Here is a 111,326-nt window from a genome sequence, read left to right on the forward strand (position 1 = left end):
CGGCTCGACGTCCTGCGGCTGCTGGATCTACTGCGGTGTCCGCGCCGACGGCGTCAACCAGTCCGCCCGCCGCAAGCCCGGCCGGGAGCAGGACTGGGTGGCCGCGGAGTGGGCGTGGGCCTGGCCCGCCAACCGGCGGATCCTCTACAACCGCGCCTCCGCCGACCCGCAGGGCAGGCCCTGGAGCGAGCGCAAGGCGCTGGTGTGGTGGGACCCGGAGAAGGGCGAGTGGTCGGGGCACGACGTACCGGACTTCAAGAAGGACAAGTCGCCCGATCACGAGCCGCCCGAGGACGCGACCGGCCCGGAAGCGCTGACCGGCCGCGACCCGTTCATCATGCAGGCCGACGGCAAGGCCTGGCTGTATGTGCCCTCCGGGCTCACCGACGGCCCGCTGCCGGCCCACTACGAGCCGCAGGACTCGCCGTTCACGAACCTGCTCTACGACCAACAGCGCAACCCGGTACGGCATTTGATGCCCACGATCCCCGACAACCGCTACCAGCCGAGCGGTGACGAGCCCGGCTCCGAGGTGTTCCCGTACGTGGCCACCACCTACCGGCTCACCGAGCACCACACGGCGGGCGGCATGTCCCGCTGGCAGCCGTATCTGGCCGAGCTGCAACCGGAGTTCTTCTGCGAGGTCTCCCCGGAGCTCGCGGCCGAGCGGGGCCTGGAGCACACGGGGTGGGCGACGATCGTCAGCGCTCGCGCGGTGATCGAGGCGCGGGTGCTGGTGACGGACCGGATGGCTCCGCTGACGGTGCACGGCCGCAGGCTGCACCAGGTGGGGCTGCCGTACCACTGGGGCCCCAACGGCTACAGCACCGGGGACGCGGCCAACGAGCTGCTGCATCTGTCCCTGGACCCGAACACGCACATCCAGGAGTCGAAGGCGTTCGCCGTGGACATCCGCCCGGGCCGCCGGCCCCGGGGTCCGGCGTCGGTGCAGCTGGTGCGGGCCTACCGGGCCCGGGCGGGCATCGACGAGCACACGGGAACGGAGCCGTAGCCGCCCTAGCGCAGGACGATCGAGTGGGAGCCGCGCGGCACCAGCTCCCCCACCACCGGCGCGCCGGGCACCTCGCCCGCGACGAGCAGCCCGCCGGAGGTCTGGGCGTCGGCCAGCAGCAGCCGGGTGTCGGCGTCGCTGTCGCCGAAGTCGGTGTGCGGGGCGACCCATTCGAGGTTGCGCCGGGTGCCGCCGCTGACGTACCCGTCCCGGACGGCCTCCCGGGCCCCGTCCAGGTACGGGACGGCGGCGGTGTCGACCACGGCGGTCACGCCGGAGGCCCGTGCCAGCTTGTGCAGATGGCCGAGGAAACCGAACCCGGTCACGTCGGTGGCACAGCCGGCGCCGGCCGCGAGGGCGGCTTCGGCGGCATCCCGGTTGAGCGCCGTCATCGTGGCGACGGCCTGCTCGAACCGCTCGCCGGTGACCTTGTGCCGGTTGTTCAGCACGCCCACGCCGAGCGGCTTGGTCAGCGACAGCGGCAGTCCGGGCCGGCCGGCGTCGTTGCGCAGCAGCCGCTCGGGGTCGGCGAGGCCGGTGACGGCCATGCCGTACTTCGGTTCCGGGTCGTCGACGCTGTGCCCGCCGCCGACATGGCAGCCCGCCTCGGTGGCGATGTCCAGGCCGCCGCGCAGCACCTCGCGCGCCAGGTCGAAGGAGAGCCGGTCGCGCGGCCACGCCAGCAGGTTCACGGCGAGCACCGGCCGGCCGCCCATCGCATACACGTCGGACAGCGCGTTGGCGGCGGCGATACGTCCCCAGTCGTAGGGGTCGTCCACGACCGGGGTGAAGAAGTCGGCCGTGCAGACGACGGCGGTGCCCCGGTGGGTGACCACGGCGGCGTCGTCGCCGGTGGAGAGCCCGACGAGCAGCGGTGTGTCGCCCCCGGCGAGCTGGGGCGCGGTCAGCCCGGCGACCACCTCCTCCAGTTCCCCGGGCGGGATCTTGCAGGCGCAGCCGCCGCCGTGCGCGTACTGGGTGAGCCGGACGGGGGCCGGGTGGATCGGCGGGGATGTCGATGTCATGGCGGCGGTCTCCTGGGGCAGTAGCCTGACGAGCGGTGGAGGCGTGTGGGTGCCTGGTGGCCCTCCCGGTCTTCAAAACCGAGGGGCCCGAGGATCTCGGGCCGGCGGGTTCGATTCCCGTCCGCCTCCGTTCACCGCGTCCGCACGGAAGCGCCGGCGCTGGTCGTCGACGCGCTCGGTGTGGCCCCGGGCGTCCAGGAACTCCAGCAGGGGTACGGCGACCCGCCGGGTGGTGTCCAGCGCGCGCCGGGCCTCTTGAAGCGTGAACGGCTGGGGCAGGGTGCGCAGCACGGCGGCGGCCTCGGCGTCGGCGCCGGGCAGCAGCACGACGCCGTCGGCGATCCGCAGCAGCGCACCGGCCGCGACGGCGGCGGCCAACGCCTTGCGGTCCAGGCCGAGTTCGGCGAGCCGGCCGGCCTCGGGGGCGCGGAACGGCGTACGGGCGAGGTCCTCGCGTACGGCAGCCACGGCGGCGCGCACGGACGGGGGCAGGCCGGGGCGGTCATCGCCGGAGGAGTACAACCGCCCTTGCTCGCTGCGGAGTCGGGGCGTGGCGTCGGCCAGGGCGTCGACGAGGGCCCGGTCGGGCAGGCCGAGCAGCCGGCGGGCCGCCTCGGCGGGCAGGCCCGGCTCCAGCGGGTGTTCCTTCGCATGCCGCTCCACCTCGCGGGCCAGCCGGTCCTTGAGGGCGGTCCAGTAGGTGCCGTCCGCCAGCCAGCCCCCCGCGACGGGTTCGGCGGGGGCCGGGAAGCCCATCGCCAGCAGGTCGGCGCGCCGGATCAGTCCGCGGCGGCGCAGTTCGGCGGCGCCGTCGGGGCGGCCGGACAGGGCGGCGAGTTCGGCGGCTCGGGCCCTCCCGGCACCGCGCCGGGTCAGCCGGGGCGGCCGTACGTCGAGGACGGTGGCGGCGCAGGGCATCCGGCCGCCGCCCGGTTCGCGCAGCACCGCGCGGTCGCCGACCCGCAGCGGCAGGCTCCGGGCGAGGGTGAGCCGTGCGGTGTCCTCGCCGAGCGGGCGGACGGTCACGGGCACGGCGGCGGTGCCGATGTGCAGGGTGACCGAGCGGGGCAGGTCCTGGGCAGGCGCGCCGGTGAGCCGTACGTCGAGCACCTCGCTGCCCAGCCAGCGGTCCGGGGTCAGCAGTACCTGTCCCCGGCGCAGTCCGTCGGCGCCCCGGCCGTGCACGTTGACCGCCACCCGGGCCACCCCGCCCACCGCCGTCCGCTCCTCGTGCAGGGTCTGCAGCCCGCGCACCCGGAGCACGGCCGAGCCGTCCCCGGTGACGAGCCGGTCGCCGACGCGCAGGGTGCCCGCGCCGAGGGTGCCGGTCACCACGGTGCCGTGGCCGCGCATGGTGAAGGCACGGTCGAGCCACAGCCGTACGTCGGCGTCCGGGTCGGGGTCGGGCAACTCACCTGCCAGCCGGGCGAGTTCGCCGCGCAGCTCGTCCAGTCCCGCGCCGGTGACCGCGCTCACCGCGACCGCGGGGACCTTGCCGAGACAGGTCCGGGCCAGCCGCTCGACGGCGTCGACGCGTACGGCTTCGGGGTCGGCGAGGTCGCTGCGGGTCACGGCGAGGACGGCGTGCCGGACGCCGAGCGCGTCGAGGACGGCCAGGTGCTCCTCGGACTGGGGCTGCCAGCCCTGGTCGGCCGCGACCACGAACAGCACGGCGGGCACCGGTCCCACTCCGGCCAGCATGGTCGGCACGAAGCGTTCGTGTCCGGGCACGTCGACGAAGGCGAGGTGGTCCCCGTCCGGCCCGAGCCGCGTCCACACGAAGCCCAGGTCCAGGGTGAGTCCCCGGCGACGCTCCTCCTCGTAGCGGTCGGGTTCCATGCCGGTGAGAGCCCGTACCAGGGCGGACTTGCCGTGGTCGACATGGCCGGCGGTGGCGAGCACCCGCATCACGTCCGGCTCTCCTCTCGCGGCCGGGCGCTGAGCACGGCATCGGCCAGCCGTGCGTCGTCCTGCTCGGGCACCGCGCGCAGATCCAGCAGGCAGCGGCCCCCCTCCAGCCGTCCGACGACGGGGACGGGGCCGGTGCGCAGCGCGGCGGCGTACGGCTCGGGCAGGGAGAGCGCCGCGCTGGGCAGGGTGACTCCGGGGGCGCCTCCGCCGCCGACGGTGGCGGCGGAGGCGACGGCCCGTACGTCGATGCCGTCGGCGGCGAGAGTGCCGGCCAGCCGGTCGGCGCGGGCGCGCAGGCCGGCCGGGTCGGCGGTGAGGGCGAGGGCGGTCGGGGTGGGCGGTCCGGTGAGGGTGGCCTCCAGGGCGGCCAGGGTCAGCTTGTCGACGCGCAGGGCGCGGGCCAGCGGGTGCCGGACGAGGGCGCGGACCAGGTCTTCCTCTCCCAGCAGCAGTCCGCACTGGGGGCCGCCGAGGAGTTTGTCGCCGCTCGCGGTGACGAGGGCGGCCCCCGCGCGGAGTTCGGTGTCGGCGTCGGGTTCCCCGGGCAGCGCCGGATGCGGGTCGAGCAGTCCGGAGCCGATGTCGACGACGACGGGGACGCCGAGACCGGTGAGTTCCGCGGTCTCGGCGGACCGGGTGAAGCCGGTGATGCGGAAGTTGGACGGATGCACCTTGAGCACGAACCCGGTGTCCGGGCCGAGCACGGCGGCGTAGTCGGCGGCGGTCGTGCGGTTGGTCGTGCCCACCTCGCGGAGCCGGGCGCCGGTCGAGACGAGCAGGTCGGGCAGCCGGAAGCCGTCGCCGATCTCCACCATCTCGCCCCGGCTGACGACGATCTCCCGGCCGGCCGCGAGGGCGGTGGCGGCGAGCACGAGGGCGGCGGCGCCGTTGTTGACGACGTGCGCGGCCCCGGCGGACGGCACGCGCGCGTGCAGGGCGGCGAGGGCGGAACGGCCGCGGCGGGCCCGTACCCCGGTCGTCAGGTCCAGTTCGACGTCCGTGGGCCCTGCGGCCTCCTGGACGGCCTGCCGGGCGGTGGCCGACAGCGGAGCCCGGCCGAGGTTGGTGTGCAGCAGCACCCCGGTGGCGTTGATCACCGGGCGCAGTCCGCTCGCGGTACCGGGCAGCAGGGCCACGGCCACCTCGGGCACCTGTTCGGGCGGGATGTCGCCCTCCCGGGCCCGGTCCTGCGCCGCGCGTACGGCGGCCTTCACCACACCGGCACCGAGCCGGTCCACCGCCGCCGACAGCCGGGGGTCGCGCAGCAGGCGGTCGGTGCGCGGGATGCGGCGGCGGGCGTCGGTGTCGTCCGGGGGCCGCCTGTCCTCCTGTGGCCGTACGGCCGTGTCGTCGCGCGGTTCCGCGTGGGTGGAGCCGGGCCCGGCCGCTCCGGGGCGCCGGTCCGTAGCGCTCGCCGTCCGCTGCTCCATGCCGCCCCTGTCCCTCCCGTCCGGCCCGGGCCCGTCCGGGCTCCGCCCATCGTCTCCCAGTGCCCCGGACCGGCAGTTCGACACGCCGGGAGGGTGTTGGCGCCGCCCACCGCCCGGGTACTCGGCGCCGCATGAAGGACAAGGACCGCATGCACGACGACGACCGTACGCACGGCAAGGACCGCGGCCGGCGGGGTGAGAGCGCGACGGCCGCCGAGCAGGCCGCACGCCGGCAGCGTGAGGCGGAGCGCGAGCGTGCCTCCGCCGAGCCGTTCGAGTACCCCTACCCGGAGCGCCGGGCCGGGGTCAGGGCCCGGCGCCGTGTGAGCGAGGCCGAGGCGGCCGCGGACATGCCACCGGGCATCCCGGGCGGCTACGGCACGACCGGCGGAGGTCAGCCCGGCGCCACCGGCGCCGCACACCCGCCGACCCCCACTCCGCGGGACGTCGGAGCACGCAAGGGCGCCGCGGAGCCGGGCGGCGACGACGAGGGGCCGGTGAACCGGTCCGGCCGGTGACACGGCACCGGCATCAGGGAGGTGCGGCCGGTCCGGGCCGGTCGTCCACGCCCTCGGTGTCCGGCTGTGCCCGGGGTCGTGGGGCCTCGCCCGCGGTGAGGTGTTCCAGGACCTCGACCAGTTCCTGGCAGGCCCGTTCCACCGAGCTCCGGGTGTTGCGCTGTTCGGTGATCAGGGCGGACAGCAGCAGCGCGGTCAGGGCCATCGCGCCGTTGAACGCCTGGAGCTTCGCCATGATCTCGATCTGGCTCAGCCCCGCGAAGGCCCCGGCACGGTCCGTCGCCGCGACCGTGGCCAGCACGGACATCAGGAGCGCGCACAGCACGCTGCCCGCGAGCTGGAAACGCAGGGCGGCCCAGATGATGAGCGGGTACACGAGGTAGAGCACGCTGATCGAGCTGTAGACGGCCACGGGCACGACGACGAAGGTGACGACGGCCAGCGCGGTCACCTCCTTCCAGCGGCCCAGGCGCGGCGGCCAGCGCGCGCCGTGCAGCAACAGCAGCAGCGGGGTGACGAGCAGCACGCCCATGGCGTCGCCCACCCACCAGGCCAGCCAGACGGGCCAGAAGGTGTCTGCGTTCAGCTTGTCCATGAGGACCAGGAGTCCGGCGCCGACGGTCGCGCTGATCAGCATGGCGGTCAGCGCGCCCAGGAACACCAGGGCGACCCCGTCCCGTAACCGGCCGAGATCGGTGTGGAAGCGGGCCCGGCGCAGCAGGAGCGCCGCGCACACGGGCGCGCCGGTCTGGCCCGCGAGGGTGCCGAGCACCTCGATGCGCGGTGTGGTCAGGGACATCACGGCGAACAGGGCGCCGATCGTGATGCCGGGCCAGCAGCCGAGGCCGAGGATCATGAGGGCGGCGACGGCGACGCCGGTCGGCGGCCAGATGGGGGTGACGACGGCGCCCTCGACGGAGAGCTCGCGCATGAGCCCGAGCCGGGCCGCGGCGTAGTAGCCGGCCGCGACGGCCAGTACCTGGACGGCGTAGCGGCCCGGCCGGCGCAGATCGTCGATACCCACCACAGCTGCCATCTCACACCGACGGCCCCGGGTCGGCGAGGCGAGAGCGGGTCCGGTCCGGCCCTATGGCTGAATCACCTCGCGGTTCGCGTGAGGCCGGTCGGCGCCGGATCCACACCCGGTACCCCGCGCCGGCCGTGGCCGGCCCGCCGGTCAGGGGTGGTGTCCGGGGCCGTCCAGGCCCACGACGAGGACGGCCGCGTCGTCCTCGTGGCCGACGCTCTCGGCGCCCTTGATCGCGGCGGCGGCCAGGGCGTGGGCCTCCAGGCCGGCGACGGCGGCGATGCCGGCGAGGCGGACCACCTTTTCGAGGCCGTCCTCGATGTTCAGCGAGGGGCCCTCCACCACGCCGTCGGTGAGCAGCACGAACACGCCGCCCGTGGTGAGCCGGTGCCTGCTCACCGGGAACTCCATGCCCTTGTCGATGCCGAGCGGCGGCCCGCCCTCGTCGTCGACGACGCCGGACTTGCCGTCCGCCGTGGCCCACACGAACGGGATGTGGCCCGCCCGTGCGCTCTCCAGCACTCCGCTGGCCGGGTCGAGGCGCATGAAGGTGCAGGTGGCGAACAGGTCGGTGCCCAGAGCCAGCAGCAGGTCGTTGGTGCGGGCGAGGAGTTCGCCCGGCTCGCCGGTCACGGAGGCGAGGGCGCGGAGCCCGGCCCGTACCTGGCCCATGAACGCGGCGGCCTCGATGTTGTGGCCCTGGACGTCGCCGATGGCCAGCCCGATCCGCCCGTCGGGCAGGGCGAAGGCGTCGTACCAGTCGCCGCCCACGTTCAGACCGAGGTTGGCCGGTGTGTAGCGGACGGCGAGGTGCAGGCCCGGTGCGGTGGGCAGGTCACGGGGCAGCATGCCGCGCTGCAGGGCGATGGCCAGCTCGACCTGGGTGCGCTGCTGTTCCGCGCGCTCTCGTGCCTGGGCGGTGAGCGAGCCGAGTCTGGCCAGCAGCTCATCGCCTTCGTCCGTGGAGCGCTTGCGGGGCATCGATCACTTCCGGCGGGGCGGTGGCCGACGACGACCAGCCGCCTGAATTTTCGGCAAACGTCTAGATTTTACCTATATCGGATGATCGCGCCCCGCGAGCGGTCGTGGTACGGCCCCCGGTCAGCGCACCTCGGAGTCGATCCCGGTGATCACGGCGGGCCCCAGCGCCGCGCTCCGCTCGTCCAGTCCTGCGTCCTGGAGGGCGGAGCCGGCGAGCCGGCGGGCCTCCTGCTCGGCGTGCCGGCCGGTGTCCGCCTGCACGGTCAGCCGGAGGGTGAAGGTGTTGTCCTCATTGACACGGAGCACGTCCAGGCCCTCGGCGTTGCCCATCCGGGTGCCGTGCGGATCGGCGGGCCTGAGCGCCCTGGCCAGGCGGGTCCGGGTGTCCGTCCCGATGTCCGCGGTGAAGGTGCCGGGAACGCTGATCACGTAGGTCGTCATGACGATCCTTTCCTCGGGCGTCCCCCCGCCTACCCCGATTCACGGCACTTCGCACAACGCCGTCCGTCGGCCGTACGGCGTACGGGCCCGTGTCGGGGCCGAGGCGGCACCGGGCCGAAGTGGGAGATTACGGCTGCGACTTCGGTCCGCTTCCCCCCACATCCCCCCTGTCACTGCTCAGGAAAGCCGTCTTCATGCGCCCGCGCCGTCCGCTCGTCGCCGTTCTCGGCGGGCTCGCCCTAGCTATGACCACCTCGGGAGCCGCCCTCGCCGCCGACGGCACGTTCCTCTGGGTGGGCGCCGGGAACAAGACGTTCGCCCTCGACGACCCGCCGGAGCACAGGTGCTTCGACATGGCCCAGGAAGCGCGCGGAGCGGGCAACGCGACGAAGAAGCCGCTGGTCGTCTACTCGCGGAAGAGGTGCAAGGGGTCGGCGCTGCGGCTGGCCCCGGGCAAGGCGGCGCCGATCGACCCGCCCTTCGCCAGCGTGGTCTTCGACCCGCGCTGACCACCGCCTCGCCGCGCCGCCTGCTGTGCCCTCACCTTCCTCTCACCGCCGATCACGGACGTGCCCGGGTCCGGGCGCGCGACGTCGGCGCTGAACGTGGACGTCGCCCTGGGTACGGCCCCGGGCGGCACCTCGACCGGCGGTGGCCGCCCCGGGCGCCGTGAGGCCGCCGTAGACGACCACGGCGTGGGCCGGCCGGACCCGCCAGGTGCGGGTCAGTACCCGGGCCATCGGGATGAGCAGCAGGAACCGCGGCTTGGAGGAGAAAGAGCCGGACCCGCGGCGCCTCGACGGGCGCCGTGCCGGCGGTCACGGCGGTCGCCGCCCCGGGCGCCGTACGCGAGCGGGAGCGGTGAGCGGGGTGGTGGCTCACAGGGGGGAGCGGGCCACCACCGTCACGAAGGCGCCGAACAGCAGGGACACGACGGTGAGACCGCCGAAGACGACCACGGCGTGGGCCGGCCGGACCCGCCAGGTGCGGGTCAGGGCCCTGGCCATGGGGATGAGCAGCGGGAAGGCGGGCAGCAGGAACCGCGGCTTGGAGGAGAAGGAGCCCGAGCCGCCGATCACGAGCAGAATCAGGACGCCGGCGAAGACCACCAGGGCCAGCGGGGCGCGTTCCAGGCACAGCAGCGCGAACAGCAGCACACCGGCCGCGACGATCACCAGGGCCGCCGGATAGACGGCGCCCCCGCCGTGCAGCAGCAGGGCCTTCAGGAAGCGTGCCGAGCCGACACCGAAGTCGAAGCGCGAGTCCCAGGCACTCTGCACCTTGAAGTAGCCGCCGAGCAGGTCCCCCGTCTGGCTGCCCACCCACAGCACATACCCGAGCCAGCCCAGCGGGGCGAGCACGGCACCGGCCCACAGGCTCACCGGGACCCGGCCGCGCCGGCGCAGCGCCTCGTGGGCGGCGGCGAGGGAGACGGCCACCGCCACCGCGAAACCGCTGGGCCGGGACAGGCCCGCCAGCGCGGCCAGCGCACCGGCCCACAGCCAGCGGCCCTTGAGCACGCAGTACAGGGACCAGACGGCGAGGGCCGCGAACAGCGACTCGGTGTAGGCGATGGTCAGCTCGACGGAGTGGGGCATGGCGGCCCAAAGGGCGACCAGCGCGGTGGCGACCCCGCGGCCGTAGAGGAGGTGGCCGATGACGTACACGCCGTACGCAGCCACCACCGCGGCGGTCCAGGCGATGAGCAGGGCGGCCTGGCCCGGGGTGAACGGCAGCACGGTCAGCGCCCTGATCAGCCCCGGGTACAGCGGGAAGAACGCCCAGTCGCTCTGGACGGCGCCCTGCGGGGTGATCCAGATCTTGTGGCCGTAGCCCTGGGCGGCGATGTGCAGATACCAGCGGGAGTCCCAGGAGTGGGCGAGGCTTCTGACGAGCGAGTGGCCCCTGACGGCGTTCGTGACGATCACCATGAGGACCCCGGCGAGCCGCACGGCCACGAACAGGGCGAGGGCCGGCAGTGCCCCCTCGGGGATCCCGCGCCGGGCGATCCATGGCAGGTTCGGGGGACGGAAAGGACGGGACGGGGCAGCCGCTTCGGGCCGCGGTACTGAGGAGGTGCTCACTCTGTTGACCTTGGGCACGCCAGGTAAGACGGGCAATCCGCGACTCGGGTTTCTCACGCACTTCCACCCTGATTCAGGAATCAGTCAAGGAACGGGTGCAAATCCCTTACTCCGCCACCCCCGGAAGGAGCAGGTGAGGGGTGTGGTTACCATATGAGCGCTGCCTAGCTCGAAAGATGGATCCGTGACTGTCAACGACGACTCGTTCACCAACTGGAAGATCCGCGAGGAGATCGCGGAGTCGATGATCCCGCTCATCGGGAAGCTGCACCGCGAGCGGGACGTGACCGTCCTGCTGCACAGCCGCTCCCTGGTGAACAAGTCGGTGGTCAGCATCCTCAAGACGCACCGCTTCGCCCGGCAGATCGCCGGCGAGGAGCTCTCGGTCACCGAGACCATGCCGTTCCTCGAGGCCCTCACCGCCCTCGACCTCGGGCCCTCCCAGATCGACCTCGGCATGCTCGCCACGCGGTACAAGGCCGACGAACGCGGCCTGAGCGTGGCGGAGTTCACCGCCGAGGCCGTCGCCGGTGCCACCGGCGCCAACAAGATCGAGCGCCGTGAGCCGCGCGACGTCGTCCTGTACGGCTTCGGCCGCATCGGCCGGCTCGTCGCCCGTCTGCTGATCGAGAAGGCGGGCTCCGGCAACGGCCTGCGCCTGCGCGCCATCGTGGTGCGCGGCGGCGGCGCCCAGGACATCGTCAAGCGCGCCTCGCTGCTGCGCCGCGACTCCATCCACGGGCAGTTCCAGGGCACGATCACGGTCGACGAGGACAGCAGCACGATCGTCGCCAACGGCAACGAGATCAAGGTGATCTACGCCGACGACCCGTCGCACGTGGACTACACCGAGTACGGCATCCGGGACGCCATCCTCATCGACAACACCGGCAAGTGGCGCGACCGCGAGGGCCTGTCGAAGCACCTGCGCCCCGGCATCGAGAAGGTCGTGCTGACCGCGCCGGGCAAGGGTGACGTGCCGAACATCGTGCACGGCGTCAACCACGACACCATCAAGCCGGACGAGCAGATCCTGTCCTGCGCCTCCTGCACCACCAACGCCATCGTCCCGCCGCTGAAGGCGATGGACGACGAGTACGGTGTGCTGCGCGGCCACGTGGAGACCGTGCACTCGTTCACCAACGACCAGAACCTGCTGGACAACTACCACAAGTCCGAGCGCCGTGGCCGCTCCGCGCCGCTCAACATGGTGATCACGGAGACCGGTGCCGCCTCCGCCGTCGCCAAGGCGCTGCCGGACCTCAAGGCGAAGATCAGCGGCAGCTCGATCCGCGTCCCCGTGCCGGACGTGTCGATCGCGATCCTCAACCTGCAGCTGGCCCGCGAGACCACCCGCGATGAGGTCCACGACTACCTGCGCGAGGTGTCGCTGACCTCGCCGCTCAAGCGCCAGATCGACTTCATCACGGCGCCCGACGCGGTCTCCAGCGACTTCATCGGCTCGCGCCACGCCTCGATCGTGGACGCCGGCGCCCTGAAGGTCGACGGCGACAACGCCATCCTCTATCTCTGGTACGACAACGAGTTCGGCTACTCCTGCCAGGTGGTCCGGGTCGTCCAGCACGTGTCGGGCGTGGAGTACCCGACGTACCCGGCGACGGCGGTCTGATCCCCTTCGCCCACACGTGTACGGCCGCCGACCGGGGTCTTCCGGTCGGCGGCCGTCGTGCTGGGGCGCGCGGTCAGGCCTTGGCCGGCCTGGCGCAGGCGCCCGCGGCACACGCGGTGAGCCACTGGTCGAAGTCGGCGTCGTAGCGGGTGCCGATGCCGTCGTGGTAGACGGCGTATCCGCCGGCGTAGTCACCGACGCGGAAGCGGGCGAGCATGCGCTGGACGTCGTCGGGATGGCGCTCGGTCATGTACCGCACGGCGAGGTAGCCCCACGGGTAGGTGCGGACCACGTCGCTGTTGTCGTAGGTGCTCTGGAACAGGGTGCTCAGCTTGTACGTGTGCCTGGCTGCCTCCTGGATTGCCTGGTCGTCGGCGAGGCCGCGGTAGGTGTAGGACACGTACTCGGCCACGCCCTCGATCCACCAGATGTCCGGCACGGAGATCTGCTGGTCGAAGGCGCCCTTCATGTCGTCGCGGCCGTCGAGGAAGTGCGTGTACTCGTGGTTCAGGTTCCAGATCCGGGCCGGGAAACCGTCGTCGTAGTTCTTCTGGTACATGATCGACGTGACGTGGTTGGCCGGGTCGGACGGGTCGCCGTCCAGGGTCATGCCGCCGTTGTCGGTGCTGATGCCGTAGATCGGGCCCGCGTAGGTCTGGTAGTCGGCGCGGCCGGCGAAGACCACGAGCCGGATGGTGGACGCGTACTGGCCGGGTATCGCCGCGCCGGCCTTCACCACGCCGCGGAAGTAGGCGCTCTGGCCAAGCACGCTCGCGCAGGCCGCGTCGAGGTCGGCGGCGGTCAGCGACTGGGCGAGGATGGCGACGTCCGCGTCGCACTGGCGGCTCACCGGCAGGACGGCCTTGGTCAGCTTGGCGGGCAGGTCGCAGATGTCGTAGTAGGCGCAGTTGGCGCTGTCGTAGGCGTTCGCCTGCGTGGCCACGGCCACCCAGAGCCCGGCCGTGGGGCCGGTCATCGCGGTCTCGGCCAGCAGGTCCTTGGTCAACGGGCGGACGACGTCCCGCAGTTCGGGGTGCTCGACGTAACGGGCCAGGTTCATCCCGGCGTTGGAGTCCAGGAACGCCCGGTCGGTGCCGAGCAGATCCGTGTTGGCGAGCGCGAAGTCGTCCAGGGTGTCGATGATGCGGGTGTCGGCCTCGACCGCCTTGACGTAGTCGGGGTTCCAGTTGCCGCGCCACAGCGGTGTGTAGACGTCGTTGACGGCCCTGACCATGCTGTCCACGGAGTCGTAGGTGCTGTCGTAGTCGTTCAGCAGCCGCCGGTAGACCGGGAGATAGCGGCCCTGCTGGTCGGCGCTGTCGGTGAGGATGACGGTCTCGCCGAGGATGTCGCCGTTGACCGCCGTGACGTCACGCGAGTGCGAGCGGGCGAAGAAGGCGTCCAGACCGGCCGTGACGGCCGTGGTGAGGCGGGCGGTGTAGGGGCCCACGTCCCCCGGGTGGTTGAACTGCACGTAGTAACCGGCCCGCAGGAAGAGGACCAGCTGTTCCAGGCCGCCGGAGTCGTCGCCGCGGTACAGCTTGGCGGTGCGGGTGTAGGCGGCCGCCACGCTGAGCATCTGGGCCTGCCGGAAGACGTCGTGCGCGTCCTTGCCGGTCACCGGGAAGAGGGTGTTGACGCAGTCCGTGGACGAGGCCTTCACGAACGACACGAGGGCGGAGCCGCTACGGCTGCCGAAGTCGGCCGGAGTGCAGGAGGCCGCCAAGGCCGCCCTTCGGGCCGGATGCGCCGCGAGGGGCTGCAGCGGCGGGAGTTGGGCCGCGCTGAGCCGCCGGGCCCGGCTCGCGGGGTGCTCGGTGACGGAAGTGGTCGCACCGGTCGGCGACGGCTTGGACGCGTGCTGGCGGGGCGCGGTGACGGCCTGGTCGTGCGGCTCCTGCGGTGCCGCCACCGCCGGGGCGGACAGCAGGCCCGCCACGGTGACACAGACGACCGCGGCGCCGGCCAGGCGTGCGGCCGTACGCGGGTGGCTGCGGCCGGGCACGCGTCTGGGCAGCGCGAGGCGATAGCGCATCTGGATTCCTCCACGAAGGGATGCGCCTCTGTGGGGTGTTGAGGCGTGTGAGGCACTGTCTCAGCGGGCGACCCGCCCCAACAATGCCGTGTGACATAGCACATGACACTGCCCGCACATAACATCGCGGTGTGCCGTTGACCTGCGCTACGCCCGGGTGCCGCTCCAGGTGCGCGAGGCCCAGGCCCGCAGATGGGGGGCCTGCGCGACGAGGTCGCGGTAGGCGGCGGTCGCGGACTGGGACAGCGCCTCCACGACCTCCTCGGTGACGGTGTCGGGCCGCCAGGCCAGCACATAGCGGCACCACAGCGGCGAACCGACCAACGGTCTTACCACGACATGCGGGATCGGCCGCAGCGTCGGCTGTACGAGCGACACGCCCAGGCCGTCGGCGATCATGCTCTGCAGCTGGGTCTGGTCGCCGAGGAACTCGTGCACGGTGACCGGTGTGAACCCGGCCGCCGCACAGGCGTCGTAGAACACTCCGGGCCAGCCGGCGCCGTCGTCCGGGGTCACGAACCACGCGTCCTCGGCCAGGTCGGCGAGCTGGACCTGGGCGCACTGCCGCAGCCGGTGCCGGGAGGGCAGGGCCACGAACGTCGGCTCTGTGACGATCCCCCGGTGCCGCACCGCGCCCGAGTGGCGCAGCTCCATGCCCGGGTAGTCGGCGGCGATGGCCGCGTCCACCGCACCCTGCTCCAGCAGTTCCACGATCCGCGAGGAGGCGTAGACGCTGGTGACGGCGAGGGACACCTCCGGCAGCCGGGTGCGGACACGGGAGACCGTGCCGGACAGCATGGGCGAGTTGGTCGCCGCCACGCGCAGGGTACGGCGGGCCCGCGCGGCTGCCGGGCGGTGACCGATGGCATTGGCGCGAGTCAGCACGTCACGGGCCTGGGCGACGACCTCGGCGCCGTAGGGGGTGGGCCGCACCCCGCTCGTGCCGCGCTCGAAGAGCGGCTCGCCGAGGTGGCGCTCGATGCGCCGCAGCTGGGTGCTCACGGCGGGCTGCGAGTAGCCGAGCTGTGCCGCGGCGCGACCCACACTGCCGGCGTCGGCGATCGCGCACAGCACCCGCAGGTGCCGCAGCTCCAGCTCCATCGCTCCACTCCCCGTCTCCGTCCCCGGCCGGTCCCGGGAGATCGTCCGCCTCTCCGGTGAAACCGGTGCTCACGGCCGCGGCCGGCCGTGGTCGCGACCGGCGGACGGAAGCGTCGCACTGTGCCGCGCCGGGCACAAGTCGCAGGTCCGCCGACCTGGGGGACGCCGGGTTCGAGGGCCTGACCGTCCCTCGCGTGAGGTCCGAGCAACTCAGCGACCCGCTGCGCCCGTCCGGGCCGCACGGTCCCGCCGCGGTGGGGTTTCAGCGGCGGCCGAGGGCGTCGTCGAGCCCGAGCCACAGCCGTGCTGGCGCGCCGACGATCCCCTGCTCGACTCGTCCGGTGCGGAGGGACATCCGTCCAGGCGGGTGGGTGGGTGAGGCGGCCGGCCGGGGCGTACGGGACGACGCGGTGCCGTCCCTCCCCATGGCTCCGGACCCGCCGGGTCCGCCGCCGCCCCGGCCCACCCCCGGCCCCGACCCGCTCAGTTCCGGCCCAGCACCTCCGCGACCCGGATGAAGTCGTCCGCGCCGTGGCCGAGGCCGATGGCGCGCGGGGCCATGCCTCCCACGGCGCGCATCACGCCCGCGTCGATGCCGTGGGCCTCGGAGACGTCGACGACATGGGCCATGGTGGAGGCGGCCGAGGCAAGGGGGTTGACCGCCCCGGAGTAGGAGCCGTCGTCGGCGTCCCGCGCGAGCTTGGCGAACAGCCGCGGCCGGATCGCGCCGATGCCCTGGGCGAAGGGTGCGAGCTCCCCGCCGGTGACGCCCTCGGCCCGGGCGAACGCCACGGCGTGGGCCTAGCCGGCCACCGCCGCCCGGAACAGGTCTCATGACGGTCGCCGACACCACCCCCGGCGGCAGGCTCGTCTTCCACGCCTTCGCCGCCCGCGACCTGCTGCCCGACGCCGGCCGCCCCCTCACCTCGATCGCCAAGCGGCCCGCGCAGCCGACGACGCCCGGCGCACCACCGGCCACATCCGACGGTCAGGCGCCCGGCACGGACGGACCGGCCCGCCCCGTCCAGCGGACGAGCGCACCGCGGCCGTCCGGGGGCGCCCGCTCCCCTCAGTAGGCCCGTGCCACCACCGCCACATTCCCCGGCTGGTCCTCGCTCTCCGGCGCCGAACCGTCCGCTGCGAGCAGGCACCGCACCGACACGCCCCGTTCGGCGAGCCTCGCCTCGCCCTCCGGGCCCAGCGTGGCCCAGGGGATGCGGGCCCAGCCGGTGGCGGCGGCCTCCGCGGCCTCCTCGACGGAGGTCACCTCGACCGTGCGCTCCTCGCGGCGCCGGCGGGACTGCTCCAGCAGCAGCGCCTGGTCGTCCTCCAGCACCCCGGGCAGGAGCGCGGCCAGTGCCTCGGCCGCGACCGGCTCCTTGGTGCCCGGGATCCGGCGGACCAGCACGGCGCTGCCGTGCTCCACATCACGGGGCCCCACCTCGATCCGCACGGGCACGCCCTTCAGCTCCCAGTCGACGGCGCGCCGGCCGAACGGCACGTCCGTACGGTCGTCGACGTGGACGCGTACGCCCGCCTCCCTCAGGCGCTCGCCGATCGCGCGGACGCGGGCCGGCACCTCCTCGTCGCCCTTGACGGCGATGACCACCGCCTGGACCGGCGCCAGACGGGGCGGGACGCGCAGCCCGTCGTCGTCGCCGTGCGTCATGACCAGCGCGCCGATCATGCGGGTGGTGGAACCCCAGGAGGTCTGCCAGACGTACTCCTGCCGGCCGTCCTGCGTCACGAACTGGGTGCGGAAGGGCTTGGCGAAGTTCTGGCCCAGCTCGTGGCTGGTGACCATCTGGAGGGCCTTGCCGTCGCCCATCATGCTCTCGAGGGTGAGGGTGTTGATCGCTCCGGCGAACCGTTCCCTGGCCGTCTTGCGTCCGGAGACGAAGTCCATGGCGAGGACATCGCGCAGGAACGTGCCGTAGACCTCGCTCTGGACGCGAGCCGCGAAGGCGCGCGCCTCCTCGTACGTGGCGTGCGCGGTGTGGCCCTCCTGCCACAGGAACTCGGTCGTGCGCAGGAACAGACGCGGGCGCAGCTCCCAACGCACCACGTTCGCCCACTGGTTGATCAGCAGGGGCAGATCGCGGTAGCTCTGCACCCACTTGGCGAAGTACTCGTTGACGATCGTCTCGGAGGTGGGGCGGACCACGACGGGCTCCTCCAGCTCCTTGCCGCCCGCATGGGTGACGACCGCGAGCTCGGGCGCGAAGCCCTCGACGTGCTCGGCCTCCCTCGTCAGATACGACTGAGGGATGAGCAGCGGGAAGTAGGCGTTCTGGGTGCCGGTCGCCTTGATCCGGGCGTCCATCTCCTGCTGCATCCGCTCCCACAGGCCGTACCCGTACGGTCGGATGACCATGGTGCCGCGCACCGGGCCGTTGTCGGCCAGCTCCGCCTTGGTGATCAGGTCCTGGTACCAGCGCGGGAAGTCGTCCGCCCGGGGTGTGAGTACGGGTGCCTTTGCCATGCCGGGGAGAGTAGGTCCCGGCTCCCGCCGTCTGCGAGTCAATTTCGGCCCGCGCCGGCGCCTCTTCGCCCCCTTGGCGCTCCCCCTTGACGCTCCCCCGTCCCGATGCGAATTTTTATCGATACAAACGATGCGAACGATCTCGGATTGGAGTACGTGCGTGCCCACCGCCACCGCGATCATCAACCTCGACATCGAGGGTCCGAGGATCAGCCGTCATCTGTACGGGCACTTTGCCGAGCATCTGGGGCGCTGCGTCTACGGCGGGTTCTGGGTCGGCGACGACTCCCCGATCCCGAACGCGGGCGGTATCCGCCTGGACGTCGTCGAGGCGCTGCGCGCCCTGCGCATCCCCAACCTGCGCTGGCCGGGCGGCTGTTTCGCCGACGAGTACCACTGGAAGGACGGCATCGGGCCGCGTGAGGAGCGCCCCCGGATGGTCAACACCCACTGGGGCGGCGTGGAGGAGAACAACCACTTCGGCACCCATGAGTTCATGGCGCTGTGCGAACTGCTCGGCGCGGAGCCGTACATCAGCGGCAACGTGGGCAGCGGCACCGTCCGGGAGATGAGCGAGTGGGTCGAGTACCTCACCCGCGACGGCGACAGCCCGATGGTGCGGCTGCGCAAGGAGAACGGGCGCGAGGAGCCGTGGCAGGTGCGCTTCTGGGGCATCGGCAACGAGACCTGGGGCTGCGGCGGCAACATGCGCGCCGAGTACTTCGCGGACCTCGCCCGCCAGTACGCGACGTACTGCCGCGACCACGGTGACAACAAGCTGTACCGGATCGCCTCGGGCGCCTCCGACGAGGACTACCAGTGGACCGAGACGCTGATGCGGCAGATCAACTGCTTCGGCTGCGAGGCCGCTCCACGCACCTACTACCAGGCCCTGTCCGTCCACTACTACACGCTGGCCGGGCCCTGGGAGGCCAAGGGCAGCGCCACGGTCTTCGACACCGACGACTACTACCGCACGATGGTCTCGGCCCGGCGCGTCGACCGCGTTCTCACCGGTCACTCCACCGTCATGGACTGCTACGACCCCCGGCGCACCGTCGGTCTCGTACTGGACGAGTGGGGCACCTGGTGGGACGTCGAGCCGGGCACGAACCCCGGTTTCCTGTTCCAGCAGAACACCTTGCGTGACGCGCTCGTCGCGAGCACCCACTTCGACGTCTTCCACCGGCACGCCGCCCGTCTGGTGATGGCCAACATCGCGCAGACGGTCAACGTCCTGCAGGCCATGCTGCTCACCGACGGGGACGCGCTGGTGCGGACCCCGACGTACCACGTCTTCGAGATGAACAAGGGCCATCAGGACGCCACCTCGCTCCCCGTCCATCTGCGCGTGGACGGCGCGCGGCGCCGGGTCGGCGAGACCGAGCTGGAGACGGTGTCCGTCTCGGCCAGTGTCAAGGACGGCACGCTCCTGATCTCGCTGAGCAACCTGGACGCCGAGGAGCCCGCCGAGGTGACCCTGGACCTGCGCGGCGGCCGGATCGGGGAGGCACGGGCGCGGATCCTCACCGCCGACAAGCCCCAGGCGCACAACACCCCGCAGACACCGGAGGCGGTGGCGCCGCGCGCCTTCGACGGCGACGGCGTCCGGGTCACGGACCGGGGACTGGCGCTGACCCTGCCGCCGCACTCCTTCGTGACCGTCCGGGCACCCATGACCGTGGCGAGCTGAGCGGAGGCGACCGTGGACCGACCCCTCCCCGACCGGCGACTGCGTCCCCCGATGGGCTGGAACAGCTGGGACTGCTACGGCACGACCGTCACCGAGCGGGAGGTCCTCGCCAACGCGGAGTTCCTGCGGGACCACCTGCTTCCGCACGGCTGGGACATGGTGGTGGTGGACATCCAGTGGTACGAGCCCACGGCCCGTGCCCACGGCTACAACGCGGACGCGCCCCTGGTCCTGGACGCGTACGGCCGCCAGCTCCCCGCGCCGAACCGGTTCCCCTCCGCCGCCGGCGGGGCCGGCTTCGCCCCGCTGGCCCGGCGGGTGCACGACCTCGGGCTGCGTTTCGGTCTGCACATCATGCGGGGCATACCGCGCCGGGCCGTGGCCGCCCGACTGCCCGTCGCCGGCACGGAGTTCACGGCCGACGAGATCGCCGACACCGGCTCGGTCTGCCCCTGGAACTCCGACAACTTCGGCCTGGACCACGACCACCCGGGCGCCCAGGCCTACTACGACTCCCAGGTCGCCCAATTCGCTTCCTGGGGCGTGGACTTCGTCAAGGCCGACGACATGCTCTTCCCGTACCACGGGCGGGAGATCGCCGCCTACGCACGGCCGATCGAGCGCAGCGGCCGGCCGATCGAGCTGAGCCTGTCCCCCGGCACCGACGTGTCCCTCGCCCGGCTGGAGCATCTGCGGGAGCACGCCACCATGTGGCGGGTCTGCGACGACCTGTGGGACCGGTGGGAGGACGTCGAGGCCCAGTTCGCCCGGATGGCGCGATGGGCACCCTGGCAGGGCCCAGGCGGCTGGGCGGACGCCGACATGCTGCCGCTCGGCCGTATCGGCATCCGCGCCGAACGCGGCGAGGACCGGCTGTCCCGGCTCACCCGGCCCGAACAGATCAGCCTGCTCACCCTGTGGCTGATCTCCCGTTCGCCGCTGATGATGGGCGGTGACCTGCCGAGCAGCCCGCCGAAGACCGTCGAACTCCTCACCAACGACGAGGCGTTGGCCGTGCTCATGCACGGCACCGGCAACCGCGAGGTGCTGCGCGAGGGCGACCTGGTGCTGTGGACCGCCCGTGACACCGACGGCCGTACCCGTTACGCCGCCGTGTTCTCCCTGGCCGACGGGCCCCGCCGGTACGAGGTGCCGCTCGGCTCGATCGATGCCCGCCCGGCCGATCGCGTCCGCGAGCTGTGGACCCGTACCGGCGTGGCGCACGACGGCCGGTGCCTGACGGTCGACCTGCCCGCCCATGGGGCCGCGCTCTGTCGTCTCGCGGAGGACGGCGTGCGTCCTTCCTCGCAGGACACCGGGCAGGAGTGAGCGTGGCGACGATCCAGGACGTGGCGAAGGCGGCCGGCGTGTCGGCGATGACCGTCTCCAACGTCATCAACGACCACCCCCACGTCCGCCCCGCCACCCGCGAGCGCGTCCTGGCGGCGATGGCCCGGCTCGACTACCGGGTCAACGTGGCGGCCCGCAACCTCCGCAAGGGCCGCACCGGCACCATCGGCCTCGCGGTGCCCGAGGTGAACCGCCCGTACTACGGCAGGCTGGCCGAGGCCATCATCGCCGCGGCGGGCCGGCACGGGCTGCGGGTGGGCATCGAGCAGACCGGGGCCCGCCGGGAGAACGAGCTGGCGGCGCTGTCCCAGTCCCGCAACCGGCTCTACGACGGGCTGATCCTGAGCACCGTCGGCATGGGCCCGGCCGACGTCGGGGCGCTCGAGGTGGACCACCCGGTGGTGATCCTCGGCGAGCGGATCTTCGGCGGGCCGGTGGACCATGTCGCCATGCCCAACGTCGAGGCGTCGGCGGCGGCCACCCGGCATCTGGTCGAGCGGGGCTGCCGGCGGGTGGCCCTGGTGTGCGGGCGGCTGCGGGACGAGATCGACGTGTCGAGCCTGCGGCACTCCGGCTACCGGCAGGCGCTGGCCGCCGCCGGTCTGCCCGGGGATCCGGAGCTGGTGCGGAGCGTGGCCGCGCTCACCATGGAGGCGGGGGCCCGGCAGGCGCGCGCGATGGTGGCGGACGGGCTGGACTTCGACGGCGTGTTCTGTGTGACGGACACCGTGGCGATGGGCGTGCTGCGCGGTCTCGCGGACGCGGGGGTGCGGGTGCCGAAGCAGGTCAAGGTGATCGGTTTCGACAACGTCGACGAGAGCGCGTTCCTCGTCCCGTCGCTGTCCACGGTGGACCCGGACCACGACCTGATGGCGGAGCGGGCCGTCGCCCTGCTCGTCGCGCGACTGAACGGGGCGGGGCCGCCGGCGGAGAAGGAGGAGTTCGTCGGACCCTTCTCCCTGGTGATCCGTGAGTCCACAGGCGACTGATCCCTTAATCGCCCCTCCATTTGCCTAAAGCTTTTAGGAACCTCCATAATCGCTTATGGCAGAGGAGGGAGACATCATGGTGCGCGCAGGCCTGACCACCGAGCGCCTGGTCCGTGCGGGCGCGGAACTCGCCGACGAGGTCGGTTTCGACCAGGTGACCGTGTCGGCGCTGGCCCGGCGCTTCGACGTCAAGGTCGCGAGTCTGTACTCGCACCTGAAGAGCTCCCAGGACCTGAAGACCCGGATCGCGCTGCTCGCCCTGGAGGAGCTGGCCGACCGCGCCGCCGACGCGCTCGCCGGCCGGTCCGGCAAGGATGCCCTCGCCGCCTTCGCCGATGTCTACCGCGACTACGCCCACCGGCACCCCGGCCGCTATGCGGCGGCCCGGCACCCGCTGGACCCCGAGACGGCCGCCGCGAGCGCCGGCCCCCGGCACGCGCAGCTGACGCGGGCGATCCTGCGCGGCTACGACCTCGCCGAGCCCGACCAGACGCATGCGGTCCGGCTCCTCGGCAGCGTCTTCCACGGCTACGTCAGCCTGGAGACGGCCGGCGGATTCAGCCACAGCGCCCCCGACTCGCAGGAGTCCTGGACACGCGTCCTCGACGCCCTCGATTCCCTGCTGCGCAACTGGCCCACCCCCTGACCCCGGAAACGCAGGCCGACACCATGCACACCACCCCGCTCACCCCCGAACTCGTGCGCGGCGCCCTCGATCTGGAACGCACCGACCGGGGCCTGCTGCCGCACCGGCTGCCGGCCCGCGCCCGCGCGCAGTGCGCCGACCCTCAGCTCGCCATGGCGGAGTCCCAGCCCTCCGGTGTACGGCTGGTCTTCCGCACCCGCGCGACCACCGTCGAGCTGGACACCCTGCCCACCAAGCGGGTCTACGTCAGCGCACCGCCGCGCCCGGACGGCGTGTACGACCTGCTCGTCGACGGACGTCCGGCCGGCAGCGGCCGGGTCGCCGGCGGCAACACGCTCACCATCGACATGACCGCCGGTACGGCCGAGCACCGGCCGGGCCCGGTCGGCACCGTGCGCTTCTCCGGGCTGCCCGACACCGCCAAGGTCGTGGAGATCTGGCTGCCGCACAACGAGACGACCGAACTCGTCGCCCTGCGCACCGACGCGCCCGTGGCAGCCGTACCGCACCACGGCCGCAAGGTGTGGCTGCACCACGGCAGTTCCATCAGCCAAGGCTCGGACGCCGCGAGCCCGACCGGCACCTGGCCGGCGCTCGCCGCGTCCCTCGGCGGGGCGGAGCTGATCAATCTCGGGCTGGGCGGCAGCGCCCTGCTCGACCCGTTCACCGCGCGCGCCCTGCGCGACACGCCGGCCGATCTGATCAGCGTCAAGCTCGGCATCAACGTGGTCAACGCGGATCTGATGCGGCTGCGTGCGTTCGGTCCCGCCGTCCACGGCTTCCTCGACACCATCCGCGACGGGCACCCCGACACGCCGCTGCTCGTCGTCTCGCCGATCCTGTGCCCCATCCACGAGGACACGCCGGGCCCCAGCCTCCCGGACTTCGCCGGCCTGAGCGAGGGGCGGCTGCGGTTCCGGGCCGCCGGCGACCCGGCGGAGAAGGCGAGCGAAAAACTCACCCTGGGAGTCGTCCGGGAGGAACTGGCCCGGATCGTGCGCGACCGGGCCGCGGAGGACCCGCGGCTGCACTACCTCGACGGCCGTGAGCTGTACGGCGAGGCCGACTTCGGCGAGCTGCCGCTGCCCGACGGCCTGCACCCGGACGCCGCCGCGCACCGCCGGATCGGCGAGCGGTTCGCGGCGCTGGCGTTCGGGCCGGGCGGCCCCTTCACGGGCGGCGTCGCCTGATCCGTACGGGCCCGCTCACACCAGGTGGGCGAAGATCACGAGGTTGTCCTTGTAGTCCTTCGCGGCGTGGTCGTACTGCCCCGCGCAGGTGATCAGCCGCACCTCGGGGCGCCGGGCGTCGGCGTACACCCGCTTGCTGGGGAAGTCGTCCTTGGCGAAGGTCTCCTGGTCGTCCACGACGAATTCGGCGTCGCGTCCGTCGGCGCGCTCCACGGTGAAGTGGTCGCCGGGCTTCAGCTCGTTCAGACGGGCGAAGACGGCCGCGGAGGTCTTCGTGTCGACGTGCCCGGCGATGATCGCGGTGCCCATCTCCCCGGGCGAGGCGCCCCCGGCGTACCAGCCGACGAGGTTGGTGTCGCCCGCCGGTGGCGGGTTGAGCTGCCCCGAGGCGGCGAGCGTCAGGGTGGTGAAGGGGGCGTCCACGGCGATCTTCGGAATGCGCAGACGGGTCGGTTTGGACCTGGGCAGCCCCGTGCCGGGCTGCTGTGGTTCGGCGTGCTGCGGTTCGGCGTGCTGGGGGGCGCCCTGCTCCGGGGCGAACTGCTGCGGATCGACCTGCTGTGGATCGGCCGGGGCGGCGACACTCGTGCCCCCGCCCGCACCCGCGGTACGGGACGCCGGCGGCGAGCCGTCCGAGGTGTGGTTGCCGCCGAACACGCTGACGGTCAGGAGGACGATCGCCACGCCCAACAGCGTCAGCCGCCCGCCGCGGCCGGAACTCCGCCCGTCTTCCTGCGGTTTCGCGGAGGTCGGGGAGGAGGGATCTGCTGCCATCGGACACCACCTCACTCGGGCACGGCAGCACGGGGATCTGGACAAGGGCGCCGGAACGTCTCCGGGCGCGCGGGGAGGGACGTACTGGGGCGCCTGCACGAAGAGACGGAGTGCGCACAGACGTGGGGGAAAGCTCGCAGGTGCGGGCCGCCGACGCGATGGGCGCGCCGACGGCGGCCGCAGCCTCTCTGGGGAATCGTTCGGTCAGGACGCCGGCTGACCGGCCTTCTTGCGGCGCAGCAGGTACATGCCGCCTGCGCCCACTGCCAGCACGGCCAGGCCGCCCGCAGTGACACCCGGAGTCGCGAGCGCGCCGCCGCCGGTGTGCATGCCACCGTGCGGCCTGTCGTGGTCGCCACCACCGTCGTCCCAGCCGCCGTCACCACCGTCGTCCCAGCCGCCGTCACGACCGCCGTAGCCGCCGCCGTCACGACCGCCGTACCCGCCGCCGTCGCCGCCCGGGCCCCAGTCGTCACCGCGCACCGTGGCGAGCGCACCGCCACCGGTGTGGACACCGCCACGCGGCCCGTGGTGCCCGCGGCCCCTGTCGTGGTCGCTCCCGCCCTGGTCGCCGTCCCACCCGTCGTCGTCGCCCCGGCCGGGCTCGTCGTCGTTCCCGTGGTCGTCGCCCCGGCCGTGGTCCTCACCCCGACCGTGGTCGTCGTCATCGCCCCGGTCGTCACCTCGCACCATGGCCAGTGCTCCGCCACCGGTGTGGATTCCACCGCGCGGCTCGTCGTGTCCACGGTCCCCGCCGTGGTCGTCTCCGTGATCATCGTCGTGGTCGCGACCCTGGTCCTCGTCGGAGCCCCAGTCGTGTCCTTGGTTGTAGGAGGAGTCGTCTCGGCCCCCGTCGTCGCCCGCCGGAACGGCGAAGGCGGCGCCGGGCGCGCCGAAGGCCAGTGCGGCGGTAGCGGCCGCCGTGGCCAGAATCATGCGGGCAGAACGCATAGCGATGTCCTTCCGTCGTGGCCGGGCAGCGGATCCGTCATCAGCTGGATAGACCGGTCCTCGACATGAACCACCGTCAGCGAGTACGCATGCTCACACCATTCGAGCCACCCAGCCGAGTCACCGCGCCACCCGTCTGTCCCAGCGATCACGCCTTCGTGGCCCGCCGTCCGGGCGAATCTCCCGGCGTGTCGCACTGCCCTCGCCCGGGGTCGGCGGCCGGTCCCCCGAGCGACGTACTCCCACCGGATCGATCGGGTCGTACGGCCGTGTGGGGACTCCTGGTCTGAATCCGACACTCCATCAATTCCGGCAGCACCCCTGCGACCCGGCCCGCCCGACGGCCTGATCCGGTACGCCGACAGCTCCCGTCGGATCGGCAGGATCACCGCGCGGGGCACGATCACCACCTTCCGGGTGCCGGACGGCGCCGCCAGGTGCCCTTCCGTGTGGCGACGGGCCCCGACCGGGCCGTGTGGTTCACCGAACTGATCGGCAACGCCATCGGCCGCGTCCGGCCGCTGCGCGGGTGAGATCCGGCCGGTCCGGCTCGGGAGGTCCCGTTCCTCTTGTTATGACCGCCGTCATAACGCAGGCTGGTGCCGACGGCTCGACGCGGCGGGAGGAAGCGGTGGCGGACGCGATGGCGCGGGTCCTGTGGGAGAGGTACGAACCGGTGCACGATCTCGTGTACTTCGCACCGGAGGTGCACCGGGCGGCGAACGCGCTCGGGATGCGCGGCTTCTGGATGGGGTACTTCGCGCTGCGCGCCGCACCGCTCGGCGCGGTCCCGCCGTCCGTCGTGACGAGCTGCTTCTACGTCTTCCACTCCTCCCGCGTGGCCCGGGCCCTGCCGGACGCCTGGGCGTACGCGACTCCCGCCGAGGTGCTGGCCGCCCGTCAGGACGCCCTGGACGCGGCGATGACCGGCCTGTTCGGACCGGACACCGTCGGCTCGGCCGAGTTCGCCGAGGCCGCCGACCTCGCCTGGGAGGCCGCCGCGGCGGCGGACACCGCGGGGCGGGTGCTGGCCGCCGCCAACCAGGCGCTGGAGCGTCCCGACCGGCCCACCGCACGACTGTGGCAGGGCCTGACGACCCTGCGGGAGCACCGGGGCGACGCGCATGTCGCGGTGCTGGTGAGTCAGGGGCTGGGGCCGGTCGAGGCCATGGTGCTCAAGGCGGCCGCCGGCGAATCCGACGGGGCGTTCCTGCGGGAGACGCGCAAGTGGGAGAAGGCGGACTGGGATGCGGCCGGGGCACGCCTGCGGGAGCAGGGCCTGCTCGAAGAGGACGGTTCCCTCACTCCGGGCGGCGCGTCCGTGCGCGCGGAGGTGGAGACACTGACGGACGCGGCGGCCGAACGACCCTGGACCGCCCTCGGCACCGACCGCACGACGCGCCTGGCCGACCTGCTGGACCCGCTGGCCCACATGGTCGAGACCTCGGGCCTCCTGCCGCCGGGCAATCCGGTGGGCCTGACCCGGGGCACGCACCCGGCCGGTCACTGACGGAACTCCGGACGCGCCCGCCGGGAACCGCCGCCGGGCGCGCACCGGCAGCCCACCGCCCGGCCTCGGGTCAGGTGACGGGGGTGACGATGGCGTGGCCCTGGTCGCGGGAGGCGCGCAGGCCGGCGCCACGGGAGTACAACAGCTCGGCCATCGGCAGCAGTTGGTGGTAGCAGTTGAGCGAGGAGGGCACCTGGAGGATGGCGGGGGTGTCCAGGAACAGCGGCGCCTCGGCGCACACGTACTCCAGGCACACGGCCCGCTGCCGCTCGGTCGGCGTCTCGCCACGCGCACTGAGGAAACGATTCACCAGGGCGTCGCACACGGCCCGGAAGACTCCGTCGGAGGCCAGGCGGGCCTTGAGCTGCCGATGGATGTCCTGGTAGGCGGGGTTGGTGCGGAACTCGGACATCCGGTGCCAGTCCGTCCGCAGGCCCTGCGGGTCGGCCGCCGACACCGCGTCACGGACCTTGGCGCGCACACCGCGCACGTTCTTCACCGCCTTGCGCCGGGCCTCGTCCGGTGGGTAGCCGGACGCCTCGTACATCTCGGCGACGTACTGATCGGTGTGGACGAAGTCGACCCTGTCGAAGTGGTCCAGTCCCCAGCGGGCGAGGTCGTGCAGGCGGCGGGCGGAGAAATAGCTGTTGCCCGGGGGACACACCGATCACGGCGTGCGCGCCCTCGCCCAGGATGACTTCGCAGTGGGAGGTGTACGGCTGGACTTCGATGACGTCGGCCATCAGCACGGATGCTGTGGTCAAGGGGAAATCCTCCGCCGCGCGCTAGTCCCGGTCGGGCCCTGTGCCCCTGGTGTGGCGACGCGGCGCCCTCACGCTAGTACGGATTCAGCACGGGTAGTTACCACCTGGGTTTGACCGAAAACAGTCATAGCAATGGTCGAAGTCCGCTCCTGCGGGCCCCCGTTGCGGGACATACGCTGGGGGCGTGACCGACCGAGACGAGCATCGCGAGGATCCGGGAGAGGTGGCGTCCCGGCTCACCGGACGCCCGGTCACCGGCGCACGGGCGGTCCCCGGGTCGCCGGCCGAGGTGACGCTGGACGGCGGCACTTCGGTGATGGTCAAGCGGGGTGACGCCCCAGGGGCCGTACGTGCGGAGGTGGCGGGGCTGCGCTGGCTGGCCGCGGCCAAGGCGGTCCGGGTGCCGGCGGTGCTCGGTCACGACGAGCGCTGGATGGTGACGGAGCGGGTGCCGACCGGGCGGCCCGACCCGGAGGCGGCGCATCGTTTCGGCCAGGCCCTGGCCGCCCTGCACGCCGCGGGTGCTTCGGATTTCGGAGCCGCGCCGCCCGGCGGCCCCGAGCACGCGTTCATCGGCCTCGCACCCATGCGGAACGTGCCGGGCGGCGACTGGCCCGGCTGGTACGCCGAGCACCGCGTGCTGCCGTATGTGCGCGGCGCGGTCGACCGTGGCACGCTCCGCCCGGGCGAGGCGGCCGTGTTCGAGCGCCTCTGCGCGCGCCTGCCGGATCTGGCGGGACCGGCCGAGCCGCCGGCGCGGCTGCACGGCGACCTGTGGAACGGGAACGTGCTGTGGGGCGCCGACGGCGAGGTCCGGCTCATCGACCCGGCCGCGCACGGGGGTCACCGGGAGACGGACCTGGCGATGCTGGAGCTCTTCGGCTGTCCTCATCTCGAGCGGGTGCTCGCCGGGTACGAGGAGACGGCCCCGCTCGCGCCCGGCCGACGCGACCGCGTGGGCGTGCACCAGCTGTTCCCGCTGCTGGTCCACGCCGTGCTGTTCGGCCGGGGATACGCCGATCAGGCTTTGACGGCGGCCCGGAGGGCGCTGTCGCTCGCAGGGTGACCGCTTCTTTTCCCCCGCCGGAAGCGCAACGTCCGGCGCTTCTCCGGCGTCATGGGCCATGCAGGCACACCGTCTTGCGGTGCCCACCGGGGCATCCCCTCCGGCCTGTGGTTACTCAGCGTGAGGAAACCAATCACCCGTTCGATTCGTATAAGGACGTGAAAGCCGAATCAGGGAGAGACCATGCAACCGTTCACGCTCAACTACGCGCGGCCCGCTGTGCAGTTGGACGTCACCACTCCGTATGCGTATGACTCCGGACTGCAGTTGAACGTCCTCCCGGACGGGCGGATCGCCGCCACCGACCACGCGACCCTGAGAGCTCTGGGGACCACGACCTCGACGGCGGGTTCCAAGACGCACTTCGACGACTGAGCGCGGGCCTTGCAAGATGACCGTGCTCATCCTGACCAGTGAAGAGGACGTGACGGCGGACATGGTGGTCCTCCGGCTGGGCGAGGCCGGTGTGCCCGTCGTCCGGCTCGATCCCGCCGATCTGACCAACGGGGTGGCGCTGTCGGGCGAGTACGTGCGGGGCGCCTGCCGTGGGCATCTGTCCGTCGGCGGGCGCCTGGTGAGCATGGACGGCCTGCGCTCCGTCTGGGTGCGCAGGCCGGGCGAGGCCGCCGCCCGCGCCGCCCAGCCGTCCGCCTGGCTGACGGAGGAGTCGTCGCAGGCGCTGTACGGCATGCTGCGCACGACCGACGCGCGCTGGATGAACCATCCGGACGCGGCCCGCCGCGCCCGCCACAAGCCCTGGCAGCTGCATCTCGCCCAGAGCAGCGGCCTCGCCGTGCCGGCCACGCTGATCACCACCTTCCCGCAGGCGGCCCGGGAGTTCGCGGAGCGCTTCCCGGACCTGGTGGTCAAGCCGGTGTCCGGCGCGCATCCACAGGAGCCGCCGCGCACCGTGCCGACCAGCAGGGTCGCACCGGACACCGACTTCTCGGCGGTGGCCTTCGGTCCGACGCTGCTGCAGCGGCGGATCGCCAAACGGGCCGACATCCGGCTCACCGTCGTCGGCGACACGCTGCTGGCCGCGCGCAAGCCCGCCGACCCGGACGCCCACCCGGACGACGTGGACGTCCGTTTCACCCCGTCGGTCTCCCCCTGGCTCCCGGCGGACGTGCCCCCGCGCGTCGCCGAGGGCGTACGGCGGTACATGAGCGGCGCGGAACTGGCCTACGGCGCATTCGACTTCGCCGAGGACGCCGACGGGATCTGGTGGTTCCTGGAGTGCAACCAGTCGGGTCAGTTCGGTTTCGTCGAGATGGACACAGGTCAGCCCATCGCCGCCACGATCGCCAAATGGCTCGCCGCGGACGGGGATCCGGACGGCAGGTGTGCGGAGGCCGAGGGGAGCGCAGGCTCTTGAAGGTGCGGGGATCGGCTCTGAGAGAGGAACGCCACATGCGTATCGGACTGCTGGGGACGGGCCCGTGGGCCCAGGCGGCGTACGCCCCCGCCCTCGCCGGGCACCCCGGCGTGGAGTTCGCCGGGGTGTGGGGCCGCCGGCCGGAGGCCGCCACGGCGCTGGCCGGACAGTACGACGTCCCCGCGTACGACGACGTGGACGCGCTGCTCGCCGACGTGGACGCCGTCGCCGTGGCCCTGCCACCGTCGGTGCAGGCCGAGTTGGCGGTGCGTGCGGCCCGGGCGGGCCGTCATCTGCTGCTGGACAAGCCGCTCGCGCTGTCGGTGGCCGAGGGGCGGGCCGTGGTGGCCGCGGTCGAGCGGGCCGGGGTGGCCGCGGTGGTCTTCTTCACCGCGCGCTTCCAGAAGGAGCCGGACGCCTGGATCGAGGAACAGGCGGCCGTGGCAGGCTGGTTCACGGCCCGCGCACAGTGGCTGGGGGCCGTGTTCACCTCCGACAGCCCGTTCGCGGCCTCGCCGTGGCGGCGGGAGAAGGGCGCGCTGTGGGACGTCGGTCCGCACGCCCTGTCGGTGCTGCTGCCGGTCCTCGGCGACGTACGGCAGGTCGTGGCGGCGGCGCACGGTCCGGCGGACACCGTGCACCTGGTCCTGGACCATGCCACCGGCGCCTCGAGCAGCCTCACGCTGAGCCTGACGGCGCCGCCGGCGGCGGCCGGAGCCGATGTGGAACTGCGGGGCGAGGCGGGCGTGACGCTGATGCCGGGAAGCTCCGAAGGGGCGGTCCCCGCGCTCTCCCGGGCCACCGACGCCCTGCTCACGGCCGCCCGCACCGGTCGCCCCCATGCCTGCGACGCCGCGTTCGGCCTCCGCGTCACCGAGATCCTGGCGACCGCGCAGGCCCGCCTGACGGACGGCAGGGAGCTGAGCCCGACCGACTGACCGGTGACCGGCGACCGGGGCCGGCGGACGCGCGCCGCCGGCCTCCGGTGCCGGCGCTCGGGGTGAGCCGAACCGTTCCGGCTCACCCCGGACCCAGACGCTCAGCCGATGACGTCCGTGAATCCGTGCCCGGCGATGTCCTCTCCCGCGAGCGTGCCCGTCACCCGGCATGCACCCGTGTAGGCGCCCTGCGTGGCGAACAGCTCGCGATGGGTGATGGCGAGGGAGGCGTCGAGGCTCGGAACGGTCAGAACCCAGTGCCCGTCCCGGTCGGTTCGCCGGGCCTGGGTGATCAGATGCGAGCCGTCGGGCCTGAGCTCGGTGAGCCAGGAGGTGCCGTCTTCCCCCGCGTCCCAGACGCTCAGATACCGGCCCGCGCCGAGATCGAGCCCGAGCCAGGTGAACCGCGGCACCTCGGTGGCTCCGGAGACCCACTGGCGGTCGAACCAGGTGCGTCCGCCGACCTGGTGTGTGGTCCCCTCCACGGTGATCGTTCCCGACGTGGTCAGGCCGGGCAGCGCGTACTGCCCCGTCGTCCCGCCGAAGAAGGGGAACACACCGGCGCCTCCGTTGTAGAGCACGGGACCCTCGCGCCGAAGGCCGAGCCGAATCGAGGCGGTGTCGGTGGCACCGGACATCTCCAGCCGGTCCAGGTCCCCGCTCAGGCTCAGGACCGACGTCTTCACGTCGAGCGAGTCCGCGGACACCGTCACGCTGTCCTTGACCTCGATCGCGTGCTTGCCGTCGGTGTGGCCGTCCGGTTCCCGGAGCAGCGCGACCGTGCTGAGACAGGCGCCGTTCATCTCCATCGCGTGGATCTTCACCCAGAAGACCTTCTCGTGGTCGTGCAGCCTGGCGCTGAGCCACCAGGAGTCCGCGTCGACCGCCGAGTTCGCGGCGAGTCCGTCGGCGGCGTCGATCAGTGTGGGTCGTAACGTGGTCATCCAATCTCCTGTCGTCGGGCGGCCGTTGACGGCCGTCTCACGGCCGGTCACCACCCACGCCCAGCATGTCACCCGGCACTGACACGCCATCGGTCCAGAAGTTGATGCGCTCCCGTACGACGGGATAGCCGGCCCTGGTGAAGTGCGCGGCCATGGGAAAGTTGGTCCGGTCGGTGGCCGCGGCGATGAAGTCGGCGCCCTGGGCCGCCAGGAAGTGGGTGCACTCGGTGAGCAGGTCGTAGGCGTAGCCGTGGCCGCGCTGTTCCGGCACGACGCCGATGAAGCCGACACAGGGTCCGGACGGATTGCGCGCGGGGATGTGGATGCCGACCGGCTCGCCCTCGGGGGTGTGGGCGATCCGCCACCAGGCGCGCGGGGACGGAAACCAGTGGAAGACGTCCAGTTCCTGCTGCGCGGCCAAATCCGGCCCGCCCTCTGCGGCGGCCCGGCGGGCGTGGGCGTCGAGGGTGACCGAGTGGATGCGGCGCAGCAGGTCGTAGAAGACGGCGTCGTCCGGTTCGGCGGCGAAGGCGAGGCGGCCGGGGCGCTCGGGCAGGCCCCGGTCCGGAGTCCAGCGGTACAGGAAGCGCTCCACCAGCGGTGCGTATCCGGCCGCGCGTGCGACGGCGGTCCGGAGGTCGACGGCGGCGCGCAGTCCCGGGTCGTCGCGCCAGCCGGAGGGCAGGTCGAGTTCGAGTTCGTCGGTCCGCCAGGGCGCCGTCCGCAGGAGTTCGGCTCCGGCCTCCTCCTCGCCCTCGGCCACGTCGAACCAGTTGATCACGAGCGGCTCGGGGTCCTCGGGACGGCCCCACCAGGCGGCCCGGGCCACGGTGCGGCCGTCGCGTACGGCGATGCGCTGCCAGTCGGGGCGGTAGCGGGTGTCGCGGTGCTTGTCGCGGAGTGCCAGCGGGTCGGGCATGGTGTCGAAAAGGTGTGCGCTGCTCTCGTCGAGCGCGCGGACGACCAGGGTGGTCATGGATTCCTCCGGGAGGCGTGCCGCACGACGGCGGCGGGGATGCGCTCCCGGTCAGGCGTGGCACACCCGGGTGACGGGGAGGTGGGAGCGCAGGATGACAGTGGCCATGACGCTCGCCTCCTTCCGTCCGTCTCGGGCGTGCCGGCTGAGGCTATCCGGGCCGCGCACGGGGCGTCCACCGCTTTTCGCCGACGGCGCCCGGGACGTTCGCCGCCTGCTGCTCTCCTCTCGGCACCGACCCGCGCAGACCGCGCATATCCGGCGGGAGGCCTGGGCGCGGAGGGCGGCGTAGCTTGGGGATGTGAGATCGGTGTGCGGCGGGTTGTCGCATCGGGAGCTCGAAAATCGCGGCTGGTTGCGGGGCGCGCCACCGCCGTGGTGGGTTCGGGTGCTGCCCGTGCTGCTGCTCGGGGGCGTCACCGCGGCCACGGTGATCACTCCCGACGCGCGGGACGCCGGTTTCGTGCTGGGCGCGATTCCACCGCTGGCCGTCCTGTCGTACGGCCCGCTGGCCACCGCACTCCTCGGCGCGGGAGTGGTCGCGGTGCTGAACGTCCCGGCCACCCATCTCAACCGCCCCGGCAACACCGATCTGCTCACGATCGTGTTCGTGGCCGTCCTGAGTGTGTTCGTGTCCTATGTGCGCAGCCGCCGGGACGCCCAGCTGGACACGGAGCGGGCCATCGGCGAGGCCGTGCAGCGGGCCGTGATGCCGCTGTTGCCGGAGCGGGTCGGGAACGTGGGCTGCGCGGGCTTCTACCGGGCCGCGCAGGACGGGACGCTGGTGGGCGGGGACTTCTTCGACGTACGGGCCGGGCCGTACGGTGTGCGCGCGGTGATGGGGGACGTGCAGGGGCACGGGCTGTCGGCGGTCTCGACGGTGGTGTCGTTGCTGGGCGCGTTCCGCGAGGCGGTGCTGGACGAGCCGGACCTGGAGTCGGTCGCCGCGCGGATGGACCGCAGGCTGGCGGTGGACTCGGCGGCCGTGCGGCATGCGGAGCTGTTCGCCACGGGGGTCCTGCTGGAGTTCTCCCCCGACGGGCGGGCCGTGCGGCTGGTGACCTGCGGTCATCCGGCGCCCGTGCTGCTGCACGAGCAGGACGCCCTGGAGCTGACGGTCGTGCCGGGACCGCCGCTGGGGATCGGGCTGGTCGGCGTGGGCCCGCCGAAGGAGGTCACCGTGACGCTCGGGCCGGGCGACCGGCTGTTCCTGGCCTCCGACGGGGTGTGGGAGGCACGGGACGCCGACGGCGCCTTCTATCCGCTGCCCGCGCGCCTCGCGACCCTGACCGGCACGGCGTCCGCCGAACTGCCCGGGGCGGTGTGGACGGAGCTGGTGGGGCGGGGCTACGAGGTCCGGGACGACGTCACCATGCTGGTGCTGGCGCCCGCGCCCCCGGCGGCCTGACCGCCCCGCCGGTCAGCCCACGTCCCACAGGAAGCGGTGGGTGTGGATGCCGAAGTACGGGAAGGACTGGATCTCGCGGACGCCTTCCAGGGGCCGTACCACGTCGTTGACGAAGTCCAGCAGGGCCTTCGGGCCGGGGGCGACCACCTCGGCGAACAGGTCGAATCCGCCCGAGGTCAGCACCGAGTAGACGACCTCCGGGCGTTCGGCGAGGGCGTCGGCGACGGCGCGTGGGTCGCCGTCGACGCCGATGCCGAGCAGGGCCATGGCCTGTCCGCCCATGGCCATCGGGTCGGTGACCCCGACGACCTGGACGGCCTTGGAGTCCAGCAGGCGTTGCAGCCGCTGCCGCGCCGCCGACGCCGACAGGCCGACCTTCGGGCCGAGGTCGGCGTAGGCGATACGGCCGTCGGTCTGCAGCTCGCGCAGGATGGCCCGGTCGATCTCGTCCACGCGTGTCCTTTCGTGCGGCTACGGTCCCGGCTACCGGTCCGCCAGTTCGGCGAGGGCGGCGGCGAAGACCTCGGTGTGGGTGTCGACGTCCTGCTCGGTGGTGTCCGGGCACATGAGGGCCATGTTGTGGAACGGCGTGAGCAGGATGCCCCGGTTGGCGAGGTAGAGGTGCAGGAAGTCCTCCAGCTCCGGGTCGGAGACGGCCGCGGACCCGGTGCCGGTGCGCGGCGCCGGGCTGGTGAAACGGTACTCGGTGCGGGCGCCGAGCCGGCTCACGGACCACGGCAGCCGGTGCGCCTCGATGCCCGCCCGGGCACCCGCCTCGAAGCGCTCGGAGAGCTTGGTCATCCGGGCGAACGCCTCGTCGGTGAGAACGTGTTCGAGGGTGGCGCGCATCGCGGCGACCGAGAGCGCGTTGCCGGCGAGGGTGCCGCCGACGCCGCCCATGTCGACGAGGTCCAGGTCGGCGCGGGCCAGCAGCCGCTCGGCGAGTTCGGCGGACAGCCCGTAGGCGCCGGCCGGGATGCCGCCGCCGATGGCCTTGCCGATGGTCAGCAGGTCGGGTTCCAGGTCCCAGGCGGCGGTGCAGCCGCCGGGGCCCGCGGAGAAGGTGTGGGTCTCGTCGTTGATGAGCAGGCTGCCGTAGCGCCTGGTCAGCTCGCGGACCCCGGCGAGGTAGCCCGGTTCGGGCAGGACGATGCCGATGTTGGTGAGGGCGGGTTCCATCAGGACGGCGGCCACGTCACCGTGGGCGAGTTCACGCTCCAGTGCGGCGAGGTCGTTGAACTCGGCCACCCGGCTGGTCAGGGTCACGTCGCAGGGGGCACCGACGTTGCCGGGGCGGGGGGTGCCCGCGCCGTCCGGGCCGACGACGATCAGGGACTCGTCGACGCTGCCGTGGTAGCAGTAGCTGTTCACGAGGATCTTCGGGCGCCCGGTGACGGCCCGGGCGAGCCGGATCGCCCAGCGGTTGGCGTCGGTGGCGGTGAGCGAGAAGCTCCAGCGCGCCAGGCCGAACCGGCGGGTCAGCTCGGCGCCGACCCACTCCGCGTCCTCCGTCGGCAGCATCGCCGTGGCCCCGCCCAGCTCGGCGAAGCGCAGCCGCACGGCCTCCGTGACCGGGGCGGGCGAGTGGCCGGCCATCGCACCGGTGTCGCCGAGGCAGAAGTCGATGTACTCGTGCCCGTCCACATCGGTGACCCGGGCGCCGCGCGCACCGGCCAGATAGCGGGGAAAGGCCCCGGCCGTCTTGTTCATCCAGGTCATCGGTACCCGGCCGAAGAGGTGGTCGGCCCCCGCATAGGCCGCGCGGGAGCGCGGGTTGCGGCGCTCGGCCTCGGCGCTCTCGCGGGCCAGGAGGGCGTGCAGACGCGTGCGGTCCATGGAGTACCTCGCTGGAGAAGGTGTCGAATGCGGTGACTCTACGATCGAAACGGCGACTACTTCAACACTTCACGCGTGAATCGATTGCCCGGGCAATCGGATCGAGCGCACCCACCCGGGGTACCACCACCAGGAGGGTGACGCACCCCCCTCCCTCAACTGACGAACCCACGGCCGGAGTTCGAACGTTCCGGCTCAAACGCCAGGGTTCGCCACCCCTTCCGCCATGTAGAAATATCTACGATCATGCATCTGCCGAGGGCAGGCGGACGAGGACAGCCGGAGCAGTGCATGACGAACACGATGTGGATGCGGGGCGTGGAGTGGCTGGCCGCGGCGTCGGTGGACCCGCGCTCGTGCAAATGGGAGTGGGATCACGGCGAGGGCATCGCGCTGCTGGAGGCGGGACGCTTCTGGGACGTGCTGAGCGTCCCCGAGCGGCTTGGCCTGCTCACGCTCGACCTGCTGTGGCGGCCCGGGATGCCCGTGCCGGGGCCGACGCTGGTCGACACGGCGGCGGGCCGGGTCGGATTCTTCCTGCCGCCGGACCCCTCGGGGGGCTGGGTGGGAGCCGGCCTGCGGTACGCGACCAAGGGGGCCTGGGTCGCCGTACCGCCGCCGTACCGGCCCGCGCGATCCCTGGAGTGGCTCGTGCCTCCCGACGGCTCCGGCGCGCTCCATCTGCCCGGCGCCCTGGAGGAGGCGCTGCGGCAGGCCAACGGCACCCTCGCCGTCCTCGCGCCGCTGTGCGGGCAGTGACGGTTCAGGCGCGCTCGGGCGCGGGACGCCCGCCCGAGCCGGTCCCGGGGCGGGCGGCGGACCGGGTCTCGGGTTCCGCGGGCACGGTGCGTCCCTGCGCCCGCCACTCGGTGACGAGACGGGCGTAGATCGGCTCCCGGGCACGGTCCACCCGGGCCGGCCGGCCCGACCGGCGCATCCGGTCCAGCCGTTCGATCCGGTCCAGCCAGTCCAAGCGGTTCGCCGGGTCCAAGCGGTTCATGCCGGGGCAACGCCCATGGGCCGTCACCGGTACGCCCTGCGCCGCAGGCTCACCGGGTCGGGTGAGGCCATCGCCGGAACGTGGCCTTCCATTCGTCGGACAAGCATCCCGCCGACAGCCGCGAACCGAGCGGCAGCCCGACGGGCGCGGCAGCGGGTGCGCTCCTATCCTGGGACGGTCAGGGCTCCGACGTCCCGCCCATCGCACGCTCACCACCCACGTGCTTGGAGTCAGCCCATGTCGCATACGTCCGCACGCCTGTTGCGGGGGGCCGCGGTCGCCGTCGCGGTGGGTACGCTGATGACACCCTGCGCCGCCGGCCCGGTCCTGGCCTCACCGGCCTCTGTGCCGGCCGCCGTCGCCGCCGGCTCGCCCAGCCCGACTCCCTCGGGACCGGCCGTCCGTGACCTGACCCCCGGCGTGGCGCGCCAACTGGACGGCGCCGTGCGGGAGGTGATGCACGAGGCGAACATACCCGGCGTGACCGTCGGCATCTGGACGCCGGGACGGCCGAGTTACGTCCGCTCGTTCGGGGTCGCCGACAAGAGCACCGGGCAGAGGATGACGCCGGACCTGTACGTACGCATCGGCAGCGAGACCAAGACGTTCACCGTGACCGCGCTGCTGCAGCTGGTGGACCGGAAGAAGGTCGGCCTGGACGATCCGATCGGCAAGTACATCGGCGGCGTGCCCAACGGGAACGAGATCACCCTGCGTCAGCTCGCCGGCATGCGCAGCGGACTGTACAACTACTCCGAGGACCCCGACTTCGACAAGGCGCTCACCTCGCACCCGCAACGGCCCTTCACTCCCCAGCAGTTGCTCGCCTACTCCTTCAAGCGTCCGCCGCTGTTCCCGCCGGGGCAGAAGTTCTCCTACAGCAACACCAACCTGATCCTGCTCGGACTGGTGGTGGAGAAGGAGAGCGGGCAGCACCTCGGTGACTACATCAAGCAGCACGTCCTCGATCCGGCCGGCATGAAGCACACGCTCTTCCCGACCGGCAACGAGTTCCCCGCCCCGCACGCGCAGGGCTACACCGTGCAGACGGCGGACGGCAAGGAAGCGGACGCGGCCGACTGGAATCCCTCCTGGGGCTGGGCGGCCGGCGCGATGATCTCGAACCTCCGGGACCTGCACACCTGGGCGCCCACGGTCGCCACGGGCCGGTTCCCCGACGGGACCCGGATGATCGGTTCCGCCACCCAGAAGCAGCGGCTGATCACCCCGGAAACCGGCTCGATCAAGGGCGCCGGATACGGACTGGGCATCTTCGACGTGCGGGGATGGATCGGCCACAACGGCTCCCTGCCCGGCTACGAGACGGTGACGATCTACCTGCCGTCGACACGGACGACACTCGTCGCACTGCTGAACACCGACACCGGCTACCGGTCCCAGGAGCCCAGCACCGTCCTGGTCGAGGCGATCACGAAGATCATCTCTCCGGCGCACGTCTACAACCTGCCGGTCTCGCGCACCGGATGAGGCGGCACGCGGGGCCGCGACCGGTCCCCCGTTCCGGTCGTGCCCCGCGGCCTCCACCATGAGCAGTTGCAGGATCGCCGGCCGCAGACCGGCCGTGGCCCGCCGCAGCCGCCGCCAGGACTCGTCCGAATCCCGTTCCTTAAGCAGGAGTTCCAGTACGCCGACGGTGTGGCCGAGGATCTCGGTGGTGCGCCGCTCGAAGGGCTCGGGGCGGGCCACCGCGAGGACGGCTCGCGGCGCCGGGCCGGGCCCCGGATGCCGTATCCGACCAGCCGCACATCCGTGCCCCGTCGTCGAGGGATGCGGCGGAGGCCCGGCCGGTGGCGACGTCGGCGACGACGGCGGGGTCGAGCGGCAGCCGCTCGCCGGCCAGCAGGACCCCGCGGTCGTCCTGGAGGCTCACCGCCGCGCTCACGGTCCGGGCGAGCCAGTCGGCTAGCCGGCGAAGATCACGCCCGGCGGGCCGCAGCTGGTCCAGCAACTCTTGCGCCCAGGCGCCGTCCCCGCCGTACGGCTGCTGGAACGGCGGGGCCCCGTCCGGTCGACCGGCCACGTGCCCCCCTCTCCTCGCCTCCGTGTCGACCTGGGCTTACGCATCGGCACGTTACCCGAACGCGGCGCGCTCCCGCGCCGGGCACGGCTCCGCCGGCGGCCCGGGGGGGATGGGCCACCGGCGGAGATGCCGCGTCCAGGGCCGGGGGGGAGGCCTAGGACGGCTCACGGGGCGCATGCCCCGAAAACCGGGAAGTACACCACCACTTCACGAGGCGGTCCGCTGGGGAAGGCCGCCTCCCCGTGACGTGCTCCTCGGGCCGGGCGGTGCCGGGCTACCGGCAGGAGGCGCAGCCGGGCGGCCCGCTTGTCTGCGCTGTGCTGCCTGCGCTCCGGCAGACCCTGCTCGGTCGGCCGGGAGACCGGCGCGCTGACGTTGCCGGGCTTCATGCGCAGGGCGGCGTGGGCACGGAGTCGGCGAGCGTGGACGCGACGCCGTCCCGCGATGCACGCCCTCCGCCCGCTGACGGCATAAGCTCGGTGAATGGCGAAGTACTTCGACGTGCACCCCGAGAACCCGCAGCCGCGCAGCATCACCCAGATCGCCGACGCGGTGCGCTCGGAAGCACTCATCGCATACCCGACCGACTCCTGTTACGCGCTGGGCTGCCGGCTGGGCAGCCGGGACGGCATGGACCGGATCCGTTCCATCCGCCAACTGGACGACCGGCACCACTTCACCCTGATGTGCCGGGACTTCGCGCAGCTCGGCCAGTTCGTGCTGGTGGACAAGGACGTGTTCCGGGCCGTGAAGGCGTCGACGCCGGGCAGCTACACCTTCATCCTGCCGGCCACCCGAGAGGTGCCGCGCAAGCTGCTGCACCCGAAGAAGAAGACCGTGGGCGTGCGCATCCCCGACCATGTGGTCACCCAGGCGCTGCTGGCGGAGCTGGGCGAGCCGCTGCTGTCCAGCACGCTGCTGCTGCCGGACGAGGAGGAGCCGCTGACGCAGGGCTGGGAGATCAAGGACCGGCTCGACCACGTGGTGGACGCGGTGGTCGACTCCGGCGACTGCGGCACCGAGCCGACGACGGTCGTGGACTTCTCCAGTGGTGAGGCGGAGATCGTGCGGCGGGGCGCCGGGGACACCAGCCGTTTCGAGTGAGCGCGGGGCAGTCCCGGTGCGGGGCTGCGGATCTTGCATGACAGCATGGGCCACAGCCGTGGCGTCGAGGGCCCAGCGCCGCCCGACGCCCATGTCCCCAGGGAGGCCTGCCCACCATGACCGATGTCCAGGCAATCGATGTCGACATCACGACCGAGGACGGCGTCGCCGACGCCTACCTCGCCCATCCCGCCGACGGCCGCCCCCGCCCGGGTGTGCTGTTCTACCAGGACGCCTACGGCCTGCGGCCACACCTCAGGTCGATGGCCGACCGGCTGGCCGCCGCCGGGTACACCGTGCTGGTGCCGAACGTCTTCTACCGCCTCGGCCGCACCCCGGTCGTCGAACTGCCCGAGTTCATCGACCCGGACGCCGATCCGACGATCTGGGAGCGGCTCGGCACGGTCGTCGCCTCGCTGACCCCGGACCTGGTCAAGCGGGACGCGGGCGCCTATCTGCGATGGCTGGCCGACAGCCCGCTGGTCACCGACGGGCCGGTCGCGGTGACCGGTTACTGCATGGGTGCCCGTCTGACCCTGTGGACGACGGCCGCGCACCCGGACCGGATCGCGGCGGCGGCCGGCTTCCACGGCGGCGGCCTCGCCACCGACCAGCCGACCAGCCCGCACCTGGGTGCCCCGGACATCACCGCGGAGCTGTACTTCGGACACGCCGACAACGACCCGTCGCTGCCCCCGGAGCAGATCGAGCGCTTCGAGAAGGCCCTGACCGATGCCGGGGTCCGGCACACCTGCGAGGTCTATCCGGGCGCCTCGCACGGCTACACCCAGGCGGACACCCCGGCGTACGACCGCAAGGCCGACGAGCGCCACTGGGCGGCCCTGCTCGACCTGCTCGACCGCACCTTCTGACACCGGCCACGGCGCCTGCCGCACGGCGGGCGCCGCAAGCCGGTCCGCTCCCTGCATTGACATGCACGCGTCTCGGTACGAGTCTGAGAGCGCTCTCAAACAGGTACGGACCAATATCCGTACGACCCCGACCCCACACGGAGGCAAGAGAGTGCCACATCAACTCACCCGGCCCGCACTGCCCCTGGCCGCCGCCGCGGCCCTGGTCGGCGGAGTGCTCGTCCTCGGCGCCCCGGACCACGCCGGTGCCGCCGTACCGGACACCATCCCGCTGAAGATCACCAACAACTCGGGCCGCTCCGAACCGGTCTACGTCTACGACCTCGGCACCCAGCTGTCCTCCGGGCAGCAGGGCTGGGCCGACGCGAACGGGGGCTTCCACGCCTGGCCGGCGGGCGGCAACCCGCCGACGCCCGCCCCGGACGCGGCGATCGCCGGCCCGGCCCCCGGACAGTCGAAGACCATCCGGATACCGAAGTTCTCCGGCCGGATCTACTTCTCCTACGGCCAGAAGCTCGACTTCCGGCTGACCACCGGCGGCCTGGTGCAACCGGCCGTGCAGAACCCCTCCGACCCCAACCGGAACATCCTGTTCAACTGGTCCGAGTACACCCTCAACGACTCGGGGCTGTGGCTGAACAGCACCCAGGTGGACATGTTCTCGGCGCCGTACGCGGTCGGCGCGCAGCGCTCCGACGGCAGCGTGAGCAATACCGGGCACCTGAAGTCCGGTGGTTACAACGGCTTCTTCAACGCGCTGCGCGGCCGGTCGGACGGCTGGGCCGGACTGATCCAGACCCGCTCCGACGGCACGGTGCTGCGCGCCCTGTCCCCGCTGTACGGCGTGGAGACCGGCGCCCTGCCGGCGAGCGTCATGGACGACTACGTCAACCGGGTCTGGCAGAAGTACACGACGTCGACGCTGACCGTCACGCCGTTCGCCGACCAGCCGAACACCAAGTACTACGGCCGGGTCTCGGGCAACGTCATGAACTTCACCAACGCCTCGGGCGCTGTCGTCACCAGCTTCCAGAAGCCGGACGCGGACAGTGTCTTCGGCTGCCACAAGCTGCTCGACGCGCCCAACGACACTGTGCGGGGCCCCATCTCCCGTACGCTGTGCGCCGGTTTCAATCGCTCGACTCTCCTGGTCAACCCGAACCAGCCGGACACCTCGGCGGCCGCCTTCTACCAGGACGCGGTGACGAACCAGTACGCGCGTGCGGTCCATGCGCAGATGGCCGACGGCAAGGCCTACGCGTTCGCCTTCGACGACGTCGGCAACCAGGAGTCCCTGGTCCACGACGGCGATCCGCAGCAGGCGTATCTGACGCTGGATCCGCTGAGCTGACATGCCACGGCCCCGCACCACTCGGGTGCGGGGCCGCGCGGAACGGAGTGACTCAGCCGGTCGTCAGGGCGGTGTCGTCCACGACGAAGCTGGTCTGCAGCGAGGAGTCCTCCACGCCGTTGAACTTCAGGGTGACCGTCTGGCCCGCCAGCGAGGACAGGTCGAAGGTCTTCTGGCTGTAGCCGGAGGCCTTGTTGAGGTTCGAGTAGGTCGCGAGGGTCTTCGAACCGGCGGTCACCGTCAGCTTGTCGTACTGGGTGCTGGTGGTGGTCTCCGCGGTGTCGATGTGCAGGTAGAAGGTCAGCGTCGCCTTGCAGCCCGCGGGGATCGTCACCGACTGGGACAGGGTGTCGGTGTGCGTGGTGCCGTAGCCGTCGAGCCAGGCCTTGTACGAGCCGCTGTGGGCCGCCTCACCGGTGTCGTTGGTGATGACGCCGCTCGTGGCGCTCCAGCCGGAGCTTCCTGACTCGAAGCCGGGGTTGCTCAGCAGCTGGGCCGAGGTGCAGCCGCCGCCGCTGGTGCTGACCGTCCAGGTGAACGTCGCGGTGCCGGTGGCGCCGGTGGAGTCGGTCACCGTCACCGTGGTGTTGTAGGTGCCCGCCGTGCTGGGCGTACCAGTGATCAGTCCGGTGGAGCTGTTGATCGACAGGCCCGTGGGCAGGCCGGAGGCGCTGTAGGTCAGAGCTCCGCTGTTGGTGCTGCTCGCCTGGACCTGGAGGCTGACGGCGGTACCGACGGTGGAGGACTGGCTGCCCGGGTTGGTGACCGTCACCCCGTTGCCGGGCGGGGTGACATGGCTGCCGACGTTGATGCCGGCGAAGGCGTTGGCGACTCCGGCGTACTGGGTGGAGTTGGCGCCGTACAGCGCAGTGGCCGCGTTCAGGGCCGCGGTGCGGGCGCCCGCGTAGTTGGTGCTCGACGTCATGTACGTCGTCAGCGCCTTGTACCAGATCTGCAGCGCGGCGGCCCGGCCGATGCCGGTGACGGCGACGCCGTCGGACGTCGGGCTGTTGTAGGTCACACCGTTGATGACCTTGGTGCCGCTGCCCTCGGACAGCAGGTAGAACATGTGGTTCGCCGGGCCGGAGGAGTAGTGCACGTCGAGGTTGCCGACGCTGGAGTACCAACTGTCCGCCGAGCCGCCGTCCTTGCTCGGCTTGTCCATGTAGCGCAGCGGGGTGCCGTCGCCGTTGATGTTGATCTTCTCGCCGATGAGGTAGTCACCGACGTCGGAGCTGTTGTTGGCGTAGAACTCCACCCCGGTGCCGAAGATATCGCTGGTGGCCTCGTTCAGGCCGCCGGACTCCCCGCTGTACTCCAGGCCCGCGGTGTTGGAGGTGACGCCGTGGCTCATCTCGTGGCCGGCCACGTCCAGCGAGGTCAGCGGGTCGTTGTTGGCGGAGCCGTCGCCGTAGGTCATGCAGAAGCAGCTGTCGTCCCAGAAGGCGTTGACGTAGTTGCTGCTGTAGTGGACGCGGCTGTAGGCGGCGACGCCGTCGTTGCGGATGCCGCTGCGGCCGAAGGTGTTCTTGTAGAAGTCCCAGGTCTCCTGCGCGCCGTAGTGCGCGTCGGCGCCCGCGGTGGCGGCGTTGGAGTTGGTGCCGTCGCCCCAGGTGTCGCTGCTCTGCGAGAACAGGGTGCCGGTGCCCGAGGTGCCGTGGTTCAGGTTGTAGGTCTTGTGACCGCCGCGCGTCTGGTCGTTCAGGGTGTACGTCGAACCCGACTGGGTCGTGGTCAGCGTGACCTGCCCGCTGTACCGGGTGTTGCCGACGCCGGTCTCGATCGCCTGGTACCGGTGCAGTTCCTTGCCGGTGGTGGCGTCGGTGATGACGTGCAGCTTGCTGGGCGTGCCGTCGTCCTGGAAGCCGCCGATCACCGTCTCCCAGGCGAGCCTCGGGGTGCCGGTTCCGGCCCAGATCACCTTGCGGGCGCTGTCCGTGGTGGGCTTCTTGGCGAGGGACTTGGCGGCCTTCAGCGCCTTGGACTCGGCGGCCGACTTGGTGAGGGTCGCGGTGGTGGAGGCGACCTTGATCCTGTGCTTGTTGTTGTAGGTGGTGCTCACGGTGCCCGCGGCCAGGGAGGCGGGCGGGGTGTGCACGACGAGGTCGCCGCCGAGGACGGGCAGGCCGGCGTAGGTGCGCTCGTACCGGGTGTGCACGGTGCCGTCGTTGTCCTTGACGACGTCCTTGACGACCAGCTTCTCCTTCGCGCCGAGCCCCAGGGTGCGGGCGGTCGCGGCGATCCGCTGCTGGGCGCTCTTGATCAGTGCCTGGTGCTGGGCCGGGCTGAGCTTGGCCTCCAGGCCGCCGGTGCGCAGCGGGCTGGGGTGGGGAGCGGCAGGCTTGGCGAGGGCCGGGGTGGCCTGCATGCCGAGGGTGAGCAACGTCGCGGTGGAGACCAGGGCGGCTCCGACCGTGGCACGCTTGTGGGGAAGGCGTCTGTGGGGTCTCACTCGTACTCCTCCTGCTGCGGCCGCCGGGTCGCGACCGGTGACAGACGGGCAGACGGGTCTGCTGCCCGGGCGAGCTGAGCTGTGCGGGACCGTGATCCTTGAACACACCGGGGATGTGCAGTGCGTGGGGGAAGGATTCCAGCTTGTCCCGCGCATGTCAGTCATCGGGAGGTCATTCGAGGGTTTTCCCTATGCCGGTGGGCGCGGGTCGGCCGACCGCGACTGCTCACGCGGGGTCGTACGGCGGTCCGCCTACAGGGCTTCCGGTGAGCGGAGAGGTCCGGGATCGGGCGGCGCCGCCGCCAAGTGGCGCCGCAGGAAACGCGCCTGGTGCCGCAGCAGGTCGTGCGTGACGTCGGTGCCGACGGGCTGGTGCCCCGCGCCGGGCAGGAGCAGGACCTCGTGCGGCCGGCCCGCGGCGAGCAGCGCGTCGGACAGGCGGAGGGTGTGGGTGGGCGGGACCTTGGGATCCGCGAGGCCGTGCACGAGCAGCAGGGGACGGATGAGCCGGGGCGCCTCGCGGAGCAGGGAGTTGGCCTCGTACCGCTCGGGGTAGGCCTCCGGATGACCGAGGAACCGCTCGCGCCAGTGGGCGTCGTAGAGCCGCTGGTCGGTCACGCCGGCGCCGGCCACGGCGGCGCGGAAGACGTCCGGGCGGCGCAGCACGGCGAGCACGGCGAGCGAGCCGCCGAAGGACCAGCCGCGGATGCCGACCCTGCGCAGGTCGAGCACGGGGTGCGCGCGGGCGGCCGCCCGCAGCGCGCTCACCTGGTCGTCGAGCGCGGGCCCGAACAGATCGCCGTACACCTCGCGTTCCCAGTCCGGCCCGCGCCCCGGGGTGCCCCGGCCGTCGGTCACGAGCACCGCGAAGCCCTGCTCGGCGAACCACTGCGACACCAGCGTCTTCCAGTCGTGGGCCGCGGTGACCCGCTGCCCGCCCGCGCCGCCATAGGGGTCGAGCAGCACCGGAAGCGGGCCGTCCTGGGCCGGCCGGTGCCAGGAGGGCAGGTACAGGGCGGCCCGCAACTCCCGCGGGCCGAGCCGCAGCATGGTCCTGCGCACGCCGAGCACGGATGACTCCGCGTACGACGGGACGGACACGGCCCTCCGCCCGGCGCGCAGCACCTCGGCGGCCGGGGCCGGGCCCGTGGTGTCGCCTCTGGTCACGACGAGGGCGCCGCCGCGCAGCACTCCCCCGTGCAGCCCCGGACCGGTGCTGCGCCGGCGCGGTTCGGTCCCCGGCCGCCAGGACCACAGATCGACCTCCGTGGACTCGTCGGACGCCGTGAACAGCACCTCGTCCCCGTCGACGGCGAGGACGGCCCGCACCTGACGGCCCGGCGGTGTGACCGGTTCGCCGTCGGCCGTGAGGTGCCGGGTGCCCCGCAGGTCCGCGTGGGCGAGGACGACACCGGAGGCGGTGCGGGCCGGCAGCCCCGGCACCAATTCCGCCCAGCGGGCGTCCCGTTGCTCGTGCAGGACCGTGGTGCGGCCGTCCGCCGGGTCGATGCCGAGCAGCCGGACGGTGCGCTGGTCACGGGACTGCACGACCGCGAAGGGACCGTGCGCGTCCCAGCCGGCGCCGACGACGTACTCGAAGGCGTCACGGTCCCAGCGGACCGGAATGAGCGGACCGTTGGGCTCGACCGGGGCCAGCCAGAGGGTGACGTCGGGGCTCGGCGTGCCGGCGAAGGCGTGGTGGTGGACCGTCGGCGGGCTGTCCGGGGTGGCCGGGTCGGTGCTGAACCAGCGCCGTACGCGCCGGAGATCGGTCCGGGCGCACAGCAGGGTGGTGCCGTCGGGCGCCCACCAGTGTCCGCGCGGACCGTCGGGAAGCGTGGCGGCGGTGTGCGCCGCGACCCCGAACTCCACTTCCGCCGCATCGGGTTGGGCGATCGGACGGTCCCCCCTCCCGTCCGCTCCGATGACGCGGAGCGCACCGCGGCAGAGGTAGGCGATACGACGACCGGTGGGATCGGGTCGCGGATCGGCGGCGGGGCGAGCGGCCGGCAGCCGCCCGGGGTTCGCCGCCGCCGATCGGCACGGTCCACAGCCCGCCGCCCAGCGGGAAGACGACGGTCCCGGTGGCCTCTGCGGTGGCATACCCCTCGATCCCGCGCGGCCTGAGCCCGGTACCGAGCAGGCGCACCGGATCCGCCAGCAACCGCTCCGCACCCGAGTCGAGTTCGAGCCGCCACAGACAGGCAGCGGGGTCGTCCCCCGTACGACCCCGCAGATACAGCACGGTCCCGCCGTCCGCGGTCACGGTGAACCGGCCTGGGACACCGCGGGTGAAGCGGGCCGTGCGGACGAGTTGGGCGGGGAGGAGATCGGGGCGCACGTTCCGGTGTCTTCCCCCAGACCCACTCTCGTACACATATTCGATTTTCGGCTTGGCTCGAACTGCGGTCCCGAGATAGCGTCCTGCCGGCTCCGGACCACTCCGGACGAGTGAGAGGGGCGTCGTGCGGGTTCAGTTACGCGGGCAGCGTGCTCGCCGGTGGATCACCTGCGGGATGATCAGGTCCGTGATCCCGAACGGTTCTCCCCCGTTCGTGAGCGTGGCACCATGGACGCCATGACGACCAACCGAAAGGCCTGTGCCGCGTAGACGGCCGGGACAGCTCCGGGGAGGCCTTCGCCACCACCGGACACGAAACGCGAGAACGGACATCGACGGCCTGCCGTCCCGCGCGCTGTTCGAGATCCGCCGCCTCGAACACACCCGCAACTATCTCCAGCCAGGAGACGTCGGCGCGGCCCTGCGCCTGTGGCGGGACTACGTGCACCGCCCCGAGCGTGAACTGTGGCGGGACTACGAGTGGGGCAACCCGTACTGGTACTGCTGCGAACCCGACCCCCTCGAAGCCCGCGCTCTCCTCGACACCGTGATGCGGGCGATGTCACCCCGAAGCGCACGCGAACTCCGGCGGATCGTCGGTCGGTTCGACGCTGTCTGGAACCGGACGCCGCCGTACGACCCGGGCTGAGACCGAAGGGGACTGCGGGGCACGGCTTCGCGCGCGGAGCCGTGCCAGGATCGTGATCATGGCGATCCACCGCTCTCCGACTCGACACCCCACGAAGCTACGAGTAGCGACGGGCCGTCAGGTCACGCGTCAGGGGTTCGCCGAAGGCCTACAGACGTACGGTCATCGCGACGCTGACCTCGTCACCCGCCGCGAGCCCCTCCGGCCGGCGCACGGCGCTCTTGAGCGGCAGCAGATACCCGCCGTCCTTGGGGAAGAGGGACGTGGTGAAGTCCGTGCCGCCGATTCTGGCCTCGACCGGGATCACGCCCCAGCCGTAACTGGCCAGCGCGGCCACGTCGCGGATGTCCGCGCACTCCGCGTCCGGCACGGCGACGAAGTAGTACGGCGCCGGACCCCGCCACTCCACGACCCGTCCGGCGAAGGCGAGTTCCATGGCCTGCTCCCTTCCGCAGCGGCTCCCCAGCGTACCGGCGCACCCGAGGCGCCCCGGCTGTTCGGGGGCCGGTGGTGAACGACCTGTGCGGCGCTCATGTACGCCGGGTCCCGCCAACCGCCGTCGGCCGGTTCGTTGTTACCGTGCACCGCGTGTCTGACTCCTCACGCGATACCGCACAGGGTGCCGGCTGGGGCTCGGCCGAGCCCGGCACCTACAAGCAGCTGATGCCGGACCACGTCGAGAAGCTGTCGTGGCTGAGTCCACGGACTTTGTGGGCCGCCCGCAACGGCGTGCTGGCGTCCTGGTTCGGCGACCCGACCGGCCGTACCCGCAGCCGCTGGGTGGCCCGCCGGACGGCGGCCGGGGCGCCCGCGGACAAGGTGATCCAGCGGGAGACCGCGGACCGGTTCTCCTTCATGGTCATCGGGGACACCGGCGAGGGGGACGACTCGCAATACGCCGTCGTGCCAGGGTTCCTGAAGGCCAGTCAGGGTACGGACTTCGCGGTGATCGCGAGCGATGTGATCTATCCGGTCGGCGGAGCGGACGACTACGGCAGCAAGTTCTTCCGGCCCTACCAGGACTATCCGGCGCCGATCTACGCGATACCCGGCAACCACGACTGGTACGAGGACCTGGGCGCGTTCATGCGCGTCTTCTGCGCCGACACCCCACCGCTCGAACCCGAGCCCCGGCCGCGCCCGTTCAGCCGCGGCTGGTGGCGGCACCTGCTGTGGCACCGGCCCCGGCCGGCCGACGAGCAACGGCTCGCCGCCGCACGGAGCCTGCGGGCGGCACCCGGCCGGCAGGCCGTCCAGCCGGGGCCGTACTGGGCGATCGACGCGGGCCCGCTGCGGATCGTCGGCATCGACACCGGTCTGCTCGGCACGATCGACGCCGAACAGGGCGCCTGGCTGCGCGAGGTGTCCCGGGGACCGCGGCCGAAGATCCTCGTCACCGGGTCGCCGCTGTACGTCGACGGCGAGCACCACCCGTGCGCGATCGAGGGCGGCGGGACGGTGGACGACATCGTCCGGGACCCGGAGCACCGCTATGTGGCCGCGATCGGCGGCGACATCCACAACTACCAGCGCTACCCGGTCGACGTGGACGGGCGGACCATCCAGTACGTCGTCGCGGGCGGCGGCGGGGCGTTCATGCACGCCACGCACACCATCCCGCGCGTCTCGGTCGCGGGTGTCACCGAGCGGGACTTCCGCTGCTATCCGCTGCGCGGCGACTCCCTGGCCTTCTACAGCCGCCTGTACGGCCACCGGCTGCGGCTGCGCCGCTTCTTCACCCTGACCGAGGCCGAGGCGACGGCGGTGGTCGCCGAGCGCCTCGGCATCGAGCCGGGCCGGAGGCCCGGCCCCGACACCCGGATCACCCGGCGCACCCGGCTGGTCGCGAGCCTCCTCGGCACCGGTGGCCGCCCGGACCGTACGTCCCGGTTCCGGCTGCCCGTGCGCAAGGTCTACACCCAGCTGTTCTCGCCCGGCTCGGCCACCTACAGCCCGCCGTTCTTCAAGAGCTTCCTGCGGCTGGACGTCACTGCGGAGACGGTCCGGCTGCGCTGCTTCGCCGCGACCGGCAACCGGGCCCAGGAAGTCCATCCGCCGGTCGAGGACGAGATCGTCATCCCGCTGTACTGATCACACGGTTGTCACACTCGCCTGCAAGAATCGTCGGAGGGAAGCGACGTACGACCGCTGGAGGAGCCCGTGCCGCCCACCGCCCGCCCGCTGCGCAAGCTGGGCTTCCTCACCATCGGCCTGTTCGACCCTGCGCGTCCGGGCCGGGGCCACGAGTCCACGCTGGAGATCATCGAGCTGGGCGAGCGGCTCGGCTTCGACAGCGCCTGGCTGCGCCACCGCCATCTGCAGTACGGCATCTCCTCCCCGGTCGCCGTCCTCGCCGCCGCCTCTCAGCGCACCCGCCGTATCGAGCTGGGCACCGCGGTGACCCCGCTCGGCTGGGAGAACCCGCTGCGCCTCGCCGAGGACCTGGCGACGGTGGACGTCCTGTCCGGGGGCCGGCTGAACCCGGGTGTCAGCGTGGGGCCGCCGATGCACTTCGAGCAGGTCAAGGACGCCCTGTACCCGGACACGGCCGACGCCGAGGACTTTGGGTACGAGCGGGTGCGGAGGCTGCTGGACCTGGTGCGGGGCAAGCCCGCGAGCGACTTCAGCGGGGTCGAGGGGTTCGAGGTCTTCTCCGACGTGGTCCAGCCGCACTCCCCCGGACTCGGCCGGCGGATGTGGTACGGCGGCGGCAGCCTCCGCTCGGCGCGCTGGGCGGGCCAGCACGGCATGAACTTGCTGACCAGCAGCGTGGTCAAGGCGGAGGACCCCGAGGGGCCCTGGGACTTCGCCGAGATCCAGCTGGCCCTCGTCCGGGAGTTCCGCGCCCATCACCCCGACGGCGAGGCGGCCCGGGTCTCGCACGGCCTCGTGGTGATCCCCACGGACTCCGCGAGCCCGGAGCAGCGCGCCAAGTACGAGGCGTACGCGGCGCAGCGCCTGCCGCGCACGGCCTCCCCGCAGGGTCCGGGCCGACTGCTGTTCGCCCCGGACCTGGTCGGCACCTCCGAGGAGATCGCCGAACGGCTGCGCACACACGCCGCGTTCCGGGAGGTGGACGAGGTGGCGTTCGCGCTGCCGTTCACCTTCGGGCACGAGGACTACGTACAGATCCTGACGGACATGGCGACGAAGCTGGGCCCCGCCCTGGGGTGGCGGCCTGCGGCCTGACCGCCGGCCTCCGGCACTGCCCGGCGCACACCCCGGCTGCCCGCGCCGAGCCGGTGTCACCAACGGCCCGGCTCCGTGCCCACCACCGCCTCCGAAGGCTTGCCGTCCACCCCCACCGGTACGTCCCCCGCGAGCATCACCCGGTGCATGATCCGGGGAAAGCCCAGGTGGGCGCTGTCGCCGGGGGCGAGGTGGATGGTGGCCCGGTTGTCCCAGAAGGCGACGCTGCCCGGCTCCCAGCGGAAGCGGACGGTGTACTCGGGGCGGACCGCCTGCTCCACCAGCATCTCCAGGATCGCCGCGCTCTCCGGACGGGAGAGGCCGACGATCTCCTCCACGTAGTAGCCGTTGACGAACAGCACCCGCTCCCCCGTCTCCGGGTGCACCCGCACCAGGGGGTGCTCGGAGACGACCTGGTGGTCCAGGAGGTGACGGACGTAGGCGTCGTCTGTGGGCCGGGGCTGGTAGCCCACGCCGAGCCGGTGCTCGGCGCGCAGACCGTCCACGAAGGCCCGGACCGGCGCCGACAGGCCAGCGTAGGCGGCGGCCAGGTTGGCCCAGGTGGTGTCGCCGCCGTAGGGCGGGACGGTCTCGGCGCGCAGGATGGTCGCGGCCGGCGGGTCGACACGGGTCCCGTAGTCGCAGTGCCAGCCGCGCAACAGGGTGTGCCGGCGGCGGTGCAGCCACTCGTCGTGCTCCATGCCGTAGCGTCCGGCCAGTTCCAGCCGGTCGGCCGTCGTCTCGACCTCCGGGAAGTCCGGCGGCGAGTGCGGACCGCGGCGCGGCAGTACGACCGGCTCACCGAAGCGGCGGGCGAAGGCGACGTGCCCGGCGTGGTCCAGGTCCTGTCCGCGGAAGAACACCACCTTCCAGCGCAGCACGGTCCGCCGGATCAGCGCCACCACGGTGTCGTCGAGCGGCCCGGCGAGGTCGACGCCGGTGATCTCGGCCCCGATGTGCCCGGCGACCGGCTTCACCTCCACGCCCTCGACCCGCTCCGTCTGTTCCGCGGTGGCCCTGTGCGTCGTCATGCGCGCTCCGATGCTCGTCCGAACCGGCTCCGCATCGATCCTGGCAGCCCGGGCCTCACACGGCGAACTCCGACGATCCCGACCCGGTCGTTGCAGCAGAAGACGCCGGTGGGCCTGCGGTCCGGGTCGATGCCGTGAGGAGTTCGGCGACGGCCGCGTCCTCCTTGGCCGGGGCCGTCCGCTGCGCTCTCCCACCCGTGCGGTTGATCACCGCTCGCCCTATCCGTGAGGCTGGGAGGACGACACAGTCGAGGGAAGGTCCCATCGTGAACGGCATTCCGGCGCACACGCTCAACGACGGTACGACGATCCCGGCCATCGGCCTCGGCACCTGGCCACTGGACGATACGGCCGCCGAGCAGGCCGTACGCTCCGCGCTCGACCTGGGCTACCGGCTGGTGGACACCGCGACGAACTACCGCAACGAGACCGGTGTCGGGCGGGCCGTGGCGGGCAGCGGCGTGCCCCGCGAGGAGGTGGTCGTCACCACCAAGCTGCCCGGCCGCCACCACGGCTACGAGGAGACGCTCGCCTCCTTCGAGGAGTCCCGGCGGCGGCTCGGCCTGGAGTACGTGGACCTGTATCTGATCCACTGGCCGAATCCCCGGGTCGGCAAGTACGCCGACTCCTGGAAGGCGATAATCAAGCTGCGCGAGGACGGGCTGGTCCGCTCCATCGGCGTCTCGAACTTCACTCCGGAGCACATCACGCGGCTGGAGAAGGAGACCGGGGTGCTGCCGTCGGTGAACCAGATCGAGCTGCACCCACTGTTCCCGCAGGAGGAGCTGCGCGCCTTCCACGCGGACAAGGGCATCGTCACCGAGAGCTGGAGCCCGCTGGGCCGGGGCACCGCCCTGCTGGACGACCCCAGGGTCGCGGAGGTCGCCGAAGCGCACGGGGTGAGCCCGGCGCAGGTGCTGCTGCGCTGGCACCTCCAGGTCGGCGCGCTGCCCATCCCGAAGTCGGCCGACCCGGGCCGGCAGCGCGCCAACCTGGACGTCTTCGGGTTCGAGCTGGACTCCGACCAGCTCGCGGCCATCGGACACCGCTCCCCGCGCAGGCTCGGCGGCGACCCCGACAGGCACGAGGAGTTCTGAACCGACCGGGCCGCTACTGCTCCTCGATCCGTTCCTGCGCGCCGTCCGGCCGGGCGCGGTGGCCGGGCGGCGCGGCGAGGCTGCCGAGGATGTCCAGCAGTTCGGCGCTGCGGCTGCCGGGCTCGGCATGGAAGACGACCAGGGTGAGTCCGTCGGTGCCGTCCACGGACAGCTTCTCCGACTGCAGGTCGAGGTCGCCGACCTGCGGGTGGGTCAGGTGGCTCACCCGGCCGCGGCGGGGCCGCACCTCGTGCCGGGCCCACAGGGTGCGGAAACGTTCGCTGCCCAGGGACAGCTCGCCGACCAGGTCGCGCAGCCGCGGGTCGTCCGCGTCCGCGCCCGCCTCGGAGCGCAGTACGGCCACGCCCTCCTCGGTGAGGTCCTCCCAGTCCCGGCGCAGTTCGCGCTCGGCCGGGTCGAGGAAGACGGCCCTCAGCAGGTTGACGCCGCGCCGGTAGTTCGGGGTGAGCGCGGTGGCGAGGGCGTTGGCGGCGAGGCAGTCGGTGTAGCGGTTCTGGATGTAGGCGGGGTTGCGCGGCCAGCCGTCGATGAGCTGGAGCAGGCTCGCCGGGACCCGCTGGGTGCGGCGCCCGGAGCGTACGCCGGGGCTGGGCCGGTCCTGGGCGAGGCCGACGAGGTGGGAGGTGGCGTCGGCGTCGAGCCGCAGCACGCCGGCGATGGCCTGGAGGACCTGCACGGAGGGATTGCGGTCACGGCCCTGTTCCAGCCGCAGGTAGTAGTCGGAGCTGATGCCGGCCAGCATCGCGACCTCCTCGCGGCGCAGCCCCGGCACCCGGCGCAGCCCTCCGCCGGGCAGCCCCACGTCCTCGGGCCGCACCAGCGCCCGGCGGGCGCGCAGGAACTCGCCGAGCGCGTTCGTTCGGTCCATGGCCCCACCGTACGGCGGCCAGGCCGACGGTGACTGGCCCTGTCACTCCCAGGATCGACGGGGTACTGCAACGGCGGGCGCGAAGGGGCGCAGAGTGGAGAGCGAGGCCGCCGGCGGGACCGGTGGCCAGGACGTCTTGAGCACCATCTGGAGAGGTACGACATGACTGCACAGCTCGGCGGCACCCTCACCCCGGCCGACGGCCTGACCCTGACCCGCGTCGGCTACGGCGCCATGCAGCTGGCCGGGCCGCACGTCTTCGGTCCGCCGAAGGACCGTGACCGGGCGGTGGCGGTGCTCCGTGCGGTGGTCGAGGCGGGCATCACGCACATCGACACCGCCGACTTCTACGGGCCCGTGGTCGTCAACGAGCTCATCCGGGAGGCGCTGCACCCCTACCCCGAGGAACTGCACATCGTCACCAAGGTCGGTGCCCGCCGGGGGGCCGACGGCAGCTGGATGCTGTCCCGGCACCCGGAGGACCTCAAGGCGCAGGTGTACGACAACCTGCGGAGCCTGGGCGTGGAGTCGCTGGACGTCGTCAATCTGCGGGTGGGCGACGTGGACGCCCCGAACGACGACTCCCTGGCCGAGCAGTTCGGCGCGCTGGCCGAGCTGCGGGAGCGGGGGCTGATCCGGCACCTGGGGCTGAGCACGGTGACCGCGGCGCAGCTGGACGAGGCGCTGGCGATCGCGCCCGTGGTGACCCTGCAGAACCTGTACAACCTGGCCAACCGGCAGGACGACGCCCTGGTGGAGCGCACGGCGGCCGGGAACATCGCCTTCGTGCCGTACTTCCCGCTCGGTGGCTTCAGCCCGCTGCAGTCCGAGACCCTGGCGAAGGTCGCCGCCCGGCTGGGGTCCTCGCCGCAGCAGGTGGCGCTGGCCTGGCTGCTGCGCCGGTCGCCGAACATCGCGCTGATCCCCGGGACCTCCTCGCCCGAGCACCTGCGGGAGAACATCGCCGCCGCGTCCCTGGTGCTGCCGGACGACGCGGTCGCCGAGCTGGACGGCATCGCGGGCTGAACGGCGCGCCGCGGGGTACCCGGGGGCCGTGGGGCGGACGTACGGAAGGAGCCGCAGGTGGCAGCGGAGGACCGGCTGCGGACGTACCGCGGCAAGCGCGACTTCGAGCGGACCCGCGAGCCGTCGGGGCAGGAACCCCGGGCCGGGGGTGCCGAGCCGCATTTCGTGGTGCAGATCCACGACGCGAGCCGGATGCACTTCGACTTCCGGCTCCAGGTCGACGACGTCCTGAAGTCGTGGTCGATCCCGAAGGGCCCGTCCACGGATCCCGGGGACAAGCGGATGGCCGTGCCCACCGAGGACCATCCGCTGGAGTACGAGGAGTTCGAGGGAGTGATCCCGAAGGGCGAGTACGGCGGCGGGACCGTGATCGTCTGGGACAACGGCACGTACGAGCCGCTCAGCCACGACCGCAAGGGGCGCCCGGTGGACTTCGCGGAGTCGCTGGAGCGCGGGCACGCCACCTTCCGGCTGCACGGCAGCAAACTGCGCGGCGAGTACGCCCTGACCCGCTTCCGGGGAGAGCAGGGTGAACAGGAGGCCTGGCTGCTGGTGCGCAAGGGGCCGGCGCGGTCTGCCGGGCACGGCACCCCCGATCCCCGGCGGGCCCGCTCGGTGCGCAGCGGACGCACCCTCGCGCAGGTCGCGGCCGACGGCGAGGAGTGAGGGGCGGTGCCGGGGCTGCTGGAGGCGCTGCCGGCCGAGCGGCGGGAGCTGCTGCGCCCGGCCGGGCCGGGCGCGGAACTCGCGGCGGCCCCGATGCTGGCCACGCTCAGCGACCGGCGCGACTTCGGCGAGGGCTGGCTGTTCGAGCGGAAGCTGGACGGTGTCCGGCTGCTGGCGGTGCGCGAGGACGGCCGGGTACGGCTGCTGTCACGCACGGGTCAGCGGCTGAACGACACCTATCCCGAGATCGTCGAGGCGCTAGAAGCGCAGGAGTGCACCGACTTCACGGTGGACGGCGAGGTCGTCGCGTTCAGCGGCGGCCGTACCGACTTCGCGCGGCTGCAGCGGAGGATGGGGCTGACCCGGCGCCGGGACATCGAGGCGTCCGGGGTCGCGGTGACCTACTACCTCTTCGACCTGCTGCGCCTGGAGGGCGCCGACACCCGGCAACTCCCCTTGCGCGTCCGCAAGTCGCTGCTGCGGCGGGCGCTGTCCTTTCGCGCCCCGCTGCGGCTGACCCCGCATCGCAACGCGGGAGGTGCCGAGTTGCTGGCCGATGCCTGCGGCCGGGGCTGGGAGGGGCTGATCGCCAAGCGGGCCGAGGGACCGTACCGGACGCGCCGGTCCCCGGACTGGCTGAAGCTCAAGTGCGCGCAGGGGCAGGAGTTCGTGGTCGGCGGCTTCACCGAACCGGCGGGCAGCCGCGTCGGGTTGGGGGCGCTGCTGCTCGGCTTCTACGACGGTGACCGGCTGCGGTACGCCGGGAAGGTCGGCACCGGCTTCGACCGGCGCACCCTGCTGGATCTGCGCGGGCGGCTGGACGGGCTGCGCCGGGACGCCTCGCCCTTCAGCGGTGCCGTCCGCGAGGCCCGCGCCCGCTGGGTGCGGCCGGAGCTGGTCGCGCAGATCGCCTTCACCGAGTGGACCCGGGACGGGATGCTGCGGCATCCCCGCTTCCTGGGGCTGCGCGAGGACAAACGGCCACGGGACGTGGTCCGCGAGCGCGCCGCGGCCTGACACCCGCGGTCACGTACGCATACGGATCACCGGGTTCCGCCCCCAACCCGCCTGCGGTGCCCTTATGTTCACGGCGACACCCCGCTCGCCTCCCGAAAGGGTCCCGCATGCGTACCGCCCTCCGTGCCGCCGTCACCGGCGCGCTGACCGTCGCCACCGTTCTGACCTGCGGCACCGCGCAGGCGACCCCGCCGGGGCCGGGTGTGACGGCCCGGATCATCAGTCAGACCACCATCGGCGGCACCGACTACACCCTGCGGGAGATCACCGTCCCGCCCGGTCAGAGCACCGGCTGGCACTACCACGACGGCCCGCTGTACGGCGTGGTGAAGCAGGGCACCCTCAGCCACTTCGACTCCGGCTGCGCCTCGGACGGCGTGTACCGCAGGGGTGCGACGATCCAGGAGCCGGCCGGTGCGGACCATGTCCACATCGGGCGGAACCTCGGCGACACCCCGCTCGTGCTCGATGTGCTGTACGTGCTGCCGCACGGCGCCCCCTTCTCGGAGGACGCGCCGAACCCGGGCTGCCCGTTCCAGTGATCGGTGCCGGGGCGGACGGTCAGGTGAAGGGCAGCGCCTGCTCGGCCCAGATCGTCTTGCCCCGGCCCGTCTGCCGGCTGCCCCAGCGCTGGGTGAGCTGCGCGACCAGCAGCAGTCCGCGGCCGCCCTCGTCGTAGGCGTGCGCCCGGCGCAGGTGCGGTGAGGTGGAACTGGCGTCGGACACCTCGCAGATGAGCGCGCGGTCGCGGATCAGCCGGAGCTGGATGGGCGGTTCGCCGTAGCGGATGGCGTTGGTGACGAGTTCGCTGACGACGAGTTCGGTGACGAAGGCGGCCTCGTCCAGTCCCCAGGCGGCGAGCCGTTCGCCGGCGGCCTGCCGCAGGACGGCGACCTGGGCGGGGTCGGGCGGGACGTCCCAGGTGGCGACCCGGTCGGCGCCGAGGGCGCGGGTGCGCACCAGCAGCAGGGCGACGTCGTCGCCGGGCTGGTCGGGCAGGACGGCCTTGAGGACGTCGTCGCACAGCGTCTCCAGGGAGCCGGTGCGTACGCTGAGGGCCCGGCGCAGCTCCTCGGTGGCTCCGTCGACGTCCCGGTCGCGGTCCTCGACCAGGCCGTCGGTGTAGAGCGCGACGACGGAGCCCTCGGGCAGTTCCAGCTCCGTCGCCTCGAACGGCAGCCCGCCGACGCCGAGGGGCGGTCCGGCGCTCATGGGGATGGTCTGGGCGGTGCCGCCCGGCAGGACGACGGCCGGCGCCGGGTGGCCGGCGGCGGCCAGGCCGAGCCGCCGGGAGACGGGGTCGTACACGGCGTACAGGCAGGTGGCGCCGAGTTCGGCGATCTCCTCGCGGCTGTCCTCGGCGGCGAGGTGGGTGACCAGGTCGTCGAGGTGGGTGAGGAGTTCGTCGGGCGGCAGGTCGACGTCGGCGAGGGTGCGGACGGCCGTCCGCAGCCGGCCCATGGTGGCCGAGGACGTGATGCCGTGGCCGACCACGTCGCCCACGACCAGGCCGACCCGGCCGCCGGAGAGCGGGATGACGTCGAACCAGTCGCCGCCGATGCCGGCCAGCGATCCGCACGGCAGATACCGGTGGGCCACCTCGACCGCCGCCTGCCGGGGCAGGCCGCTCGGGAGCAGGCTGTGCTGCAGGGCGAGGGCGGTGCTGCGTTCGCGGGCGAAGCGGCGGGCGTTGTCGATGCAGACGGCGGCGCGGCTGCCGAGTTCCTCGGCGAAGACGGCGTCGTCGGGGCCGTAGTCCTCGGGGTGGGCCATGCGGACACAGACCGCGACGCCCAGGGTGGTGCCGCGGGCCCGCAGGGGCACCGCGATCAGCGAGTGGGCGCCCTGCCGGTACGCACGGCCTTCGGGTGAGCGCGCGTTGCGCTCGGCCAGCCACTTGACGAACCCGGGCTCGCCGGCCTGGCTGAGCACGGCCCGGCCCTCGCGCAGGGCGCGGGTGGGCGGGGAGTCGGGCGCATAGACGTCGGTCTCGCCGACGGGGACGGCCGCGCCGGGGTCGCCCTCGCGGGTGGAGCCGTGGGCGATGCGGTGCAGGACCACACCGCCGCCGGGGACCATCGGCGGCTCGTCCGCGCCGAGCACCCAGTCGAGCAGGTCGACGCTGGCGAAGTCGGCGTAGTCCGGGACGAGGACGTCGATCAGTTCCTCGGCGGTGCGCACCACGTCCAGGGTGGTGCCGATGCGGGTCGACGCCTCGTTCAGCAGGGCCAGGCGGCGCCGGGCCCAGTACTGCTCGCTGCTGTCGAAGGCCGCCATGGCGACCCCGGTCAGTTCGCCGGAGCCGGCGCGCAGCGGCCACATCTCGATGCTCCAGGGATGTTCCCGGTTCAGTGCGGGGGCGCCGGCCGTGCTCTCGTAGCGGACCGGCCGGCCGGTCTCGACGACTTCCCGGAGGTGGCGCAGGAAGCCCACGTTGTATTCGGCTTCCTCCACGGTGTCGGGGAAGAACCGGCCCGTGAGCGCGGACTCGGGGACGCCCATCACCTTGCAGGCGGTGTCGTTGAGCCGCAGATAGCGCTGCTCCCGGTCGAACACCGACATGGACATGGAGGCCTGCTCGAAGGCCTCGCCGGCCAGGGTGCTCCCGGACGGGCAGGCGGTGACGACGAATGCGGTGGGCTCGCCGTCGGCTCCGGTGACGGGGCAGGCGGTGAGGGCCACGTCGACGCGGTGGCCGTCACGGTGGCGCAGCGCGACGGTGCCGGCCCGCGCGGCGAGCGTGTCGTCCGGGAGGTCCCCGGCGAGCAGCCCGGCCGCGGGCCGGCCCACGACGTCCTCGGCCGGGTGGCCCGTGAGCCGCCGCGCGCCCTCGCTCCACCCGGTCACCGTACCCAGGGCGTCGATGATCGCCACGGCGGCGCCATGCTTCATATGCCCAAGGATGTTCCGATTGGTCCGGCACATCAAGCGCGCGGATGTTCCCGTGCGCCCCGCGGGGCGGGCGCCGTTCAGCCCTGGTGGGCGCGCAGGGCGGCGAGAGCCCGGTCGGCGTGGGTGTTCATGCGCAGTTCGCTGCGGACGATCTCCAGCACCGTACGGTCCTCGGCGATCACGAAGGTGACGCGTTTGGTGGGGGCGAGGGAGAAGCCGCGCTTGACGCCGAACCACTCGCGGACCGTGCCGTCGACGTCGGAGAGCAGCGGCATGCCGAGGCCGTGCCGTCCGGTGAACTCCTGCTGCTTGTCGACGGTGTCGCCGCTGATGCCGACGGGCCGGGCGCCGACGGCGGCGAACTCGGCTGCCAGGTCGCGGAAGTGGCAGGCCTCGGCGGTGCAGCCGGGGGTGAGGGCGGCCGGGTAGAAGAAGAGGACCACCGGCCCGTCGGCCAGCAGTTCGGTGAGCCGGCGGGTGGTGCCGGTCTCGTCGGGCAGGGCGAAGTCCTCGGCCTTGTCCCCGACCTCGATGCGTTCCGTCATGACCGTCCCTTCCCGTTCCGGGCGACTCCCCGGGCCCACAGCACCAGCGGCAGCTGCAGCGGCAGCCGCGCGAGGGCGGCCGTGCGCAGCGGCGCGGGCCGGTGCCGCCAGTCCACGGCCATCTGCACGTTCGCCGGGAACACCCCGGCCAAGAAGGCCGCGGCCGCCTTCGCGGCGACCGCGCGTGTCCGGGGTACGGCAATCCCGGCCGCCAGGGCGAGCTCCACGGCGCCGCTGCCGTACGTCCATGCCCGGGGCGAGCCCGGCAGCGCGCGCGGTACGAGCGCGTCGAAGGGGCGTGGTGTGGCGAAGTGGGCGACCCCGGCCGTGGCCGGCAGGCCGGCGAGCAGCAGGGGTGAGCGTTCGGACCGGGGCACGGTTCCTCCTTGATGGCCTGCCGCCGGATATTACTGGACGGTAGGCGCGGGGGTGGGCCGTTGCCCAGGATGTCGGAGGTCACTCCGTGACGGTGTCGTCCGCCTCCCGGCCGGAGTCCTCGTCGGTCGTGTACGCGAGGAAGTCGTCCACCATGCGGTGGAACAGGGTGGCCATCTGCCGCAGGTCCTCGGGCCGCCAGTCGGCGAGGGCGAGCTGCATGCCCCGGGCCCCGGCCTCGCGGACCCGCTCGACGGTTTCGCGGCCGGCGTCGGTCAGCCGGATCCGCTGGGCGCGCCGGTCGACGGGGTCGGGGACGCGCGTGACGTATCCGGCCTTCTGCAGTTGCTGCACGGTCCGCGTCACATGGGAGGCCTCCACGCCCAGGCGCTGTGCCAGCTCCCCCGGGCGCAGCGGTTCGGAGTCGGCGATCTGCCGCAGCAGGGCCACCGCGGCCCGGTCCAGCGGCACCCCGGCCAGCGCCATCAGCCGCTCGTGCTGCCGGGCCCGGCTGCCGAGGTAGGTGATGCGCGTCAGGGCGCGCTCTATCTCGGTGACCTCGGGGGACGCGACGGGCAGGTCGGACAGCGATTCCGTGGGCATACCCGTCAGTTCAGCAGCTCGTTGCGTAAGTCAAGTAATTTCCAGCCCGGCTCCCGGTCCTCCCCGACGGCCGGCCGTCCGCGGACATGGTCGCCTCGCGTACGGCCGCGTGTCGTACGGACCGCGCCACGGCAGGAGCGTGCTGGAATCGGCGAGTCCACCCGCCTTTGAAACCCGGAGGAATGCCATGGCCTTCGCCGTCGTCGCCCAGTACCAGTGCGCCCCCGCCGACGCCGACACCGTGCGTGACGCGCTGCGGAAGATGCGCGAACTGGTCCCGTCGGAGCCCGCGAACCTCGCCTACGAGGCACACGAGGTCGTCGACCGGCCGGGGGCGTTCGTGCTGTACGAGCGCTACACCGACCGCGCCGGCTTCGAGGCGCACAAGGAGACGGACCACTTCGCGGAGCTGATCCGGGGAACGGTGTTCCCGCTGCTGAAGGAGCGGACCATCACCTTCGCCGAGACGCTCTGACGGCCCCGGACGCCCAGGGCGCGCCCCCCGGGACACGTCACCCGGACGTGCGCGGACACGGCCGGGGACGGCGGGACGCCTCCGCGCCGCGGACCGGGCGGGCTGGCCCTCGCCGCGGGCGCCCGTCCCGCGGGACGTCCCGGCCGTCCCCGGGGACGCCGGAACGGCATTCCGGCGACTCGTCACGGAAACCCTGGCTGTCGTGATCACTGCTCGTGGTCACGAGAACGACAGCCGGAGGCTTCCATGATCCGACGGACCCTCAAAAGCGGAATCCTGGCCACGGTGGCGGTGCTCGCGTTCCTGCCCACGGCGGCCGGTGCCACCACGGCGAGCGCCGCCGCACCGCGCCCGGTCCCCCGGGCCACCACCCAGCACCACGCCCACCTCGCCCAGCACCGCACCGGCCGAGTGCACCGGATGCGCCGCCTCACGGCCCGGCGAGAGGCGTACCGCTCCATGCCACGGACGGTGGCCTACCGTCTCGCCGCGCACGCCGCCCCGTACCGCCTCGTCGCGCACCGCCCGCAGTACCGGCTCGCGGCACAGCCGTCGACGTACCGTCATGTCCTGCTGGTCACCGGCCGCGTCGTCACCCGCCACGCCCCGCTCAACGTCCGCTCCGGCCCGGGCACCGGCTACCGGATCATCGGCCATCGCAGCACGGGCCGCCACCTGATGCTCGTCTGCAGGACGCGCGGCTCCGCGGTGTACGGCGACCGCACCTGGTACCGGCTGCGGCACCACGCGGGCTATGTCTCGGCCCACTACGTGCGCACCCATCGCCCGCTCCCCTGGTGCTGACGGCACGTCACCGCACCACCACCTGCCGCCGAAGGCCCGTTCGACGACCCCCGAACGGGCCTTCGGTACGCACACACCTCACCTTGCTCATACCTCACCGCGTGTTCCAGTCGCCGTCCACACGGGAAGCCATTCCGACAACAGGGGCGAAACCGCCCATAGCGGAACGGGAGTCGAGGACGCACGATGCGGCACCCCCAAGCGCCGACCACGCCGGACGAGGCACTGGTGGTGCGACTGCGCGAGCTGAAGGACCGTACGGGGCTGAGCCTGGCGGCGCTGGCCGCGCGCACCCCGTACAGCAAGTCCGCGTGGCACCGCTATCTGTCCGGCGGCACACCGCCGCCGAGGCCTGCCGTGGAGGCACTCTGCCGGATCGCCGGCGTCGATCCCGAGGCCGTGCCTGCGCTGTGGGACGCGGCCGGCATCACCCAGCCCGCCGTCGTGCCGGAGCAGCGCGGTCGACAGCGGTGGTTCGGGTGGCTCCCGTCGTGGCTTGCGCTGTCCGTGTTCGCGCTGTTCGGCACGGTGACGGCGGTGGCCGTCGCCGTCGCCTTCTCCGGGCGGTCGGCTACCGCGCCCGCCGCGCAGACCCTGCCGGGGGTGCACCGCTGTCACGGCCGCTCCTGTCAGGGCGAGTTGCCCGACGCCTCGGTGTGTGCCCGGGACGCGCGGACCACGAGCACGGTCACCGGTCCCGCCTACACCGTCCGGCTGCGCTGGTCACCGGCCTGCGGGGCCGCCTGGTCCGAGGTGTGGCCGCGGTCGCCCAGGGCCCGTGAGGTGTCGGTGCGCGCGGGTCAGGAGGTGATGTCGGCCGGGTATCCGGCGGACGATCCCACCGGGGTCAGCAGCCCGATGCTCTCGGTGTCCTCGCCGCGAGGCGTGGAGGCGTGTGGGGAGGTGGCCGGGGAACTGGCCTGCACGGGCCTGGACGTGGAGCCCGCGCAGGGGTGACACCGTGAAACCCGTACGGCGCCGTCCCCCCGGAGCGAGGTGCGCGCCGTGCGCGGGGCGGGTCCGGGTCAGCCGGCGGTGACGAGCCGCCGCCCGGTGCCGCTGTGCTCGGGGCGCCGCGAGGAGCGCGGGGCGGCGATGCCGAGGAACACCATGGACGACACGCCGGCGAGGGCGAAGGCGGTGAAGCCCCAGTCGCCGTCGCCCGCGGCGAGCAACTGGCCGCCCAGCCACGGACCGAAGACGGCACCGAAGCGACCCATGCCCGAGGTCCAGCCGACGGCGGTGGCGCGGTTGTCCGGGGTGGAGCGGATGGATACCGTCGCGCAGATCATCGTCTGGGCGCTGTTGAGGAACACGCCGGTGAGGAAGACGACCAGGAAGGTCAGGCCGAGCGGCATGCGCACGCTGAGCAGGAAGACACCGGCGGCGGTGAGCGCGAACCAGATCGCGGAGATGCGCGGGGCGCCGAACCGGTCGGAGGCGCGGCCGGCGATGAGCATGCCGACGATGCCGGCGGAGTTCTCCCTTGCCGGGCCCGGCGCGCCGCAGACATGCGTGTCTGCGGGGCCCGCGCCTCGGTGGACAGGTGCGCGCCCGGCCCGCGTCCCGCGCGCTCAGTCCTGGAGCGCCTCGATCACGCCGGCGAGGTGGGCGCGGGCGGCCGCTTCGGCCGCCTGGGGATTCCTGGCCCTGATCGCCTCGATCATCGCCAGGTGCTCGCTCAGGGATTGCTGCGGACGCCCGGGCCGGAGCGCCAGCTGGAAGCGGTGGCGGACCAGTTGGGCGTTCAGCCGCTCCAGCAGCTCGACCGCGGTCTGCTGTCCGGAGATGACCCGGATCCGGTCGTGGAGCTGGTGGTTGAGGTCGGAGTACGTCACCGGCTCGCCGTCGGCGACGGCCTTCTCCATCGCCGCGCCGAGGTCGGCCAGCTCGGTCAGCTGCCCGTCACTGGCCGCGACGGCGGCCTTGGCCGCACACAGTCCCTAAGGACCATGCGGCACTCCGTGATGGCGACCGCTTCCTCCACGGTCACCACCCGCACCCGCGAACCGCGGTTGCGGATTCTCTCGACCAGTCCCTGCGCCTCGAGATCGATCAACGCCGCGGGATGCTGGCCCGCGTCACACCGAACCGCTCGGCGAGTTCGTTCTCCACGGTGGTCGGACGGGCTTCCTTCGGCATCGTGCCCTCCGTGAGTGAGTGCTTGTCGAACCTAAATCCAGCCAGACAACATTGTGAACAATTTTGTTCGCGCTTCTTGGTGCGGTCGCCCCGGTCCCCTCAACTCTCGCGGTACAGCTCGCTGAGCAGTTCGAGGACCGCCTGGAGGGCCGGGTGCGGGTCGTCGCGCCACCAGGCGAGCCGTACGGCGACGGGTTCGGCGTCCCGGACCGGCCGGTAGACGACGCCGGGTCGCGGGTACTGGTTGGCGGTCGACTCCGCAGTGACGCCGATGCCGCGTCCGGCGGCGATGACGGTGAGCCAGTCGTCGACGTCGTGCGTCTCCTCGACGGCGGGGCGGGAGTCCGGCGGCCACAGCTCGGGGGTGGTGGTGCCGGTGCGCCGGTCCACCCAGAGGGTGCGGCCGGTGAGTTCGGCGAGCCGTACGGACCGGCGGCGGGCCAGCGGATCGTCGGCGGCCAGCGCGCACAGGCGCCGCTCCAGGCCCACGATGGCGGTGTCGAACCGCCGGTCCCGCAGCGGCCGGCGCACCACCGCGAGGTCGCAGGCGCCTTCGGCGAGACCGGCGGACGCCGTGTTGACGCGGACGAGATGCAGATCGATCCCGGGGTGGGCGGCACTCCAGCGCCGCTGGAAGGCGACGGTGTGGCGGCCGACGCCCGACCATGCGTAGCCGATCCGCAGCCGGGTGTGCCCCGAGGTGGCCTCCTTGACGAGGGTGGCGACGTCCGCCAGCACCCGCCGGGCCTGTGCCACCACCCGCAGCCCGGTCGCCGTCGGGGTCACCTCACGCGAGGTTCGCCGCAACAGCCGTACGCCCAGGGCTCGTTCGAGCCCGGCCAGGGTGCGGGAGACGGCCGCCTGGGACACCCCGAGGGCGATCGCCGCGTCGGTGAAGGTGCCCTCGTCGACGATGGCGACGAGGCAGCGCAGCTGCCGGAGCTCGACTTCATCCATACGCTCAGCGTATAGATGGCGAGCCGCATGCATTTTGCGCAAGCACCGGACGGGCGGACGCTCCTCCCATGCGACGAGCTCTCGGAAACCCCGCCGCGACGGCGCCACCCGTGGTCCACACCCCCGCGCCGGGGCGGACGGCCGGCGTGGCGGCCATGTTCGGCAGCGGCCTGTCGAACCAGACCGGCGCGGCGATCGGCGCGCTGGCCTTCCCGGTCCTCGGTCCGCTCGGCGTGGTGGCGGTGCGCCAGTACGTCGCCGCGCTGGTGCTGGTGGCCGTCGGCCGGCCGCGCCTGCGCGACTTCACCCGGCGGCAGTGGTGGCCGGTGCTGCTGCTCGCCGGGGTCTTCGGCACCATGAACCTGACCCTGTACAGCGCGATCGACCGGATCGGCCTGGGGCTGGCGGTGACCCTGGAGTTCCTGGGCCCGCTCGGCATCGCGCTGGCCGCCTCGCGCCGCCGGCTGGACGCAGCGTGCGCGGCACTGGCCGGGACCGGCGTCGTGGTGCTCATGCGCCCTCAGCCGTCCACCGACTACCTGGGCATGGGCCTGGGGCTGGTGGCCGCCTGCTGCTGGGCCTCGTACATCCTGCTCAACCGGATCGTCGGGCGGCGCATCCCGGGCGCCCAGGGGTCGGCCGCGGCCGCGTGCGTGTCGGCGCTGACCTTCCTGCCGATCGGCATCGTCGTCGCCATACGGCACCCGCCGACGGCCGGGGCCCTGCTGTGCGCGATGGCGGCGGGTGTGCTGTCGTCCGCCGTGCCGTACCTCGCCGATCTGCTCACGCTGCGCAAGGTACCGGCCCAGACCTTCGGCCTCTTCATGAGCGTCAATCCGGTGCTGGCCGCGGTGGTCGGCTGGGTGGTGCTGGGACAGAGTCTGGGCGTGCCGGAGTGGGCGGGGATCGCAGCGGTGGTGGCCGCGAACACGGTGAGCATCGCGAGCACGCACCGCTGAGGACGACCGCAGGTGGGCGGCGCGATCACGGCCCGCTGGGCGCGGCGCGAGGGCCCGTCGGCGGGTCCGTTGCGCCCGTCGGCCCGGTTCGGCGGGCTGCTCATGCGGCTGTGGGAGGTGCGGCACGGACCACAGCCGTCGCCGGAGGGCGCGGGCGCGTCGCTCGCCAGGCGGGCGGCGAGGCCGGCCTTGCCTTGCCCGAGTCAGTCGTCCAGGCGCAGGCTGGTCCCATGGGTGCTCAGGACGGCCCCACCCTCATCACGTCCGTGCAGCGGGCCTTCCGGCTGCTGGAGGCGGTGAGCGCGCACGAGAACGGCGCGCCGGCGAAACAGCTGGCACGCGAGACGGGGCTGCCGCTGGCCACCGCCTACCACCTGCTGCGCACCCTCGTGCACGACGGATACGTGCGAAAGCTGGACGACGGCGGCTTCATCCTGGGCGACAGGCTGAACTCCCTGCACACAGCGGGCCGCACGCAGACGCTGCTCAGCCGCGTGCGCCCGACGCTGGCCGCCCTGCGGGACGAGCTGTCCAGCGCCGCCTACCTCACGTTCTACGAGGAGGGCGAGATCAGGGTGGCCGAGATCGTGGACAGCCCCCGTATGCCCCGGGTGGATCTCTGGGTGGGATTCGAGGACGCCGGACACGCCACCGCGCTGGGCAAGTCCGTGCTGCGCGAGCTGGACGAGGACGCCCGCAAGGACTACCTGTCCAGGCACCAGCTCGCCGAACTCACACCGCGCACGATCACCAGTCTTCCGGAGCTGCTCCGCAGGATCGAGGCGCCCCCCTTGGCACCGGCCGTCACGGACCTGGAGGAGTACGCGCTCGGCACCGTGTGCGTCGCCGTTCCCGTCTACCGCGGGAGCACGCCCGGATCGCTCGGCGTCTCCCTGCCGGCGGACCGGCAGGCCCGGCTCCCGGAGATCCGGGCACGGCTCCTGCCGATCGCGAGCCGGGTGACCAGGAGCCTCTCACTCACTATCTGAAATTCCCCTCCTTGTGGCCGCCTCGCCCAGCCCGGTTTTCTTGACGAAACGGACATTCCGGGTGTGTGCCCCGTACGGACGAGGACTGCTGACCAACCATGAGCCAGACCGGACACCATGACGGCGACCGTGCGCCGATACGGCTGTTCAGGAACCGAGTGGCCGGCGCCCGGGGAGCGGTCCGCCGACGCGCGGCCGGGCAGCCGGCCGCCGGGCCGCACCTGCTTCCGGTGCTGCCCGTGCTGGTCGTCGCCGTCGTCGCGCTCGTCGGCGCCGCCCTGGGCGGCGGGGCGATCTGGCTGCCGCTGCTGGCGACCGGACCCGCGCTGGCGGCCGCCACCAACGAGCCGCGCGGTGTGCTGTGGGTCGGTCCCTTCGCCATGGCGACGGGCGCGGCGCTGGGCATCGGGTACGGGGTGCCCGCCGGCGAACTCGCGGCCGTGCTCTCCGCCCTGCTGGCCGTCACCGGGGCGAGCGGCCTGGCCGGCGCGCTGCGCGGTCGTCGTGAACGGGTCCTCGCGGCCGTCCGCTCGGTCGCCGAGGCCGCCCAGCACGCCCTGCTCCAGCCGGTCCCGGACACCGTCGGCCCGTTCCAGGTGGCCGTCCGCTACAGCGCCGCGGCGGCGGAGGCGCGCATCGGCGGGGACCTCTACGCCCTGGTGGCCACGCCCCACGGGATCAGGCTGATCGTCGGCGACGTGCGCGGCAAGGGGCTGCCCGCCGTGGGAACCGCCGCCCTCGTGCTCGGGGTGTTCCGCGAGGCTGCCCATGACGAGCCCGACCTGCTCGCCGTCGTCGCGAGGATCGAACGGAGCCTGGCACGCAACCTCGGTCCGGACGACTTCGTGACCGCCGTGGTCGCCGGATACCCCCGGTCGGGAGACCTGGAGATCGTCAACTGCGGACATGCTCCGCCGCTGCTGGTGTCCGCCTCCGGCGAGGTCGGGGCGGTGGAGTCCGATCATCCCGCTCCGCCCCTCGGGCTGCGGGCCCTCTCGGGCCAGGTTCCCCGCCTGCAGCGGCTGCCCTTCGCGGTGGGAGACCAGCTACTGCTCTACACCGACGGGGTCACGGAGGCCCGGGACCACGCGCGTGCCTTCTATCCGCTGGCCGAAGGGGTGGCCCGCCATGTGTGCGACGAGCCGGCGCGCACCCTGACCGCGCTCCACGACGAACTGCTGGCCCATGTGGGCGGCCGGCTGCACGACGACGCCGCCCTGCTCCTGCTCAAGAAGACGACCGAGGACGAGCCGGCGTACGTGCCGGCATGGTGCGAGGCCGCGCTGTAGGTCGTCCGCTCCAGGCCGGCTAGGGCGCGACGAGTTCGGCCCACCGGGTGACTCCGCCGAGGTGGGTGCGTATGCCATGGCGGGTGGCCAGGGCGTGGACGATCGCCTCGCCCCTGCCGTGCTCGTCCGGGTCGATCCCGTCGAGTGCCCCGCCCGCCGCGAGGGCGGGTCCCGCGTCGCTGACCTCGATGCGCAGGGTGCGGCCGCCGTCGCCCTGCACCCACGACAGCCGCAGCACGGCCGGGGGCCGGGCGTGCACGATCGCGTTGGTGACGAGCTCCGACACCATGAGCAGCGCGTCGTCGACGAGGCGCGGACACACGCTCCAGTCCGCGAGGACCGCCGCCGCACGGCGGCGTACGGCCGAGACGGCGCCGGCGGCGGGCGGCACCGGACACACGTGTTCGCATGCCGCCTGAAGCAGCGTCTTGAGCTGTGCCGCCATGTTCTCTCCCGGTGGTGTACGACCGGTCCAGCGCCGCCATTTCGGCGTGTTCCGGGCTGGCAAGCACGTTATGGAGACAAATCGGGCCGGTCAATGAATGGGGGTCGCCATTACCGAACGCCCCCGCTCCCTCGCCCCACGGGCACGGCGTCCGCGCGGGTAATAGGCTCGGTTCATGGCCGGCCCAGTCCAGTCCATCGAACGGGCGGCGGCGATTCTGCGTCTGCTCGCCGGCGGTCCCCGCCGGCTCGGCCTCGGCGAGGTGGCGGCCTCGCTCGGGCTGGCGAAGGGCACCGCCCACGGCATTCTGCGCACGCTCCAGCACGTGGACTTCGTGGAGCAGGACGCGGCGACCGGGAAGTACCAGCTCGGAGCCGCCCTGCTGCACCTCGGCACCAGCTACCTCGACGTCAACGAGCTGCGCTCACGCTCGCTCAACTGGGCCGACGCCCTGGCCGCCCGCAGTGGGGAGGCGGTACGCCTGGGGACGCCGCTGGAGGGCAGCGTCCTCGTCGTCCACCACGTGTTCCGGCCGGACGACACCTTCCAGACCCTGGACGTGGGCGCGCTGCTGCCCCTGCACGCCTCCTCGCTCGGCAAGGTACTGCTGGCGTACGGGACCGCGAGTGTCGAGCCGGGCCAAGGGCCGGGGCTGGAGGCGTACACCCGGCACACCCTGGTCGATCCCCAGCAGCTGGCCCGGGCGCTCGCGGAGGTGAGGGAGGTCGGGTGGGCGGCGGAGACACAGGAAATGACCATGGGGGAGGCGGGACTCGCCGCGCCGATCCGCGGGCACGGCGGCCTCGTCGTCGGCGCCATCGGGCTGTCCGGGCCGGTCGAGCGGATCTGCGACAGCCAGGGCCACCCCCGCCCGAGTCTGATCACGCTGATCCGGGAAGCCGCACGGGCGATCTCCAGGGACCTGGGAGCCGCCCGCTGGTAGGACAGCCGCCCATCGATCCGTCGGAAGGCAGACCCGATCATGGCCGAACGGTATGTAATGTCCATCGATCAGGGCACCAACTCGACCCGATGCATCCTGTTCGACCACCGTGGGCGGCTGGTCTCGGTCGCGCAGAAGGAACACCAGCAGCACTTCCCCCGGCCCGGCTGGGTCGAGCACGACGCCACGGAGATCTGGCAGAACCTGCGGCACATCGTGCCCGAGGCGCTGTCCGACACCGGTGCCGGCAAGGAGCAGGTCATCGCCATCGGCCTGGCCAACCAGCGCGAGACCACGGTGCTCTGGGACCGGCGGACGGGCGTCCCCCTGGGCCGGGCGATCGTCTGGCAGGACACCCGCACGGCTCCGCTCGTCGACGACCTCATGCAGCGCCCCGGGGAGGGGTTCTTCCTGGAGCGGTGCGCTCTGCCGCCCTCGACCTACTTCTCCGCGCTGCGGATCCGGTGGCTGTTCGACCACGTCAAGGGGGTCGAGCAGCGCGCCAAGGACGGCGAGGTGCTGTTCGGCACGATGGAGAGCTGGCTGATCTGGAATCTCACCGGCGGCGCCGACAGCGGCCTGCACATCACCGACGCCACCAACGCCAGCCGCACCATGCTGATGAACATCCGCACACTCACCTGGGACGACGAGCTGCTGGCCTTCTTCGGGGTGCCCCGCGCGATGCTGCCCGAGATCCGGCCCTCCGCGGAGACGTACGGCGAAGCCCGCTCGCTGCTGCCCGGGGTCTCCATCACGGCCGCCCTCGGCGACCAGCAGGCCGCGCTCTTCGGCCAGACCTGCTTCTCCCCCGGCGAGGCCAAGTGCACCTACGGCACGGGCAGCTTCCTGCTGCTCAACACCGGCACCGAGCTGGTGCGGTCCCGGCACGGGCTCCTCACGACCGTCGCGTACAAGATCGGGGACCAGGAGCCGGCCTACGCCCTGGAAGGGTCGATAGCCGTCACCGGTGCGCTCGTCCAGTGGTTCCGTGACCGGCTGGGCCTGATCAGCAGCGCCCCGGAGATCGAGACGCTCGCGCGGACGGTCGAGGACAACGGCGGCTGCTACATCGTGCCCGCGTTCTCGGGCCTGTTCGCCCCCCGCTGGCGCAGCGACGCACGCGGGGTCATCGTCGGCCTCACCTCGTACATCACCAAGGGGCACCTGGCGCGTGCCGTGCTGGAAGCCACCGGATGGCAGACCCGGGAGGTCGTAGACGCCATGAACGCCGACTCCTCGGTCTCCCTCCGGCAGCTCAAGGTGGACGGGGGCATGACCGCGGACAACCTGCTCATGCAGTTCCTGGCGGATGTGCTCGACGTGCCCGTGGTACGGCCCATGGTCGCCGAGACGGTCTCCCTGGGCGCCGCCTACGCGGCCGGGCTCGCCGCCGGCTACTGGCCCGATCTGGAGGTGCTGCGCCGCAACTGGCACCGGGCCGCCCAGTGGCTGCCCGACATGGACCCCGCACTGCGGGAGTCGGAGTACGACAACTGGCAGCGGGCCGTCGAACGGTCACTGGGCTGGGTCAGACCGCCACGCTCCCCCTGACACGGCCCCGCCGGGGCGCCGGAAGCACCGGCCGGCCGTTGCGGGCAATCACTTGCTTGACTCAGGTAAGCCGACCGTGGTCGGCGCGGCCAGGTGGGGTGCGCGGCTGGTCATGGTGGCCGTGCAGAAGAAGGGTCCGGAGATCGGCCTCGGCGGGATGGTGCGCAGCGAGCTGACCCTCATCGCGTCACAGGGGTATCCCACGGAGATCTTCGAGGTGACGCCTCAGCTGGTCGAGCACCACGAGCGCTTCGCGCAGTTGATCAGCCACCGGGTGCCGTTCGCCGAGGCGGACCGGGCCTTCGGGCTGGCGCTGACGCCGGGGGCGGCGGAGAAGGTCGTGGTGACCTTCGATGCGTGAAGCCCGGGGCTCAGCGAGCAGGCCCGACCGGGGCCAGCCACAGTCCCAGGATGGCGTCCGTGAGGCCCATGGCCGCCTCCGACCAGGTGGCTCGCGGGGTCGGGGTGCCCTCGGCGAGGGAGCGTTCCCGCTCGGCGCAGGTGTGCAGGATCAGCAGGCGGACCATCTGGCCCCGTTCGGCGCGGACCTCGGGCGGCAGTTCCGGGAGGGTGCGGTCCAGCCCCTCGATCGCCTGCCGCAGCGCCGGCGAGGCCATGGACTCCTCGACCATGGTCTCGTGCAGCGCCGGGTCGGTCATGACCTGGGCGCAGAACCTGGCGTACCAGGTCGGGCTGCCGAGCCCGGCCAGATGCTCGGTCACCGGACGCACCAGGCAGTCGACCCAGTCCCGTACGTCGCGGGAGTCGGCGGCCGCGGCGAGGGCCCGCTCCCTGAGCACCTCGATACGTTCGGCGTGCCGGCGGGCCACCGCGCGGACCAGGTCGGCCTTCGTGCCGAAGTGGTAGCCGACCGCCGCGTTGTTGCCCTGGCCGGCGGCCTCGCTGACCTGGCGATTGGAGACTGCGTACACGCCGTGCTCGGCGAACAGCCGTTCCGCCGCGGTGAGGATGGCCTCCCGCGTCGCGCTCACCTGCTCGGCCCGCGCCGTCCTGCGCGCCATGCCCACCACCGCTCCGGGACTGTGCACCACCCCGGGGCGGCCGGTCCCGCACGACCCCCCGGGAGCCTCGACCGGGGCGGCGAGGTCCAGCCGAAGAAGCCTACGGTGCGCGCGCACCCCGCCGGGGACGGCCCCGCGCACGGCGCCCTGTCGTCTCACTAAAGTAAGTCAAGCATTTGACTTAAACGTGGGCCGGACCCCCGGCCGGTGTCCGTTCGTCCATGAACCGCTCCTCGGAAGGTCCCTCTTCTCATGTCCGATGCCCCCGCCCGGCCCGCCGAGGCCGGCAGATCCGTTCCGTCGCGGCCCGGCGCCGTGGTCGCGATGCTGGCCCTGGCCGGTATCACCGTGTCGCTGATGCAGACCCTGGTGATCCCCATCGTCCCGGAGCTGCCCGGCTATCTGCACGCCTCCGCGTCCGACGCCGCCTGGGCGGTCACGGCCACCCTGCTGGCGGCCGCCGTCGCCACTCCGGTGGCGGGCCGGCTCGGTGACATGTTCGGCAAGCGGCGCCTGCTGCTGGTCAGCCTGGTGCTGCTGGTGGCCGGTTCGGTGGTGTGCGCGCTCAGCGACGCCCTGGTCCCGATGATCGTCGGGCGTACCCTCCAGGGCCTGGCCGCGGCCGTCGTGCCGCTCGGCATCAGCATCATGCGGGACGAGCTGCCGCCGGAGAAGCTGGCCGGCTCGACCGCGCTGATGAGCGCCTCGCTCGGCGTCGGCGGTGCGCTCGGGCTGCCCGCCGCCGCGTTCATCGCCGACCACTTCGACTGGCATGTGCTGTTCTGGACGTCGGCCTCCCTCGGCGTCGTCGCCTTCGCGTTCGTCCTGACCCTGGTGCCGGAGTCCGGCGTGCGCACGGGAGGCCGCTTCGACCTCGTCGGGGCGCTCGGCATGGCCGTCGGGCTCGTCTCGCTGCTGCTCGCCGTCTCCAAGGGTGCCGACTGGGGCTGGGACAGCGGCACCACCCTGGGCCTGTTCGCGCTGGCGGTCGTCGTCCTGGCGGCCTGGGGCGTCTTCGAACTGCGCACAAGCGCCCCGCTGGTGGACCTGCGCACCACGGCCCGCCGCCAGGTGCTCTTCACCAACCTGGCGTCCGTCGCGTTCGGCTTCTCGATGTTCGCGATGTCCCTGGTCCTGCCGCAGCTGCTCCAGCTGCCCACGCAGACCGGCTACGGCCTCGGCCGGTCCATGCTCGCCGTGGGGCTGGTCATGGCCCCGCAGGGCCTGGTGATGATGGCCATGGCGCCCATGTCCGCCGTGATCACCAAGGCCCGGGGTCCGAAGACCACCCTGATGCTGGGAGCGCTGATCGTCGCCGCCGGATACGGCCTCAACATCGTGATGATGAGCGAGGTCTGGCAACTGGTCCTGGTCTCCTGCGTCATCGGCGCGGGCGTCGGCTTCGCGTACGGCGCCATGCCGGCCCTGATCATGGGCGCGGTCCCGCCGTCGGAGACGGCCGCCGCGAACAGCCTCAACACGCTGATGCGCTCCATCGGCACGTCCGTGGCCAGCGCCGCCGCCGGGGTGATCCTGGCGCAGATGACGATCAGCCTCGGCGGCCACACGCTGCCCTCCGAGAACGGCTTCAAGGCCGTCATGGCGATCGGCGCGGGCGCGGCGATCCTGGCCTTCGCCCTCGCGTCCTTCCTCCCCCGGCCCCGCCCGGCCACCCCGGCCCCCGTGCCGGCGCCCACGGAGCCCTCGGCGGAGACGGTCGGCTGCGGCGGGCGTCGCCGGCAGCGACCTTGAGCCAGGCGCTGCCCGGGAGCGGAGAGCACGAGGCCGACGGTTCCCTTCGACCGGTGCCCGGCCCGGGCCCGTTCAGGGGAACCGGCGGCCGAAGGGGCGTGAGGGCGCCGGGAGCGGTCGAGATCTTCAGCCGTGACCGCCGCGCCCTTGCCGCTCATCGCGCCGATGCTCGCCACTCCCGGCGCCCTGCCGCCCACCGCCCAGGACCAGCGGTGGGCGTACGAGACCAAGCAGGACGGCCAGCGGGTGATGGTCTATCTGCCCGGCGACGGCAGCCTGCTGCTGCGCGCCCGCTCGGGTGAGGACATCACCGCGGCCTATCCCGAACTGCGGCCGCTCGGCGGCGCGCTGGGCACCACGCCCGCCGTACTGGACGGCGAGGTGCTGGCCCTCGACGAACACGGCCGGGCCGACTTCCAGCTGCTGCAGAGCCGGATGGGCCTCGCGCACGCCCCCGCGCGGGCGGCACGCCGGGCCGCCCAGGTGCCGGTGCATCTGGTGCTGTTCGACGTGCCGTACCTCGATCAGCCCCTGCTGCGGCAGCCGTACGCACGGCGGCGGGCCCGGCTGACGGAGCTGGGCCTGGCCGGGCCGTACTGGTCGACTCCGGGTGCGGTGACCGGCCATGGTGCCGAGGCGCTCGCCGCGACCAGGGAGCACGGCCTGGAGGGTCTGGTGTGCAAGCGGCTGGACTCGGTGTACGAGCCCGGAGTCCGCTCCCGGGCCTGGATCAAGATCCGGAACATGCGCGCCGAGGACGTGATCGTCGGTGGCTGGCTGCCCGGCAAAGGACGGCTGAGCGGGCTGCCCGGCGCGGTGCTGGTCGGACAGCGCGACGCGGGTGGCCGGCTGCGGTACGTCGGCGGGGTGGGCACCGGCTGGAACCAGGCCGAGCGGACGGAGCTGGCCGCGCTGCTGCGGGACGCGGCGAGCGAGCGGTGCCCCTTCGATCCGGTGCCGCGTGTCCCGGGCGCCCGCTGGGTGCTGCCCCGGCTGGTCGGCGAGGTCAGCTACAGCACCCGTACCCGTGCCGGACTGCTGCGCCAGCCGTCCTGGCTGCGGTTCCGCCCGGACCTCGCCCCCGAGGAATCCGCGGCGGACCTGCCGGAGGGCTTCGGCTGAGGAGACACGCCGGCAGCCGCCCTGCCGCACCGTGCGCCGCGATGCCGTACGGTGCGCGCCGCGTGCGGAACGCCGCCATGGACGCCCGCGCACCGAGCCCCCATCATGGCCGGATGGATCTTCACGTGGAGCTGCCCCCTGCGATCGACGCGCCCGGACTGCTTGCCCTCGCCGAGGGGCATCACGGCCGTGTCGCCCGGGCGCTGGGTGTCCGGGAAGCCGCCGGTCACCTCGTCAAGGTGTACGCGCTGCAGGCGCCGGGACGTACGGTCGGTCCGCAGGCCGTGGACACGGCGCTGGACCTGGCCGCGGGCCATCTGACCCTGGGACGGGTACGCGGCTCGCTGGGCCTCGCGGTGCTGATCGTGCACGCGGGCGGCGACGGCGACTACGTCCTCGTCCACAGCTGGATCGAGGGACACATGTCCGACCTGGCCGTGTTCACGGGCCCGGCCGGGCGGCCGGCCGAGCTGCGGCCGGGCCGGGCGGGGCTCGCGCCGTGCGTCTGGGAGGCCGCGCTGCTGGCCCACGAGCGGGAGGCGTTCTCCCGGCACGTCCTGGACGGCACGGGCCCGCTCGCCGAGCGCCTGACCGCCTGGGGCACCGACACCCTGGAGGGCGAGGTCCGATGACCGGCACTCCGCCGGTGCGGCCCGCCGGCCGCGCCGATCTGCCGCGCGTGGCCGAACTGGCCGCCCAGCACGCGGAGTACGAGCGCGCCGCCCCGCCGGCGCCGGACCTCGCCGCCCGGCTGGCCGGCCTGCTGTTCGACACGCCCACCCCGCGGCTGCGCTGCCTGGTCGCCGAGGCCCCGGACGGCGAGATCGTCGGCTACGCCACCTGCGCGCCCGAACTGTCCACCTGGGACGGACGGGAGTATCTGCTCTTGGACTGCCTGTTCCTGGCCCCCGGCCACCGCGGCCTCGGCCTCGGCCCGCTGCTCATGGAGGCGGTGGTCGCCGAGGCGCGGCGGCTCGGCGTGGCTCAGGTGCAGTGGCAGACGCCTGCCTGGAACGAGGGCGCGGTCCGGTTCTACGACCGGCTCGGCGCCCGCGCGAAGGAGAAGCTGCGCTACACCCTTCCGGTCGGCGAAGCCGGCGCCTGAACCGGGCACCGGCCGCCGCCCGGGAGCTGTGTCCGCGGCTCCTCGGGGGCGCGGGTATCGGGACGGCGTGCTTCGAGGAGACAGCGGTGTTCGACCGGTCCCTGACCGGGCGTCGCGTCCGAAGGTCTATCGTGTCCCCATGTCCGTCCCGGAATTGATCCGTATCGTCTCCCGCGACTCCCCCATGGCCCTGGCCCAAGTCGAGCGAGTCCGCGCCGAGTTGGCCGTGCTGCACCCCGGTGTGCGCACCGAGGTGGTGCCGGTGAAGACCACCGGCGACAAGTGGCTCGGCGATCTGTCCCAGGTCGAGGGCAAGGGGGCGTTCACCAAGGAGGTCGACGCGGCCCTGCTGGCCGGGGAGGCCGATCTCGCGGTGCACTGCGTCAAGGACGTGCCCGCCGACCGGCCGCTGCCCGCCGGGACGGTGTTCGCCGCCTTCCTGAAGCGGGACGACATCCGGGACGCGCTGATCCACCCGGGCGGGCTCACCCTGGACGAGTTGCCGGCCGGCACCCGGATCGGCACCTCCGCGGTGCGCCGCGTGGCCCAACTGGCGGCCACGCACCCGCATCTGGAGTGCGTGCCGTTCCGCGGCAACGCCAACCGCCGGCTGGAGAAGCTGGCCGCCGGGGACGCGGACGCCCTGCTGCTGGCGGTGTCCGGTCTGGAGCGGATCGGCCGCACGGACGTGATCAGCGAGGTGCTGTCGACCGAGACGATGATGCCGCCGATCGGCGCGGGCATCCTCGCCCTTCAGTGCCGGGAGGACGACACCGCCCTGATCGACGCCGTCAGCGGGCTCGGCGATCCGGACACCTACCGCGAGGCGACGGCCGAGCGGATGTTCCTGCATGTGCTGCAGGGCCACTGCAACAGCCCGATCGCCGGCTACGCGCGCGTGGATCGCGGCGGGGAACTGTCCCTGCGGGCCTGTGTGTTCACCCCGGACGGCAAGACCAGGCTGAACGCCCACGAGTGGGCGGGCCGGCTCGATCCGGCCACGCTCGGCACCTCGGTCGCGGTGGCGCTGCTGCGACAGGGCGCGCGGGAGATCATCGACGGCATCCCGCACTGACCGTAGGCGCCGAGGTCGGCGCCGCCCGGATCAGGCGGTGCCCGGCTCCGTCTGGTCCTTCAGGAAGGCGCTGACCTGATGGGCCAGGCTGCCCTGCCCGGCGGCCGCGGGGGCGGCCGCCGTGGTCGCCTCCAGGACGCCGATGCCGCCGGTCCACAGCCGGCGGTCGGCCCACTCCTCCTCCACCCGCAGCTGCACCTGCACGTCCACGTGGCTCAGGGCGGCCTCGGGAGCGGCCGCGTAGATCACGGCGGTGGCCCGGCGCAGCGGGTAGACGTCGAAGCCCTCGATGAACTGCGAGTTGCGCCAGTCGATGAACGCGCCCTCGCCGTCCGGGCCGACCCGGACGTCGATCTGGCCGTCCTCCAGGTGGATGCCGTAGTGCCGGGCGCCACGGTTCTCGACCGTCACCCGGACGCTGAAGTACGTCAGCCCGGCGGCGGCGTCGTCGCGTCCGCGCGGCGGCTCGGCTGCCTCCAGGCGGTGGACGCGGATCCGCAGACCGGCATGCTCGTCGTACTCGTGCCAGTCCCCGACCACGTTCGGCTCGTACACAGTGCCCCTCTCGACCTTCGAGAGCTGCTGTCTATCTGTGCGCCGAGCGCACTGTCAAATGAGCAGAATGCGCTGTGGCCAGCGGGTTCGCCCGCTTTGATCAGTGATCAAGCGCTGCGCAGGAACGATGCGTTCGCGGCGCGTGTGACGGGGGCAGGGGTGCGTGCCGCACATCACGTCCGCGGCAAGATCACCGGGCCAGCCGGCCGAGCAGCGCGGAGGCCGCGGTGATGCCGAGCGCGGCGGCCACCGCCAGGACGGCGAAGTCGGTGCCGAGGTGCGCGGGCGTACCGAGCAGCAGGCCACGCAGAGCGTCGACCTGATAGCTCAGCGGGTTGACCTTGCTGACGGCCTGGAGCCAGCCCGGCATCACCGAGATGGGGTACAGAGCGTTGGAGCCGAAGAACAGCGGCATGGTGATCGCCTGGCCGAAGCCCATCAGGCGGTCGCGGCTGAGCACGATGCCGGCGATGGTCATCGACAGACAGGAGAAGAACGCCGAGGCGAGGACGACGGCGAACGCGACGCCGAGCAGCTTCAGCGGGTTCCAGGTGAGGGCGACGCCGAGCACGGCGGCGATGACGATCACGACGATCGCCTGGATCAGCGACTTCACCCCGGCGGCGAACGCCTTGCCGGTGATCAGTGCCGAGCGCGGGGTCGGGGTGACGAGGAGCTTGTTCAGGATGCCCGCGTCGCGTTCCCAGATGATCTGGATGCCGTAGAAGATCGCGATGAACATCGCCGACTGGGCGATGATGCCGGGCGCCATGAAGTCGATGTACGGCACGCCGCCGGTGGGAATCGCCCGGATCCGGGTGAAGGTCTGACCGAAGATCAGCAGCCACAGGGCGGGCTGGACCGCGCGGGTGTACAGCTCGGTGCGGTCGTGCCGCAGCTTCTGCAGCTCTACGGCGCACATGGCGACGACCCGGGCTGGCAGCAGCCGCCAGCCGGCGCGCGGCACGGGCGGGCTGAGCAGCAGGGCGGTGTCGCTGCCGGGGGCGCGGTCAGCCGACTCGGCGCGCGGTGCGGCGGGTGCTGCGGACATCGCGGAAACCTCCTCCGGAGTGGGCGTCGAGGCCGCTGCCGGCGACGTCGCGGAAGACGTCCTCCAGCGTGGGCAGGGTGTCGGTGCCCTGGCGTTCGGCGAGGCCGCGGCGCAGCTCGGCGGGGGTGCCGAGGGCGCGGATGCGGCCGCGGTGCATCAGGCCGACCCGGTCGCAGTACTGGTCGGCCTCGTCCATGTAGTGGGTGGTGACGAGGACGGTCATCCCGGTGGCCGCGCGGACGGCGTTGATGTGCTCCCAGACGCCGGTGCGGGCGATCGGGTCGAGCCCGATGGTCGGCTCGTCGAGGATCAGCAGCCGAGGCGCGCTCACCAGGGCCTGGGCCAGCTCCAGGCGGCGGACCATGCCGCCGGAGTAGGTCCCGGCGAGCCGGTCGGCGGCGTCCGCGAGGCCGACGGCGGCCAGCGCCTGGCCGACCCGTGCGGCACGCTCGCGGCGGGGGACGTCGAAGACCCGGGCGAACAGGGCGACGTTCTCCCGGCCGGTCAGCCCGCTGTCGGCGGACAGCTGCTGCGGGACGTAGCCGAGCAGCCGGCGCACCGCCATCCGCTCCTTGGCCGCGTCGTGCCCGAAGACGCCGACCATGCCGGCGGGGACGGGCAGCAGGGTGGTGATGCAGCGGATGGCGGTGGTCTTCCCGGCACCGTTCGGCCCGAGCAGCCCGAACACCTCACCCTCCCAGACGGCCAGTTCGAGCCCGTCGACGGCATTGGTGTCCCCGAAGGCATAGACGAGCCGGGTACAGCTGACGGCCTCGGCGACGGGGGCGGGCGTGACCACGTGAGGTGCGGCTACAGGGTCCGTCCTGGGTGCGGAGGCGAGCGGGGGGCGGGCCGCAATGCCGTCGCCATCGGGTGCCGAGGCAGCCAGGGGGCGCGCGGCAACGCCGTCGTTGCCGGGTGCCGAGGCAACTGGGGAGCGCACGGCAACGCCATCGGCGTCGGGCGCCGAGGCAGCCGGGGGACGCACGGCTTCGGCGGCAGTACCGACGGCGTCGGCGGGCTCGGGAGCCGTGCCGACGGCTCCCGCGGAGCCGATGGCCGCGGTGGGTGCGCGGTGCGCTTCGCCGGGCGCACCAGGGGCCGCATCGGCGCCGACGACTTCGGCGGGAACGTCGGTGCGTGCGTCGGACTCGGGGGCCACACCGACGGTTCCCGCAGAGCCAGTGGCAGCGATGGGTGCGCCAGGCGCTTCGGCGGGCGCACCAGGGGCATCGGCACCGACCTCTTCGGCCGGAACGTCGGTGCGTGCGGCGGATCCAGGCGCCGCACCCACCGTTTCCCCCGAGCCCATAACAGCGGTCGGTGCGGCGGGAGCCTCGGCGGGCGCCCCACGGGCCGCATCGGCGCCGACCGCTTCGCCGGGAACGTCGGTGGCCGCGGCGAACTCGGGCGCCACACTCACCGTTCCCCCAGAGCCAGTGGCAGCGATGGGTGCGCCAGGCGCTTCGGCGGGCGCACCAGGGGCATCGGCACCGACCTCTTCGGCCGGAACGTCGGTGCGTGCGGCGGATCCAGGCGCCGCACCCACCGTTTCCCCCGAGCCCATAACAGCGGTCGGTGCGGCGGGAGCCTCGGCGGGCGCCCCACGGGCCGCATCGGCGCCGACCGCTTCGCCGGGAACGTCGGTGGCCGCGGCGAACTCGGGCGCCACACTCACCGTTCCCCCAGAGCCAGTGGCAGCGATGGGTGCGCCAGGCGCTTCGGCGGGCGCACCAGGGGCATCGGCACCGACCTCTTCGGCCGGAACGTCGGTGCGTGTGGCGGATCCAGGCGCCGCACCCACCGTTTCCCCCGAGCCCATAACAGCGGTCGGTGCGGCGGGAGCCTCGGCGGGCGCCCCACGGGCCGCATCGGCGCCGACCGCTTCGCCGGGAACGTCGGTGGCCGCGGCGAACTCGGGCGCCACACTCACCGTTCCCGCGCCGAAGCCGTCAGTGGTGTCGACGGCGTCGTCAGGGGTGCCGAGGGTGTCCATCGAGTTGCCGGGGCTGTCCTTGGTGCCGGCCGCGTTGTCCGGGGTTTCGGTGCCGTCTCCCGTCATGCGCTCTGGACCTCCGTCATGCTTCCTCGGCCTCCTCGTGCAGGCCGGCCGCCAGCTTGCGCAGGGCCGGGAGGGCCGCGCGGAGGGCCTCGCGGTCGGTGTCGTCGAGGCGGGCCACGTGCCGGCCGACCAGTTCGGCCCGGCGCCGCTTCCAGTCGCCGAGCCGTTTCTCCGCTGCCTCGGTCAGCTGCAGCCGGGCCGCGCGCCGGTCGGCGGGGTCGGTCTCGCGGAGCAGATATCCGCCCCGGACCAGCTGGTTGACCAGGGTCGACACGGAGTTGCCCGCCAGGTGGAGGGCCTTCGCCGCGTCCGAGACGCCGATGGCGGGCCGGGACTCGACGAGCCGGAGCAGTTCCACCTCGGCACCGCGCAGCCGGGGCACGCTCAGACCGCCGCGCAGCCGTCGCCGGATCAGCCGCTGGACGCGTACCAGCGCGTCCGCCAGCTCCTCCTGGAACGTCTCGGACTCCGTTGCCGCTCGCTGCGCCGCAGCCGCCCTATCGGGTTCCACGCCAGAAGATTACCTCTGTAACAGAGATATATGGCCAAGCGGAAGTCAAAGATCGGCCCGGTCTCATCCCATTTGTACTTAATTGGTTTGCGATGTCCGTGAGGGGGAATGCGATGGACAGTGCTTCGGACCGTAGGCACGTCCGTGGGAGTCGGCTCTTCGCCGTACGCCCCGCTTCCCCTTTTTCTGGTCCGAGCGCGCGCCTCCCACGGTGTCTGTACACCCAGCACCTGCTGAGAGAGGTGCGCATCATGCCTGTCACCGGCAGCACGACCTCACGTCCCCACCCACACGACGACGCCCCCGACACGGCGGAGTCCTTCGAGCGGCTCGCGCAGCTGCCCGACGGCGCCGAACGGCGGGCGTTGCGCGATGAACTGGTCGAATTGTGGCTGCCCATGGCCGAGCGGATCGCCGTGCGGTTCCGTGGCCGCGGGGAGACGCTGGAGGACCTGTATCAGGTGGCCGCCCTCGGTCTGGTGAAGGCCGTCGACCACTACGACCCCGGGCGTGGCCGTGCCTTCGAGGCGTATGCCGTGCCCACCATCACCGGTGAGATCAAGCGGCACTTCCGTGATCACATGTGGACCCTGCACGTGCCGCGCCGGGTGCAGGACCTGCGCAACCGGGTCCGCTCCGCCGGCAAGGAACTGGCCCAGGGCACCTCGGGGCGTCCGCCCACCGTGGCGGAGATCGCCGCCTACACGCGGCTCAGCGAGGACGAGGTGCGCACCGGCATGGAGGCGCTGGAGTGCTTCTCCGCGCTGTCACTGGACGCCGAGGTGGCCGGCACCGACGGCTACGCCCTCGGGGACTCCCTGGGCGGCCCCGACCCCGGATACGACCTCGTGGTCGACCGGGCCGCGGTCAAGCCGTGTCTCGCGGCGCTGCCGGAACGCGAGCGCGTCATTCTCTACCTGCGGTTCTTCCGCGGGATGACGCAGAGCCGAATCGCCCAGCAGCTGGGTATCTCGCAGATGCACGTCTCGCGGCTGCTCAGCAGCTGCTTCGACCGGCTGCGCGAGGAACTGCTCGCCGAGGCCCACTGAATCCGGGCCCGCTGAGATCCGCCAATCCACGCCCGCCGAATCCGCCGGCGCGTCCCCCGCCCCCGTCGAGGCTCACCCCTCCCAGGTCCCGGGCATCTGCGTGGGGCCGTACCGGTCGAGGGCGTCCTCCAGCTCGGCGCAGACCTCGGGCGGGATGTCGCCGCGGCGGCCCCAGATCAGGATCAGCTCCGCGATGTTGCGCAGCTTGATGTTCGTGTGCTGCGAGACCTCCCTCAGCACCTCCCAGCCCTCGTCCGGCGTCACCCTGCCCAGGGCCACCACCATCCCGATCGCCTGGTCGACGACCGCGTGGGAGATCACGGCCTCCTTCATCTGGTCGACCTCGGCCTGCAGCTCGGAGAGACGGTCGGGCTCGTTCGCTCCCATGTCCCCATCGTGCTCGCCTGCCTGGGGCGATGCCACCGGGGGTACTCGACAGGCACCCGACCCCCTTCCGGTTGGACACTGGAGCGAGAACGGTGGCCGCCCGGCCCCGAGAGCAGGACGCGACCGACATGAACCACAACGCACCCGTCAGTGGTGGACCGCGGAGGCGAGACGTCGTCTCCACGCACTCCGTCTTCGGCGCCCCGTGCTGGGTCAGCCTGACCAGCCGTGACCTCGAGGCCACCCAGGACTTCTACACGGCCGTCCTGGGGTGGCGCTGGCGCGGCGCGAAACTCGGCGAGCACTTCCGGATCGCGCTGGCGGACGGCGTGCCGGTGGCCGGTATCGCCGCCGTCGCCGCCATGTGGCAGATGGCCGTGGCCTGGACGCCGTACTTCGCCGTGCCGGACGCCGACGTGGCGGTGGCCCGGGTCCGCGAACGCGGCGGTACGGCGGCCGTCGGGCCGCTGTCCTTCCCGCCGGGGCGTGCCGCGCTGCTCGCCGACCGGGACGGGGCCACGTTCGGCATCTGGCAGGGGGAACTGGTCGCCAACTGGGAGGCCTGGCGGCGGGCGTCGCCCACCTTCATCCGGCTGCACACCCGCGACGCCTTCGACGCCGCGATGTTCTACGGCGAGATCCTCGACTGGGCGTCCGGGCTGCCCGGCTGTTGCGAGGTGGAGTACGACGGCGGCGAGGTGGTGCTGCGCAGCCAGGGCGACATCGTGGCGCGCATCGACTCGGGCGCGGTGGAGTCGGCACCGGATCCCTCCGTACGCCCGCACTGGCAGATCCACTTCACTGTCGCGGACGTCACGGACTGCGCCCGGGCGGCGGAGAAGCACGGCGGCAGCGTGCTGCGCGAGGACGAGACGGAGGCGATCCTGCGGGACGCCGACGGCGCGCAGTTCACGGTGACGGCACGCGGCACTCGCTGACCGCGACGCACGCGCGGACGGGCGGTCAGCTCGCCACCCGCGACGGTCTGGACAGCAGGATCAGACTCCGGGCCTCCACCCGAAGCCGCGTGCCGGCCTTGCGTTCGCGCTCGTCGGGGATGCCGTCCGGGTCGGCGGTGTCGATCAGGGTGGTCCAGCGTTCGCCGAAGGTGCCGTCGGGCAGGCGGAAGTCGACCGGCTCCCAGTAGCCGTTGACGAGCAGCAGGAAGGAGTCGTCGACCATCCGGCGGCCGTAGGCGTCGCGTTCGGCGATGGCATCGCCGTTGAGGAACACCCCCACCGAGTGCGCGTCGCCGCGCTGCCAGTCCCGGCCGGTCATCTCACGGGCGTCGGGCCTGAGCCACATCAGGTCGGGCAGCGGTTGCCTCGCATGGGTCGCGGTCTCGCCGTGGAAGAAGCGGCGGCGGCGCAGCACGGGGTGCGCGGCGCGCAGGGCGATCAGATGCCGGGTGAAGTCCGCGAGGCTGCGCTGCTCCTCCGTCAGCCCCCAGTTCACCCAGGAGATCTCGTTGTCCTGGCAGTAGGCGTTGTTGTTGCCCTGCTGCGTGCGACCGAGTTCGTCGCCGTGGCAGAGCATCGGGATGCCCTGCGACAGCAGCAGGGTGGCGAGCAGGTTGCGCTGCTGGCGGGCGCGCAGTTCGAGGACGGCCGGGTCCTTGGTGGGGCCCTCGGCGCCGCAGTTCCAGGACCGGTTGTGGCTCTCGCCGTCCCGGTTGTCCTCGCCGTTGGCCTCGTTGTGCTTGTCGTTGTACGACACCAGGTCGCGCAGCGTGAAACCGTCGTGCGCGGTGACGAAGTTGACGCTCGCGCGCGGCCGGCGCCTGCTGTGCTGGTACAGGTCGGAGGAGCCGGTCAGCCGGGAGGCGAACTCGCCGAGCGAGCCGGGCTCGGCCCGCCAGAAGTCCCGTACGGCGTCCCGGTACTTGCCGTTCCACTCCGACCACAGCGGCGGGAAGTTGCCGACCTGGTAGCCGCCCTCCCCCACGTCCCAGGGCTCGGCGATGAGCTTGACGCGGCTGATCACCGGGTCCTGCTGGATCAGGTCGAAGAACGCCGAGAGCCGGTCCACCTCGTGGAACTGCCGCGCCAGCGTGGCCGCGAGATCGAAGCGGAAGCCGTCGACACGCATCTCGGTGACCCAGTACCGCAGCGAGTCCATGATCAGCTGGAGCACGTAGGGGTGCCGCATCAGCAGGCTGTTTCCGGTGCCGGTGGTGTCGTAGTAGTGCGCCCAGTCGCCGTCGACCAGGCGGTAGTAGGACGCGTTGTCGATGCCCCGGAAGGACAGCGTGGGGCCCATCTCGTTGCCCTCGGCGGTGTGGTTGTAGACCACGTCGAGGATGACTTCGAGGCCGGCCGCGTGCAGCGCCTTCACCATGGCCTTGAACTCGTTGACCTGCTGGCCGAGGGTGCCGAAGGCGGCGTAGGCGTTGTGCGGGGCGAAGAAGCCGATGGTGTTGTAGCCCCAGTAGTTGGACAGGCCGCGGTCCTGGAGCACGCCGTCCTGCACGAACTGGTGCACCGGCATCAGCTCCACCGCGGTCACGCCGAGCGAGGTGAGGTGCTCGATGACGGCGGGGTGGGCGAGACCGGCGTAGGTGCCGCGCAGCCGCTCGGGGACGTCGGGATGGGTGCGGGTCATGCCACGCACATGGGCTTCGTAGATCACCGAGTCCGAGTACGGCGTGCGGGGCGGGCGGTCGTCGCCCCAGTCGAAGTACGGGTCGGTGACCACGCCCAGCATGGAGTGCCCGGCGCTGTCGGCCGGGGCCGGGCCGTCCGGGTCGCGTTCGTACAGCGAGGCGTGGTTGTCGATCTGGCCGTCCACGGCGCGCGCGTAGGGGTCGAGCAGCAGCTTCGCCGGATTGCAGCGGTGGCCGAGCGAGGGCTGCCAGGGGCCGTGCACCCGGTACCCGTAGCGCTGGCCCGGCGCGATGCCGGGCAGGTAGGCGTGCCAGACGAATCCGTCGACCTCGTGCATCCGGACCGGGGTCTGGGTGCCGGCCTCGTCGACGAGGATCAGGTCGACCCGCTCGGCCACCTCGCTGAACAGGGCGAAGTTGGTGCCCTGTCCGTCGAACGCCGCCCCCAACGGGTAGGGCTGCCCGCTCCACACGGGCAGCCCTTTCCTTCTCGTGCGGGCGGTCACCGGCTGCCCTCCAGGGCGTCGTCCGGAGCAGCCTTCGCGGCGAGCATGTCGTCCATGGCTCCCGCGGGCGCGGCCAGCACCGCCACCGGCGTCTCGCGCGGCACCTGCAGCCCCTGCCGCAGCGTCGGCGCGGGGGCGGTCGGGACCAGCGGGACGCGCTGACCGGCGCGGGCTCGCTGCGAGAACCAGATGATCTTGCTGCCGGTGTCCGAGGCGCAGCAGCCCCAGCCGTCGCTCATGGCGGCGATGTCCGCCAGGCAGGACCGCAGGTCCTGGTCGGGGCGCAGGTCCGGGTCGTCGCCGCCGAAGGCGGTGATGAGGTGCTGGCCGTTCCACCACATCTCGATGGAGGTGTGCTTGTCCGTCGCATGCTCGTCGATCGCCCGCAGCAGCAGTTCGGCGCCGCGGCACACGGGATCCGAGAGGTTCTCGAGGTCCCAGTAGCGGAGGTGGGCGGCCAGGATGCGGCTGACCTGTCCCACCCGTTCCGGGCTGACTTCCACGTCGAGGTGGTAGTAGCAGGGCACTGCGGTCTTCATCGTCGCTTGCTCCTCACCGGCGAAGCTCTCGCTCCCCTCGCCCGTCCGGGAGAGGTCCCGGATGTCCGTCCGGGAGGGATCCCGGACACATAGCGTGAGCGCTGATCGCTTCTGAGTCACCTCCACGGTGACCGCACTACGCCATTCGTGCAACACGAGGGCACGACACACATCCGTCGTTGAAGATCCAACAAGACGCTGCGTCGTCGTCCGTGCACCATAAGTGAAAGCCTCGATCGCCGTAACGGTGCCGTGCCCTTCCGTGCGCGGACACCACCCGACCGTCGGGAACGCGCCCAGTCGAGAGCGTGGAAGGTGAAGAGGGCGATGCTGCTACCCGCCAAGGCCGAAGTGGCCCGGGCGTTGCGGCGTTTCCGGGCGTGGGAGCGCGTCATGCTCGCCTCGCCCCACGACCGCACGGTCCGGGCCACCTTCGAGGACTCGGGCTACACGCTGTGCGTACTGATGGGCAAACGCTGCGCCCGCGAGGCCGCGGACGCAGCCGAACGCTATCTGCGCACGAATCTGGTCACCTACCTGCGCGAGCAGGACGGCCGGCCGCGGCCGCGCCGATCGGCCAGAAGAGCGCCGCCATCGGAGCGGCGTTCCACGGCGCCAAGCCCCTGAGCTGGCACCGTACAAGGCGTTCCCCTCGGGGCCGGCGTGAGCCGGCCCCTCTCGGATCGCGAAGCCGGGCCGGGTGCCCGGCTTCGCGCACGGCGGAGGTGAGATACATGCGCAGGACCCCGGCCATCGGCCGTGTACCGGTACGCGACGTCCGGCCGGCCGTGGAGTGCGGCAGGCGCCCGGCGAAAGCGGTGGCCGGGGAGACCTTCCGGGTCACGGCCACCGTGTTCCGTGAAGGGCACGATGCCGTGGGTGCCAATGTGGTCCTGCGCGATCCCAAGGGCCGCCGTGGCCCGTGGACGCCGATGCGGGAGCTGTCCCCCGGCAGTGACCTGTGGGGTGCGGACGTCACCCCGGACGCGACGGGCCGCTGGACCTTCCGGGTGGAGGCCTGGAGCCATCCGCTGGCGACCTGGCGGCACACCGCCTCGGTCAAGGTGCCGGCCGGGATCGACATCGGGCTGGTGCTGGAGGAGGGCGCCGAGCTGTACGAGCGTGCGGCCGCCGGAGTGCCGAAGGGCCCGGAGCGGAACGTCGTCCTCGCCGCCGCTCAGGCCCTCGGCGACGACTCCCTGTCGGTGCACGAGCGCCTGAAGTCCGCGCTGTCGCCCGAGGTGGACGCGCTGCTGGACCGCTATCCGTTGCGGGAGCTGGTCACCGCCTCCGATGCGATGCCGCTGCTGGTGGAGCGGGAGCGGGCCCTGTACGGCTCCTGGTACGAGTTCTTCCCGCGTTCCGAGGGCACGGCCGAGCAGCCGCACGGCACCTTCCGCACGGCTGCGCGCCGGCTGGAGGCGATCGCGGAGATGGGCTTCGACGTCGTCTATCTGCCGCCGATCCATCCCATCGGCACGACGTTCCGCAAGGGGCCCAACAACACGCTCACCGCCGGGCCGCAGGACGTGGGCGTGCCCTGGGCCATCGGCTCCCCCGAGGGCGGGCACGACGCCGTCCACCCCGCCCTCGGCACCATCGAGGACTTCGACTTCTTCGTCGGCGAGGCGGAGAAGCTGGGCCTGGAGGTGGCGCTGGACTTCGCGTTGCAGTGCTCCCCCGACCATCCGTGGGTGCACAAGCATCCGGAGTGGTTCCATCACCGCCCCGACGGCACGATCGCGTACGCCGAGAACCCGCCGAAGAAGTACCAGGACATCTATCCGATCGCCTTCGACGCGGACATGGACGGGCTCATCGCCGAGACCGTCCGCATCCTGCGGCACTGGATGAGCCACGGCGTGCGCATCTTCCGCGTCGACAACCCGCACACCAAGCCGGTGGTCTTCTGGGAGCGGGTCATCGAGGAGGTGAACCGCAAGGACCCGGACGTGATCTTCCTGGCGGAGGCGTTCACCCGGCCCGCGATGATGCACACCCTCGCCCAGATCGGCTTCCAGCAGTCGTACACCTACTTCACCTGGCGCAACAGCAAGCAGGAACTCACCGAGTACCTCAGCGAGTTGTCCGGTGAGGCGGCGGCCTACATGCGGCCGAACCTCTTCGCCAACACCCCGGACATCCTGCACGCCTACCTCCAGCACGGCGGCCGTCCCGCCTTCGAGGTGCGGGCCGTGCTCGCCGCGACCCTCTCCCCCGCCTGGGGCATCTACAGCGGCTACGAGCTGTGCGAGAACACCCCGCTCAGGGAGGGCAGCGAGGAGTACCTGGACTCGGAGAAGTACCAGCTCAAGCGACGGGACTGGGAGGCGGCCGCGCGTGAGGGCCGCACCATCGCGCCGCTCATCGCCAAGCTCAACGACATCCGACGGCAGCACCCCGCGCTACAGCGCCTGCGGAACCTCCGCTTCCACCAGACGGACAACGATGCCGTGCTCGCCTACAGCAAGAGCACGGGCGCCGACACGGTCATCGTGGTCGTCAATCTCGATCCGCACCACACCCAGGAGGCCACGGTCTCGTTGGACATGCCGCAACTCGGCCTGGAATGGGACTCCGCCCTGTCCGTGCACGACGAACTGACGGATGAGACGTACCACTGGGGCAGGACCAACTACGTGCGCCTGACGCCCGGCAGCAGGCCGGCGCACGTGCTCCACGTCGGGCGATCGACGCCCCAGAACGGAGGGCCCGCGGCCTCATGACCGTCAACGAACCCGTACACGACACCTTCGAGGACACTCCCGCCAAGGACCGGGACCCGGGGTGGTTCAAACGCGCCGTCTTCTACGAGGTCCTGGTCCGCTCCTTCCAGGACAGCAACGGCGACGGCATCGGCGACCTGAAGGGTCTGACCGCCAAGCTCGACTATCTGCAGTGGCTCGGCGTGGACTGTCTGTGGCTGCCGCCGTTCTTCAAGTCACCGCTGAGGGACGGCGGTTACGACGTCTCCGACTACACCGCCGTCCTGCCGGAGTTCGGTGACCTCGCCGACTTCGTGGAGTTCGTCGACGCCGCCCACCAGCGCGGCATGCGCGTCATCATCGACTTCGTCATGAACCACACCAGCGACCAGCACCCGTGGTTCCAGGAGTCCCGCAAGAACCCCGACGGCCCGTACGGGGACTACTACATGTGGGCCGACGACGACAAGCAGTACGAGGACGCGCGGATCATCTTCGTCGACACCGAGGCCTCCAACTGGACCTTCGACCCGGTGCGCGGCCAGTACTACTTCCACCGCTTCTTCTCGCACCAGCCGGACCTCAACTACGAGAACCCGGCCGTGCAGGAGGAGATCCTGGCGGCCCTCAGGTTCTGGCTGGACCTCGGGATCGACGGCTACCGGCTCGACGCGGTCCCCTACCTCTACGCAGAGGAGGGCACCAACTGCGAGAACCTGCCGGCGACCCACGAGTTCCTGAAGCGGGTCCGCCGTGAGATCGACGCGATGTACCCGGACACCGTGCTGCTGGCGGAGGCCAACCAGTGGCCGGAGGACGTCGTCGACTACTTCGGCGACTACGGCTCCGGCGGCGACGAGTGCCACATGGCCTTCCACTTCCCGGTCATGCCGCGCATCTTCATGGCCGTACGCCGGGAGTCCCGCTACCCCGTCTCCGAGATCCTGGCCAAGACGCCGGCCATCCCCTCCGGCTGCCAGTGGGGCATCTTCCTGCGCAACCACGACGAGCTGACCCTGGAGATGGTCACCGACGAAGAGCGCGACTACATGTGGGCCGAGTACGCGAAAGACCCGCGGATGCGCGCCAACATCGGCATCCGCCGCCGCCTCGCGCCCCTGCTGGACAACGACCGCAACCAGATCGAGCTGTTCACCGCGCTGCTGCTCTCGCTGCCCGGCTCGCCGATCCTCTACTACGGCGACGAGATCGGCATGGGCGACAACATCTGGCTCGGCGACCGGGACGCCGTGCGCACCCCCATGCAGTGGACCCCCGACCGCAACGCCGGCTTCTCGACGTCCGATCCGGGACGCCTGTACCTGCCGACGATCATGGACCCGGTCTACGGCTACCAGGTCACCAACGTCGAGGCGTCGATGTCGTCGCCGTCGTCGCTGCTGCACTGGACCCGCCGCATGATCGAGATCCGCAAGCAGAATCCCGCCTTCGGTCTCGGCTCGTTCACCGAACTGCAGTCCTCCAACCCTGCGGTCCTGGCGTTCCTTCGCGAGTACGGCGACGACCTGGTGCTGTGCGTCAACAACTTCTCCCGCTTCGCGCAGCCCACCGAGCTCGACCTGCGGGCCTACGACGGCCGGCACCCGGTCGAGCTGATCGGCGGGGTGCGTTTCCCCGCCATCGGTGAACTTCCCTACCTGCTCACCCTGCAGGGCCACGGCTTCTACTGGTTCCGGCTCACCCGAGTCGCATCCCGCATCGGCCGCCGTCGCTGAACGACCGGCGCCGAGGAAAGGACGCGTCACCATGCCGAAGACCATCACCGTCCGACCGAGAACGGCCGTCGGCCTCGACGGGCCCCTGGTCTCGTTGGGTGGGCTGCTGCGCCAGTGGCTGCCGAGGCAACGCTGGTTCGCGGGCAAGGACCGGCCCGTCACCGATCTGACCGTGCTCTCCGTGACCGAGCTGTTCCCGGGATGTCTGCATCTGCTGGTGCACGCCTCGCACGCGCCCGTGCCCACGCCGGGCGGCACTCCCCCGCCCGGCGACTGCTACCAGCTGCTGCTCGGGCTGCGCGAACACCTCGCCCCACGACTGGAGCGAGCGTACCTCGGGCGGGCCGAACAGGGCCCGTTCGCCGGGCTCGCGGTCTACGACGCGCTGCACGACCCCCGCTCGGCGAACCTGCTGCTGGAGCGGCTGCGGCAGCCCGGCGCGGCCGGCCCGCTACGGTTCGACGCCGACCCGGACGCCCATCTGCCCGGCGGTCTGCCGCCGCGCCTGCTGGACGCCGAGCAGTCCAACTCCTCGATCGTGTACGGCGACGCGTACATCCTGAAGGTCTTCCGCCGGATCCAGCCGGGCGTCAACCCGGACCTGGAGGTGACGGCCGCGCTGGCCGCACAGGGGTGCACCCGGGTGCCGGCACCGGTGGCCTGGTTCGGTACGACCGCGCCGGAGCCGGCCACGCTGGGCGTGCTGCAGCCGTTCCTGCCGGACGCGACCGACGGCTGGACGCTGGCGCTGCGCGCGCTCGCCGCCGGCGACGACTTCACCGCCGAGGCCCGGGAACTGGGCCGAGCCATGGCCGAGGTGCACCTCGCGCTGGCCGGGGCGTTCCCGTCGGCCGGGCCGGGCGAGAACGGCCGTACGGCCGAGGCGATGTGCGCACGGCTGGACGCGGCCGCGCACGCCGTTCCGGCGCTGCTGCCCTTCGTACCGGGGCTGCGGGCCGCGTTCGGGGCGCTGGCCACCTGCGACTCCGGGCCGCCCGCCCAGCGCATCCACGGCGATCTGCACCTCGGGCAGGTGCTGCGGGCCGGCCGCGACTGGTTCGTGATCGACTTCGAGGGCGAGCCGTCCCGGCCGCTCGCCGAGCGGTGTGTTCCGCAGTCCCCGGTGCGGGACGTGGCGGGGATGCTTCGCTCCTTCGACTACGCGGCCCGGCAGCGCCGCCCCTGGCGACCCGAATGGGCGCGCCGCTGCCGGGAGGCGTTCTGCGCGGGCTACGCGGCCCGTGCCGGCTGGGATCCACGCAAGAAGCACGCGCTGCTGCGCGCGCACGAGACGGACAGGGCGGTCTACGAGGTGCTGTACGAGGCAAGACACCGGCCCGACTGGCTGCCGGTACCGATGGCGGCGATCAAGCGGCTCGCCGTGTGGGGAGGATGACGTCATGGCTCTGCGCGACACCTCGCTCCCCGAGGCCGCCGGCCGCGCGCCGGCCCGGGCCCTGCCCCTCGACGCGGCCGATCGCGGCCGATTGCTCGGCGGCGCCCACCACGATCCGCACGCCCTGCTCGGCGCCCACCCGGTGCCGGGCGGCACCCTGTTCCGGGCGCTGCGCCCGAACGCGCGCGCGGTGCACGTGGTGGTCGACGGAATGCGCAGCCCCCTGTGCTCGGAGGGCGACGGCCTCTTCGCGGCGGTCCTGCCGTACCCGGAGATCCCGTCGTACACGCTCCTGGTGACCTACGACGACGCCGAGCAGGAGGTGCACGACCCGTACCGCTTCCTGCCCGCCCTCGGCGAGCTGGACCTGCATCTGATCCGGGAGGGCCGGCACGAACAGCTCTGGCAGGCGCTCGGCGCGGAGCCGATGACCCACCAGGGCGTGACCGGCACCCGTTTCACCGTGTGGGCGCCCAACGCCCAGGGGGTGCGGGTGGCCGGGGACTTCACGTACTGGGATGGCACGCAGTACCCGATGCGGTCGCTCGGCGCGTCGGGTGTGTGGGAGCTGTTCCTGCCCGGGATCGGCGAGGGCGCCCGCTACAAGTTCGAGATCACCTCGCGCTACGGCCATCGCTTCCTCAAGGCCGACCCGATGGCGCGGTGCACGGAGACGCCGCCGGACACCGCGTCGGTCGTCACGGTCTCGCGGCACGAGTGGGGCGACGCGGAGTGGATGGCGCACCGGGGTGACAGGCCCGTGCACCAGGCGCCGTTCTCGGTGTACGAGGTCCATCTGCCGTCGTGGCGGCCGGGACTGACGTATCGGCAGCTGGCCGACGAACTGCCTCCCTACGTCAAGGAGATGGGCTTCACGCACGTCGAGCTGATGCCGGTCGCCGGTCATCCGTTCAGCGGCTCCTGGGGCTACCAGGTCACCTCCTACTACGCGCCGACGCCCCGCCTCGGCTCCCCGGACGACTTCAGGTACCTGGTGGACGCGCTGCACCGGGCCGGCATCGGTGTGATCATGGACTGGGTGCCGGCGCACTTCCCCAAGGACGACTGGGCGCTGGCCCGGTTCGACGGGGATCCGCTGTACGAACCCGGGAACGCCACGCGTGCCGAGCATCCGGACTGGGGCACGTACGAGTTCGACTTCGGCCGCACCGAGGTGCGCAACTTCCTCGTCGCCAACGCGGTGTACTGGTGCCAGGAGTTCCACATCGACGGGCTGCGCGTGGACGCCGTCGCCTCGATGCTCTACCTCGACTACTCGCGGGACTCCGGCCAGTGGGAGCCGAACGTCTTCGGCGGGCGGGAGGACCTGGACGCGGTCGCCTTCCTGCAGGAGATGAACGCCACCGTCTACCGGCGCTGTCCCGGAGTCGTGACCATCGCCGAGGAGTCCACCGCCTGGGACGGGGTGACCCGGCCGACGGACAGCGGCGGGCTCGGCTTCGGCCTGAAGTGGAACATGGGCTGGATGCACGACTCGCTGCAGTACATCCAGAAGGAGCCGGTGCACCGCAAGTACCACCACAACGAGATGACCTTCTCGATGGTGTACGCCTACAGCGAGAACTATGTGCTGCCGATCTCCCACGACGAGGTGGTGCACGGCAAGCAGGCGCTGGTGTCGAAGATGCCCGGCGACTGGTGGCAGCGGCGGGCCACCCACCGCGCCTACCTGGGCTTCATGTGGGCCCATCCGGGCAAACAGCTGTTGTTCATGGGACAGGAGTTCGCCCAGGGGGCCGAGTGGTCCGAGACGCACGGCCCCGAGTGGTGGCTGCTGGACGACGACTACCACTCCGCCGGGGACCACCGCGGCGTGCGGGATCTGGTACGGGACCTGAACGCCGTGTACCGGGCGACGCCGGCGCTGTGGCAGCGGGACTCCGACCCGGGCGGGTTCCGGTGGGTGCTCTGCGACGCGGCCGACGACAACGTCTTCGCGTTCCTGCGCTTCGCGGCCGACGGCTCCCCGCTGCTCGCGGTGTCGAACTTCTCCCCGGTCGTCCGGCACGACTACCGGCTGTGGGTCGGCGAAGAGATCCCCGCCTGGCAGGAGGAGCTGAACACCGACGACGTCCGCTACGGCGGCAGCGGGGTCGGCGACGCGGGGCTGATGAAGCCCGAGGACGGGTTCCTGAAGCTCACACTGCCGCCGCTCGCGACGGTCTGGCTGACGCCGGAGCACTGAAAACCAGGTGTCGGCGGCCCGCCCAGGGGCAGTCGGGGGTCGTAACAGAGCCTCGACTGCCCGTCGTGGCGTGGACACGGAAGGGTGGCACCAGGTGCGCACCGTGGGAGTGGAGGAGGAACTCCTTCTGGTCGACCCGGACAGCGGCGAACCGAAGGCGCTGGCGGCGGCCGTCCTCGCCCGGGTCGCCCACGACGATCCGGGGCAGAGCGTCTTCGAGAAGGAGCTGTTCCGGCAGATGCTGGAGTTCGCCACGCATCCGCAGGCGAACATGGCGGACCTCGGCGAGGAGATCGTGCGCTGCCGCAAGGAGGCGGCGCGGCACGCCGGGGAGCTGGGCTGCGCGGTCGCGGCGCTGGCCACCTCTCCCCTGCCGGTCAGCCCCTCCCTCAGCGTGAACGACCGCTACCAGTGGCTGGCCGAGCATTACGGGATACCGACCTGGGAGCAGCTGGTGTGCGGCTGCCATGTGCACGTGTGCGTGGAGTCCGACGAGGAGGGCATCGCCGTCCTCGACCGGATCCGGGCATGGCTCCCGGTGCTCCGTGCGATCAGTGCGAACTCGCCGTTCTGGCAGGGACGGGACACGAGCTACGCCAGCTATCGCAGCCGGGTGTGGAACCGCTGGCCGTCGGCCGGGCCGACCGAGCCGTTCGAGTCGGCCGAGCGGTATCACCGGCGGGTGGCGGACATGGTGGCCACCGGTGCCCTGCTGGACAACAGGATGGTCTACTTCGACGCGCGGCTGTCCGTGCGCTACCCGACCGTGGAGGTCCGGGTGGCCGACGTGTGCCTCGGCGCGGAAACCGCCGTGCTGATCGCTACGCTGACCCGCGCGCTCGTGGAGACGGCCGCCCGGGACTGGCGGGCGGGCCGGCCGGCGCCCGGCCACAGCGTGAGCCTGCTGCGGCTCGCCGACTGGCAGGCCGCCCGGTTCGGCCTGGAGGAGAACCTGCTCGACCCGGCGACCATGCGGCCCGAGCCCGCCTCGCAGGTGCTGCGCTCGCTGCTCGCCCACACCGGGGACGCGCTCACCGCCACCGGCGACGCCGAGCGCGCCGAACAGGGCATCACGGAGCTGCTGCGGCGCGGCAACGGTGCGCGCGAGCAGCGCATGCTGCTGGAGCACGGCGGCGACCTCAGGGACGTCGTCACCGAGTGCGTCCGGCGTACCCAGAGCTGACCGCCCGAGGTCAGACGATCAGCACCAGGGCGTACACCAGGAAGAACAGCGCGACCAGCGCGACGACGACGAGGATCAGCGTCAGCGGCGCCTTGGCCCAGCCCCGGGTCGGGTTGTGCGTCTCGCGGGGCCCGGCCTCGGGCATGCTGCTCTCGGCCGGCGGCGTCTCGCCGGGCGGTACCGAGCCGCCGGGCTCCAGCCCGGTGGTCCGCTCGGGTTCCGGATCGGGGTTCACATGACTCATGTCTGCCGAGTCCCCAGGACACGCCCGCATCATCAGTCGATCACGACTTCCACGTTCCCGGCACCGAATGCGGTCCGCTGGGCTACATTCGAGCACCGCCGACACTGAGCCGATCGGCGGTGTGACCCTCTGTACATCCAGGAGCAGCGCATGCGCGACGTCGCCCTCGCTCCCGCCGTTGCCCCGCCGCTCACCGGCGGCCTCGCCGACAGCGTCTTCGACACCGCGGAGCGCAGTCCCACCCTGCCGGTGCTCGCCCATCGCGTGGATTCCGCCGCCACCGTGTGGCGGGAGGTGACCGCCGTCGAGCTGCGCGACGAGGTGGTCGACCTGGCCAAGGGGCTGATCGCCGCCGGGATCTCCCCCGGCCACCGGGTGGCCCTGATGTCCCGCACCCGCTACGAGTGGACGGTGTTCAGCCATGCGCTGTGGGCCGTGGGCGCCGAGGTCGTGCCGATCCATCCGGCGTCCTCGCGGGACCAGGTCGAGTGGATCCTGCGGGACGCCGGCTGTGTGGCCGTGGTCGTGGAGGACGAACAGGGCGTCATGACCGTCGGCACGGTGTGCGCCCGGCTGCCGCGGCTGCGCCACGTCTGGCAGCTGGACGCGGGCGCGCTGCCCGAACTCGTCGAGCAGGGCGCGCTGGTGCCGTACACCACGGTGGAGTCGCTGCGCCGGATCGTGCTGCCGGACGCCACCGCGGCGGTCGTCTACACCTCCGGCACCTCCGGCCGTCCCCAGGGCTGCGCGCTCAGCCACCGGGGCCTGGCCTATCCCTGCGACACGTACCTGGCCGGCTGGAAGCACACGGCGGCTCCGCCCGGCGAGCAGCCGTCCGTGCTGGCGTTTCTGCCGTTCTCCCATGTGTACGGCCTGATGATCATGCTGGTGTGTGTGCGCGGCGGCGTCCTGATGGCGCACGAGCCGGAGCTGACCGAGGCGTCGCTGGCCTCGGCGCTGACCACGTTCCGGCCGACGTATCTGTACGGCGTGCCGTCGGTGTTCGAGAGGCTCTACAAGAAGTTCCTGCAGGCGGCCGAACAGGCGGGCCGGGGTGCCCTGTTCGAGCGGGCGGCGCAGACCGCGCGGGACTTCGCCCAGGCACAGGAGCGCCACCGGCTGGGCGCCGGGCCGGGGCCCGGGTTCGAGCTGAGGCTGCAACACGCCCTGTACGAGCGGACGGTGTACCGCAGGCTGCGCGCGGCGCTCGGCGGACGCGTGGTGCGCGGCACGTCCGGCGGTTCCTCGCTGAACCGCGAACTGAACCTGTTCTACGAGGGCATCGGGGTGTACATCCACGACGGGTACGGCCTCACCGAGGTCTCCGGGGGGATCACCATGCAGCCGCTCGGCCGGGAGAAGTCCGGTACGGTCGGCCGGCCGCTGCCGGGCACCGAGGTCCAGGTGGCCGACGACGGGGAGATCCTGGTGCGCGGCCCGTCGGTGTTCCAGGGCTATGTCGGCGACGAGACGGCGACGCGGGCCGCGCTGCGCGGCGGCTGGCTGGCCACCGGGGACATCGGGCGGCTGGACTCCGAGGGGTATCTGACGATCACCGGGCGCAAGAAGGACGTCATCGTCACCAGCGGCGGCAAGAGCGTCGCCCCGGCGCCCCTGGAGCAGCGGCTCCGTATGCATCCGCTGGTCCACCAGGCGGTCGTGATCGGCGACGACCGGCCGTGCGTCGGCGCCCTGATCACCCTGGACCCGGACTTCCTCGCGCACTGGCGGGGCTCCCTGGCGCTCCAGGGCGACGGTCAGGGCCGGGAGAGCCGTGAGGAGAACGCACTGCGGGAGGAGATCGCGCGGGCCGTCGCCTCCGCCAACAGCGCCGTCTCCCGCGCGGAGTCCATCCGGGTCTACCGTGTGCTCCCGGAGCCGTTCGCGCTGGACAACGGACTGCTCACCCCGTCGCTGAAGCTGCGCCGGGACGCCATCGTGCGGCACTACGCCGCCGAGATCGACGCGATGTACCAGGCGCGGTCCCGGGCGGCGCGTCTCGCGCAGGAGCCGGCGGAGTGGGACGAGCCGGACGATGTCTTCCGCTGACGTCCACACCGGGTGGGGGTATCCGCAGGGGCGCGGGCCGGGGCGGACGGATATCCGGCCCGGGGGCGGGAACTCGCAGGCACAGAATGAGATCAGCACCGACAGCCGTCCTGGCCGGAGGGCCCCGCCACGCCCCCGACCGCCCAGGACCGGGGATTGCGAGATGGCGACGCAGCCACGTGGGGACGACACACCGCCCTCGGAGGACGGGTACGAGCGCACCTTCTCCTTCGCGGGTGAGTTGCGCAACGTCACGGAGGCCCGGCTCGCCGCGGAGGACTTCCTCTGCGCGCTCGCCACCCAGGCGCCGCCCGCCGCGCCCGAGTACTGGGACGACATACTGCTGGTCGTGACGGAGCTGGCCGCCAACGTGATCCAGTACGCGCCCGGGCCGTTCGGTCTGCGGATGCGCCGCACCTTCGACGGCGTGCACGTGACGATGCACGACACGAGCACCATCAAGCCCGAACCGCGGCCCTTCCAGCCGCGCACGGGCGGCGGCGGCATCGGCTGGCACCTGGTGCACACGTTGTGCACGCAGGTCAGCGTCGTCGTCGACGACGAGGGCAAGGACATCCACGTGTTCCTGCCCTGGTGACGGCGGCGTGTGTACGACGTGTATCTGTGCGACAACCGGTTACTCCATCCCTGGGCGGGGGCATGCTGGTGCCCATGCGTTCGTCTGCCTGCCGCGCCTGGCTGGCGGAAGGACTCGGGGCACGGTGGGATCAAAGGTGGCGCGCACCGGTCCAGGGCAAACGAACGGCGTCGAGTCGGACCGCCCGGAGCCGCAGAAAGGGATGAACACCGTGACACGACCCAGGATCCTGGTGGTTGGCGCAGGCTTCGCCGGAGTTGCGTGCGTGCGCCGCCTGGAGCGGAAACTCGCTCCCGCCGAGGCCGACGTCACCCTGGTGACGCCGTACTCCTACCAGCTGTATCTCCCCCTGCTGCCCCAGGTCGCCTCCGGCGTGCTGACGCCGCAGTCGATCGCCCTGAGCCTGCGCCGCAGCAAGAAGTACCGCACCCGGATCATCCCGGGCGGCGCGATCGGTGTGGACCTGAGGTCGAAGGTGTGCGTCGTCCGCACCATCACCGACAAGATCGTCAACGAGCCCTACGACTACATCGTGCTGGCGCCGGGCAGCGTGACCCGCACCTTCGACATCCCGGGGCTGACCGAGCACGCCTTCGGGATGAAGACCCTGGCCGAGGCCGCGTACATCCGCGACCACGTCATCTCGCAGCTCGACCTCGCGGACGCCAGCGACGACCCGGCGGAGCGGGCCGCGCGGCTGCAGTTCGTAGTGGTGGGCGGCGGATACGCCGGCACCGAGACCGCCGCCTGTCTGCAACGGCTGACGCACGCCGCCGTGCAGCGCTACCCGCGCCTGGATCCCGGCCTGATCAAGTGGCATCTGATCGACATCGCGCCCAAGCTGATGCCGGAGCTGGGCGAGAAGCTGGGCCGCAGCGCGCAGGAGATCCTGGGGCGGCGCGGCATCGAGGTGTCGCTGGGCGTGTCGATCGACAAGGCCGGCGCGGAGGAGGTCACCTTCACCGACGGCCGGGTGGTGCCGACGCACACGCTGATCTGGACGGCCGGCGTGGTCGCCAGCCCGCTGATCGCCACGCTCGGCGCGGAGACGGTCCGCGGCCGGCTGGCGGTGACCGCCGAGATGTGTCTCCCGGGTCACGACGGCGTGTTCGCGCTCGGGGACGCGGCCGCCGTGCCCGACGAGGCCAAGGGCGAGCCGGGCGCGATCTGCCCGCCCACCGCGCAGCACGCCATGCGCCAGGGCAAGAAGGTCGCCGACAACGTCATCGCGACGCTGCGGGCGCAGCCGCTGACGCCGTACGTGCACCACGACCTGGGCCTGGTCGTCGACCTCGGCGGCAAGGACGCGGTGTCCAAGCCGCTCGGCGTCGAACTGCGCGGGTTGCCGGCCCAGGCGGTGGCCCGCGGCTACCACTGGTCGGCGCTGCGTACCAATGTCGCCAAGACCCGGGTGATGACCAACTGGCTGCTGAACGCGGTCGCCGGCGACGATTTCGTCCGCACCGGGTTCCAGGCCCGCAAGCCGGCCCGGCTGAAGGACTTCGAGTTCACCGACGCGTATCTGACCCCGGAACAGGTGCGGGCGCGGGTCGAGAGCGGGGCGGCGGGAAGTCCGTGATGTGAGGGCCCGGCGAGCTGCTTGCCCTCGATCGAGAGGACGTACGGCCGTCCGGTCGCCGAGTGGCAGGAGCTGATCCGCTCCTCGCCGCTGACGCGGCACATGGAGCTGGTCGGCCGGCTCGAGTCCGAGCACGGTCTCGGGCCCGGACACGCCAATGCCCTGGTGGCCGCCACCCTCGCCGAGGGCAGGTAGTCCGCACCGTCGTGCGATGCTGGGTCGGAGATCGATTTCTGGCACGGGAGAGAGCGCGGCGGCGTGAGCACAGCGGGACGGTCTGGGCGGGTGCGGATGTGGGACAGGCTCGCGGCGTACGATCCCGGACTGCTGCGGCTCACCGCGGGACTGCGCACGGTCACCGCGATCGCGCTCACCCTCGCCGTCCTGGCCGCCCTGCGGGTGCCGGTGCCCCAACTGGTCGCCGGTGCCATGGCGGCGATGGTGTCGACCTTCGCCATCCGGGAGAAGCAGCGCTCGGCGCAGGCGGTGACGCTCGCGCTCGGCCTGCCGGTGGCGCTGGCGTCGGTGTCGCTGGGCACGCTGCTGAACCAACGGGTCGTCGTCGGGGACCTGTTCTTCGTCGTCCTCATCGTCTGTGCCGTCTACAGCCGCCGGTTCGGCGACCGCGGCACGGCGCTCGGCCTGATCGGCTTTCAGATCTACTTCCTCTCCCTGTTCGTGCGCGCGACCACCGCGGCGCTGCCCGCGCTGTACGGGGTCATCTGCGTGGCCTTCGCATGCAGTGCCGCCGCGCGCTTCGTGCTGCTGCCGCAGACCCCGGCGGGCACCCTGGACCGGCTGCGGCGGGCGTTCCGCGCCCGGCTCGCGCAGCTGATCGCCGTCCAGACCGAGTTGCTGGACGCCGGGCCGGACGAGGTGGACAAGGTCCTGGACGATCTGCGCACCGCCACCGCGCGGCTGCACGAGACGGCGCTGCTGATCCAGGGGCGGCTGGAGGACGGCACCTCCGACGCGGCGGTGGCCCGGCTGCTGCAGCGCCGGGTCGCGGACGCCGAGATCGCCTCCGAGCGGCTCGGGCTGCTGCTGCTCACCGCGCGCAGCGCCGAGCGGACCAACACCCTCACCCTGCATCTGCCGGGCGCCGCGCTGCCCTCCGGCGGGGAGCTGCCGGTGCGGGACGAGGCCGCGACGGCGCTGCGCCGGGATCTGCAGGCGCTGCGGCTGCTGATGCTGCGGCCGGTCGGCGAGGCCCGGGGCAGCGCGCTCGCCCAGGTGCGCAACCGGCTGCTCGGCTACCGCGAGGAGGAGAACCTGCCCGAGGCCTCGCCGGCCGTGCAGGACGTCTTCCGCGGGCTCGGCGAGGCGGCCCGGGCCGCGCTGGGTCTGCGGGTCGCGCTGGACGGGCCGCAGGACGAGTCCGACGACACCCCGGCGACGGCCCGCTCGCGCGAGGAGCTGGACGCGGAGGACGCCGCGATCGAGGCGGGCGAGGAGGCCGAGGCCGAGGAGCCGGGGCCGAGCGGTCTGAAGCGGCCCACGACACGGGCCGCGGTCCAGGTGGGCGTCGGCTCCTTGCTGGCCATCGCGGGCGGCGAACTGCTGTCCGGCCAGCGCTGGTACTGGGCGGTGCTGACCTGCTGGATCGTGTTCATCAACACCGCCTCGACGGGCGAGATCCTGGTGAAGGGCTACCGGCGGCTGGTGGGCACGGTCCTCGGCGTGGTGGCCGGCATCGTGCTCGCCGGTCTGGTCGGGCACCACACCTGGACGGCGTTCGGCCTGGTGCTGTTGTTCATTTTCGCGATGTTCTACACCGCGCCCCTGTCGTACACGCTGATGTCGTTCTTCGTCACGGCGATGCTGGGGCTGCTGTACACGCTGCTGAACACCTACAGCATGTCGGTGCTGGTGCTGCGGGTGGAGGAGACGGCGCTCGGCGCGGCCTGCGGGGTGATCGCGGCGGCGGTGGTGCTGCCGGTCCACACCGACCGCCGTACGAACGAACTCCTCGTCACGGTCCTGGACCGGCTCGCCGAGGTCACCCGGGCCGCCGTCGACCAGTTGAGCGGCGGGGCGGGTGCCGATCTGGTGGAGCAGGCGCGCGATCTGGACCAGGCTCTGGCCGATCTGCGCGGGGCCACCCAGCCGCTGACCCATCCGATCACCCCGCTGCGCTCGCGCCGGGACACCGCGCGGTACGTGGTGGCGCTGCTGGAGACCTGCGCCTACCACGGGCGCTCGCTCGCGGCCACGGCCGAGTTGCTGCCGACGCACCCGTCGATCGCCGCCGATCCCCGGCTGCGCGGGGCGGGCGCGCGGATCGTGCACAACATCGAGGCGATCGCCGCGCATGTCGCCGACCCGCGGGCCACGGCGAAGATCGAGACCGGCCCCAGCATCGCCTCGATGCTGGAGCCGGGAACTCTGCGCACCCCGCGTTACGGCCGGGTCACCGACCGGGTGCTGCGCCATCTGCAGCGGCTGGACGAGGCGGTCTCGGGCCTGGCCCGGCCGCTGGGCCTCACCACCGGCGCGGAGCGGCCGACGAGGTGACGGTCCGTCGGCCGTGCGCTCATGCCGGGTCCGCGCCGCACGCGCGCCGGCCCATGGCCTCGTCGCGGACCCGGGCGCAGCTGCGGCTGATCAGCCGGGAGACGTGCATCTGGGAGATGCCCAGGCGGTCGGCAATCCGGCTCTGTGTCATGTCCTCGAAGAACCGCATGTAGAGGATGGCCCGTTCCCGCTCGGGCAGCCGGCGCAGCCCCTCCTTGGCGGCCTCGCGGTCGACCACGACGTCGTAGGAGGTGTCCGTCGCCCCGAGGGTGTCGGCGAGGCTGTAGCCGTCGTCGCCAGTGGACAGTTCGGCGTCCAGGGACAGGGTGCTGAAGCTCTCCAGCGCCTCCAGGCCCGCGCCGACCTCCTCCTCGGTGAGTCCGGTGTGTGCGGCCAGGGCGGCGAGGGTGGGTTCGGGGCTGCCGGGGTGCTGGGCGAGCTCGCGCCGGGCCACGCGCACCCGGTTGCGCAGTTCCTGCACCCGGCGCGGCACCCTCAGGGCCCACATCCGGTCCCGGAAGTGGCGCTTGACCTCGCCGGTGATGGTGGGTACGGCGTAGCTCTCGAAGGCCCCGCGGGACGGGTCGAAGCGGTCGACGGCCTTGACCAGGCCGAGGGCGGCCACCTGCCGCAGGTCCTCGACGGACTCGCCCCGGTCGCGGAAGCGGCCGGCGATCCGGTGGGCCATGGGCAGCCAGGCGGCGACGAGTTCGTCGCGTACGGCGTCCCGCTCGGGGCCGTCGTCCAGCTCCGCCAGCCGGGTGAACAGCTGCGCGGTGTCGGGGGCGTCGTCGTGGGACCGCCGCGCGGGAGCGGCGGCGGCCGGGTCCGTGGTGGGCGTGCCGGGACGGGTTGTCGACATGTCGGTCAGCATGCGGAATCGCTCCCGAACGTGGTTTCAGGGCACACGGCCGCAAGAGGCTTTCTGGGCCGGGCCCGAACGGTGGTGTCAGGGTTCGCCGCGGGTCGGTCGCCCGGTCCGCCGAGAGGGGGACTCGGGCGCTCGTACGGTTCCTGCCGGGCGCGCGCCTCCGGTCCGAAGCACGAGATTCCGCCTGCCCCTCGCTACGGGGAGCAAACACCCCAAGGGCGGAACTTCCGCACGGCTCAGTGCAGCGGCACGACGGCCGTGATGCGCTTGCCCCCGCAGGGCAACTGCGCCACCCGGATGTCCCGGGACAGGCGGCAGACGATGGGCCAGCCCCGGCCGCCGAGCCGGGTGGGGCCGCGCTCGTCGACCGGCGCGGCGGCCACCGGCAGCTCGTCGCTGTTGTCGCTCACCGACACCCGTACGCCCCCGGAGTCCACGTCGACGTCGAAGCCGGTGATGCCGCCGCCGTGCAGGATGGCGTTGGTGGTGAGCTCCGAGGTGACCAGCAGTGCGTCCTCCATGGTCGCTTCACCGCAGGGGATGGCGCGGGCCCGGCACCGTTCGGCCACCACGCGCTCGACGGTTCTGCGGGCCTCGGCCGGCCGGCACGGCTGGCGACGCGGTTCCCGCAGTGTCGCCGAACAGCTGGTGCGGTGCTTGTCGCGCATCCCTTCCTCCCTGAGCGATGCCCGGGCTGCCGGGTTCCTCCCTTTCGCCTCACCTCATCCGGAGCCGTCAAACGCCGCGCGCTCCCGTGTCATCACCGCGGCCTCGCGGGTACCAGAGGGGTATGACCGATGTCGTGGACGCGGACGAATTGCTGCGGCGCATCCAGCGAGGCCGGGAACACGCGGCCGCGGAGGAGCGGGCGTGGCGGGAACGCGCACAGAACCTGACGGCGACGGATCCGGACGGCGCGCGGGAGGCGACGGCCCGGGCGTGGGCGTTCGAGGCGGTGACACGGGTGCTGGAGGAGATCGTCTGCCCGGGGGGGAGGCCGGTCGGGGCGGAAGGCGTGAAGCAGGTCACGTGACTCGCTACCGATTGGTAGAAAGCCCGGCGGATGGTTTATCATTCATACATACGTGATGCCGGAGGTGACCGGAACCGTCCTTCCTCCCTCCATGGCGTCACCGCAGACGGCCCTGGCTGGCTTCCCCCGTCCAGCCAGGGCTTCTTGCTGCCCGGAAACGGCGGCGAAACCGGGCACGCAGCGGGAAATCCGCGTCCTTCGAGGTGCCCGCAGGGGCGGCAGCGGCTGAAATGGGCTTAGGGAAAGCACCCCCGGACCCTCGGCGAGGAGCCCCGGCCATGACCAAAGCGATAAAACTGCTGACCGCCCTGCCCCAGGCGCAGCGCGAGCGCCTTATGGAACTGGCCAAGGAGGTCTCGTTCCCGGAGGACACCCGCATCTTCGAGGCGGGCGGCACCGCCGACCGGTTCTGGGTGATCCGTTCCGGCGCGGTCCACCTGGACCAGCAGGTCACCTCCCGGCAGCGGGTCACCGTGGCAACGCTCGGCGCGGGCGACATGCTCGGCTGGTCCTGGCTGTTCCCGCCGTACCGGTGGGACTTCGGCGCGGTGGCCTTCACCGACGTACGCGCCTACGAGTTCGACGGGCCCTCGGTGCTCGCGCTGTGCGTGGAGGACCCGCTGCTCGGGCTCTCGCTGGTGCGGACGGTGGCCGAGATCCTCGCCCACCGCCTGGAGACGACCCGGGGCAAGCTGATGGACCAGTACACGACCAAGGGGCGCGGCGGTCTGGTGTGACTCAGATCCGGTAGCGCCGCAGCGCCGGCACCGCGGCGGCCAGGGCCAGCATCACCACGACGACCAGCGCGCCGCCGCCCGCCACCGCGGCGCGCGGGCCGAAGGCCGAGCCGGCCGTGCCGTGCAGCACGTCGGCCAGGCGCGGCCCGCCCGCGACGACCACCGTGAACACGCCCTGCATCCGGCCGCGCATCTCGTCGGTCGCGGCCGACAGCAGGATCGCGCCGCGGAACACCATCGAGACCATGTCGGCGACACCGGCCGCGGCGAGGAAGGCCAGGGCCACCCAGAGGTCGCGGCTCAGCCCGAACCCGGCGATGGCCACGCCCCAGCCGACGACGGCCCCGATGACCATCCAGCCGTGCCGGCGGGCCCGCGAGAACACCCCGGAGAACAGACCGCCGAGCACCGCGCCGACCGGGATGCCGGCGAACAGCACGCCGAGCGCGAGCCCCTCGCCGTAGGAGTGGTACGTCTGCGCCGCGAGCTGCGGGAACAGCGCGCGGGGCATGCCGAGGACCATGGCGACGATGTCGGCGAGGAAGGACAGCAGCAGCACCTTGTGCCGGGAGATGTACCGGAAGCCCGCGGCTATCTCGCGCACCCCGGCCCGGCGGGCGGCCGCGCCGAGCGGTGGCAGCGCGGGCAGCCGGAAGACGGCCCACACGGTCACGCACAGCGCCACGGCGTCGATGAGGTACAGCTCGGGCAGCCCGATGACCGGGATCAGCACACCGGCGAGCAGGGGGCCGGCGACCAGGCCAGTCTGCATCACCGTGGAGCCGAGCGCGTTGGCGGCGGGCAGTTGCCCGGCGGGGACCAGTCGGGCGATGGAGGCGTTGCGGGCCGGGGCGTTGAGGCCGAAGAAGGCCTGCTGGCACGCGAGCAGCACCATGAGGACGGCGACGGAGTCCATCCCGGTGACGGCCTGTGCCCAGAACAGCAGCGAGGTGACCGCGATACCGGTGTTGGTGACCAGCAGCAGCTTGCGGCGGTCCACGGTGTCGGCGACCGCGCCGCCCCACAGCGCGAACGCCACCATGGGCACCAGACCGGCCAGGCTCGCATAGCCGACCCACGCCGAGGAGTGCGTGACGTCGTAGATCTGCTTGGGCACGGCCACGGCGGTGAGCTGGCTGCCGACGGCGGTGACGATGGTCGACGTCCACAGGCGCCGGTAGGCCGGGATGCCCAGCGGACGGGTGTCCATCGCCCAGCGGCGCCAGCCGCGCCGGGGCGGAGCCGCCGCGTCCGTCGCGGCGTCGGGTTCGGTGGTGCTGCTCTCGCTCGTGTCCACGGGTGTCCTGTTGCCGATAGAGGTTGCTCGCTACATCTTTTCGATTCGAGAGCCTAACTATCTCAGCGGACCCTGTGCACACCGAACGGGTTTCGCCGGGCCCCGGTCTCAGGATCCGGCCATGAGCGTGGCCCCCAGCACCAGCATGGTGACGGCGACCAGGCCGTCCAGCACCCGCCACGCCGCTGGGCGGGTCAGGAAGCGGCCGAGCAGCCGGGCACCGAAGCCGAGCGCGGCGAACCAGCACAGGCTGGCGAGCGCGGCGCCGAGCCCGAAGGTCCAGCGCAGCGCGCCCCGGTCGGCGGCGAGGGAGCCGAGCAGGAACACGGTGTCCAGGTAGACGTGCGGGTTCAGCCAGGTCATCGCCAGACAGGTGAGCACCGCCCGGCGCCGGGAGCCCGCGGCCTCCCCCTCGGTGCTCAGTCCGTCCGCACCCGGCCGGAGCACCCTCCGGGCCGCGAGGACGCCGTAGCAGAGCAGGAAGAGACCGCCCACCATCCCCACCGTCCGGACCACGCCCGGCCACGCCACCACGACCGCCCCCACACCGCCGACGCCGAGCGCGATGAGCACCGCGTCGGACAGGGCGCAGATCCCCACCACGGCGAGGACCGCGTCGCGGCGCACCCCCTGCCGCAGGACGAAGGCGTTCTGGGCGCCGATGGCGACGATCAGCGAGAGGCCGGTGCCGAATCCAGCGGCCGCGGCGGTCAGGGCGTGGGTCATGCCCCCGAACCTAGGAAGGCGGCCGAGTCAAGTACAGCTAATGTTTCTTACGTATCCTTAGCGCTCGTGATGACGGAGCTTCCCCTTGAGCAGGTACGGACCCTGCTCGCCGTGGTCGACGAGGGCACCTTCGACGCCGCCGCGGCCGCCCTGCACGTGACCCCGTCGGCGGTCAGCCAGCGGGTGAAGGCGCTCGAACAGCGCACCGGCCGGGTGCTGTTGCAGCGCACCAAGCCGGTGCGGGCCACGGAGTCCGGCGCGGTGCTGGTGCGGTACGCCCGGCAGCTCGCCCGGCTCGAACGGGACGCCTGGGGCGAACTCGGGCTGAGCGGCGCCGGGGAGCCGACGCGGGTGTCGGTGGCGGTGAACGCGGACTCGCTGGCGACCTGGTTCCTGCCGGCGCTGACCCGGGTGGCGGGGCTCTGCTTCGAACTCCACCGGGAGGACGAGGACCACACGGCGGCCCTGTTGCGCGAGGGGCTGGTGATGGCGGCGGTGACCACCGCCGCCGACCCGGTGCCGGGCTGCACCGTCCGGCCGCTCGGCCGGATGCGGTATCTGCCGGTCGGTACACCGGAGTTCACGGCCGCCCACCTGGGCGGGCGGCCGCTGCCGGAGGCGCTGTCCGAGGCCCCCGTCGTGGTCTTCGACCGCAAGGACGACTTCCAGGACGCCTTCGTACGCCGGCTGGGCCGGGACGCCGCCGGCCCGCTCAGGCACCTCGTGCCCACCTCGGAGGGCTTCCTGGACGCGGTCGCCGCCGGGCTGGGCTGGGGAATGGTGCCGGAGGTCCAGGCGCGTCCGCTGCTGGTGGAGGACCGGCTGGTGCTCCTCGCTCCCGAGGAGTGGATGGACGTCACGCTGTACTGGCAGCAGTGGAGGCTGGACTCCCCCGCACTGGCCGCTTTCGCCGATGCGGTGACGGCGACGGCGGCCGAGGCGCTGCGCCGCTGACGCCCCCGTCACGGTCCCCCGTCCGCGTTTCATCCGTCTACGTCCGTTTCGGATTAACCGTTTCGGATTATCCGTTTCGCGCCGGCGGAAGGGCCCCGCGGAGTACGGTGGTCGGGCGGTGGCGCGGCGGACGGCGGTCCCGGCCGGTTCCCGCCCCAACTCCGCGCCCCCGGTGCCCGGTCGGGTACGGGTGCCCACGGCCCGGTGGCCCGTCCGCACCGTTCCCGGCCCGTTGAACGCGCACGGCTCGCCCCGGCCGTACGCGCGCCCGTGGCCGGATCGCCCCCCACACGCGATCCCTTGTCGCACACGCCGTTTCACGCCGCCGCGACCGGTCACCCGAACCCGCAAGCACGCAGTACGCATTCGACAGGCACGGACGACTTCGATCGGATCCGGGAGACTTCCATGGACAACTGGCGCGACCATGCCGCGTGCCGTCACGAGGACCCCGACCTGTTCTTCCCCATCGGCACCACCGGTCCGGCGCATGTGCAGACCCAGCGCGCCAAGGCGGTCTGCGGCCGGTGCCCCGTCCGGGAGGAGTGCCTGGACTGGGCGCTGGAGACGGGGCAGGGCATCGGCATCTGGGGCGGTACGACCGAGCTGGAGCGCCGGGCCCTGCACCGCCGCGCCCGCTCCCGGCCACGCTCCGGCTGAGCCGGGCGCCGCGGTCCGGGCCTCAGCGGCCACCGCGGCGCAGCGTCCCCCACTCCGCTTCCTGCCGCGCCACCTCGGCCTTCGCCGCGTCGATCACCTCGTCCGCGATCCAGCACAACGGCTCGGCATCGGTCACGAGGGGCTCGTTGTCGGGGCCCCGGCCGGCCTCCCGGCCCCGCAGGACCCAGGGACGGACACCGGGCCCCTTGTCGTGCGGCAGGTGTGCGTAGTCGTACAGGCGGCGGGCCACCCACAGCTCCACCGACCGGTCCGCCCACCAGCTCTCGATGTCGAGCGGACTGGCGGACAGCCCCGGCATGGACACACCGGTCAGGTCGTCGGTGCTGGAGACCTCGGCGAGGTCGGTGCCGGGCCCCAGGGACCAGCGGACGTACAGGCCCTGCTGCTCGTCCACCAGGCGGGCCACGTCCGCGAGCGTGGACACGACCGGCAGGTTCTCCGCTGCGCTCATGACCCGACCTCCCTCGACTGCGCCGCGCGACCGGAGTACCCCTGGTGCGCGAGGGGAATCGGAGGCGGTCAGGCGGGGTCCGCGGGTGGGCCTGCCGCGGGCAGCCGCAGGGTGAAGACGGCGCCCTGGCCGGGCTCGCTCGCGGCCTCGGCCGTGCCGTCGTGGGCGGCGAGCAGGTGGCGCACGATCGGCAGGCCCAGGCCGCTGCCGCCGGTGCGGCGGCTGCGGGACTTCTCGGCACGCCAGAACCGGTCGAAGACGTGCGGCAGGTCCTCGGGAGCGATGCCCGAGCCGGTGTCGCTGACGGTCAGCACGACGTCGTCGCCGTCCCGGCGGGCGGCGAGCGTGACCGTGCCGTCGGCCGGGGTGTGCCTGAGCGCGTTGGAGACCAGGTTCCCGAGGGCCTGCCGCATCCGCACCGGGTCGGCGTCGAGCCAGGCGCCGGCGTCGGTCTCGGTGCGCAGGGCGACCCCGGCGGCTCTGGCCGCGACCCGGTGGGCGGCGGCCACCTGGTCCAGCAGGTCGCCCGCACGCAGCGGCTCGCGGTGCAGCCGCAGGGTGCCGGCGTCGGCGGCGGAGAGGTCCTGCAGGTCGTCGATGATCCGCTGCAGCACGAGCGCCTCCTCGTGCAGCGAGTCCAGCAGGGGCGGGTCGGGCTCGACCACTCCGTCGCGGACGACCTCCAGCCAGCCGCGGATGTTGGTGAGCGGGCTGCGCAGCTCGTGCGCGATGTCGCTGACCATCGCCTTGCGCTGCGCCTCCAGGCGGGCGCGGCGCTCGGTCAGGTCGTTGAAGGCCTCGGCGAGGATGCCGGTCTCGTCCCGGGTGGTCACCGGTACGCGTACGTGCAGTTCGGGCGGCTGCTGGGCGGCCTCGGTCAGCGCGCGCAGCGGCCGTACCAGCCGGATGGCGACGAGGGCGGTCACGGCGACGGTGACGGCGAGGACCAGTCCGGCTGCGCCGATCACCTTGGCCTTGTTGGCCGGGGACATGTCGAAGCGGGACGTGTTCTGGTCGCCGATGCCGAGGAACAGGTCGGCCACCGGGGCGACGTAGGGCTCCAGTTGGGTGCGCCGGGCGGTCAGGATGCAGTGCTGGGCGGCCCGCGCCGTCGCCTCCTTGCCCGCTCTGGCGAACTTGGCGACGAGGTAGCCGCCGCCGAAGAGGTCCTTGCCGCTGGGGTCGAAGGTGAGGAAGAGCTGCCCGCCCAAGTCCAGGCCGGCCTGCTTCAGGCAGGGCCGGGC

103 protein-coding genes, 1 tRNA gene and 6 pseudogenes (2 of these 110 running past the window's edge) are annotated in these 111,326 nt (G+C 72.5%); 61 read left to right on the forward strand and 49 right to left on the reverse strand.

The window, feature by feature from the left end; genetic code table 11:
• Positions 1-1,012: the final stretch of a formate dehydrogenase gene (fdh, locus tag ACQPXS_RS06100; protein ID WP_433447692.1), read on the forward strand. The gene continues 2,249 nt to the left of window position 1, outside the view; only the last 1,012 of its 3,261 coding nucleotides appear in the window; its start codon lies beyond the left edge, outside the window; it ends in the stop codon at positions 1,010-1,012.
• Between the two features lie 5 nt (positions 1,013-1,017).
• Here fdh and selD read toward each other — a convergent pair whose 3' ends face one another.
• The gene (selD, locus tag ACQPXS_RS06105) at positions 1,018-2,037 is read right to left on the reverse strand and encodes a selenide, water dikinase SelD (RefSeq protein ID WP_365331805.1); all 1,020 of its coding nucleotides are present in this window, start codon (positions 2,035-2,037) and stop codon (positions 1,018-1,020) included.
• 37 nt (positions 2,038-2,074) lie between these two features.
• Here selD and ACQPXS_RS06110 point away from each other — a divergent pair.
• Positions 2,075-2,167: transfer RNA gene (locus tag ACQPXS_RS06110), tRNA-Sec, on the forward strand.
• Between the two features lie 35 nt (positions 2,168-2,202).
• On the opposite strand, the pseudogene ACQPXS_RS06115 reads toward ACQPXS_RS06110, so the two are convergent.
• A pseudogene (locus ACQPXS_RS06115) lies at positions 2,203-3,945 on the reverse strand (SelB domain-containing protein); the annotation flags it as partial.
• On the reverse strand, positions 3,945-5,378 hold the full coding sequence (selA, locus tag ACQPXS_RS06120) for an L-seryl-tRNA(Sec) selenium transferase (RefSeq protein ID WP_433447695.1): 1,434 nt from the start codon (positions 5,376-5,378) through the stop codon (positions 3,945-3,947). The pseudogene ACQPXS_RS06115 and the gene selA, both read right to left, overlap by 1 nt.
• Positions 5,379-5,509: 131 nt before the next feature.
• Between selA and ACQPXS_RS06125 the strand changes: the two genes are divergently transcribed.
• Positions 5,510-5,896: a hypothetical protein gene (locus ACQPXS_RS06125; RefSeq protein WP_433447697.1), complete on the forward strand. Its 387-nt coding sequence runs from the start codon at positions 5,510-5,512 to the stop codon at positions 5,894-5,896.
• Positions 5,897-5,909: 13 nt separating this feature from the next.
• Here ACQPXS_RS06125 and ACQPXS_RS06130 read toward each other — a convergent pair whose 3' ends face one another.
• From ACQPXS_RS06130 to ACQPXS_RS06140, 3 genes are all read right to left on the reverse strand, one after another.
• Positions 5,910-6,923, reverse strand: a complete 1,014-nt coding sequence (locus ACQPXS_RS06130) for an MASE1 domain-containing protein (RefSeq protein WP_433455725.1) — start codon at positions 6,921-6,923, stop codon at positions 5,910-5,912.
• A gap of 150 nt (positions 6,924-7,073) precedes the next feature.
• Positions 7,074-7,904: a PP2C family protein-serine/threonine phosphatase gene (locus ACQPXS_RS06135; protein WP_433447700.1), complete on the reverse strand. Its 831-nt coding sequence runs from the start codon at positions 7,902-7,904 to the stop codon at positions 7,074-7,076.
• Positions 7,905-8,024: 120 nt separating this feature from the next.
• On the reverse strand, positions 8,025-8,345 hold the full coding sequence (locus ACQPXS_RS06140) for a hypothetical protein (RefSeq protein WP_351801735.1): 321 nt from the start codon (positions 8,343-8,345) through the stop codon (positions 8,025-8,027).
• A 245-nt stretch (positions 8,346-8,590) separates the two neighbouring features.
• Here ACQPXS_RS06140 and ACQPXS_RS06145 point away from each other — a divergent pair, with 245 nt between their 5' ends.
• Entirely contained in the window at positions 8,591-8,854 is a 264-nt protein-coding gene (locus ACQPXS_RS06145; RefSeq protein WP_433447703.1) for a hypothetical protein, read from the forward strand.
• Between the two features lie 369 nt (positions 8,855-9,223).
• On the opposite strand, the gene ACQPXS_RS06150 is transcribed toward ACQPXS_RS06145, so the two are convergent.
• Positions 9,224-10,429, reverse strand: coding sequence for a hypothetical protein (locus ACQPXS_RS06150; RefSeq protein ID WP_433447705.1), 1,206 nt, complete (start codon positions 10,427-10,429; stop codon positions 9,224-9,226).
• A gap of 184 nt (positions 10,430-10,613) precedes the next feature.
• Between ACQPXS_RS06150 and ACQPXS_RS06155 the strand changes: the two genes are divergently transcribed.
• The gene (locus ACQPXS_RS06155) at positions 10,614-12,059 is read left to right on the forward strand and encodes a glyceraldehyde-3-phosphate dehydrogenase (RefSeq protein WP_351801739.1); all 1,446 of its coding nucleotides are present in this window, start codon (positions 10,614-10,616) and stop codon (positions 12,057-12,059) included.
• A gap of 73 nt (positions 12,060-12,132) precedes the next feature.
• Here the strand turns inward: ACQPXS_RS06155 and ACQPXS_RS06160 are convergent, their stop codons facing one another.
• The 3 genes and pseudogenes from ACQPXS_RS06160 to ACQPXS_RS06170 all read right to left on the reverse strand — a co-directional run.
• Positions 12,133-14,094 (reverse strand): collagenase, encoded by a 1,962-nt coding sequence (locus ACQPXS_RS06160; RefSeq protein WP_433447709.1) that lies wholly within the window; start codon positions 14,092-14,094, stop codon positions 12,133-12,135.
• Positions 14,095-14,241: 147 nt separating this feature from the next.
• Positions 14,242-15,195 carry a LysR family transcriptional regulator gene (locus ACQPXS_RS06165; RefSeq protein ID WP_433447711.1) on the reverse strand — a complete coding sequence of 318 codons (954 nt, stop codon included), beginning with the start codon at positions 15,193-15,195 and terminating at the stop codon, positions 14,242-14,244.
• 483 nt (positions 15,196-15,678) lie between these two features.
• Positions 15,679-16,026 (reverse strand): annotated as a pseudogene (locus tag ACQPXS_RS06170) (NAD(P)-dependent oxidoreductase); the annotation flags it as partial.
• Positions 16,027-16,028: 2 nt separating this feature from the next.
• On the opposite strand from ACQPXS_RS06170, the gene ACQPXS_RS06175 reads away from it, so the two are divergent.
• Entirely contained in the window at positions 16,029-16,271 is a 243-nt protein-coding gene (locus ACQPXS_RS06175; protein ID WP_433447713.1) for a hypothetical protein, read from the forward strand.
• Here ACQPXS_RS06175 and proS read toward each other — a convergent pair.
• Complete coding sequence (proS, locus tag ACQPXS_RS06180) at positions 16,265-17,677, reverse strand: proline--tRNA ligase (RefSeq protein ID WP_433447715.1); 1,413 nt, start codon at positions 17,675-17,677, stop codon at positions 16,265-16,267. The two genes, ACQPXS_RS06175 and proS, sit on opposite strands and share 7 nt — an antisense overlap.
• Positions 17,678-17,837: 160 nt before the next feature.
• On the opposite strand from proS, the gene ACQPXS_RS06185 reads away from it, so the two are divergent.
• The 5 genes from ACQPXS_RS06185 to ACQPXS_RS06205 all read left to right on the forward strand — a co-directional run bounded on the left by ACQPXS_RS06185 (position 17,838) and on the right by ACQPXS_RS06205 (position 23,545).
• Entirely contained in the window at positions 17,838-19,370 is a 1,533-nt protein-coding gene (locus tag ACQPXS_RS06185; RefSeq protein ID WP_433447717.1) for an alpha-N-arabinofuranosidase, read from the forward strand.
• Between the two features lie 12 nt (positions 19,371-19,382).
• The gene (locus tag ACQPXS_RS06190) at positions 19,383-20,699 is read left to right on the forward strand and encodes a glycoside hydrolase family 27 protein (protein WP_433447719.1); all 1,317 of its coding nucleotides are present in this window, start codon (positions 19,383-19,385) and stop codon (positions 20,697-20,699) included.
• Between the two features lie 2 nt (positions 20,700-20,701).
• On the forward strand, positions 20,702-21,709 hold the full coding sequence (locus tag ACQPXS_RS06195; protein WP_433447721.1) for a LacI family DNA-binding transcriptional regulator: 1,008 nt from the start codon (positions 20,702-20,704) through the stop codon (positions 21,707-21,709).
• 76 nt (positions 21,710-21,785) lie between these two features.
• On the forward strand, positions 21,786-22,355 hold the full coding sequence (locus tag ACQPXS_RS06200; RefSeq protein WP_433447723.1) for a TetR/AcrR family transcriptional regulator: 570 nt from the start codon (positions 21,786-21,788) through the stop codon (positions 22,353-22,355).
• Positions 22,356-22,378: 23 nt separating this feature from the next.
• Complete coding sequence (locus ACQPXS_RS06205; RefSeq protein ID WP_433447725.1) at positions 22,379-23,545, forward strand: GDSL-type esterase/lipase family protein; 1,167 nt, start codon at positions 22,379-22,381, stop codon at positions 23,543-23,545.
• A gap of 15 nt (positions 23,546-23,560) precedes the next feature.
• Here ACQPXS_RS06205 and ACQPXS_RS06210 read toward each other — a convergent pair whose 3' ends face one another.
• Both ACQPXS_RS06210 and ACQPXS_RS06215 read right to left on the reverse strand, forming a co-directional pair.
• A complete protein-coding gene (locus ACQPXS_RS06210) occupies positions 23,561-24,319 on the reverse strand; it encodes a class F sortase (RefSeq protein ID WP_433447727.1) in 759 nt (252 codons plus the stop codon).
• Positions 24,320-24,523: 204 nt separating this feature from the next.
• Complete coding sequence (locus ACQPXS_RS06215) at positions 24,524-25,270, reverse strand: hypothetical protein (RefSeq protein ID WP_433447729.1); 747 nt, start codon at positions 25,268-25,270, stop codon at positions 24,524-24,526.
• A 574-nt stretch (positions 25,271-25,844) separates the two neighbouring features.
• Between ACQPXS_RS06215 and ACQPXS_RS06220 the strand changes: the two genes are divergently transcribed.
• Positions 25,845-26,780, forward strand: a complete 936-nt coding sequence (locus ACQPXS_RS06220) for an SCO6745 family protein (RefSeq protein WP_433447731.1) — start codon at positions 25,845-25,847, stop codon at positions 26,778-26,780.
• Positions 26,781-26,850: 70 nt separating this feature from the next.
• Here the strand turns inward: ACQPXS_RS06220 and ACQPXS_RS06225 are convergent, their stop codons facing one another.
• Together ACQPXS_RS06225 and ACQPXS_RS06230 are read right to left on the reverse strand one after the other, a co-directional pair.
• Entirely contained in the window at positions 26,851-27,444 is a 594-nt protein-coding gene (locus ACQPXS_RS06225) for a tRNA-dependent cyclodipeptide synthase (RefSeq protein WP_433447733.1), read from the reverse strand.
• Between the two features lie 16 nt (positions 27,445-27,460).
• A pseudogene (locus ACQPXS_RS06230) lies at positions 27,461-27,523 on the reverse strand (hypothetical protein); the annotation flags it as partial.
• A 244-nt stretch (positions 27,524-27,767) separates the two neighbouring features.
• Here ACQPXS_RS06230 and ACQPXS_RS06235 point away from each other — a divergent pair.
• From ACQPXS_RS06235 to ACQPXS_RS06250, 4 genes are all read left to right on the forward strand, one after another.
• Positions 27,768-28,610, forward strand: a complete 843-nt coding sequence (locus tag ACQPXS_RS06235) for a fructosamine kinase family protein (RefSeq protein WP_433455727.1) — start codon at positions 27,768-27,770, stop codon at positions 28,608-28,610.
• A gap of 183 nt (positions 28,611-28,793) precedes the next feature.
• Entirely contained in the window at positions 28,794-28,985 is a 192-nt protein-coding gene (gene tgmA / locus ACQPXS_RS06240; RefSeq protein WP_020938095.1) for a putative ATP-grasp-modified RiPP, read from the forward strand.
• Positions 28,986-29,001: 16 nt separating this feature from the next.
• Positions 29,002-29,985 (forward strand): ATP-grasp ribosomal peptide maturase, encoded by a 984-nt coding sequence (gene tgmB, locus ACQPXS_RS06245; protein ID WP_433447736.1) that lies wholly within the window; start codon positions 29,002-29,004, stop codon positions 29,983-29,985.
• A 35-nt stretch (positions 29,986-30,020) separates the two neighbouring features.
• Positions 30,021-30,923 (forward strand): Gfo/Idh/MocA family protein, encoded by a 903-nt coding sequence (locus ACQPXS_RS06250; protein ID WP_433447738.1) that lies wholly within the window; start codon positions 30,021-30,023, stop codon positions 30,921-30,923.
• A gap of 101 nt (positions 30,924-31,024) precedes the next feature.
• On the opposite strand, the gene ACQPXS_RS06255 is transcribed toward ACQPXS_RS06250, so the two are convergent.
• Together ACQPXS_RS06255 and ACQPXS_RS06260 are read right to left on the reverse strand one after the other, a co-directional pair.
• A complete protein-coding gene (locus ACQPXS_RS06255) occupies positions 31,025-31,867 on the reverse strand; it encodes a lipocalin-like domain-containing protein (RefSeq protein WP_433447740.1) in 843 nt (280 codons plus the stop codon).
• Between the two features lie 37 nt (positions 31,868-31,904).
• On the reverse strand, positions 31,905-32,843 hold the full coding sequence (locus ACQPXS_RS06260; RefSeq protein WP_433447742.1) for a GNAT family N-acetyltransferase: 939 nt from the start codon (positions 32,841-32,843) through the stop codon (positions 31,905-31,907).
• A gap of 301 nt (positions 32,844-33,144) precedes the next feature.
• Between ACQPXS_RS06260 and ACQPXS_RS06265 the strand changes: the two genes are divergently transcribed.
• Positions 33,145-34,251, forward strand: coding sequence for a PP2C family protein-serine/threonine phosphatase (locus ACQPXS_RS06265; RefSeq protein ID WP_433447744.1), 1,107 nt, complete (start codon positions 33,145-33,147; stop codon positions 34,249-34,251).
• A 12-nt stretch (positions 34,252-34,263) separates the two neighbouring features.
• Here the strand turns inward: ACQPXS_RS06265 and ACQPXS_RS06270 are convergent, their stop codons facing one another.
• A complete protein-coding gene (locus ACQPXS_RS06270; RefSeq protein WP_228622050.1) occupies positions 34,264-34,704 on the reverse strand; it encodes an Lrp/AsnC family transcriptional regulator in 441 nt (146 codons plus the stop codon).
• 30 nt (positions 34,705-34,734) lie between these two features.
• Positions 34,735-36,087, reverse strand: coding sequence for a transaminase (locus tag ACQPXS_RS06275; protein ID WP_433447747.1), 1,353 nt, complete (start codon positions 36,085-36,087; stop codon positions 34,735-34,737).
• A gap of 291 nt (positions 36,088-36,378) precedes the next feature.
• On the opposite strand from ACQPXS_RS06275, the gene ACQPXS_RS06280 reads away from it, so the two are divergent.
• Positions 36,379-36,846: a hypothetical protein gene (locus tag ACQPXS_RS06280; protein ID WP_433447749.1), complete on the forward strand. Its 468-nt coding sequence runs from the start codon at positions 36,379-36,381 to the stop codon at positions 36,844-36,846.
• 4 nt (positions 36,847-36,850) lie between these two features.
• Here the strand turns inward: ACQPXS_RS06280 and ACQPXS_RS06285 are convergent, their stop codons facing one another.
• Entirely contained in the window at positions 36,851-37,087 is a 237-nt protein-coding gene (locus tag ACQPXS_RS06285; RefSeq protein WP_433447751.1) for a hypothetical protein, read from the reverse strand.
• Between the two features lie 237 nt (positions 37,088-37,324).
• On the opposite strand from ACQPXS_RS06285, the gene ACQPXS_RS06290 reads away from it, so the two are divergent.
• Entirely contained in the window at positions 37,325-38,575 is a 1,251-nt protein-coding gene (locus ACQPXS_RS06290) for a serine hydrolase domain-containing protein (RefSeq protein ID WP_433447754.1), read from the forward strand.
• A 139-nt stretch (positions 38,576-38,714) separates the two neighbouring features.
• Here the strand turns inward: ACQPXS_RS06290 and ACQPXS_RS06295 are convergent, their stop codons facing one another.
• Positions 38,715-39,128: a hypothetical protein gene (locus tag ACQPXS_RS06295; protein ID WP_433447756.1), complete on the reverse strand. Its 414-nt coding sequence runs from the start codon at positions 39,126-39,128 to the stop codon at positions 38,715-38,717.
• Between the two features lie 483 nt (positions 39,129-39,611).
• Between ACQPXS_RS06295 and ACQPXS_RS06300 the strand changes: the two genes are divergently transcribed.
• The 3 genes from ACQPXS_RS06300 to ACQPXS_RS06310 all read left to right on the forward strand — a co-directional run bounded on the left by ACQPXS_RS06300 (position 39,612) and on the right by ACQPXS_RS06310 (position 42,455).
• Complete coding sequence (locus tag ACQPXS_RS06300) at positions 39,612-40,232, forward strand: L-threonylcarbamoyladenylate synthase (protein ID WP_351801787.1); 621 nt, start codon at positions 39,612-39,614, stop codon at positions 40,230-40,232.
• A 116-nt stretch (positions 40,233-40,348) separates the two neighbouring features.
• Positions 40,349-41,104, forward strand: coding sequence for a dienelactone hydrolase family protein (locus tag ACQPXS_RS06305; RefSeq protein WP_433447758.1), 756 nt, complete (start codon positions 40,349-40,351; stop codon positions 41,102-41,104).
• 178 nt (positions 41,105-41,282) lie between these two features.
• Positions 41,283-42,455, forward strand: a complete 1,173-nt coding sequence (locus ACQPXS_RS06310) for a glycoside hydrolase family 64 protein (RefSeq protein ID WP_433455729.1) — start codon at positions 41,283-41,285, stop codon at positions 42,453-42,455.
• A 52-nt stretch (positions 42,456-42,507) separates the two neighbouring features.
• Here the strand turns inward: ACQPXS_RS06310 and ACQPXS_RS06315 are convergent, their stop codons facing one another.
• Both ACQPXS_RS06315 and ACQPXS_RS06320 read right to left on the reverse strand, forming a co-directional pair.
• A complete protein-coding gene (locus ACQPXS_RS06315) occupies positions 42,508-44,907 on the reverse strand; it encodes a M4 family metallopeptidase (protein ID WP_433447760.1) in 2,400 nt (799 codons plus the stop codon).
• Positions 44,908-45,159: 252 nt separating this feature from the next.
• On the reverse strand, positions 45,160-46,779 hold the full coding sequence (locus tag ACQPXS_RS06320) for a prolyl oligopeptidase family serine peptidase (RefSeq protein ID WP_433447762.1): 1,620 nt from the start codon (positions 46,777-46,779) through the stop codon (positions 45,160-45,162).
• Between the two features lie 728 nt (positions 46,780-47,507).
• On the opposite strand from ACQPXS_RS06320, the gene ACQPXS_RS06325 reads away from it, so the two are divergent.
• Complete coding sequence (locus ACQPXS_RS06325; RefSeq protein WP_433447764.1) at positions 47,508-47,897, forward strand: hypothetical protein; 390 nt, start codon at positions 47,508-47,510, stop codon at positions 47,895-47,897.
• A 148-nt stretch (positions 47,898-48,045) separates the two neighbouring features.
• Here the strand turns inward: ACQPXS_RS06325 and ACQPXS_RS06330 are convergent, their stop codons facing one another.
• Entirely contained in the window at positions 48,046-48,333 is a 288-nt protein-coding gene (locus ACQPXS_RS06330) for a DUF1905 domain-containing protein (RefSeq protein ID WP_356306898.1), read from the reverse strand.
• Positions 48,334-48,485: 152 nt separating this feature from the next.
• Here ACQPXS_RS06330 and ACQPXS_RS06335 point away from each other — a divergent pair, with 152 nt between their 5' ends.
• Together ACQPXS_RS06335 and ACQPXS_RS06340 are read left to right on the forward strand one after the other, a co-directional pair.
• Positions 48,486-49,988 carry a metallophosphoesterase family protein gene (locus ACQPXS_RS06335; RefSeq protein ID WP_433447766.1) on the forward strand — a complete coding sequence of 501 codons (1,503 nt, stop codon included), beginning with the start codon at positions 48,486-48,488 and terminating at the stop codon, positions 49,986-49,988.
• Positions 49,989-50,057: 69 nt separating this feature from the next.
• Positions 50,058-51,086, forward strand: a complete 1,029-nt coding sequence (locus ACQPXS_RS06340) for an LLM class flavin-dependent oxidoreductase (protein ID WP_433447768.1) — start codon at positions 50,058-50,060, stop codon at positions 51,084-51,086.
• 56 nt (positions 51,087-51,142) lie between these two features.
• On the opposite strand, the gene ACQPXS_RS06345 is transcribed toward ACQPXS_RS06340, so the two are convergent.
• The gene (locus ACQPXS_RS06345) at positions 51,143-52,117 is read right to left on the reverse strand and encodes a TauD/TfdA dioxygenase family protein (RefSeq protein ID WP_433447770.1); all 975 of its coding nucleotides are present in this window, start codon (positions 52,115-52,117) and stop codon (positions 51,143-51,145) included.
• Between the two features lie 266 nt (positions 52,118-52,383).
• Here ACQPXS_RS06345 and ACQPXS_RS06350 point away from each other — a divergent pair, with 266 nt between their 5' ends.
• Positions 52,384-53,214 (forward strand): aldo/keto reductase, encoded by an 831-nt coding sequence (locus ACQPXS_RS06350; RefSeq protein ID WP_433447772.1) that lies wholly within the window; start codon positions 52,384-52,386, stop codon positions 53,212-53,214.
• A gap of 13 nt (positions 53,215-53,227) precedes the next feature.
• On the opposite strand, the gene ACQPXS_RS06355 is transcribed toward ACQPXS_RS06350, so the two are convergent.
• Positions 53,228-54,103 (reverse strand): helix-turn-helix domain-containing protein, encoded by an 876-nt coding sequence (locus tag ACQPXS_RS06355; protein WP_433447774.1) that lies wholly within the window; start codon positions 54,101-54,103, stop codon positions 53,228-53,230.
• A gap of 162 nt (positions 54,104-54,265) precedes the next feature.
• On the opposite strand from ACQPXS_RS06355, the gene ACQPXS_RS06360 reads away from it, so the two are divergent.
• The 4 genes from ACQPXS_RS06360 (at position 54,266) to ACQPXS_RS06375 (ending at position 57,354) form a co-directional block, all read left to right on the forward strand.
• On the forward strand, positions 54,266-55,129 hold the full coding sequence (locus ACQPXS_RS06360) for an oxidoreductase (RefSeq protein ID WP_433447776.1): 864 nt from the start codon (positions 54,266-54,268) through the stop codon (positions 55,127-55,129).
• A 57-nt stretch (positions 55,130-55,186) separates the two neighbouring features.
• Positions 55,187-55,795, forward strand: a complete 609-nt coding sequence (locus ACQPXS_RS06365; RefSeq protein ID WP_433447778.1) for a DNA polymerase ligase N-terminal domain-containing protein — start codon at positions 55,187-55,189, stop codon at positions 55,793-55,795.
• A gap of 6 nt (positions 55,796-55,801) precedes the next feature.
• Positions 55,802-56,812 (forward strand): non-homologous end-joining DNA ligase, encoded by a 1,011-nt coding sequence (gene ligD, locus ACQPXS_RS06370; protein WP_351801813.1) that lies wholly within the window; start codon positions 55,802-55,804, stop codon positions 56,810-56,812.
• Between the two features lie 107 nt (positions 56,813-56,919).
• The gene (locus tag ACQPXS_RS06375) at positions 56,920-57,354 is read left to right on the forward strand and encodes a cupin domain-containing protein (protein ID WP_351801815.1); all 435 of its coding nucleotides are present in this window, start codon (positions 56,920-56,922) and stop codon (positions 57,352-57,354) included.
• Between the two features lie 19 nt (positions 57,355-57,373).
• Here ACQPXS_RS06375 and ACQPXS_RS06380 read toward each other — a convergent pair whose 3' ends face one another.
• The 4 genes from ACQPXS_RS06380 to ACQPXS_RS06395 all read right to left on the reverse strand — a co-directional run bounded on the left by ACQPXS_RS06380 (position 57,374) and on the right by ACQPXS_RS06395 (position 61,227).
• A complete protein-coding gene (locus ACQPXS_RS06380) occupies positions 57,374-59,704 on the reverse strand; it encodes a SpoIIE family protein phosphatase (protein ID WP_433447781.1) in 2,331 nt (776 codons plus the stop codon).
• Positions 59,705-59,781: 77 nt separating this feature from the next.
• The gene (locus ACQPXS_RS06385) at positions 59,782-60,249 is read right to left on the reverse strand and encodes a peroxiredoxin (protein ID WP_433447783.1); all 468 of its coding nucleotides are present in this window, start codon (positions 60,247-60,249) and stop codon (positions 59,782-59,784) included.
• Positions 60,246-60,626, reverse strand: a complete 381-nt coding sequence (locus tag ACQPXS_RS06390; RefSeq protein WP_433447784.1) for a DoxX family protein — start codon at positions 60,624-60,626, stop codon at positions 60,246-60,248. The genes ACQPXS_RS06385 and ACQPXS_RS06390 overlap by 4 nt, the downstream gene beginning before the upstream one ends.
• A gap of 79 nt (positions 60,627-60,705) precedes the next feature.
• Complete coding sequence (locus ACQPXS_RS06395; protein ID WP_433447786.1) at positions 60,706-61,227, reverse strand: MarR family winged helix-turn-helix transcriptional regulator; 522 nt, start codon at positions 61,225-61,227, stop codon at positions 60,706-60,708.
• 187 nt (positions 61,228-61,414) lie between these two features.
• On the opposite strand from ACQPXS_RS06395, the gene ACQPXS_RS06400 reads away from it, so the two are divergent.
• The 3 genes from ACQPXS_RS06400 to ACQPXS_RS06410 all read left to right on the forward strand — a co-directional run bounded on the left by ACQPXS_RS06400 (position 61,415) and on the right by ACQPXS_RS06410 (position 63,463).
• Positions 61,415-61,702, forward strand: coding sequence for a putative quinol monooxygenase (locus tag ACQPXS_RS06400; protein ID WP_351801825.1), 288 nt, complete (start codon positions 61,415-61,417; stop codon positions 61,700-61,702).
• 246 nt (positions 61,703-61,948) lie between these two features.
• Positions 61,949-62,506: a hypothetical protein gene (locus tag ACQPXS_RS06405; protein WP_433447789.1), complete on the forward strand. Its 558-nt coding sequence runs from the start codon at positions 61,949-61,951 to the stop codon at positions 62,504-62,506.
• A 186-nt stretch (positions 62,507-62,692) separates the two neighbouring features.
• Positions 62,693-63,463 (forward strand): XRE family transcriptional regulator, encoded by a 771-nt coding sequence (locus ACQPXS_RS06410; RefSeq protein ID WP_433447791.1) that lies wholly within the window; start codon positions 62,693-62,695, stop codon positions 63,461-63,463.
• 68 nt (positions 63,464-63,531) lie between these two features.
• Here ACQPXS_RS06410 and ACQPXS_RS06415 read toward each other — a convergent pair.
• The 3 genes and pseudogenes from ACQPXS_RS06415 to ACQPXS_RS06425 all read right to left on the reverse strand — a co-directional run.
• A pseudogene (locus ACQPXS_RS06415) lies at positions 63,532-63,987 on the reverse strand (MFS transporter); the annotation flags it as partial.
• 93 nt (positions 63,988-64,080) lie between these two features.
• A pseudogene (locus ACQPXS_RS06420) lies at positions 64,081-64,648 on the reverse strand (GntR family transcriptional regulator).
• 99 nt (positions 64,649-64,747) lie between these two features.
• The gene (locus ACQPXS_RS06425; protein WP_433447793.1) at positions 64,748-65,605 is read right to left on the reverse strand and encodes a LysR family transcriptional regulator; all 858 of its coding nucleotides are present in this window, start codon (positions 65,603-65,605) and stop codon (positions 64,748-64,750) included.
• A 68-nt stretch (positions 65,606-65,673) separates the two neighbouring features.
• Between ACQPXS_RS06425 and ACQPXS_RS06430 the strand changes: the two genes are divergently transcribed.
• The 3 genes from ACQPXS_RS06430 (at position 65,674) to ACQPXS_RS06440 (ending at position 68,842) form a co-directional block, all read left to right on the forward strand.
• Complete coding sequence (locus ACQPXS_RS06430; protein WP_433447795.1) at positions 65,674-66,564, forward strand: EamA family transporter; 891 nt, start codon at positions 65,674-65,676, stop codon at positions 66,562-66,564.
• A gap of 230 nt (positions 66,565-66,794) precedes the next feature.
• On the forward strand, positions 66,795-67,553 hold the full coding sequence (locus tag ACQPXS_RS06435) for an IclR family transcriptional regulator (protein WP_433447797.1): 759 nt from the start codon (positions 66,795-66,797) through the stop codon (positions 67,551-67,553).
• Positions 67,554-67,651: 98 nt separating this feature from the next.
• The gene (locus ACQPXS_RS06440) at positions 67,652-68,842 is read left to right on the forward strand and encodes a PP2C family protein-serine/threonine phosphatase (protein ID WP_433447799.1); all 1,191 of its coding nucleotides are present in this window, start codon (positions 67,652-67,654) and stop codon (positions 68,840-68,842) included.
• Between the two features lie 19 nt (positions 68,843-68,861).
• Here the strand turns inward: ACQPXS_RS06440 and ACQPXS_RS06445 are convergent, their stop codons facing one another.
• The gene (locus ACQPXS_RS06445; protein ID WP_433447802.1) at positions 68,862-69,287 is read right to left on the reverse strand and encodes an ATP-binding protein; all 426 of its coding nucleotides are present in this window, start codon (positions 69,285-69,287) and stop codon (positions 68,862-68,864) included.
• Between the two features lie 175 nt (positions 69,288-69,462).
• Here ACQPXS_RS06445 and ACQPXS_RS06450 point away from each other — a divergent pair, with 175 nt between their 5' ends.
• From ACQPXS_RS06450 to ACQPXS_RS06460, 3 genes are read left to right on the forward strand one after another with little or no spacing between them, the layout of a single operon-like run.
• The gene (locus ACQPXS_RS06450) at positions 69,463-70,230 is read left to right on the forward strand and encodes an IclR family transcriptional regulator (RefSeq protein ID WP_351801843.1); all 768 of its coding nucleotides are present in this window, start codon (positions 69,463-69,465) and stop codon (positions 70,228-70,230) included.
• Positions 70,231-70,269: 39 nt separating this feature from the next.
• Complete coding sequence (glpK, locus tag ACQPXS_RS06455) at positions 70,270-71,784, forward strand: glycerol kinase GlpK (RefSeq protein ID WP_433447804.1); 1,515 nt, start codon at positions 70,270-70,272, stop codon at positions 71,782-71,784.
• A 52-nt stretch (positions 71,785-71,836) separates the two neighbouring features.
• Entirely contained in the window at positions 71,837-72,145 is a 309-nt protein-coding gene (locus ACQPXS_RS06460) for a hypothetical protein (RefSeq protein WP_433447806.1), read from the forward strand.
• A gap of 10 nt (positions 72,146-72,155) precedes the next feature.
• Here ACQPXS_RS06460 and ACQPXS_RS06465 read toward each other — a convergent pair whose 3' ends face one another.
• Positions 72,156-72,806: a TetR/AcrR family transcriptional regulator gene (locus tag ACQPXS_RS06465; RefSeq protein ID WP_433447809.1), complete on the reverse strand. Its 651-nt coding sequence runs from the start codon at positions 72,804-72,806 to the stop codon at positions 72,156-72,158.
• Positions 72,807-73,058: 252 nt separating this feature from the next.
• On the opposite strand from ACQPXS_RS06465, the gene ACQPXS_RS06470 reads away from it, so the two are divergent.
• From ACQPXS_RS06470 to hemC, 5 genes are all read left to right on the forward strand, one after another.
• On the forward strand, positions 73,059-74,558 hold the full coding sequence (locus ACQPXS_RS06470) for an MFS transporter (protein ID WP_433447812.1): 1,500 nt from the start codon (positions 73,059-73,061) through the stop codon (positions 74,556-74,558).
• 165 nt (positions 74,559-74,723) lie between these two features.
• Positions 74,724-75,680, forward strand: coding sequence for an ATP-dependent DNA ligase (locus tag ACQPXS_RS06475; RefSeq protein ID WP_433455731.1), 957 nt, complete (start codon positions 74,724-74,726; stop codon positions 75,678-75,680).
• 113 nt (positions 75,681-75,793) lie between these two features.
• Entirely contained in the window at positions 75,794-76,312 is a 519-nt protein-coding gene (locus ACQPXS_RS06480; RefSeq protein ID WP_433447814.1) for a hypothetical protein, read from the forward strand.
• Complete coding sequence (locus tag ACQPXS_RS06485) at positions 76,309-76,785, forward strand: N-acetyltransferase family protein (RefSeq protein WP_433447816.1); 477 nt, start codon at positions 76,309-76,311, stop codon at positions 76,783-76,785. The genes ACQPXS_RS06480 and ACQPXS_RS06485 overlap by 4 nt, the downstream gene beginning before the upstream one ends.
• Before the next feature lie 139 nt (positions 76,786-76,924).
• Positions 76,925-77,860 carry a hydroxymethylbilane synthase gene (gene hemC / locus ACQPXS_RS06490; RefSeq protein ID WP_356306821.1) on the forward strand — a complete coding sequence of 312 codons (936 nt, stop codon included), beginning with the start codon at positions 76,925-76,927 and terminating at the stop codon, positions 77,858-77,860.
• A 30-nt stretch (positions 77,861-77,890) separates the two neighbouring features.
• Here hemC and ACQPXS_RS06495 read toward each other — a convergent pair whose 3' ends face one another.
• The 4 genes from ACQPXS_RS06495 to ACQPXS_RS06510 all read right to left on the reverse strand — a co-directional run bounded on the left by ACQPXS_RS06495 (position 77,891) and on the right by ACQPXS_RS06510 (position 82,039).
• Complete coding sequence (locus ACQPXS_RS06495; RefSeq protein ID WP_433447818.1) at positions 77,891-78,415, reverse strand: hypothetical protein; 525 nt, start codon at positions 78,413-78,415, stop codon at positions 77,891-77,893.
• Between the two features lie 190 nt (positions 78,416-78,605).
• A complete protein-coding gene (locus tag ACQPXS_RS06500) occupies positions 78,606-79,466 on the reverse strand; it encodes an ABC transporter permease (RefSeq protein WP_356306815.1) in 861 nt (286 codons plus the stop codon).
• Positions 79,426-80,265, reverse strand: a complete 840-nt coding sequence (locus ACQPXS_RS06505) for an ABC transporter ATP-binding protein (protein WP_433447821.1) — start codon at positions 80,263-80,265, stop codon at positions 79,426-79,428. Before ACQPXS_RS06505 ends, ACQPXS_RS06500 begins: the two co-directional genes overlap by 41 nt.
• Positions 80,266-81,544: 1,279 nt before the next feature.
• On the reverse strand, positions 81,545-82,039 hold the full coding sequence (locus tag ACQPXS_RS06510) for a MarR family winged helix-turn-helix transcriptional regulator (protein WP_433447823.1): 495 nt from the start codon (positions 82,037-82,039) through the stop codon (positions 81,545-81,547).
• Between the two features lie 251 nt (positions 82,040-82,290).
• On the opposite strand from ACQPXS_RS06510, the gene ACQPXS_RS06515 reads away from it, so the two are divergent.
• Positions 82,291-83,088: an RNA polymerase sigma factor SigF gene (locus ACQPXS_RS06515; RefSeq protein ID WP_433447825.1), complete on the forward strand. Its 798-nt coding sequence runs from the start codon at positions 82,291-82,293 to the stop codon at positions 83,086-83,088.
• 72 nt (positions 83,089-83,160) lie between these two features.
• Here the strand turns inward: ACQPXS_RS06515 and ACQPXS_RS06520 are convergent, their stop codons facing one another.
• Positions 83,161-83,475, reverse strand: coding sequence for an ANTAR domain-containing protein (locus ACQPXS_RS06520; protein ID WP_433447827.1), 315 nt, complete (start codon positions 83,473-83,475; stop codon positions 83,161-83,163).
• Positions 83,476-83,603: 128 nt separating this feature from the next.
• Here ACQPXS_RS06520 and ACQPXS_RS06525 point away from each other — a divergent pair, with 128 nt between their 5' ends.
• Positions 83,604-84,413: a VOC family protein gene (locus tag ACQPXS_RS06525; RefSeq protein WP_433447829.1), complete on the forward strand. Its 810-nt coding sequence runs from the start codon at positions 83,604-83,606 to the stop codon at positions 84,411-84,413.
• Positions 84,414-84,438: 25 nt separating this feature from the next.
• On the opposite strand, the gene glgX is transcribed toward ACQPXS_RS06525, so the two are convergent.
• Together glgX and ACQPXS_RS06535 are read right to left on the reverse strand one after the other, a co-directional pair.
• Positions 84,439-86,583, reverse strand: coding sequence for a glycogen debranching protein GlgX (gene glgX, locus ACQPXS_RS06530; RefSeq protein WP_433447831.1), 2,145 nt, complete (start codon positions 86,581-86,583; stop codon positions 84,439-84,441).
• A complete protein-coding gene (locus ACQPXS_RS06535) occupies positions 86,580-87,122 on the reverse strand; it encodes a pep a2 (RefSeq protein ID WP_356306797.1) in 543 nt (180 codons plus the stop codon). Before ACQPXS_RS06535 ends, glgX begins: the two co-directional genes overlap by 4 nt.
• A 327-nt stretch (positions 87,123-87,449) precedes the next feature.
• Here ACQPXS_RS06535 and ACQPXS_RS06540 point away from each other — a divergent pair, with 327 nt between their 5' ends.
• The 6 genes from ACQPXS_RS06540 to ACQPXS_RS06565 all read left to right on the forward strand — a co-directional run bounded on the left by ACQPXS_RS06540 (position 87,450) and on the right by ACQPXS_RS06565 (position 96,348).
• Entirely contained in the window at positions 87,450-87,749 is a 300-nt protein-coding gene (locus ACQPXS_RS06540) for a DUF5133 domain-containing protein (protein WP_351801877.1), read from the forward strand.
• Positions 87,750-87,856: 107 nt separating this feature from the next.
• The gene (locus ACQPXS_RS06545) at positions 87,857-89,848 is read left to right on the forward strand and encodes an alpha-1,4-glucan--maltose-1-phosphate maltosyltransferase (protein WP_433447834.1); all 1,992 of its coding nucleotides are present in this window, start codon (positions 87,857-87,859) and stop codon (positions 89,846-89,848) included.
• Complete coding sequence (gene treS / locus ACQPXS_RS06550; protein ID WP_433447837.1) at positions 89,845-91,563, forward strand: maltose alpha-D-glucosyltransferase; 1,719 nt, start codon at positions 89,845-89,847, stop codon at positions 91,561-91,563. The genes ACQPXS_RS06545 and treS overlap by 4 nt, the downstream gene beginning before the upstream one ends.
• Before the next feature lie 31 nt (positions 91,564-91,594).
• A complete protein-coding gene (locus ACQPXS_RS06555) occupies positions 91,595-92,959 on the forward strand; it encodes a maltokinase N-terminal cap-like domain-containing protein (protein WP_356306788.1) in 1,365 nt (454 codons plus the stop codon).
• A gap of 4 nt (positions 92,960-92,963) precedes the next feature.
• The gene (gene glgB, locus ACQPXS_RS06560; protein WP_433447839.1) at positions 92,964-95,165 is read left to right on the forward strand and encodes a 1,4-alpha-glucan branching enzyme; all 2,202 of its coding nucleotides are present in this window, start codon (positions 92,964-92,966) and stop codon (positions 95,163-95,165) included.
• 94 nt (positions 95,166-95,259) lie between these two features.
• A complete protein-coding gene (locus tag ACQPXS_RS06565) occupies positions 95,260-96,348 on the forward strand; it encodes a glutamate--cysteine ligase 2 (RefSeq protein WP_433447841.1) in 1,089 nt (362 codons plus the stop codon).
• A gap of 10 nt (positions 96,349-96,358) precedes the next feature.
• Here the strand turns inward: ACQPXS_RS06565 and ACQPXS_RS06570 are convergent, their stop codons facing one another.
• On the reverse strand, positions 96,359-96,592 hold the full coding sequence (locus ACQPXS_RS06570) for a DUF6480 family protein (protein WP_351812564.1): 234 nt from the start codon (positions 96,590-96,592) through the stop codon (positions 96,359-96,361).
• Positions 96,593-96,742: 150 nt separating this feature from the next.
• On the opposite strand from ACQPXS_RS06570, the gene ACQPXS_RS06575 reads away from it, so the two are divergent.
• From ACQPXS_RS06575 to ACQPXS_RS06595, 5 genes and pseudogenes are all read left to right on the forward strand, one after another.
• A complete protein-coding gene (locus ACQPXS_RS06575; RefSeq protein WP_433447843.1) occupies positions 96,743-98,641 on the forward strand; it encodes an AMP-dependent synthetase/ligase in 1,899 nt (632 codons plus the stop codon).
• Positions 98,642-98,804: 163 nt separating this feature from the next.
• On the forward strand, positions 98,805-99,239 hold the full coding sequence (locus ACQPXS_RS06580; protein WP_433447845.1) for an ATP-binding protein: 435 nt from the start codon (positions 98,805-98,807) through the stop codon (positions 99,237-99,239).
• A gap of 202 nt (positions 99,240-99,441) precedes the next feature.
• Complete coding sequence (locus ACQPXS_RS06585) at positions 99,442-100,818, forward strand: NAD(P)/FAD-dependent oxidoreductase (RefSeq protein WP_433447847.1); 1,377 nt, start codon at positions 99,442-99,444, stop codon at positions 100,816-100,818.
• Between the two features lie 3 nt (positions 100,819-100,821).
• Positions 100,822-101,013, forward strand: a pseudogene (locus ACQPXS_RS06590) (DUF4287 domain-containing protein); the annotation flags it as partial.
• 96 nt (positions 101,014-101,109) lie between these two features.
• Complete coding sequence (locus ACQPXS_RS06595; protein ID WP_433455733.1) at positions 101,110-103,332, forward strand: FUSC family protein; 2,223 nt, start codon at positions 101,110-101,112, stop codon at positions 103,330-103,332.
• A 19-nt stretch (positions 103,333-103,351) separates the two neighbouring features.
• Here the strand turns inward: ACQPXS_RS06595 and ACQPXS_RS06600 are convergent, their stop codons facing one another.
• Together ACQPXS_RS06600 and ACQPXS_RS06605 are read right to left on the reverse strand one after the other, a co-directional pair.
• On the reverse strand, positions 103,352-104,206 hold the full coding sequence (locus ACQPXS_RS06600; RefSeq protein ID WP_433447849.1) for a SigB/SigF/SigG family RNA polymerase sigma factor: 855 nt from the start codon (positions 104,204-104,206) through the stop codon (positions 103,352-103,354).
• Positions 104,207-104,439: 233 nt separating this feature from the next.
• Complete coding sequence (locus ACQPXS_RS06605) at positions 104,440-104,871, reverse strand: ATP-binding protein (protein ID WP_433447851.1); 432 nt, start codon at positions 104,869-104,871, stop codon at positions 104,440-104,442.
• 122 nt (positions 104,872-104,993) lie between these two features.
• Here ACQPXS_RS06605 and ACQPXS_RS06610 point away from each other — a divergent pair, with 122 nt between their 5' ends.
• Both ACQPXS_RS06610 and ACQPXS_RS06615 read left to right on the forward strand, forming a co-directional pair.
• A complete protein-coding gene (locus ACQPXS_RS06610) occupies positions 104,994-105,236 on the forward strand; it encodes a hypothetical protein (RefSeq protein ID WP_351812582.1) in 243 nt (80 codons plus the stop codon).
• Positions 105,237-105,514: 278 nt separating this feature from the next.
• On the forward strand, positions 105,515-105,973 hold the full coding sequence (locus tag ACQPXS_RS06615) for a cyclic nucleotide-binding domain-containing protein (RefSeq protein ID WP_356306767.1): 459 nt from the start codon (positions 105,515-105,517) through the stop codon (positions 105,971-105,973).
• A 1-nt stretch (position 105,974) separates the two neighbouring features.
• Here the strand turns inward: ACQPXS_RS06615 and ACQPXS_RS06620 are convergent, their stop codons facing one another.
• Both ACQPXS_RS06620 and ACQPXS_RS06625 read right to left on the reverse strand, forming a co-directional pair.
• Entirely contained in the window at positions 105,975-107,270 is a 1,296-nt protein-coding gene (locus ACQPXS_RS06620; protein ID WP_351812588.1) for an MFS transporter, read from the reverse strand.
• 108 nt (positions 107,271-107,378) lie between these two features.
• Entirely contained in the window at positions 107,379-107,996 is a 618-nt protein-coding gene (locus tag ACQPXS_RS06625) for a LysE/ArgO family amino acid transporter (protein ID WP_433447855.1), read from the reverse strand.
• A gap of 66 nt (positions 107,997-108,062) precedes the next feature.
• On the opposite strand from ACQPXS_RS06625, the gene ACQPXS_RS06630 reads away from it, so the two are divergent.
• Positions 108,063-108,950: a LysR family transcriptional regulator ArgP gene (locus ACQPXS_RS06630; RefSeq protein WP_433447857.1), complete on the forward strand. Its 888-nt coding sequence runs from the start codon at positions 108,063-108,065 to the stop codon at positions 108,948-108,950.
• 408 nt (positions 108,951-109,358) lie between these two features.
• The gene (locus tag ACQPXS_RS06635; protein ID WP_351812597.1) at positions 109,359-109,610 is read left to right on the forward strand and encodes a WhiB family transcriptional regulator; all 252 of its coding nucleotides are present in this window, start codon (positions 109,359-109,361) and stop codon (positions 109,608-109,610) included.
• Positions 109,611-109,632: 22 nt separating this feature from the next.
• Here ACQPXS_RS06635 and ACQPXS_RS06640 read toward each other — a convergent pair whose 3' ends face one another.
• Together ACQPXS_RS06640 and ACQPXS_RS06645 are read right to left on the reverse strand one after the other, a co-directional pair.
• The gene (locus ACQPXS_RS06640) at positions 109,633-110,082 is read right to left on the reverse strand and encodes a DUF6098 family protein (protein WP_365330441.1); all 450 of its coding nucleotides are present in this window, start codon (positions 110,080-110,082) and stop codon (positions 109,633-109,635) included.
• Positions 110,083-110,150: 68 nt separating this feature from the next.
• On the reverse strand, positions 110,151-111,326 hold the 3' portion of the coding sequence (locus ACQPXS_RS06645; protein ID WP_433455735.1) for a sensor histidine kinase. 660 nt of this gene lie beyond the right edge of the window; 1,176 of the gene's 1,836 nt are visible here — the last part of the coding sequence; the start codon falls outside the window, past its right edge; it ends in the stop codon at positions 110,151-110,153.

The organism is Streptomyces sp. CA-142005, from assembly GCF_050942335.1.
Taxonomy (GTDB): domain Bacteria; phylum Actinomycetota; class Actinomycetes; order Streptomycetales; family Streptomycetaceae; genus Streptomyces.

Excerpts from the sequence above, each read along its gene's own strand:
- selD (WP_365331805.1), bottom strand. The coding sequence starts at position 2,037 with ATGACATCGACATCCCCGCCGATCCACCCGGCCCCCGTCCGGCTCACC.
- selA (WP_433447695.1), bottom strand. The coding sequence starts at position 5,378 with ATGGAGCAGCGGACGGCGAGCGCTACGGACCGGCGCCCCGGAGCGGCC.
- ACQPXS_RS06125 (WP_433447697.1), top strand. The coding sequence starts at position 5,510 with ATGAAGGACAAGGACCGCATGCACGACGACGACCGTACGCACGGCAAG.
- ACQPXS_RS06135 (WP_433447700.1), bottom strand. The coding sequence starts at position 7,904 with ATGCCCCGCAAGCGCTCCACGGACGAAGGCGATGAGCTGCTGGCCAGA.
- ACQPXS_RS06140 (WP_351801735.1), bottom strand. The coding sequence starts at position 8,345 with ATGACGACCTACGTGATCAGCGTTCCCGGCACCTTCACCGCGGACATC.
- ACQPXS_RS06145 (WP_433447703.1), top strand. The coding sequence starts at position 8,591 with ATGACCACCTCGGGAGCCGCCCTCGCCGCCGACGGCACGTTCCTCTGG.
- ACQPXS_RS06160 (WP_433447709.1), bottom strand. The coding sequence starts at position 14,094 with ATGCGCTATCGCCTCGCGCTGCCCAGACGCGTGCCCGGCCGCAGCCAC.
- ACQPXS_RS06165 (WP_433447711.1), bottom strand. The coding sequence starts at position 15,195 with ATGGAGCTGGAGCTGCGGCACCTGCGGGTGCTGTGCGCGATCGCCGAC.
- ACQPXS_RS06175 (WP_433447713.1), top strand. The coding sequence starts at position 16,029 with ATGACGGTCGCCGACACCACCCCCGGCGGCAGGCTCGTCTTCCACGCC.
- proS (WP_433447715.1), bottom strand. The coding sequence starts at position 17,677 with ATGGCAAAGGCACCCGTACTCACACCCCGGGCGGACGACTTCCCGCGC.
- ACQPXS_RS06200 (WP_433447723.1), top strand. The coding sequence starts at position 21,786 with ATGGTGCGCGCAGGCCTGACCACCGAGCGCCTGGTCCGTGCGGGCGCG.
- ACQPXS_RS06205 (WP_433447725.1), top strand. The coding sequence starts at position 22,379 with ATGCACACCACCCCGCTCACCCCCGAACTCGTGCGCGGCGCCCTCGAT.
- ACQPXS_RS06210 (WP_433447727.1), bottom strand. The coding sequence starts at position 24,319 with ATGGCAGCAGATCCCTCCTCCCCGACCTCCGCGAAACCGCAGGAAGAC.
- ACQPXS_RS06215 (WP_433447729.1), bottom strand. The coding sequence starts at position 25,270 with ATGCGTTCTGCCCGCATGATTCTGGCCACGGCGGCCGCTACCGCCGCA.
- ACQPXS_RS06220 (WP_433447731.1), top strand. The coding sequence starts at position 25,845 with ATGACCGCCGTCATAACGCAGGCTGGTGCCGACGGCTCGACGCGGCGG.
- tgmA (WP_020938095.1), top strand. The coding sequence starts at position 28,794 with ATGCAACCGTTCACGCTCAACTACGCGCGGCCCGCTGTGCAGTTGGAC.
- tgmB (WP_433447736.1), top strand. The coding sequence starts at position 29,002 with ATGACCGTGCTCATCCTGACCAGTGAAGAGGACGTGACGGCGGACATG.
- ACQPXS_RS06250 (WP_433447738.1), top strand. The coding sequence starts at position 30,021 with ATGCGTATCGGACTGCTGGGGACGGGCCCGTGGGCCCAGGCGGCGTAC.
- ACQPXS_RS06255 (WP_433447740.1), bottom strand. The coding sequence starts at position 31,867 with ATGACCACGTTACGACCCACACTGATCGACGCCGCCGACGGACTCGCC.
- ACQPXS_RS06260 (WP_433447742.1), bottom strand. The coding sequence starts at position 32,843 with ATGACCACCCTGGTCGTCCGCGCGCTCGACGAGAGCAGCGCACACCTT.
- ACQPXS_RS06275 (WP_433447747.1), bottom strand. The coding sequence starts at position 36,087 with ATGGACCGCACGCGTCTGCACGCCCTCCTGGCCCGCGAGAGCGCCGAG.
- ACQPXS_RS06280 (WP_433447749.1), top strand. The coding sequence starts at position 36,379 with ATGACGAACACGATGTGGATGCGGGGCGTGGAGTGGCTGGCCGCGGCG.
- ACQPXS_RS06285 (WP_433447751.1), bottom strand. The coding sequence starts at position 37,087 with ATGAACCGCTTGGACCCGGCGAACCGCTTGGACTGGCTGGACCGGATC.
- ACQPXS_RS06290 (WP_433447754.1), top strand. The coding sequence starts at position 37,325 with ATGTCGCATACGTCCGCACGCCTGTTGCGGGGGGCCGCGGTCGCCGTC.
- ACQPXS_RS06300 (WP_351801787.1), top strand. The coding sequence starts at position 39,612 with ATGGCGAAGTACTTCGACGTGCACCCCGAGAACCCGCAGCCGCGCAGC.
- ACQPXS_RS06305 (WP_433447758.1), top strand. The coding sequence starts at position 40,349 with ATGACCGATGTCCAGGCAATCGATGTCGACATCACGACCGAGGACGGC.
- ACQPXS_RS06330 (WP_356306898.1), bottom strand. The coding sequence starts at position 48,333 with ATGGAACTCGCCTTCGCCGGACGGGTCGTGGAGTGGCGGGGTCCGGCG.
- ACQPXS_RS06345 (WP_433447770.1), bottom strand. The coding sequence starts at position 52,117 with ATGACGACGCACAGGGCCACCGCGGAACAGACGGAGCGGGTCGAGGGC.
- ACQPXS_RS06355 (WP_433447774.1), bottom strand. The coding sequence starts at position 54,103 with ATGGACCGAACGAACGCGCTCGGCGAGTTCCTGCGCGCCCGCCGGGCG.
- ACQPXS_RS06360 (WP_433447776.1), top strand. The coding sequence starts at position 54,266 with ATGACTGCACAGCTCGGCGGCACCCTCACCCCGGCCGACGGCCTGACC.
- ACQPXS_RS06375 (WP_351801815.1), top strand. The coding sequence starts at position 56,920 with ATGCGTACCGCCCTCCGTGCCGCCGTCACCGGCGCGCTGACCGTCGCC.
- ACQPXS_RS06380 (WP_433447781.1), bottom strand. The coding sequence starts at position 59,704 with ATGAAGCATGGCGCCGCCGTGGCGATCATCGACGCCCTGGGTACGGTG.
- ACQPXS_RS06385 (WP_433447783.1), bottom strand. The coding sequence starts at position 60,249 with ATGACGGAACGCATCGAGGTCGGGGACAAGGCCGAGGACTTCGCCCTG.
- ACQPXS_RS06395 (WP_433447786.1), bottom strand. The coding sequence starts at position 61,227 with ATGCCCACGGAATCGCTGTCCGACCTGCCCGTCGCGTCCCCCGAGGTC.
- ACQPXS_RS06400 (WP_351801825.1), top strand. The coding sequence starts at position 61,415 with ATGGCCTTCGCCGTCGTCGCCCAGTACCAGTGCGCCCCCGCCGACGCC.
- ACQPXS_RS06405 (WP_433447789.1), top strand. The coding sequence starts at position 61,949 with ATGATCCGACGGACCCTCAAAAGCGGAATCCTGGCCACGGTGGCGGTG.
- ACQPXS_RS06410 (WP_433447791.1), top strand. The coding sequence starts at position 62,693 with ATGCGGCACCCCCAAGCGCCGACCACGCCGGACGAGGCACTGGTGGTG.
- ACQPXS_RS06425 (WP_433447793.1), bottom strand. The coding sequence starts at position 65,605 with ATGGATGAAGTCGAGCTCCGGCAGCTGCGCTGCCTCGTCGCCATCGTC.
- ACQPXS_RS06430 (WP_433447795.1), top strand. The coding sequence starts at position 65,674 with ATGCGACGAGCTCTCGGAAACCCCGCCGCGACGGCGCCACCCGTGGTC.
- ACQPXS_RS06435 (WP_433447797.1), top strand. The coding sequence starts at position 66,795 with ATGGGTGCTCAGGACGGCCCCACCCTCATCACGTCCGTGCAGCGGGCC.
- ACQPXS_RS06440 (WP_433447799.1), top strand. The coding sequence starts at position 67,652 with ATGAGCCAGACCGGACACCATGACGGCGACCGTGCGCCGATACGGCTG.
- ACQPXS_RS06445 (WP_433447802.1), bottom strand. The coding sequence starts at position 69,287 with ATGGCGGCACAGCTCAAGACGCTGCTTCAGGCGGCATGCGAACACGTG.
- ACQPXS_RS06450 (WP_351801843.1), top strand. The coding sequence starts at position 69,463 with ATGGCCGGCCCAGTCCAGTCCATCGAACGGGCGGCGGCGATTCTGCGT.
- glpK (WP_433447804.1), top strand. The coding sequence starts at position 70,270 with ATGGCCGAACGGTATGTAATGTCCATCGATCAGGGCACCAACTCGACC.
- ACQPXS_RS06465 (WP_433447809.1), bottom strand. The coding sequence starts at position 72,806 with ATGGCGCGCAGGACGGCGCGGGCCGAGCAGGTGAGCGCGACGCGGGAG.
- ACQPXS_RS06470 (WP_433447812.1), top strand. The coding sequence starts at position 73,059 with ATGTCCGATGCCCCCGCCCGGCCCGCCGAGGCCGGCAGATCCGTTCCG.
- ACQPXS_RS06475 (WP_433455731.1), top strand. The coding sequence starts at position 74,724 with ATGCTCGCCACTCCCGGCGCCCTGCCGCCCACCGCCCAGGACCAGCGG.
- ACQPXS_RS06480 (WP_433447814.1), top strand. The coding sequence starts at position 75,794 with ATGGATCTTCACGTGGAGCTGCCCCCTGCGATCGACGCGCCCGGACTG.
- ACQPXS_RS06485 (WP_433447816.1), top strand. The coding sequence starts at position 76,309 with ATGACCGGCACTCCGCCGGTGCGGCCCGCCGGCCGCGCCGATCTGCCG.
- hemC (WP_356306821.1), top strand. The coding sequence starts at position 76,925 with ATGTCCGTCCCGGAATTGATCCGTATCGTCTCCCGCGACTCCCCCATG.
- ACQPXS_RS06500 (WP_356306815.1), bottom strand. The coding sequence starts at position 79,466 with ATGTCCGCAGCACCCGCCGCACCGCGCGCCGAGTCGGCTGACCGCGCC.
- ACQPXS_RS06515 (WP_433447825.1), top strand. The coding sequence starts at position 82,291 with ATGCCTGTCACCGGCAGCACGACCTCACGTCCCCACCCACACGACGAC.
- ACQPXS_RS06520 (WP_433447827.1), bottom strand. The coding sequence starts at position 83,475 with ATGGGAGCGAACGAGCCCGACCGTCTCTCCGAGCTGCAGGCCGAGGTC.
- ACQPXS_RS06525 (WP_433447829.1), top strand. The coding sequence starts at position 83,604 with ATGAACCACAACGCACCCGTCAGTGGTGGACCGCGGAGGCGAGACGTC.
- ACQPXS_RS06535 (WP_356306797.1), bottom strand. The coding sequence starts at position 87,122 with ATGAAGACCGCAGTGCCCTGCTACTACCACCTCGACGTGGAAGTCAGC.
- ACQPXS_RS06540 (WP_351801877.1), top strand. The coding sequence starts at position 87,450 with ATGCTGCTACCCGCCAAGGCCGAAGTGGCCCGGGCGTTGCGGCGTTTC.
- ACQPXS_RS06545 (WP_433447834.1), top strand. The coding sequence starts at position 87,857 with ATGCGCAGGACCCCGGCCATCGGCCGTGTACCGGTACGCGACGTCCGG.
- treS (WP_433447837.1), top strand. The coding sequence starts at position 89,845 with ATGACCGTCAACGAACCCGTACACGACACCTTCGAGGACACTCCCGCC.
- ACQPXS_RS06555 (WP_356306788.1), top strand. The coding sequence starts at position 91,595 with ATGCCGAAGACCATCACCGTCCGACCGAGAACGGCCGTCGGCCTCGAC.
- glgB (WP_433447839.1), top strand. The coding sequence starts at position 92,964 with ATGGCTCTGCGCGACACCTCGCTCCCCGAGGCCGCCGGCCGCGCGCCG.
- ACQPXS_RS06570 (WP_351812564.1), bottom strand. The coding sequence starts at position 96,592 with ATGAGTCATGTGAACCCCGATCCGGAACCCGAGCGGACCACCGGGCTG.
- ACQPXS_RS06575 (WP_433447843.1), top strand. The coding sequence starts at position 96,743 with ATGCGCGACGTCGCCCTCGCTCCCGCCGTTGCCCCGCCGCTCACCGGC.
- ACQPXS_RS06580 (WP_433447845.1), top strand. The coding sequence starts at position 98,805 with ATGGCGACGCAGCCACGTGGGGACGACACACCGCCCTCGGAGGACGGG.
- ACQPXS_RS06585 (WP_433447847.1), top strand. The coding sequence starts at position 99,442 with ATGAACACCGTGACACGACCCAGGATCCTGGTGGTTGGCGCAGGCTTC.
- ACQPXS_RS06595 (WP_433455733.1), top strand. The coding sequence starts at position 101,110 with ATGTGGGACAGGCTCGCGGCGTACGATCCCGGACTGCTGCGGCTCACC.
- ACQPXS_RS06600 (WP_433447849.1), bottom strand. The coding sequence starts at position 104,206 with ATGCTGACCGACATGTCGACAACCCGTCCCGGCACGCCCACCACGGAC.
- ACQPXS_RS06605 (WP_433447851.1), bottom strand. The coding sequence starts at position 104,871 with ATGCGCGACAAGCACCGCACCAGCTGTTCGGCGACACTGCGGGAACCG.
- ACQPXS_RS06610 (WP_351812582.1), top strand. The coding sequence starts at position 104,994 with ATGACCGATGTCGTGGACGCGGACGAATTGCTGCGGCGCATCCAGCGA.
- ACQPXS_RS06615 (WP_356306767.1), top strand. The coding sequence starts at position 105,515 with ATGACCAAAGCGATAAAACTGCTGACCGCCCTGCCCCAGGCGCAGCGC.
- ACQPXS_RS06625 (WP_433447855.1), bottom strand. The coding sequence starts at position 107,996 with ATGACCCACGCCCTGACCGCCGCGGCCGCTGGATTCGGCACCGGCCTC.
- ACQPXS_RS06635 (WP_351812597.1), top strand. The coding sequence starts at position 109,359 with ATGGACAACTGGCGCGACCATGCCGCGTGCCGTCACGAGGACCCCGAC.
- ACQPXS_RS06640 (WP_365330441.1), bottom strand. The coding sequence starts at position 110,082 with ATGAGCGCAGCGGAGAACCTGCCGGTCGTGTCCACGCTCGCGGACGTG.